Annotated in this window: 113 protein-coding genes and 2 pseudogenes (1 of these 115 only partly in view); 46 read left to right on the top strand and 69 right to left on the bottom strand. The window is 59.3% G+C overall.

Going from position 1 to position 113,904, the window contains the following annotated elements:
* On the top strand, positions 1–303 hold the 3' portion of the coding sequence (locus DNK50_RS10200) for a SufE family protein (RefSeq protein WP_112193851.1). 111 nt of this gene lie to the left of the window's left edge; the window shows 303 of its 414 coding nt (coding positions 112–414); its start codon lies off the left edge, out of view; the stop codon is at positions 301–303.
* A 55-nt stretch (positions 304–358) separates the two neighbouring features.
* On the opposite strand, the gene tcdA is transcribed toward DNK50_RS10200, so the two are convergent.
* A complete protein-coding gene (gene tcdA, locus DNK50_RS10195) occupies positions 359–1,174 on the bottom strand; it encodes a tRNA cyclic N6-threonylcarbamoyladenosine(37) synthase TcdA (RefSeq protein ID WP_099583368.1) in 816 nt (271 codons plus the stop codon).
* A 212-nt stretch (positions 1,175–1,386) separates the two neighbouring features.
* On the opposite strand from tcdA, the gene DNK50_RS10190 reads away from it, so the two are divergent.
* The 4 genes from DNK50_RS10190 to DNK50_RS10175 all read left to right on the top strand — a co-directional run bounded on the left by DNK50_RS10190 (position 1,387) and on the right by DNK50_RS10175 (position 6,593).
* Positions 1,387–3,978 carry a glycosyltransferase gene (locus DNK50_RS10190; RefSeq protein WP_112193849.1) on the top strand — a complete coding sequence of 864 codons (2,592 nt, stop codon included), beginning with the start codon at positions 1,387–1,389 and terminating at the stop codon, positions 3,976–3,978.
* A 222-nt stretch (positions 3,979–4,200) separates the two neighbouring features.
* Positions 4,201–5,352, top strand: a complete 1,152-nt coding sequence (gene dapE, locus DNK50_RS10185; RefSeq protein WP_049709680.1) for a succinyl-diaminopimelate desuccinylase — start codon at positions 4,201–4,203, stop codon at positions 5,350–5,352.
* Positions 5,352–6,161, top strand: coding sequence for a putative RNA methyltransferase (locus DNK50_RS10180; RefSeq protein WP_099583370.1), 810 nt, complete (start codon positions 5,352–5,354; stop codon positions 6,159–6,161). Before dapE ends, DNK50_RS10180 begins: the two co-directional genes overlap by 1 nt.
* Before the next feature lie 54 nt (positions 6,162–6,215).
* Positions 6,216–6,593, top strand: a complete 378-nt coding sequence (locus tag DNK50_RS10175; RefSeq protein ID WP_112193847.1) for a hypothetical protein — start codon at positions 6,216–6,218, stop codon at positions 6,591–6,593.
* A 71-nt stretch (positions 6,594–6,664) separates the two neighbouring features.
* On the opposite strand, the gene DNK50_RS10170 is transcribed toward DNK50_RS10175, so the two are convergent.
* Positions 6,665–6,874 carry a cold-shock protein gene (locus DNK50_RS10170; protein ID WP_032891681.1) on the bottom strand — a complete coding sequence of 70 codons (210 nt, stop codon included), beginning with the start codon at positions 6,872–6,874 and terminating at the stop codon, positions 6,665–6,667.
* A gap of 183 nt (positions 6,875–7,057) precedes the next feature.
* On the opposite strand from DNK50_RS10170, the gene plsB reads away from it, so the two are divergent.
* The 3 genes from plsB to DNK50_RS10155 are packed head-to-tail and all read left to right on the top strand — an operon-like array spanning position 7,058 to position 10,732.
* Complete coding sequence (plsB, locus tag DNK50_RS10165) at positions 7,058–9,562, top strand: glycerol-3-phosphate 1-O-acyltransferase PlsB (protein WP_099583372.1); 2,505 nt, start codon at positions 7,058–7,060, stop codon at positions 9,560–9,562.
* 51 nt (positions 9,563–9,613) lie between these two features.
* Positions 9,614–10,015, top strand: a complete 402-nt coding sequence (locus tag DNK50_RS10160; protein WP_112193845.1) for a YbaY family lipoprotein — start codon at positions 9,614–9,616, stop codon at positions 10,013–10,015.
* A 27-nt stretch (positions 10,016–10,042) separates the two neighbouring features.
* Positions 10,043–10,732: a DUF4197 domain-containing protein gene (locus DNK50_RS10155; protein ID WP_099583374.1), complete on the top strand. Its 690-nt coding sequence runs from the start codon at positions 10,043–10,045 to the stop codon at positions 10,730–10,732.
* 84 nt (positions 10,733–10,816) lie between these two features.
* On the opposite strand, the gene DNK50_RS29110 is transcribed toward DNK50_RS10155, so the two are convergent.
* The 4 genes from DNK50_RS29110 to DNK50_RS10135 form a co-directional block, all read right to left on the bottom strand.
* Complete coding sequence (locus tag DNK50_RS29110) at positions 10,817–10,945, bottom strand: hypothetical protein (RefSeq protein ID WP_256595584.1); 129 nt, start codon at positions 10,943–10,945, stop codon at positions 10,817–10,819.
* Between the two features lie 297 nt (positions 10,946–11,242).
* Entirely contained in the window at positions 11,243–11,836 is a 594-nt protein-coding gene (locus DNK50_RS10145; RefSeq protein WP_099583376.1) for a LysE family translocator, read from the bottom strand.
* A 2-nt stretch (positions 11,837–11,838) separates the two neighbouring features.
* Positions 11,839–14,904 carry an efflux RND transporter permease subunit gene (locus DNK50_RS10140; protein WP_112193843.1) on the bottom strand — a complete coding sequence of 1,022 codons (3,066 nt, stop codon included), beginning with the start codon at positions 14,902–14,904 and terminating at the stop codon, positions 11,839–11,841.
* A 6-nt stretch (positions 14,905–14,910) separates the two neighbouring features.
* The gene (locus DNK50_RS10135) at positions 14,911–16,011 is read right to left on the bottom strand and encodes an efflux RND transporter periplasmic adaptor subunit (protein WP_112193841.1); all 1,101 of its coding nucleotides are present in this window, start codon (positions 16,009–16,011) and stop codon (positions 14,911–14,913) included.
* A 93-nt stretch (positions 16,012–16,104) separates the two neighbouring features.
* On the opposite strand from DNK50_RS10135, the gene DNK50_RS10130 reads away from it, so the two are divergent.
* The gene (locus tag DNK50_RS10130; RefSeq protein ID WP_099583379.1) at positions 16,105–16,740 is read left to right on the top strand and encodes a TetR/AcrR family transcriptional regulator; all 636 of its coding nucleotides are present in this window, start codon (positions 16,105–16,107) and stop codon (positions 16,738–16,740) included.
* Between the two features lie 3 nt (positions 16,741–16,743).
* Here the strand turns inward: DNK50_RS10130 and DNK50_RS10125 are convergent, their stop codons facing one another.
* A complete protein-coding gene (locus DNK50_RS10125; RefSeq protein ID WP_112193839.1) occupies positions 16,744–17,526 on the bottom strand; it encodes a class I SAM-dependent methyltransferase in 783 nt (260 codons plus the stop codon).
* A gap of 96 nt (positions 17,527–17,622) precedes the next feature.
* Here DNK50_RS10125 and DNK50_RS10120 point away from each other — a divergent pair, with 96 nt between their 5' ends.
* The gene (locus DNK50_RS10120; protein WP_112193837.1) at positions 17,623–18,243 is read left to right on the top strand and encodes an energy transducer TonB; all 621 of its coding nucleotides are present in this window, start codon (positions 17,623–17,625) and stop codon (positions 18,241–18,243) included.
* A 3-nt stretch (positions 18,244–18,246) separates the two neighbouring features.
* Here the strand turns inward: DNK50_RS10120 and DNK50_RS10115 are convergent, their stop codons facing one another.
* The 7 genes from DNK50_RS10115 to ppc all read right to left on the bottom strand — a co-directional run bounded on the left by DNK50_RS10115 (position 18,247) and on the right by ppc (position 25,463).
* The gene (locus DNK50_RS10115) at positions 18,247–18,945 is read right to left on the bottom strand and encodes an extensin family protein (protein ID WP_099583382.1); all 699 of its coding nucleotides are present in this window, start codon (positions 18,943–18,945) and stop codon (positions 18,247–18,249) included.
* A 3-nt stretch (positions 18,946–18,948) separates the two neighbouring features.
* Positions 18,949–19,776: an oxaloacetate decarboxylase gene (locus DNK50_RS10110; RefSeq protein WP_112193835.1), complete on the bottom strand. Its 828-nt coding sequence runs from the start codon at positions 19,774–19,776 to the stop codon at positions 18,949–18,951.
* A gap of 27 nt (positions 19,777–19,803) precedes the next feature.
* Positions 19,804–20,664 carry a DUF72 domain-containing protein gene (locus tag DNK50_RS10105; RefSeq protein ID WP_112193834.1) on the bottom strand — a complete coding sequence of 287 codons (861 nt, stop codon included), beginning with the start codon at positions 20,662–20,664 and terminating at the stop codon, positions 19,804–19,806.
* A complete protein-coding gene (locus tag DNK50_RS10100) occupies positions 20,664–20,954 on the bottom strand; it encodes a hypothetical protein (RefSeq protein ID WP_099583385.1) in 291 nt (96 codons plus the stop codon). Before DNK50_RS10100 ends, DNK50_RS10105 begins: the two co-directional genes overlap by 1 nt.
* Positions 20,955–21,115: 161 nt before the next feature.
* On the bottom strand, positions 21,116–21,802 hold the full coding sequence (gene tsaB, locus DNK50_RS10095) for a tRNA (adenosine(37)-N6)-threonylcarbamoyltransferase complex dimerization subunit type 1 TsaB (protein ID WP_112193832.1): 687 nt from the start codon (positions 21,800–21,802) through the stop codon (positions 21,116–21,118).
* A gap of 90 nt (positions 21,803–21,892) precedes the next feature.
* A complete protein-coding gene (gene adk, locus DNK50_RS10090; protein WP_057021888.1) occupies positions 21,893–22,540 on the bottom strand; it encodes an adenylate kinase in 648 nt (215 codons plus the stop codon).
* 295 nt (positions 22,541–22,835) lie between these two features.
* Positions 22,836–25,463, bottom strand: a complete 2,628-nt coding sequence (ppc, locus tag DNK50_RS10085) for a phosphoenolpyruvate carboxylase (RefSeq protein ID WP_112193830.1) — start codon at positions 25,461–25,463, stop codon at positions 22,836–22,838.
* A 183-nt stretch (positions 25,464–25,646) separates the two neighbouring features.
* Between ppc and DNK50_RS10080 the strand changes: the two genes are divergently transcribed.
* From DNK50_RS10080 to DNK50_RS10070, 3 genes are all read left to right on the top strand, one after another.
* Positions 25,647–25,991, top strand: coding sequence for a pilin assembly protein (locus DNK50_RS10080; RefSeq protein ID WP_099583388.1), 345 nt, complete (start codon positions 25,647–25,649; stop codon positions 25,989–25,991).
* Between the two features lie 272 nt (positions 25,992–26,263).
* Positions 26,264–26,689 carry a DUF4398 domain-containing protein gene (locus tag DNK50_RS10075; protein ID WP_099583389.1) on the top strand — a complete coding sequence of 142 codons (426 nt, stop codon included), beginning with the start codon at positions 26,264–26,266 and terminating at the stop codon, positions 26,687–26,689.
* 55 nt (positions 26,690–26,744) lie between these two features.
* The gene (locus tag DNK50_RS10070; RefSeq protein WP_099583390.1) at positions 26,745–27,530 is read left to right on the top strand and encodes an OmpA family protein; all 786 of its coding nucleotides are present in this window, start codon (positions 26,745–26,747) and stop codon (positions 27,528–27,530) included.
* Positions 27,531–27,580: 50 nt separating this feature from the next.
* On the opposite strand, the gene DNK50_RS10065 is transcribed toward DNK50_RS10070, so the two are convergent.
* The 15 genes from DNK50_RS10065 to DNK50_RS09990 all read right to left on the bottom strand — a co-directional run bounded on the left by DNK50_RS10065 (position 27,581) and on the right by DNK50_RS09990 (position 43,788).
* Positions 27,581–27,883: a hypothetical protein gene (locus DNK50_RS10065; RefSeq protein ID WP_256592798.1), complete on the bottom strand. Its 303-nt coding sequence runs from the start codon at positions 27,881–27,883 to the stop codon at positions 27,581–27,583.
* A 118-nt stretch (positions 27,884–28,001) separates the two neighbouring features.
* Positions 28,002–28,328, bottom strand: a complete 327-nt coding sequence (locus tag DNK50_RS10060; RefSeq protein WP_112193828.1) for a hypothetical protein — start codon at positions 28,326–28,328, stop codon at positions 28,002–28,004.
* Positions 28,325–29,230 carry an alpha/beta hydrolase gene (locus tag DNK50_RS10055; RefSeq protein WP_112193827.1) on the bottom strand — a complete coding sequence of 302 codons (906 nt, stop codon included), beginning with the start codon at positions 29,228–29,230 and terminating at the stop codon, positions 28,325–28,327. The genes DNK50_RS10060 and DNK50_RS10055 overlap by 4 nt, the downstream gene beginning before the upstream one ends.
* A gap of 27 nt (positions 29,231–29,257) precedes the next feature.
* Positions 29,258–30,535, bottom strand: coding sequence for a flavohemoglobin expression-modulating QEGLA motif protein (locus tag DNK50_RS10050; RefSeq protein WP_099583392.1), 1,278 nt, complete (start codon positions 30,533–30,535; stop codon positions 29,258–29,260).
* 22 nt (positions 30,536–30,557) lie between these two features.
* The gene (locus DNK50_RS10045; protein WP_112193825.1) at positions 30,558–31,106 is read right to left on the bottom strand and encodes a hypothetical protein; all 549 of its coding nucleotides are present in this window, start codon (positions 31,104–31,106) and stop codon (positions 30,558–30,560) included.
* Positions 31,107–31,122: 16 nt separating this feature from the next.
* Positions 31,123–31,839, bottom strand: a complete 717-nt coding sequence (locus DNK50_RS10040; protein WP_099583394.1) for a TetR/AcrR family transcriptional regulator — start codon at positions 31,837–31,839, stop codon at positions 31,123–31,125.
* A 106-nt stretch (positions 31,840–31,945) separates the two neighbouring features.
* Positions 31,946–33,448, bottom strand: coding sequence for a lysine--tRNA ligase (gene lysS / locus DNK50_RS10035; RefSeq protein WP_099583395.1), 1,503 nt, complete (start codon positions 33,446–33,448; stop codon positions 31,946–31,948).
* An 80-nt stretch (positions 33,449–33,528) separates the two neighbouring features.
* Positions 33,529–34,624, bottom strand: a protein-coding gene (gene prfB, locus DNK50_RS10030; protein ID WP_095943132.1) for a peptide chain release factor 2 whose coding sequence is annotated in 2 segments (ribosomal slippage) — positions 33,529–34,551 and positions 34,553–34,624 — 1,095 coding nt in all. Because the reading frame shifts where the segments join, the coding sequence is not laid out codon by codon here.
* A gap of 751 nt (positions 34,625–35,375) precedes the next feature.
* Positions 35,376–36,377, bottom strand: a complete 1,002-nt coding sequence (locus tag DNK50_RS10020; RefSeq protein ID WP_099583396.1) for a diguanylate cyclase — start codon at positions 36,375–36,377, stop codon at positions 35,376–35,378.
* A gap of 51 nt (positions 36,378–36,428) precedes the next feature.
* Positions 36,429–37,439, bottom strand: a complete 1,011-nt coding sequence (locus DNK50_RS10015; protein ID WP_099583397.1) for a chemotaxis response regulator protein-glutamate methylesterase — start codon at positions 37,437–37,439, stop codon at positions 36,429–36,431.
* Entirely contained in the window at positions 37,436–39,706 is a 2,271-nt protein-coding gene (locus DNK50_RS10010) for a hybrid sensor histidine kinase/response regulator (RefSeq protein WP_112193823.1), read from the bottom strand. The genes DNK50_RS10015 and DNK50_RS10010 overlap by 4 nt, the downstream gene beginning before the upstream one ends.
* Positions 39,703–40,404 carry a chemotaxis protein CheW gene (locus DNK50_RS10005; protein ID WP_112193821.1) on the bottom strand — a complete coding sequence of 234 codons (702 nt, stop codon included), beginning with the start codon at positions 40,402–40,404 and terminating at the stop codon, positions 39,703–39,705. The genes DNK50_RS10010 and DNK50_RS10005 overlap by 4 nt, the downstream gene beginning before the upstream one ends.
* Positions 40,401–41,657 carry a protein-glutamate O-methyltransferase CheR gene (locus DNK50_RS10000; protein WP_112193819.1) on the bottom strand — a complete coding sequence of 419 codons (1,257 nt, stop codon included), beginning with the start codon at positions 41,655–41,657 and terminating at the stop codon, positions 40,401–40,403. Before DNK50_RS10000 ends, DNK50_RS10005 begins: the two co-directional genes overlap by 4 nt.
* A complete protein-coding gene (locus tag DNK50_RS09995; protein ID WP_099583401.1) occupies positions 41,654–42,166 on the bottom strand; it encodes a chemotaxis protein CheW in 513 nt (170 codons plus the stop codon). The genes DNK50_RS10000 and DNK50_RS09995 overlap by 4 nt, the downstream gene beginning before the upstream one ends.
* The gene (locus tag DNK50_RS09990; RefSeq protein ID WP_099583402.1) at positions 42,166–43,788 is read right to left on the bottom strand and encodes a methyl-accepting chemotaxis protein; all 1,623 of its coding nucleotides are present in this window, start codon (positions 43,786–43,788) and stop codon (positions 42,166–42,168) included. The genes DNK50_RS09995 and DNK50_RS09990 overlap by 1 nt, the downstream gene beginning before the upstream one ends.
* Before the next feature lie 215 nt (positions 43,789–44,003).
* Here DNK50_RS09990 and DNK50_RS09980 point away from each other — a divergent pair, with 215 nt between their 5' ends.
* Positions 44,004–45,452, top strand: coding sequence for a PAAR domain-containing protein (locus tag DNK50_RS09980; RefSeq protein ID WP_256595583.1), 1,449 nt, complete (start codon positions 44,004–44,006; stop codon positions 45,450–45,452).
* Positions 45,449–46,063, top strand: coding sequence for a hypothetical protein (locus DNK50_RS09975; RefSeq protein ID WP_112193817.1), 615 nt, complete (start codon positions 45,449–45,451; stop codon positions 46,061–46,063). Before DNK50_RS09980 ends, DNK50_RS09975 begins: the two co-directional genes overlap by 4 nt.
* Before the next feature lie 111 nt (positions 46,064–46,174).
* On the opposite strand, the gene DNK50_RS09970 is transcribed toward DNK50_RS09975, so the two are convergent.
* Entirely contained in the window at positions 46,175–46,882 is a 708-nt protein-coding gene (locus DNK50_RS09970; RefSeq protein WP_099583404.1) for a tellurite resistance TerB family protein, read from the bottom strand.
* Positions 46,883–47,050: 168 nt separating this feature from the next.
* Between DNK50_RS09970 and DNK50_RS09965 the strand changes: the two genes are divergently transcribed.
* From DNK50_RS09965 to DNK50_RS09925, 9 genes are all read left to right on the top strand, one after another.
* Positions 47,051–47,962, top strand: a complete 912-nt coding sequence (locus DNK50_RS09965) for a LysR family transcriptional regulator (RefSeq protein ID WP_099583405.1) — start codon at positions 47,051–47,053, stop codon at positions 47,960–47,962.
* A gap of 132 nt (positions 47,963–48,094) precedes the next feature.
* A complete protein-coding gene (locus DNK50_RS09960) occupies positions 48,095–49,552 on the top strand; it encodes a gamma-aminobutyraldehyde dehydrogenase (protein WP_177411512.1) in 1,458 nt (485 codons plus the stop codon).
* 73 nt (positions 49,553–49,625) lie between these two features.
* Entirely contained in the window at positions 49,626–50,777 is a 1,152-nt protein-coding gene (gene ydcS, locus DNK50_RS09955; RefSeq protein WP_112193815.1) for a putative ABC transporter substrate-binding protein YdcS, read from the top strand.
* 174 nt (positions 50,778–50,951) lie between these two features.
* Positions 50,952–51,986 carry an ABC transporter ATP-binding protein gene (locus tag DNK50_RS09950; RefSeq protein ID WP_112193813.1) on the top strand — a complete coding sequence of 345 codons (1,035 nt, stop codon included), beginning with the start codon at positions 50,952–50,954 and terminating at the stop codon, positions 51,984–51,986.
* Between the two features lies 1 nt (position 51,987).
* On the top strand, positions 51,988–52,917 hold the full coding sequence (locus tag DNK50_RS09945; RefSeq protein WP_112193811.1) for an ABC transporter permease: 930 nt from the start codon (positions 51,988–51,990) through the stop codon (positions 52,915–52,917).
* Entirely contained in the window at positions 52,907–53,731 is an 825-nt protein-coding gene (locus tag DNK50_RS09940; protein ID WP_099583409.1) for an ABC transporter permease, read from the top strand. Before DNK50_RS09945 ends, DNK50_RS09940 begins: the two co-directional genes overlap by 11 nt.
* A 108-nt stretch (positions 53,732–53,839) precedes the next feature.
* Positions 53,840–55,264: a gamma-aminobutyraldehyde dehydrogenase gene (locus DNK50_RS09935; protein WP_112193809.1), complete on the top strand. Its 1,425-nt coding sequence runs from the start codon at positions 53,840–53,842 to the stop codon at positions 55,262–55,264.
* A 66-nt stretch (positions 55,265–55,330) separates the two neighbouring features.
* Entirely contained in the window at positions 55,331–57,193 is a 1,863-nt protein-coding gene (locus DNK50_RS09930) for an FAD/NAD(P)-binding protein (protein ID WP_112193807.1), read from the top strand.
* 256 nt (positions 57,194–57,449) lie between these two features.
* Positions 57,450–59,075, top strand: coding sequence for a glucan biosynthesis protein D (locus tag DNK50_RS09925; protein WP_112193805.1), 1,626 nt, complete (start codon positions 57,450–57,452; stop codon positions 59,073–59,075).
* Between the two features lie 51 nt (positions 59,076–59,126).
* Here the strand turns inward: DNK50_RS09925 and DNK50_RS09920 are convergent, their stop codons facing one another.
* From DNK50_RS09920 to DNK50_RS09910, 3 genes are all read right to left on the bottom strand, one after another.
* A complete protein-coding gene (locus DNK50_RS09920) occupies positions 59,127–59,312 on the bottom strand; it encodes a hypothetical protein (RefSeq protein WP_099583412.1) in 186 nt (61 codons plus the stop codon).
* Positions 59,313–59,582: 270 nt separating this feature from the next.
* Positions 59,583–60,689 (bottom strand): NADH:flavin oxidoreductase/NADH oxidase, encoded by a 1,107-nt coding sequence (locus DNK50_RS09915; RefSeq protein ID WP_112193803.1) that lies wholly within the window; start codon positions 60,687–60,689, stop codon positions 59,583–59,585.
* Positions 60,690–60,814: 125 nt separating this feature from the next.
* Positions 60,815–62,716 carry a potassium transporter Kup gene (locus tag DNK50_RS09910; RefSeq protein WP_099583414.1) on the bottom strand — a complete coding sequence of 634 codons (1,902 nt, stop codon included), beginning with the start codon at positions 62,714–62,716 and terminating at the stop codon, positions 60,815–60,817.
* Positions 62,717–63,128: 412 nt separating this feature from the next.
* On the opposite strand from DNK50_RS09910, the gene DNK50_RS09905 reads away from it, so the two are divergent.
* From DNK50_RS09905 to tsaA, 7 genes are all read left to right on the top strand, one after another.
* Positions 63,129–63,452: a type II toxin-antitoxin system RelE/ParE family toxin gene (locus DNK50_RS09905; protein ID WP_099583415.1), complete on the top strand. Its 324-nt coding sequence runs from the start codon at positions 63,129–63,131 to the stop codon at positions 63,450–63,452.
* Entirely contained in the window at positions 63,449–63,766 is a 318-nt protein-coding gene (locus DNK50_RS09900) for an addiction module antidote protein (RefSeq protein WP_099583416.1), read from the top strand. Before DNK50_RS09905 ends, DNK50_RS09900 begins: the two co-directional genes overlap by 4 nt.
* 199 nt (positions 63,767–63,965) lie before the next feature.
* Positions 63,966–65,306 (top strand): 30S ribosomal protein S12 methylthiotransferase RimO, encoded by a 1,341-nt coding sequence (rimO, locus tag DNK50_RS09895; RefSeq protein ID WP_046384502.1) that lies wholly within the window; start codon positions 63,966–63,968, stop codon positions 65,304–65,306.
* A gap of 103 nt (positions 65,307–65,409) precedes the next feature.
* Positions 65,410–65,883: a GNAT family N-acetyltransferase gene (locus DNK50_RS09890; protein ID WP_112193801.1), complete on the top strand. Its 474-nt coding sequence runs from the start codon at positions 65,410–65,412 to the stop codon at positions 65,881–65,883.
* A 71-nt stretch (positions 65,884–65,954) separates the two neighbouring features.
* Positions 65,955–66,665: an rRNA pseudouridine synthase gene (locus DNK50_RS09885; RefSeq protein ID WP_099583452.1), complete on the top strand. Its 711-nt coding sequence runs from the start codon at positions 65,955–65,957 to the stop codon at positions 66,663–66,665.
* 67 nt (positions 66,666–66,732) lie between these two features.
* Positions 66,733–67,194 carry a DUF1456 family protein gene (locus DNK50_RS09880; protein WP_099583453.1) on the top strand — a complete coding sequence of 154 codons (462 nt, stop codon included), beginning with the start codon at positions 66,733–66,735 and terminating at the stop codon, positions 67,192–67,194.
* A 3-nt stretch (positions 67,195–67,197) separates the two neighbouring features.
* On the top strand, positions 67,198–67,893 hold the full coding sequence (tsaA, locus tag DNK50_RS09875; RefSeq protein ID WP_112193799.1) for a tRNA (N6-threonylcarbamoyladenosine(37)-N6)-methyltransferase TrmO: 696 nt from the start codon (positions 67,198–67,200) through the stop codon (positions 67,891–67,893).
* A 132-nt stretch (positions 67,894–68,025) separates the two neighbouring features.
* Here tsaA and fpr read toward each other — a convergent pair whose 3' ends face one another.
* Positions 68,026–68,805, bottom strand: a complete 780-nt coding sequence (gene fpr, locus DNK50_RS09870) for a ferredoxin-NADP reductase (protein WP_003231344.1) — start codon at positions 68,803–68,805, stop codon at positions 68,026–68,028.
* A gap of 124 nt (positions 68,806–68,929) precedes the next feature.
* On the opposite strand from fpr, the gene DNK50_RS09865 reads away from it, so the two are divergent.
* Complete coding sequence (locus tag DNK50_RS09865; protein WP_162633371.1) at positions 68,930–69,856, top strand: LysR family transcriptional regulator; 927 nt, start codon at positions 68,930–68,932, stop codon at positions 69,854–69,856.
* A gap of 3 nt (positions 69,857–69,859) precedes the next feature.
* Here DNK50_RS09865 and DNK50_RS09860 read toward each other — a convergent pair whose 3' ends face one another.
* From DNK50_RS09860 to DNK50_RS09850, 3 genes and pseudogenes are all read right to left on the bottom strand, one after another.
* Positions 69,860–70,222, bottom strand: coding sequence for a diacylglycerol kinase (locus tag DNK50_RS09860; protein WP_032891758.1), 363 nt, complete (start codon positions 70,220–70,222; stop codon positions 69,860–69,862).
* A gap of 75 nt (positions 70,223–70,297) precedes the next feature.
* Entirely contained in the window at positions 70,298–70,948 is a 651-nt protein-coding gene (gene erdR, locus DNK50_RS09855; RefSeq protein WP_112193797.1) for a response regulator transcription factor ErdR, read from the bottom strand.
* 252 nt (positions 70,949–71,200) lie between these two features.
* Positions 71,201–71,740, bottom strand: a pseudogene (locus tag DNK50_RS09850) (tRNA-uridine aminocarboxypropyltransferase); the annotation flags it as partial.
* 208 nt (positions 71,741–71,948) lie between these two features.
* Here DNK50_RS09850 and DNK50_RS28780 point away from each other — a divergent pair.
* Both DNK50_RS28780 and DNK50_RS09845 read left to right on the top strand, forming a co-directional pair.
* A complete protein-coding gene (locus DNK50_RS28780) occupies positions 71,949–72,740 on the top strand; it encodes a hypothetical protein (protein WP_162633370.1) in 792 nt (263 codons plus the stop codon).
* A 39-nt stretch (positions 72,741–72,779) separates the two neighbouring features.
* Positions 72,780–75,136, top strand: a pseudogene (locus DNK50_RS09845) (AAA family ATPase).
* Between the two features lie 39 nt (positions 75,137–75,175).
* Here DNK50_RS09845 and DNK50_RS09840 read toward each other — a convergent pair.
* Both DNK50_RS09840 and DNK50_RS09835 read right to left on the bottom strand, forming a co-directional pair.
* Positions 75,176–75,907, bottom strand: coding sequence for a tRNA-uridine aminocarboxypropyltransferase (locus DNK50_RS09840; protein WP_112193795.1), 732 nt, complete (start codon positions 75,905–75,907; stop codon positions 75,176–75,178).
* Between the two features lie 4 nt (positions 75,908–75,911).
* Positions 75,912–76,121 (bottom strand): hypothetical protein, encoded by a 210-nt coding sequence (locus DNK50_RS09835; protein ID WP_371929487.1) that lies wholly within the window; start codon positions 76,119–76,121, stop codon positions 75,912–75,914.
* A gap of 179 nt (positions 76,122–76,300) precedes the next feature.
* On the opposite strand from DNK50_RS09835, the gene DNK50_RS09830 reads away from it, so the two are divergent.
* Complete coding sequence (locus tag DNK50_RS09830) at positions 76,301–76,735, top strand: PA3611 family quorum-sensing-regulated virulence factor (protein ID WP_112193793.1); 435 nt, start codon at positions 76,301–76,303, stop codon at positions 76,733–76,735.
* 290 nt (positions 76,736–77,025) lie between these two features.
* Entirely contained in the window at positions 77,026–78,138 is a 1,113-nt protein-coding gene (locus tag DNK50_RS09825) for a TIGR00730 family Rossman fold protein (RefSeq protein WP_112193791.1), read from the top strand.
* A 61-nt stretch (positions 78,139–78,199) separates the two neighbouring features.
* Here DNK50_RS09825 and recX read toward each other — a convergent pair whose 3' ends face one another.
* The 23 genes from recX to DNK50_RS09710 form a co-directional block, all read right to left on the bottom strand.
* On the bottom strand, positions 78,200–78,667 hold the full coding sequence (recX, locus tag DNK50_RS09820; RefSeq protein ID WP_003189043.1) for a recombination regulator RecX: 468 nt from the start codon (positions 78,665–78,667) through the stop codon (positions 78,200–78,202).
* Positions 78,668–78,675: 8 nt separating this feature from the next.
* The gene (gene recA, locus DNK50_RS09815; RefSeq protein ID WP_032891767.1) at positions 78,676–79,734 is read right to left on the bottom strand and encodes a recombinase RecA; all 1,059 of its coding nucleotides are present in this window, start codon (positions 79,732–79,734) and stop codon (positions 78,676–78,678) included.
* An 84-nt stretch (positions 79,735–79,818) separates the two neighbouring features.
* Positions 79,819–80,319: a CinA family protein gene (locus DNK50_RS09810; protein WP_099583461.1), complete on the bottom strand. Its 501-nt coding sequence runs from the start codon at positions 80,317–80,319 to the stop codon at positions 79,819–79,821.
* Between the two features lie 81 nt (positions 80,320–80,400).
* Positions 80,401–80,895 (bottom strand): lysis system i-spanin subunit Rz, encoded by a 495-nt coding sequence (locus DNK50_RS09805; RefSeq protein WP_112193789.1) that lies wholly within the window; start codon positions 80,893–80,895, stop codon positions 80,401–80,403.
* On the bottom strand, positions 80,883–81,440 hold the full coding sequence (locus tag DNK50_RS09800; RefSeq protein ID WP_112193787.1) for a glycoside hydrolase family 19 protein: 558 nt from the start codon (positions 81,438–81,440) through the stop codon (positions 80,883–80,885). The genes DNK50_RS09805 and DNK50_RS09800 overlap by 13 nt, the downstream gene beginning before the upstream one ends.
* Positions 81,441–81,462: 22 nt before the next feature.
* Complete coding sequence (locus tag DNK50_RS09795; protein WP_112193785.1) at positions 81,463–82,464, bottom strand: contractile injection system protein, VgrG/Pvc8 family; 1,002 nt, start codon at positions 82,462–82,464, stop codon at positions 81,463–81,465.
* Positions 82,465–82,473: 9 nt separating this feature from the next.
* Entirely contained in the window at positions 82,474–82,686 is a 213-nt protein-coding gene (locus DNK50_RS09790) for a tail protein X (RefSeq protein ID WP_112193783.1), read from the bottom strand.
* Entirely contained in the window at positions 82,679–83,062 is a 384-nt protein-coding gene (locus DNK50_RS09785) for a phage tail protein (RefSeq protein ID WP_099583465.1), read from the bottom strand. The genes DNK50_RS09790 and DNK50_RS09785 overlap by 8 nt, the downstream gene beginning before the upstream one ends.
* Positions 83,062–85,284, bottom strand: coding sequence for a phage tail tape measure protein (locus DNK50_RS09780; protein ID WP_177411511.1), 2,223 nt, complete (start codon positions 85,282–85,284; stop codon positions 83,062–83,064). Before DNK50_RS09780 ends, DNK50_RS09785 begins: the two co-directional genes overlap by 1 nt.
* A gap of 128 nt (positions 85,285–85,412) precedes the next feature.
* Complete coding sequence (locus tag DNK50_RS09775; protein WP_099583544.1) at positions 85,413–85,994, bottom strand: phage tail assembly protein; 582 nt, start codon at positions 85,992–85,994, stop codon at positions 85,413–85,415.
* 180 nt (positions 85,995–86,174) lie between these two features.
* Positions 86,175–86,681, bottom strand: coding sequence for a phage major tail tube protein (locus tag DNK50_RS09765; RefSeq protein ID WP_112193779.1), 507 nt, complete (start codon positions 86,679–86,681; stop codon positions 86,175–86,177).
* Complete coding sequence (locus DNK50_RS09760; RefSeq protein WP_112193777.1) at positions 86,681–87,847, bottom strand: phage tail protein; 1,167 nt, start codon at positions 87,845–87,847, stop codon at positions 86,681–86,683. The genes DNK50_RS09765 and DNK50_RS09760 overlap by 1 nt, the downstream gene beginning before the upstream one ends.
* 2 nt (positions 87,848–87,849) lie before the next feature.
* Positions 87,850–88,023: a hypothetical protein gene (locus tag DNK50_RS28910; RefSeq protein ID WP_177411510.1), complete on the bottom strand. Its 174-nt coding sequence runs from the start codon at positions 88,021–88,023 to the stop codon at positions 87,850–87,852.
* An 88-nt stretch (positions 88,024–88,111) separates the two neighbouring features.
* The gene (locus DNK50_RS09755) at positions 88,112–88,369 is read right to left on the bottom strand and encodes a tail fiber assembly protein (RefSeq protein ID WP_244643647.1); all 258 of its coding nucleotides are present in this window, start codon (positions 88,367–88,369) and stop codon (positions 88,112–88,114) included.
* 10 nt (positions 88,370–88,379) lie between these two features.
* Positions 88,380–89,018 carry a hypothetical protein gene (locus DNK50_RS09750; RefSeq protein ID WP_099583469.1) on the bottom strand — a complete coding sequence of 213 codons (639 nt, stop codon included), beginning with the start codon at positions 89,016–89,018 and terminating at the stop codon, positions 88,380–88,382.
* Between the two features lie 27 nt (positions 89,019–89,045).
* Positions 89,046–89,579 carry a hypothetical protein gene (locus DNK50_RS09745; protein ID WP_112193775.1) on the bottom strand — a complete coding sequence of 178 codons (534 nt, stop codon included), beginning with the start codon at positions 89,577–89,579 and terminating at the stop codon, positions 89,046–89,048.
* Complete coding sequence (locus tag DNK50_RS09740; RefSeq protein WP_112193773.1) at positions 89,576–90,214, bottom strand: phage tail protein I; 639 nt, start codon at positions 90,212–90,214, stop codon at positions 89,576–89,578. The genes DNK50_RS09745 and DNK50_RS09740 overlap by 4 nt, the downstream gene beginning before the upstream one ends.
* Positions 90,211–91,206, bottom strand: a complete 996-nt coding sequence (locus DNK50_RS09735; RefSeq protein ID WP_112193771.1) for a baseplate J/gp47 family protein — start codon at positions 91,204–91,206, stop codon at positions 90,211–90,213. Before DNK50_RS09735 ends, DNK50_RS09740 begins: the two co-directional genes overlap by 4 nt.
* On the bottom strand, positions 91,203–91,535 hold the full coding sequence (locus DNK50_RS09730) for a phage baseplate protein (RefSeq protein WP_112193769.1): 333 nt from the start codon (positions 91,533–91,535) through the stop codon (positions 91,203–91,205). Before DNK50_RS09730 ends, DNK50_RS09735 begins: the two co-directional genes overlap by 4 nt.
* A gap of 9 nt (positions 91,536–91,544) precedes the next feature.
* Positions 91,545–92,156, bottom strand: coding sequence for a phage baseplate assembly protein V (locus tag DNK50_RS09725; protein ID WP_112193767.1), 612 nt, complete (start codon positions 92,154–92,156; stop codon positions 91,545–91,547).
* Positions 92,157–92,159: 3 nt separating this feature from the next.
* The gene (locus DNK50_RS09720) at positions 92,160–92,675 is read right to left on the bottom strand and encodes a hypothetical protein (RefSeq protein ID WP_112193765.1); all 516 of its coding nucleotides are present in this window, start codon (positions 92,673–92,675) and stop codon (positions 92,160–92,162) included.
* Between the two features lie 23 nt (positions 92,676–92,698).
* A complete protein-coding gene (locus DNK50_RS09715) occupies positions 92,699–93,037 on the bottom strand; it encodes a phage holin family protein (protein ID WP_112193763.1) in 339 nt (112 codons plus the stop codon).
* A 590-nt stretch (positions 93,038–93,627) separates the two neighbouring features.
* Complete coding sequence (locus DNK50_RS09710) at positions 93,628–94,362, bottom strand: XRE family transcriptional regulator (protein WP_112193761.1); 735 nt, start codon at positions 94,360–94,362, stop codon at positions 93,628–93,630.
* 541 nt (positions 94,363–94,903) lie between these two features.
* Here DNK50_RS09710 and mutS point away from each other — a divergent pair.
* Both mutS and fdxA read left to right on the top strand, forming a co-directional pair.
* Entirely contained in the window at positions 94,904–97,495 is a 2,592-nt protein-coding gene (mutS, locus tag DNK50_RS09700) for a DNA mismatch repair protein MutS (protein ID WP_112193758.1), read from the top strand.
* Between the two features lie 142 nt (positions 97,496–97,637).
* On the top strand, positions 97,638–97,961 hold the full coding sequence (fdxA, locus tag DNK50_RS09695; RefSeq protein ID WP_034111970.1) for a ferredoxin FdxA: 324 nt from the start codon (positions 97,638–97,640) through the stop codon (positions 97,959–97,961).
* Between the two features lie 499 nt (positions 97,962–98,460).
* On the opposite strand, the gene apbC is transcribed toward fdxA, so the two are convergent.
* Positions 98,461–99,555, bottom strand: a complete 1,095-nt coding sequence (apbC, locus tag DNK50_RS09690; RefSeq protein ID WP_112193756.1) for an iron-sulfur cluster carrier protein ApbC — start codon at positions 99,553–99,555, stop codon at positions 98,461–98,463.
* Between the two features lie 171 nt (positions 99,556–99,726).
* Here apbC and metG point away from each other — a divergent pair, with 171 nt between their 5' ends.
* The 4 genes from metG (at position 99,727) to DNK50_RS09670 (ending at position 103,927) form a co-directional block, all read left to right on the top strand.
* The gene (gene metG / locus DNK50_RS09685; protein ID WP_099583481.1) at positions 99,727–101,778 is read left to right on the top strand and encodes a methionine--tRNA ligase; all 2,052 of its coding nucleotides are present in this window, start codon (positions 99,727–99,729) and stop codon (positions 101,776–101,778) included.
* 113 nt (positions 101,779–101,891) lie between these two features.
* Positions 101,892–102,854 (top strand): electron transport complex subunit RsxB, encoded by a 963-nt coding sequence (rsxB, locus tag DNK50_RS09680; RefSeq protein WP_112193754.1) that lies wholly within the window; start codon positions 101,892–101,894, stop codon positions 102,852–102,854.
* A gap of 144 nt (positions 102,855–102,998) precedes the next feature.
* Positions 102,999–103,637 carry an endonuclease III gene (gene nth, locus DNK50_RS09675; RefSeq protein ID WP_099583483.1) on the top strand — a complete coding sequence of 213 codons (639 nt, stop codon included), beginning with the start codon at positions 102,999–103,001 and terminating at the stop codon, positions 103,635–103,637.
* 107 nt (positions 103,638–103,744) lie between these two features.
* Entirely contained in the window at positions 103,745–103,927 is a 183-nt protein-coding gene (locus DNK50_RS09670; RefSeq protein WP_099583484.1) for a PA3496 family putative envelope integrity protein, read from the top strand.
* A gap of 81 nt (positions 103,928–104,008) precedes the next feature.
* Here DNK50_RS09670 and DNK50_RS09665 read toward each other — a convergent pair whose 3' ends face one another.
* From DNK50_RS09665 to DNK50_RS09655, 3 genes are all read right to left on the bottom strand, one after another.
* A complete protein-coding gene (locus tag DNK50_RS09665) occupies positions 104,009–104,641 on the bottom strand; it encodes a response regulator transcription factor (RefSeq protein WP_099583485.1) in 633 nt (210 codons plus the stop codon).
* A 620-nt stretch (positions 104,642–105,261) separates the two neighbouring features.
* Entirely contained in the window at positions 105,262–106,479 is a 1,218-nt protein-coding gene (locus DNK50_RS09660; protein ID WP_049709749.1) for an argininosuccinate synthase, read from the bottom strand.
* A gap of 129 nt (positions 106,480–106,608) precedes the next feature.
* Positions 106,609–107,517: an OmpA family protein gene (locus tag DNK50_RS09655; protein ID WP_099583486.1), complete on the bottom strand. Its 909-nt coding sequence runs from the start codon at positions 107,515–107,517 to the stop codon at positions 106,609–106,611.
* A gap of 156 nt (positions 107,518–107,673) precedes the next feature.
* Between DNK50_RS09655 and pyrC the strand changes: the two genes are divergently transcribed.
* Together pyrC and rnt are read left to right on the top strand one after the other, a co-directional pair.
* Entirely contained in the window at positions 107,674–108,720 is a 1,047-nt protein-coding gene (gene pyrC, locus DNK50_RS09650; RefSeq protein ID WP_099583487.1) for a dihydroorotase, read from the top strand.
* Positions 108,717–109,388: a ribonuclease T gene (gene rnt, locus DNK50_RS09645; RefSeq protein ID WP_032891788.1), complete on the top strand. Its 672-nt coding sequence runs from the start codon at positions 108,717–108,719 to the stop codon at positions 109,386–109,388. The genes pyrC and rnt overlap by 4 nt, the downstream gene beginning before the upstream one ends.
* A 141-nt stretch (positions 109,389–109,529) precedes the next feature.
* Here rnt and DNK50_RS09640 read toward each other — a convergent pair whose 3' ends face one another.
* Complete coding sequence (locus DNK50_RS09640; RefSeq protein WP_003172097.1) at positions 109,530–110,132, bottom strand: peroxiredoxin; 603 nt, start codon at positions 110,130–110,132, stop codon at positions 109,530–109,532.
* Between the two features lie 244 nt (positions 110,133–110,376).
* On the opposite strand from DNK50_RS09640, the gene DNK50_RS09635 reads away from it, so the two are divergent.
* Both DNK50_RS09635 and bfr read left to right on the top strand, forming a co-directional pair.
* Positions 110,377–110,595, top strand: coding sequence for a bacterioferritin-associated ferredoxin (locus DNK50_RS09635; protein WP_010564137.1), 219 nt, complete (start codon positions 110,377–110,379; stop codon positions 110,593–110,595).
* A gap of 201 nt (positions 110,596–110,796) precedes the next feature.
* Positions 110,797–111,267: a bacterioferritin gene (bfr, locus tag DNK50_RS09630; protein ID WP_017526353.1), complete on the top strand. Its 471-nt coding sequence runs from the start codon at positions 110,797–110,799 to the stop codon at positions 111,265–111,267.
* Positions 111,268–111,334: 67 nt separating this feature from the next.
* On the opposite strand, the gene grxD is transcribed toward bfr, so the two are convergent.
* Positions 111,335–111,661: a Grx4 family monothiol glutaredoxin gene (gene grxD, locus DNK50_RS09625; protein ID WP_099583488.1), complete on the bottom strand. Its 327-nt coding sequence runs from the start codon at positions 111,659–111,661 to the stop codon at positions 111,335–111,337.
* A 77-nt stretch (positions 111,662–111,738) separates the two neighbouring features.
* Positions 111,739–113,847: a molybdopterin oxidoreductase family protein gene (locus DNK50_RS09620; RefSeq protein WP_112193752.1), complete on the bottom strand. Its 2,109-nt coding sequence runs from the start codon at positions 113,845–113,847 to the stop codon at positions 111,739–111,741.
* Positions 113,848–113,904 lie beyond the last annotated feature (57 nt).

The following is a 113,904-nucleotide window of genomic DNA, read 5'->3' as shown; positions in this document are numbered from 1 at the left end:
GCCGATGAAGAGAAGGTCGACGCCAATCTTGTGCACGGATGCGAAAGCCAGGTGTGGTTGGTGGGGCGCTTGCACGACGGCCATTGGCAGTTTTCCGCCAGCAGTGATGCGCGAATGATCCGGGGGCTGGTGGCGTTGCTGCTGGCGCGGGTCAATGGGTTGTCGGCTGCTGAGTTGCAGGCCGTTGATCTGCCGGAGTGGTTCAATCAACTTGGGCTTTCGCGCCAACTCTCCCCGTCACGCAGCAACGGTTTGAATGCAGTTCTGCAGCGGATGCGCGAACTCAGCCGAACACAAAGCTGAATGTGGGAGGGGGCAAGCACCCTCCCACATTTTGAACTGTGTAAAGTCCTGAGATTCAGGCGGGCTTGACCCGCTCCGAAGGCCGACGCACCCCAGCCACAATCTTGTCCACCGCCTTGGTCGCCGCCACCATACCGAACGTGGCCGTGACCATCATCACCGCGCCAAACCCACCGGCGCAGTCCAGCTTCACACCATCACCCACAAAACTTTTCTGCAAACAGATGCTGCCGTCCGGCTTGGGATAGCGCAGCTGCTCGGAAGAAAACACGCACGGCACGCTGTAATGGCGGGTCACGGTGCGGGAAAAATTGTAGTCACGACGCAGGGTGGAGCGCACTTTCGACGCCAATGGATCATTGAAGGTGCGGTTCAGGTCGCACACCTGGATCAGCGTCGGGTCAATCTGCCCACCAGCGCCACCGGTGGTGATGATCTGGATCTTGCGACGCTTGCACCAGGCAATCAGCGCGGCCTTGGCGTTGACGGCGTCGATGCAGTCGATCACGCAATCAATATTCGGCGTGATGTATTCGGCCATGGTGTCGCGGGTCACGAAATCCGCCACCGCGTGCACGGTGCAGTCCGGGTTGATGCCGCGCAGGCGCTCGGCCATTACCTCGACCTTGGGCTTGCCCACGGTGCTGTCCAGGGCGTGCAACTGGCGGTTGCTGTTGCTGACGCAGACATCGTCCAGGTCAAACAGCGAAATCTCGCCTACCCCACAACGGGCCATGGCTTCCGCCGCCCAGGAGCCCACGCCGCCGACGCCGACGATCGCCACATGGGCCGCTTTCAAGCGTTCCAGGCCTTCAATGCCATACAAGCGGGCGACGCCTGCAAACCGCGGATCTTCTGTACTCATGACCATTACCCCAAAAACCGGCGCGCATTATAGGGCTACGCAGCGACAAGTTCGAAGCTTCAAGCTACAAGTAAAGAACTTAGATGGCCTTTTGCTGACTAACGTCCGGCTTTTCTCTGTCTGCTGTACGCTCGGGGAAAGGCCGGTGTAGGATGCGCGCCGTTCGGTGCAGGCCGACACCTCTTTTCGTTCCACACCCTTTGGAACCCGACATAACCATGGCATCGCGTAAATTTGGACTCAACCTGGTGATCGTGCTGGCAATTGCCGCGCTGTTCACCGGCTTCTGGGCGCTGGTCAACCGCCCGGTCACTGCTCCCAACTGGCCTGAGCAAATCTCCGGTTTTTCCTACTCGCCGTTCCAGCAAGGCCAGTTCCCGCAAAAAGACCAGTACCCCACGGACGAGCAGATGCGTCGTGACCTGGAGATCATGAGCAAGCTGACGGACAACATCCGTACCTACTCGGTCGACGGCACCTTGGGGGATATCCCCAAGCTGGCGGAAGAGTTCGGCTTGCGCGTCACCCTGGGAATCTGGATCAGCCCGGACCTGGAGCGTAACGAGCGCGAAATCCAGCGTGCCATCGAGATCGCCAACAGCTCGCGCAGTGTCGTGCGCGTGGTGGTCGGCAACGAGGCGCTGTTCCGCGAAGAAATCACCCCTGAAGCGCTGATCGTGCTGCTCGACCGGGTGCGCGCTGCGGTGAAAGTACCGGTGACCACCTCCGAGCAGTGGCACATCTGGGAAAAGAACCCGAAACTGGCCAAGCACGTCGATCTGATCGCCGCGCACATCCTGCCGTTCTGGGAATACATCCCCATGGACAAGGCTGGCCAGTACGTACTGGACCGGGCCAAAGACCTGAAAAAACTCTTCCCGAAAAAGCCGCTGCTACTGTCGGAAATTGGCTGGCCGAGCAACGGACGTATGCGCGGGGGTAACGAAACATCCCCGGCAGACCAGGCGATTTACCTGCGCACGCTGGTGAACAAGCTCAATCGCCAGGGCTACAACTACTTTGTGATCGAAGCGTTCGACCAGCCGTGGAAAGTCAGCGACGAAGGCTCTGCCGGCGCCTATTGGGGCGTGTTCAACGCCGCACGCCAGCAGAAATTCAACTTTGAAGGGCCTGTCGTCGCGATCCCGCAATGGCGCGTGCTGGCCATCGGTTCGGTGGTGCTGGCACTGCTGTCCCTGACCCTGCTGATGATCGACGGCTCGGCCTTGCGCCAGCGCGGCCGGACCTTCCTGACCTTTATCGCGTTCCTGTGCGGCTCGGTACTGGTGTGGATCGGCTACGACTACAGCCAGCAATACAGCACCTGGTTCAGTGTCACTGTGGGCATCCTCCTGGCGCTCGGCGCCCTCGGCGTGTTTATCGTGTTGCTGACCGAAGCCCATGAACTGGCCGAAGCCGTCTGGACCCACAAGCGTCGTCGTGAATTCCTGCCGGTCGAGGGGGAGTCGGACTACCGCCCGAAAGTCTCGATCCATGTGCCGTGCTACAACGAGCCGCCGGAGATGGTCAAACAGACCCTCGACGCCCTGGCCGCCCTCGATTACCCGGACTACGAAGTCCTGATCATCGACAACAACACCAAGGACCCGGCGGTTTGGGAACCGGTGCGCGACTACTGCGAAACCCTCGGCCCGCGCTTCAAGTTTTTCCACGTCGCGCCCCTGGCCGGCTTCAAGGGCGGCGCGCTGAACTACCTGATCCCGCGCACCGCCAAGGATGCCGAAGTGATCGCGGTGATCGACTCGGATTACTGCGTGTCGCCGAACTGGCTCAAGCACATGGTGCCGCACTTCGCCGACCCGAAAATCGCCGTGGTGCAGTCGCCCCAGGATTACCGCGACCAGAACGAAAGCACCTTCAAGAAGCTCTGCTACGCGGAATACAAAGGCTTCTTCCATATCGGCATGGTCACCCGTAACGACCGCGATGCGATCATCCAGCACGGCACCATGACCATGACCCGTCGCTCGGTGCTCGAAGAACTCGGCTGGGCCGACTGGTGCATCTGCGAAGACGCCGAACTGGGCCTGCGGGTGTTCGAGAAAGGCTTGTCGGCGGCGTATTACCACGACAGCTACGGCAAGGGCCTGATGCCCGATACCTTTATCGACTTCAAGAAACAGCGTTTCCGCTGGGCCTACGGTGCGATCCAGATCATCAAGCGTCACACCGCCAGCCTGCTGCGCGGCAAGGACACCGAGCTGACCCGTGGCCAGCGCTACCACTTCCTCGCGGGCTGGTTGCCGTGGGTGGCGGACGGCATGAACATCTTCTTCACCGTCGGCGCGCTATTGTGGTCGGCGGCGATGATCATCGTGCCAACGCGGGTCGATCCGCCGCTGCTGATTTTCGCGATCCCGCCGTTGGCGTTGTTCGTGTTCAAGGTGGGCAAGATCATCTTCCTGTACCGCCGTGCGGTGGGCGTGAACCTCAAGGACGCATTCTGCGCGGCCCTGGCAGGCCTGGCGTTGTCCCACACCATCGCCAAAGCGGTGCTGTATGGCTTCTTCACCACCAGTATTCCGTTCTTTCGTACACCGAAAAACGCGGATAACCACGGCTTCTGGGTGGCGATTTCCGAAGCCCGCGAAGAAATGTTCATCATGCTGCTGTTGTGGGGCGCGGCGCTGGGGATCTACCTGGTGCAGGGCCTGCCAAGCAACGACATGCGCTTCTGGGTGGTGATGCTGCTGGTGCAGTCGCTGCCGTATGTGGCCGCGTTGATCATGGCGTTTCTGTCGTCGCTGCCCAAACCGGTAGCGGCGCCTGAGCCAGCGCCTGCGGCGTAAAAACTTGCGCAATGCACTAAACGGCGGCCTCTGGTCGCCGTTTTGCTATAAGATAACGGCCGTTTTGTTGGATCAGGCAAGCACCGATTGCCTTATGTGGGAGGGGGCTTGCCCCCGATAGCAGCGTGTCAATCAGCTAAATTTGTTGCTGATACACCGCCATCGGGGGCAAGCCCCCTCCCACATTGAATCTGCGCCCATACACGCTTCCGGAGTTTTCCCATGACGGCCCATGCCGACCTTTCGCCGACCCTTCAACTTGCCATCGACCTGATCCGTCGCCCCTCGGTCACGCCGATCGACGCCGATTGCCAGAAGCTGATGATGCAGCGTCTGGGCGACGCCGGTTTTGCGCTGGAGCCGATGCGCATTGAAGACGTGGACAACTTCTGGGCCACCCACGGCAAGCACGATGGCCCGGTGCTGTGCTTCGCCGGTCACACTGATGTGGTGCCGACCGGCCCGGTGCAAGCCTGGCAGAACGATCCGTTCGACGCGCTGATCGACGAAAACGGCATGCTCTGCGGGCGTGGCGCGGCGGACATGAAAGGCAGCCTGGCCGCAATGCTGGTGGCAGCGGAGCGTTTCGTCACCGATTACCCGGACCACAAGGGCTCGGTGGCCTTCCTGATCACCAGCGACGAAGAAGGCCCGGCGCACCACGGCACCAAGGCCGTGATCGAGCGCCTGGCCGCGCGCAAAGAGCGCCTGGACTGGTGCATCGTCGGCGAACCGTCGAGCACGACGCTGGTCGGTGATGTGGTCAAGAACGGCCGTCGCGGTTCCCTCGGCGCGACCCTGACCGTGCGCGGCGTGCAAGGTCATGTGGCCTACCCGCACCTGGCGAAGAACCCGATCCACCTCGCCGCACCGGCCCTGGCGGAATTGGCCGCCGAGCATTGGGACGACGGCAACACGTTCTTCCCGCCGACCAGCTTCCAGATTTCCAACCTCAATTCCGGCACCGGCGCCACCAACGTGATTCCTGGTGACCTGACGGCGGTGTTCAACTTCCGTTTCTCCACCGAATCCACCGTCGAAGGCCTGCAGCAGCGCGTGGCGGCGATCCTCGACAAACATGGCCTGGACTGGCATGTGGAGTGGGCACTGTCGGGCCTGCCGTTCCTCACCGAACCGGGCGCCTTGCTCGATGCGGTGTCCGCCAGCATCAAGGCGATTACCGGTCGCGAGACAAAGGCGTCCACCAGCGGCGGGACGTCGGATGGCCGTTTCATTGCCACCCTCGGTACTCAAGTGGTCGAGCTGGGCCCGGTCAACGCGACAATCCATCAGGTCAACGAGCGCATCCTCGCCAGCGACCTCGATGTACTGACCGAAATCTACTACCAGACCCTGATCAAGTTGCTCGCCTGATGCTTGCCTGCCCCATTTGCAGCGCCCCGCTCAACGCGGTAGACAACGGCGTGGCGTGCCCGGCCGGGCACCGTTTCGACCGGGCTCGCCAGGGTTACCTGAACCTGTTGCCGGTGCAGCACAAGAACAGCCGCGATCCGGGCGATAACCTGGCGATGGTCGAAGCGCGCCGCGACTTCCTCAACGCCGGGCACTACGCGCCGGTGGCCAGGCGCCTGGCCGAGCTGGCCGCTGAACGCGCGCCGCAGCGCTGGGTCGACATCGGCTGTGGCGAGGGTTACTACACCGCGCAGATTGCCGACGCCCTGCCCCACGCCGACGGTTATGCGCTGGATATTTCCAGGGAAGCGGTCAAGCGTGCGTGCAAGCGCAACCCGGCGCTGACCTGGTTGATCGCCAGCATGGCCCGCGTTCCATTGGCGTCAGGCAGTTGCCAGTTTCTCGCCAGTGTTTTCAGTCCATTGGATTGGCAAGAAGCCAAGCGCCTGCTCAGCCCCGGCGGCGGTTTGATGAAGGTCGGTCCTACACGTGGCCACCTGATGGAACTGCGCGAGCGCCTGTATGACGAAGTGCGTGAATACACCGACGACAAACATCTGGCCCTGGTGCCGGACGGCATGAGCCTTGCCCACAGCGAGACGCTGGAGTTCACCTTGAGTCTGGCCGAGCCCCAGGACCGCGCCAACCTGCTGGCCATGACACCCCACGGCTGGCGCGCCAGCGCCGAGCGCCGTGCCGAGGTGATCGAAGCCGCTGAGCCGCTGCTGGTCACCGTGTCGATGCGCTACGACTATTTCGTGCTTCAATAACCGATTTTTAAGCATCCGCGAATGGATTTTCGAATCCCGCAACGAGGAATATCCATGCGCCAACCTGATATCGAGATTTACCTGAAGGACGCCGACGTCGACTACAAGGCCATCGCCGCGTGGCTGGGCACCGCGTTGGGCCCGTGCACCGACTGGGTCCAGCGCGGCCAGACCTACAAGTGCAAGGCCGGCGATGTGCCGGTCACCTGGTTGCCCAAAGCGGTAGGCAAATGGAACAGCCTCTACTTGGAAAGCGACCAGACGCCGTGGGACGACGACATCGCCTGCGCCCGTGCGGCATTTGCTGCACTGAACGTCGAGGTGCGCTGCGCGCCGGGGACGTGGGTCGAGGAAGAAGGTGAGGAAAGTGCCGACACCTGGATTCGCATCAGCGCAGACGGTGAAGAACAGATCACTTGGAAAACTGCATAACCTGAAGTGCAAATGCCGTCAAAAATGTGGGAGGGGGGCTTGCCCCCTCCCACATTTGATCTGCGATGGGCCTACAGGCCAACCACATCCTCCGCCTGCAACCCCTTCTCGCCGGTCACCACGGCGTATTCCACCTGCTGGCCCTCGGCCAGGGAACGGTGGCCATCACCGCGAATAGCGCGGTAGTGCACAAACACATCCTTGCCATCTTCACGCTGAATGAAACCATAGCCCTTTGCATCGTTGAACCACTTCACATTGCCGGTTTCGCGCGTTGCCATCTGTATTACTCCCACGTACGTTTTTTATTGTTGAGTCGCTTGCGTTGAACTGCCGAGTATAAGACAGGCTCAAAAGCGATCAACTCAAGTTTACATCGCTGCTTTTTTGCCGATTTTCGGCGAATACGGCACACTACCCGCCCGAGCGCCTGCTCGGTTTTTTCCACTTCAAGCAGCTCGCCTATGACCCGCTCCCCGTTCCGCCGTCTGGTGTTTGGCACCTTGCGCCGACTGTTGTACCTCTGGGTTCGCTCGGAGACGATCAACCAGTCGTCCCTTACCCTCAACCTGGACCGCAGCCGGCCGGTGTTTTACGTCCTGCAATCGCCCTCTCTCACCGAATTGGCCGTGGTCGATGCCGAGTGCACCAAGGCCGGCCTGCCGCGCCCGGTGCTGCCAGTCTCCGTAGGCCCGTTGATGGAGCCGGCGGCGTTCTTCTACCTCACGCCGGAGCCGGACTGGCTCGGCCGCCAGGACAAGCGCGGCGCACCGCCGACCCTGACCCGCCTGGTCAACACCCTGAGCGAGCACGCCGAAGAGAATGCACAAATCATTCCGGTCAGCGTGTTCTGGGGGCAAACCCCGGCGAGCGAGTCGAGCCCTTGGAAACTGCTGTTTGCCGACAGCTGGGCCGTCACCGGCCGCCTGCGTCGGTTGTTGAGCATCCTGATCCTGGGTCGCAAGACCCGTGTGCAATTCTCCGCGCCCATCAACCTGCGTGAGTTGATCGAGCACAATAAAGGGCACGAACGCACCGTGCGCATGGCCCAGCGCATCCTGCGTGTGCACTTTCGTAACCTGAAGACCGCCGTGATCGGCCCCGACCTGTCGCACCGCCGCAACCTGGTCAAGGGCCTGGTGAATATGCCGTTGGTGCGCCAGGCCATTCTGGATGAAGCCGAACGGGAAAAAATCAGCCCGGAAAAAGCCAAGGCTCTGGCCCTGCGCTACGGCAACGAAATCGCATCGGATTACACCTACACCGCGATCCGCTTCCTGGAAGTGGTGCTGAGTTGGTTCTGGAACAAGATCTACGACGGCATCAAGGTCAATAACGTCGAAGGTGTGCAAAAGGTTGCCCAAGGCTACGAGGTGATTTACGTGCCTTGCCACCGCAGCCATATCGACTACCTGCTGCTGTCCTACCTGCTGTTCAAGAACGGCCTGACCCCGCCGCATATCGCCGCGGGCATCAACCTGAACATGCCGGTGATCGGCAGTCTGCTGCGCCGTGGCGGGGCGTTTTTCATGCGCCGCACCTTCAAGGGCAACCCGCTGTACACCTCGGTGTTCAACGAATACCTGCATACCCTGTTCACCAAGGGTTTCCCGGTGGAGTACTTCGTCGAAGGCGGACGCTCACGCACCGGGCGCATGTTGCAGCCAAAGACCGGGATGCTCGCGATTACCCTGCGCAGCTTCCTGCGTTCTTCGCGCATGCCGATCGTGTTTGTGCCGGTGTATATCGGCTATGAGCGTGTGCTCGAAGGCCGCACCTACCTGGGCGAACTGCGCGGCGCGAGCAAGAAGAAAGAGTCGATCTTCGATATTTTCAAAGTGGTCGGCGCGCTCAAGCAGCGGTTTGGCCAGGTCGCGGTCAACTTCGGCGAGCCGATCAAGCTGGCGGAATTTCTCGACGGCGAACAACCCGACTGGCGCACCCAGGAGCTGGGGCCGAACTACAAGCCGGCATGGCTCAACGAAACCACCAACCGCCTCGGCGAACGGGTGGCCCGCCACTTGAACGAAGCGGCGGCGGTGAACCCGGTGAACCTGGTGGCCCTGGCGCTGCTGTCCACCACACGCCTGGCCCTCGACGAACAGGCCATGGCCCGCCAGTTGGACCTGTACCTGGCGCTGCTGCGCCGCGTGCCTTACTCGCCCCACACCACCCTGCCCGAGGGTGATGGCCTGGCGCTGATCAAGCACGTCAAGGACATGGACCTGCTGTCGGAACAGAGTGACGCCCTCGGCAAGATTGTGTATCTGGACGAGCAGAACGCCGTCCTGATGACCTACTACCGCAACAACGTGCTGCACATCTTTGCCCTGCCGGCGCTGCTGGCGAGCTTCTTCCAAAGCAGCTCGCGGATGAGCCGCGAACAGATTTTGCGCTACACCCACGCGCTGTATCCGTACCTGCAATCGGAGCTGTTTATCCGCTGGTCGCTGGAAGAGTTGGACACGGTTGTCGACCAGTGGCTGGAAGCCTTTGTCGAACAAGGCCTGCTGCGCTTCGAAAACAACGTGTACCTGCGCCCGGCGCCAAGCTCGCGGCACTTTGTGCTGCTGACGCTGCTGTCCAAGAGCATCGCCCAGACGCTGCAACGCTTCTACATGGCGATCTCGCTGCTGCTCAACAGCGGCCAGAACAGCATCAGCGCCGAAGAACTGGAAGACCTGTGCACGATCATGGCCCAGCGCCTGTCGATCCTGCATGGTCTCAATGCGCCGGAGTTCTTCGACAAGAGCCTTTTCCGACATTTTATTCAGACATTGCTGGAGCAAGATGTGCTGCGCCGCGACGAGGCCGGCAAATTGAGCTATCACGATCTGCTCGGTGAGCTGGCGGAAGGCGCGGCCAAACGTGTGTTGCCGGCCGAGATTCGCCTGTCGATCCGCCAGGTGGCCCTGCATCGTGTCGATGGCGCAGCCGAACAACCGGATGAGCCTGAAGAAACCCGCTAGATTGAATAAGGCGCCAGTGGGATGCTGGCGCCGCTGACAAGGAGCCGCACCATGAAAAAGATCATCCTCCTGGGCCTGACCGCCCTGCTCGGAGCCTGCCAATCCATGACCCCTGCTCCCAAGGCCAGCCTTGATGGCGAAGTGTTCTACCTGCAACGCATCGCCCTGCCGCCGACAGCAACCTTGAGCGTCAGCCTGCAGGACGTATCCCTGATGGACGCCCCGGCCGTGATCCTTGCCGAACAGAAAGGTCCGATCAAAGGCCAGGTGCCGCTGCCGTTTCACTTGAATTACGACCCGACCCAGGTCAAGCCGGGCCACAGTTATGCGGTGAGTGCTCGCATCGAACAGGATGGCAAGCTACTGTTTATCACCACTGAACGGCACGCTGTGCAGCTCAACGGCCAGGATCCACAGCCGCTGCGCCTGCGAGTTGATGCGGTCGCACACTGATATTCTCCAGATCATAAGGAAGCGCCCATGCTCCGTAATTCCCTTCGCCTCACTGCCCTGTGCGCCGGCCTGCTGTTCGGCGCCAATGCCATGGCCCTGGACCTGAGTAGCCTGTCCCAGGGCGATGCCAGCGGCGGTCTCAAGGACGCCCTGACCCAGGGCGCGCAGATCGCGGTGAAACAACTGGGTGTGCCCGGTGGTTTCAGCAACAACCCCGAAGTAAAAATCGGCCTGCCAGGCAAGCTCGGCAAAGTCGCCGACAAGCTGAAAATGTTCGGCATGGGCGACCAGGTCACGCAACTGGAAGACAGCATGAACAAAGCGGCCGAAACCGCCGTGACCCAGGCCCAGCCGATCCTGGTCAACGCCGTGAAGAACATGAGCGTGACCGACGCCAAGGGCATCCTCAGTGGCGGCCAGGACTCGGCAACCCAATACCTGAACAAGAGCAGTCGCGAACAGATCCGCGCCAAGTTCCTGCCAATCGTCAAGGCTGCCACCGATAAGGTCGGCGTGGCCCAGCAGTACAACGCGCTGGCCGGCAAGGCGGCAGCCTTCGGTGCCGTGGATGCCAAGAGCGCCAACGTTGAAAACTACGTGACCGAGCAGGCGCTGGATGGTTTGTTCAAGATGATTGCGCAGCAGGAAGAGACGATTCGCAAGAACCCGGCGGCAGCAGCGACCAGCTTGGCGAAGAAAGTCTTTGGGGCGCTATAAAAGCTGATTAAAAAAACGCCCTGACTTTGTCCGGGCGTTTTTTGTTGCATGTACTTTTTAACACCCCTTGCTCTAATGCACAGCCTAGAAACGGTAGTGCGGCAATGGCCGGGATGAGCCATACGAAACACTGGTATTGCCGTTCGAGCTGGACGAGTTCGAATTGACGTTGTTGTTCTCGTTGTTGTTCTCGTTATTGATGTTGATATTCACGGGTTGCTGCTGGCTCTTTCCACAACACCGACCAAGGCCCATCATCGCCCCCATCATTTGTAGCGGTAACGTCAGTATTGGCAGAATCATCTACATTCCTTCCTAATTAAATTCACACAATAGTCCAGACCGCTGCACTCCAAACGCCAGTACTTTTCGGCCAGGTAATTCTGTGTGGTGCGTTAGTTGAAATAGTTCCTGCCTATGCGTTGGAACGAGCCGCTACCCAGTCAGCGCGTCCATCGCCTGGGGCCTGAGCGGAATGCGCAAGCCTGACGCCCCTTCGGATTGATAGCGTCAGTGGAGGATCGAATCAGCCACGCGGCCGAGCAGGACAGTAGCGAAACAACCAATGGCGATTGCAGTGACGCGATTGATCGTAAGTGAACTCAACCAGCGAGAGTGGCGCCCGACTACCCCGGCACCGAAGCCTATCCATGCCATTCCAATCGGCACTACCACCAGGGCCAGGAGGGTCATAAACGCCATATAGTCAGTCCAGTTGCTGAACGTATTGGCGGGGGCGATCAAAGATGCGATCAACAACCCTTTGGGGTTCATTACCGTCAACGAAAAAAAATAGATGCCTGAAAACCGATCCCCGACAGCCTCATCCGGAGCCTGTTTGCGGCGCCACAACTGATAGGACGCCAGAAGCAAGTAACAACCGGCGGCCAACTGAGTCAGTTTAAGCGCCCACGGCGAATACACCGCGATGTAGAGCAAGGCCGCGCCCCACAGAGTTACCTGTAGCAAGTAGGCCAGACACTCGATGAAGGCCAACTTCCACGAAGCCCGAAACCCGAACAACACCCCTGCGCGCAATAGCAGGGTGTTGGTCGGACCAGGGGCAAGCAACAACAACATCAGGGCAGAAACAGTGGCCAACATGATTACGCGACGTCCTTCCTCACTCGGAACCACGCAGCATACAGGGCCGGCAAGAACAATAGGGTCAACGCCGTCGCCACAATCAACCCACCCATGATCGCCACCGCCATCGGCCCGAAGAACACACTGCGCGACAGCGGGATCATCGCCAGTACAGCGGCGAGTGCCGTCAGCACAATCGGGCGGAAGCGTCGGACGGTGGCTTCGATAATCGCCTGCCACGGCGCCAGGCCGGCCTTGATGTCTTGTTCGATCTGGTCCACCAGAATCACCGAGTTGCGCATGATCATGCCCGACAAGGCAATGGTCCCCAGCATGGCCACGAAACCGAAGGGCTGGCGGAACGCCAGCAGGAACAGCGTGACGCCGATCAAGCCCAGCGGCGCCGTGAGAAACACCATTGCCGTGCGTGAGAAGCTGCGTAGTTGCAGCATCAGCAGGGTCAGCACCACCACAATAAACAGCGGTACACCGGCCTTCACCGAGTTCTGCCCGCGCGCAGAGTCTTCGACGGTGCCGCCTACCTCCAGCAGGTACCCGTCCGGCAACTCGGCGCGTATGTCCGCGAGGGTCGGCAGAATTTGTTGAACCAGGGTCGCCGGTTGGTCCTTGCCGTAGATGTCGGCGCGCACGGTGACTGTCGGGAGGCGGTTACGGTGCCAGATGATGCCTTCCTCGAATCCGTATTCGAGGGTGGCGATCTGGGACAGGGCCACGCTTTTACCGTTGTCGGTCGGCACCGCCAGGCTAGGCAGCAGCGACAGTTCGGTGCGCTCGTGAACGGTGCCGCGCAGGAGGATCTCGATCAATTCGTTGTCCTCCCGGTATTGGCTGACGCTGGAGCCGGTGAGTGAACTCTGCAGGAATTTCGACAGGTTGGCAGTGCTCACGCCAAGGGCGCGTGCGCGATCCTGGTCGATATTGAGGTAGACGATTTTGCTCGGCTCTTCCCAGTCCAGGTGCACGTTGACCACATGGGTGTTTTCGCGAACCTTGGCCGCGACTTTACGTGCAAGGGCGCGGACTTCTTCGATGTGCTCGCCGGTCACGCGAAACTGCACCGGGTAGCCCACGGGCGGTCCGTTTTCCAGGCGTGTGACGCGCGAACGCAGGTCGGGGAATTGTTCGTTGAGGGTTTCGATCAGCCAGGTGCGCAGGCTTTCACGCTCCTCGATGGTGTTGGCCAGTACCACAAATTGCGCGAAGCTGGCGGCTGGCAGTTGCTGGTCCAGCGGCAGGTAGAAACGCGGCGAACCGGTGCCGACGTAGGCCACGTAGTTCTCGACGCCGGCATGGTCTTTGAGCATGGCTTCCAGGCGTTTGACCTGATCGGCGGTGTTGCTCAGGGAGGCGCCTTCGGCCAGTTTCAGGTCGACCATCAGTTCCAGACGGCCAGAAGCCGGGAAGAACTGCTGCGGCACAAAGCGGAACAACGCCACCGAGCCGATAAACAGCAGCAGTGTCAGCACAATCACCGTTTTGCGTCGACTGACGCACCACTCCACCAAACGTCTTACACGCTGGTAAAACGGCGTTCCGTAGGGATCCGGGCCATCAGCGCCGTGTTTGGCCGCATGAATCTTCGCCAAGTCCGGCAGGAGTTTTTCCCCCAGGTAGGGCACGAACACCACGGCGGCGACCCAGGAGGCCAGCAACGCGATGGTGACCACTTGGAAGATCGAACGGGTGTATTCGCCGGTGCTCGACTGCGCAGTCGCAATCGGCAGGAAGCCAGCCGCCGTGATCAGCGTGCCGGTGAGCATCGGGAAAGCGGTGCTGGTCCAGGCGAAACTTGCGGCCTTGAGCCGGTCGTAGCCCTGCTCCATTTTGATTGCCATCATTTCCACGGCAATGATCGCGTCATCCACCAGCAAACCGAGCGCCAGTACCAGTGCGCCAAGGGAAATCTTGTGCAGACCAATGCCGAGGTAATACATGGTGGCGAAGGTCATCGCCAATACCAACGGAATCGCAAGGGCCACCACCATGCCGGTGCGTACGCCGAGGGAAAAGAAGCTCACCAGCAATACGATCGCCAGCGCCTCGGCCAACACCTGGACGAATTCTCCGACACTGGTTTTCACCGCTGCCGGTTGGTCCGACACCTTGCGCAGCTCCATGCCAGCCGGAAGGTTCTTCTGCAAACGTGCGAATTCGCCTTCGAGCGCCTTGCCCAGTACCAGGATATCGCCGCCGTCGCGCATCGCCACGGCCAGGCCGATTGCATCAGCGCCCATGTAACGCATACGCGGTGCCGGTGGATCGTTGAAGCCACGGTGGATGTCGGCTACGTCGCCGATCCGAAAGGTCCGGTCGGCGACTCGAATGGGAAAGTCGCGGATCTGCTCCACCGTCTTGAAGTTGCCCGACACGCGCAGTTGCACGCGCTCGCTCGGGGTTTCAAAGAAGCCGGCGGTGGACACCGCGTTCTGCTCCTGCAACGCCTGCTGCACAGCGGCCAGGGGCAATCCCAGGGTGGCGAGTTTGAGATTGGACAGCTCGATCCAGATCTTCTCGTCCTGCAGGCCGAGCAACTCGACCTTGCCCACATCCGCCACCCGTTGCAGCTGAATCTGGATGCGGTCCGCGTAATCCTTGAGTACGGCATAGTCGAAACCGTCGCCGGTCAGGGCGTAGATATTGCCGAAGGTGGTGCCAAATTCATCATTGAAAAACGGGCCCTGGATATCTGGCGGCAAGGTCTGGCGGATGTCGCTGATCTTCTTGCGCACCTGGTACCACAGCTCGGGAATCTGCGCCGAGTGCATGGAGTCGCGGGCGATGAAGGTCACCGTGGACTCACCAGGGCGCGAGAACGAGACAATGCGCTCGTACTCGCCGGTTTCCATCAGCTTCTTTTCGATGCGCTCGGTGACCTGGCGCGAGACTTCCTGGGCGGTAGCGCCCGGCCAGTTGGTCTTGACCACCATGGCTTTGAAAGTGAACGGCGGATCTTCACTTTGTCCCAGCTTGGTGTAGGACAACGTGCCGACAACGGCCAGCAGGATCATCAGGAACAGTACGATCTGGCGATTACGCAACGCCCATTCGGAAAGATTGAAACCCATCGGGGACTACTCCTTGGCCGCCAGATTCACGACACGGTTGGAGCGATCCACAGGTCGCACTTGCTGGCCCTCGTGGAGCACATGCACGCCCGCGGCGATCACCCAATCGGTGGGCGTCAAGCCTTCCAGCACCGGTACGGTTTTTTCGCCGAAGGCACCGATGCGCACCGGCGTGCGCTTGAGGGTATTGTCCGGCTCCACACGCCAGACGTAGGACGCCCCATTCTCCGCACTAAGGGCAGACAGCGGCACCGACAGCGCAACAACGCCATCGGCCTGAATGAATACGCGGGCACTCTGGCCAAGTTCCGCCGGGACTTTGCCTGCGGTAAACGCCACGCGGGCGGCAAAAGTGCGTGATTTTGGATCGGCCGCCGGGGACAGTTCACGAATGCGTCCGGTAAAACGCTGGTCGGGCTGGCTCCACAACTCCACAGCTACCGGCTGGCCGACCTTGAAGCGACCAAAGCCCTGTTCAGGCAGGCTGATGAGCACTTCACGCTCGCCATCGGTGGCCAGTGTGAACACGGTTTGGCCAGCCGACACCACTTGGCCGACTTCCACCGCACGCTTGGCAACGACCCCGTCCTGGGGGGCACGGAGCACGGCGTAACCGGCCTGGTTGCTGGCCACATCGAATTCGGCCTTGATCTGCTTAAGGCGCGCTTCGCCGGATCGGTAGAGGTTTTCGGAATTATCGTACTGGGAACGACTGACCATCTGACGGTCCATCAGGGTCTTGTAGCGGTCGCGCTCAGCACGGACCAGGCTCAGATTGGCCTCGGCGGCGGCGACCTGGGCGCGGGTGGCCTCCAATTGCAGGCGTACATCCTGAGGGTCGAGTTCCGCCAACGGTTGGTTGGCTTTGACCCGCTCCCCCTCTTCCACCAGGCGTTTAATGACTTTGCCACCGATGCGAAAGGCCAGGTCCGGCTCGTAGCGAGCCCTTACTTCGCCGGGGTAGCTGTCCATCGACTGGGCCGACGGTTGCGGTTGCACCACCATCGCTGGACGGACGATGATCTGGGCCGGTTCTTCATGGCCGCAGGCGGCCAACAGGAAGACCAGACTGACAGGCAACGCAAAGGGCAGGAAAGTGCTGCGCATGCTGAAGGACCTTTCGCAAATGAAGCTAGGAATAATTATACTGGCCAGTATGTTATTAATACCAAACTCACCAGTCCAGTATTAAAGGTGAAAATGTCCGACAATCGCGTTAACACCAATAGCCCCGGGCGTCCCAAGGACATGGCAAAACGCCAGGCAATTCTCCAGGCAGCGAAAACCCTGTTTTTGGGGAATGGTTATGCCAGTACCAGCATGGATGCCGTGGCCCTTGAGGCGGGCGTGTCTAAACTGACCGTCTACAGCCACTTCACCGACAAAGAGACCTTGTTCACCGCCGCCGTGGTGGCGACGTGCGAGGAGCAGTTGCCAGTGATGTACTTCGAGCTGCCTGAGGGCATGCCGGTCGAGACTGTGTTGCTGAATATCGCGCGGGGGTTCCATCGGCTGATCAACAGCGAGGAGTCGGTAAACCTGCACCGCCTGATGATGACCACCGGCAATCAGGACGTGAAACTCTCCCGGATTTTCTTCGACGCCGGACCGATGCGCATGCTCCAGGGCATGGAACGCTTGCTCAGCAAAATCGACCAGAGTGGCGCCCTGAGCATCGATAAACCGTTTACCGCAGCCGAGCACTTCTTCTGCCTGCTCAAGGGCACCGCAAATTTTTGCCTGCTGTATGGCTGCGGCGGGCAACTGAGTGAAACCGCCGCCGAAGCCCATGTGCAGGAGGTGGTGGGGTTGTTTATGCGGGCTTACAGGCCTTGAACATCAGGGCTTGAGCGCTTTCTTGGGATAGATGTCATACCGGCTGGACTTGCCATCCAGCGCATGGCTCGGCTTTGGCCCTTCGATGCACGGCGCCTTGCGCGGGCGCTTGACCACTACACGGTGGCTGGCCAGGGCCAGGGCGGCGGCCAACAAGGCCGGTGCGTCCGGGTCATCGCCTACCAGCGGGCGGAACAGGCGCATTTCCTTCTTCACCAAGGCGGTTTTCTCACGGTGAGGAAACATCGGGTCGAGGTAGATCACCTGCGGCGGCTCGCCTTCCCAGTTGAGCATCACGTCGATGGAGTTGCCCTTGAGCAGCTTCATGCGCGCCACGATCGGCGCCACCTCAAAATCCTCTGCACCGCGCGCCAGGCCATCTTCGAGCAAGGCACCGATCAACGGTTGGCGCTCGATCAGGCTCATCTGGCAACCCAGGCTGGCCAGCACAAACGCGTCCTTGCCCAAACCGGCCGTGGCGTCCAGCACCCGTGGGCGCACGCCTTGGGCAACGCCTACGGCTTTGGCAATCATCTGCCCGCTGCCGCCACCGTAGAGCCGACGATGGGCCGCACCGCCTTCAACAAAGTCCACCCGCACCGGCCCTGGCGCGTCAGGCCCGAGCTGTTGCAGCTGTAGGCCCTGCTCGCCAACTTGCAGGGAAAAGTCCGCGTCCGCGAGCTGTAAAGGCAAGCCAAGCAGCGCTGCCCATTGCTCGGCGCGGGCCTTGAAACCTTCGCCCAAGGCCTCGACCTGAATGCGGCTGGCCGCTGGTTGTTCGCTCATCAATCACTACGCTCAAAAATATTAAGGATCGGCAAACAACGGCCGATAAAAATAACAGTCAGGTATTTTGCCAGAGCTGAGCGTCGACCGAGAAAAATGTCAGACATTCTCCCCCTAACCATCGGTGTACTGCCGACCCACAACCACTACGGCCTGCGCAATACTCAAGCGCTGGCCGGGGTGAGTCATGTGTGGCAGGATTTCTTCGCCCGCGCGCTGGCCGAGCAGCTTGGCGATACGCCGGGCGCGCTCGCCGTGCAGGCGCCAGCACCGGTGGACCCAGCGGTAGAACCTCACGAAGGCGCCGACCTGCTGTCGCAGATCCTCACGCAGCGTGAGTGCGACGTGAAAGACACCGAAATCGCTCCGCCTGAGCCACTGTTCCTGCCGATCGCCGAATTCGAAACCGAGTTGCTGCCACCGGCTGCGACGCCGTTCCCGGACGACGAAATCGTCGCCCAACAACGCCAGCAGAACTTCGAAAGCGGCTGGGTACGCCCCATCGTGCTCACCGCAGGCCAACCACTGCCCGAGCCAAGCCCGGCGCCGCAACCTCGCCCACTGCATTTGCCGATTGCCGAGTTCGAACTGGACCTGCTGCCGCCGCCCGCCACGCCGTACCCGACTGAAGAGCTGGTGGCCCAGCAAAAGGCCCTGGACTTCGACTACTACTGGGCACGCCCATTGATCGCCAACAACCTGCGCCTGGCCGCCTGAGCCTCAGCGACAGACCCACCAGCGCCCCATGTCCAGATGGAAGTGGTTGCGGTGCGCGGCATTGTAGTCCGGGCTCAACACCACGTTGAAATCATCACAGGCGCTATCGCGCACCTGACGCAAAAACCGTGCGCTGTCGCCCTCCCCCGGCCAATCCTTGAGCACGCTGATACTGCGCCCATCCGCCAGCCGAAACCCGGCGATATCCAAAGCATTGGCAGACGCATGCTGACTGAGGCGCCCCTCGGCACGACCATAGATATTGCGACAGGCGAAGCTGCCCAGATGATCGACCCGCGTGACCGCCTGGCCGAACACCGCCTGCGCCGCCGGTTGCAGGCTGTGACGCTCAAACAGCGCGAACGCCACCGCCAACGGGCAACTGGCGAGAAAGCTGCTGCTCAAGGCCACGTCGGCGCCCTGCACGCGCAAGGTATTGCGCAAAGGGCAAGCGGCGTCGGCGGGCGTGTCGGCCTGATGGCTGACGCGCAGGCCGGAGGTTTTCAGCACCTGGTCGCACAACGCCGGATCCTCCTGCAAACGCCCCAGCTTGTAGCGGGTCAACAGGTTAGGGCTGGCGCGCACATCCAGCGGCGCCCAGGGGTTCCATTCAGCGGGCAGCGGTACCCAGCCTCGCCATACGCCCACGCCAATCGCGCCGCCGAGCAGCAGTAACACGGCCAGTACTTTGAAAAAACGCACCGCTTAGTCCTTGAAGAACTGATTGGCTTGGCTGAAGGGCATCGAGCGTTCGGTGAAGGTAAAGGTGCCGAGTTCATAGACTTCCTGGGCCGCCCGGTAGAACTGACCATAGGCCGCCAGCGCCATGGCCGATCCCACACTGATGCGCTTGACCCCCATCGCGCTCAGTTGCGCCACGCTGAGTTTCAGCCCACCGGACATCAACACATTCACCGGTTTTGGCGCCACGGCCTTGACCACCGCCAACACCTCCTCGGCGCTGCGCAGGGCCGGCGCATACAGCACGTCGGCACCTGCTTCGGCGTAGGCTTGCAGGCGGCGAATGGTGTCAGGTAAATCCAGACGACCATGCAGGAGGTTTTCCGCACGGGCCGTCAGAGTGAAAGGGAATGGCAGACTGCGCGCGGCGGCGACGGCGGCTCGCACACGTTCGACGGAGAGGTCGAAGGCATAGATCGGGTCAGCCGCGATGCCCGTGGCATCTTCGATGGAGCCGCCGACGATGCCGCTCTCAGCCGCGCGCAGAATGGTCTGGGCACAGCCTTCGGGGGTGTCGCTGAAGCCGTTTTCCAGGTCGGCCGCCACCGGCAGTGCGGTGGCCTTGGCGATCATGGCGGCATTGAGCAAGGTGTCTTCCAGGGACAGCGCGCCTTCCGCATCCGGGCGCCCCAGGCTGAACGCATAACCCGCACTGGTGGTGGCGAGGGCTTCAAAGCCGAGGCTGGCGAGCATCACGGCGGAGCCCGCGTCCCAAGGGTTGGGCATCACGAAGGCGCGGTCACGCTCGTGCAAGGCCTTGAAGGTTTCGGCGCGTCGGGTTTGGGCATCCATGACTGACTCCTGGCGGGAAAAGGAGCCCTAGAGTAACCCCAGTTGTTCGGCTTCGGGTTGCCGATCCAGCGTTGGCAGCGCAGGCAGACCGGGCAGGCGTGCCATCAACTGGTCGTGGAAGCGCAGGGCCAGTTGTGCGGCGAGGCGGTTGTCCGAGGTGTGCAGAAACACATAGGGCGTGCGGCCCTCTTCGATCCAGCCGGCAATTTTTTCCACCCACGGGCCCAGGAACGGGTCGTTGGCCTCAAGCTCCGGATGGCCGATAAAGCGCACCTGGGGAAACTGGGTCAGCGCTGCAGGGCGCGGTGGTACCTTGGGCTTTTTGGATTGGGCATGCAGCACCGCTGCCGAGGTGGACGTGCAACTGAACAACGCACGCGGATCGAGGCAGATACGTTCGACGCCCCGATCACGCAACAGGCGGTTGAGCATGCGCTCGGCATCGCCCTTGGCGAAGAACTCCGGATGACGCACTTCAACGGCCAACGGGCGCGCCAGGCCATCAATAAAACCGGCCAGTTCCGCCAGGCGTTGTGGCGAGAAACTCGCCGACAGTTGCAGCCACAACGGCGAAACCCGCTCACCGAGCGGGCTCATCAAACTGACAAAACTTTCGGCCGCAGGCAATTGCTCACGCAAGTCGCCGCCATGGCTGATATCACCGGGGAATTTGGCGGTGAAGCGAAAATCGTCAGGCATGATTTCAGCCCAGCGCTGCACGGTAGCGACGGAAGGTCGGGCATAAAAAGTAGTGTTGCCTTCAACGGCGTTGAAGACTTGGGAATAGAGGGCCAGATAGTCGCTGGAACGCGCATCGGCGGGATACAGGTACTCGCGCCAGGCGTTTTCACTCCAGGACGGGCAACCGAGGTAGTAAGGCAGGCGCATCAGATGTGGATGTCGAGGCCCAGCACTTCCATATCCCATTCGACAAAGCCGGCGGTGGTCAGGTAGCTGGCCAGGGCGGTGGCAACGCTTTTGCTCATGGAGCGCGGGAAGACCATATCTTGTTGGCGGGCCGGAAGGCCGCTGATGCGTGCCTGGGAGTTGGGCTGTGCATCGGGCTGGACTTCGATGAAGTCCGGTGAGTCTTCGACGGACTCGTCTACCGTGACGTTTGCCTTACGCGGCTTGCGCTTGATTGGGTAGGACTGTGAGGAAAAGCCGTCTATACGCATCGATGCGAACTCGGTATCGGTGATGGCATTTTAGTGGCGCAATCCGTAGCGCGCAAATGCTCTGGTGATAACTAGAACACATAATTTGAAAAAGGTTTAAAAGCAGGGGCAAATTCTGACGATTGGCGCCGGATCACATCAAATTGCCACCACTTTTGATGTCACGCGATCCCGCGTTCTGCTTTGGTTTGTGCCACTTTATCGCGCAGATAAACCGGTGCAGCCAGATCAGCAGCAATTGCCTCACCGCGCTCGAAAGCAAAACGCGCAAGGCTCAACAAGTCTTCGGCGTGAGGCAACATGGCGGCGTCCTGGCCAACCAACCGAACGCCGATACGCTCGCCATAACCCCAGCCAGTGCCGGCACCGAACCAATCGCCGCTGGCATCGTCCGGCAATACCGACGACTCCGGTGGCTGCACAGCCTCAACACCCACCAGGCGCATTTCGCCAGCCGTTTCGCGGTAGCAGCCCCAGTACACCTCATCCATCCGCGCATCAATGGCCGCTGCCACCTGCGAAGCACCGTGCTCACGCCATGCGCGCTGAGCCAGGACGGCAAGGTTGGACACCGGCAGGACCGGGCGATCCAGCGCAAATGCCAGGCCTTGCACAACGCCAATGGCGATCCGCACACCAGTAAATGCACCCGGACCGCGGCCAAAGGCGATGGCATCGACGGCGGCCAGGGTGGTGCCCGCTTCGTCCAGCAGTTGCTTGATCATCGGCAACAGCTTCTGCGCGTGCAGGCGCGGGATCACCTCGTAGTGGCTCGTAACGGTGCCATTGTGCAGCAAGGCAACGGAGCAAGCTTCAGTCGCGGTGTCCAGGGCCAGCAGGGTGCTCATCGGTGTGGGTGTCCAAGTCGAAAAAAAGTGCGCCAGTATAAACAACAACGGCCCGCAAGCGGGCCGTTGTGTCGCAAGCCGATCGAAGGATCAGCTCAGTGCTTGCAGCACCTTGGCAGTGATGGCTTCTACCGAGCCAACGCCAGGGATGTGGCTGTACTTCGGCTTGCCCTGGGCAGCGGACAGCTTCTGGTAGAAGTCCACCAGCGGCTTGGTCTGCGAGTGGTAGACCGACAGGCGATGACGCACGGTTTCTTCAGTGTCGTCTTTACGCTGCACCAGGTCTTCACCGGTGACATCGTCCTTGCCTTCAACCTTCGGCGGGTTGTAGACGACGTGGTACACGCGGCCCGAGCCTTCGTGAACGCGACGACCGGCGATACGCTGGACGATTTCTTCGTCTTCAACGGCGATTTCGACCACTGCGTCCAGCTCAACGCCGGCCTTCACCAGGGCTTCAGCCTGGGGAATGGTGCGTGGGAAGCCGTCGAACAGAAAACCGTTCTTGCAGTCGTCCTGGCTGATGCGTTCCTTCACCAGGTTGATGATCAGGTCATCGGAAACCAGGCCGCCGCTGTCCATCACGCTCTTGGCGATCAGGCCCAGCTCGGTGCCGGCCTTGACGGCCGCACGCAGCATGTCGCCGGTGGAGATTTGTGGAATGCCGAATTTTTCAGTGATGAACTTTGCCTGAGTACCTTTACCGGCCCCGGGAGCTCCCAGCAGAATGACGCGCATTGATGTGCTCCTCAATTTTTATATAGAGATGACGCTCGGATTCACCGCGTTGGGGCAAATCTCGTAGAAGTGTGGCTCGTAGCAATAGGATTCGGGCCGCCCAAACGGCCAAAGGCTGATCAAGATACACAGCAGGCCTTAACCACACAAGCCGCCAAAAGTCGCAGGAACCGCGCCCGGCATGCGTCATAGGTAGGGTGTGCCTGAGTGCAACCCGGCCCTGTAAACGCCGACCGCCCTGTTCCGGGCGGTCGTTGTGGTTTATCTGCAAGCCGTTGAGAACACGCAAAAAACCTCAGCCGGTATTACGTAAACCGGCGGCAATACCGGCCACGGACACCAGCAGCGCTTGTTCCAGAGGGCTGTCCTGCGCCGCTTCCTGCTGGCGCGAGCGTGCCAGCAACTCAGCCTGCAACAGGTGCAAGGGGTCGAGGTAGGTGTTGCGCAGGCGGATGAACTCCAGGGTGTCAGGGCTATGGGCCAGCAGTTGCGACTGGCCAGTCAGGCCAAGCACCACGCCACAGGCCTGCGACAATAGGTCGCGCAAGTGCACACCCAATGGCAACAGATCCGGCTGGACCAGGCGCTCGTCATACAGGCGCGCGATATCGGCATCTGCCTTGGCCAGCACCATTTCCAGCATATCAATGCGGGTACGGAAGAACGGCCATTGCTCACGCATCTGTCCCAGCAGTTCGCCCTCGCCGCGTTCCAGGGCCTTGCTCAACGCGGCTTCCCAGCCCAACCACGCCGGCAGCATCAGGCGGGTCTGGGTCCAGCCGAAGATCCAGGGGATGGCGCGCAGGCTTTCTATACCACCGGCGCGGCGCTTGGCCGGACGACTGCCCAGCGGTAAACGGCCAAGCTCCTGCTCGGGGGTGGATTGGCGAAAATACTCGACGAATTGCGGATTTTCCCGCACCACGGCACGGTAAGCACTGACACCATCGGCGGCCAATTCGTCCATCAAGTGGCGCCAGGCCGGCTCGGGTGGAGGCGGTGGCAGCAGCGTCGCTTCCAACACGGCGGCCAGGTACAGGTTGAGGTTCTGCTCGGCAATGTCCGGCAGGCCGAACTTGAAGCGGATCATCTCGCCCTGTTCAGTGGTACGGAAACGCCCCGCCACCGAACCCGGCGGCTGCGACAGGATCGCCGCGTGGGCCGGGCCGCCGCCACGGCCGACGGTGCCACCGCGACCATGGAACAACAGCAATTCCACCTGCTGCTCACGGCAGATATCGACCAACCGTTCCTGGGCGCGGTATTGCGCCCAGGCGGCTGCGGTGGTGCCGGCGTCCTTGGCCGAGTCGGAGTAGCCGATCATCACTTCCTGCGGGCCCTGCAAGCGCGCACGGTAGCCCGGCAGCAGCAACAGTTGCTCGATCACCGGGCCGGCGTTGTCCAGGTCGGCCAGGGTTTCGAACAGCGGCACCACGCGCATCGGCCGCTGAACGCCCGACTCTTTAAGCAACAATTGCACGGCAAGCACGTCCGACGCAGCCCCGGCCATGGAGATGACATACGAGCCCAGCGATGCAGCGGGCGCGGCGGCCACTTCCTTACAGGTGTTGAGCACTTCGGCCGTGTCCGCCGATGGTTTGAAATAGCTCGGCAGCAGCGGTCGACGGTTGGCCAGTTCCTTCATCAGAAAGCTGATGCGTGCGTCTTCGTCCCACTCTTCGTAACGGCCCAGGCCCAGGTAATCGGTGATTTCGGTCATGGCCGCCGAATGGCGACTGGAGTCCTGGCGCACATCCAGCCGCACCAGGAACAGGCCAAAGGTGACGGCCCGGCGCAGGCAATCGAGCAGCGGGCCGTCGGCGATCACGCCCATGCCGCACTCATGCAGCGACTGGTAGCACAGTTCCAGCGGCTCCAGCAGATCGCGGTTGTTCTGCAACACCTCGGCCGGTGCCGGTGTGTTGCTGCTCAACGCGGTGTGCGCCCACTGGCGTGTGGCGCGCAGGCGTTCGCGCAGCTGCTTGAGCACGGCGCGGTAGGGTTCGACACTGTCGCCCACTTTGGCCTGCAATGCCGGGCTGGCGCGTTGCATCGACAGCTCGGAGGCCAAATGATCGATATCGCGCAAATACAGATCGGCGGCCATCCAGCGCGCGAGCAATAGCACTTCGCGGGTGACCGGCGCAGTGACGTTCGGGTTGCCGTCGCGGTCGCCGCCCATCCAGGAGGCAAACCGAATCGGCGCGGCTTCCAGCGGCAGGCGCAGGCCCGTGGCAGCGTGCAAGGCCTGATCAGCCTTGCGCAAGTAATTGGGGATGGCGTGCCACAGCGAATGCTCAATCACCGCAAAGCCCCACTTGGCCTCATCCACCGGCGTGGGTCGGGTGCGGCGGATTTCTTCGGTGTGCCAGGCTTCGGCAATCAACCGTTGCAAGCGTTGGCGGATCTGCTCGCGCTCGGCGGTAGTGAGGTCGCGGTGATCCTGCAGCGCCAGTTGCGCGGCGATGGCATCGTATTTCTGGATCAGGGTGCGGCGCGCCACTTCGGTGGGGTGGGCCGTGAGGACCAGGTCAATCTCCAGGCGCCCCAGTTGGCGGGCCAGGGATTCGTTGCTGTGACCTTCGCTTTGCAGGCGGGCCAGCAACTCCGGGAGTACGCGCGATTCGAAAGGCGCCGGCTGCGACTCATCGCGCCGGTGAATCAATTGGTACTGCTCGGCGATATTGGCCAGGTTGAGGAACTGGTTGAAGGCCCGGGCTACGGGCAGCAGTTCGTCTTCCTGCAATTGGTTGAGGCTGGTACTCAGCTCATCGCCAGCGCCGCGACGATCGGCCTTGGCGCCTTTGCGGATCTGCTCGATCTTGTCGAGGAAATCATCGCCGTACTGCTCTCGAATCGTGTTGCCCAGCAGTTCACCCAGCAGGTGAACATCCTCACGCAAGCGTGCATCGATATCACTCATCAGCCAATCTCCAGCCAGAAATCCGGGACGCGCAGGCCTGCCAGAGTGCCGTCAGCATCGTTTTATGACAAGACTTTAAACCTTGCCGCTTGCAGCTAGTCTCAACTGTGAGCCGCCGCGTTATCCATGCGCGCGACTGGTCACTCATCACCGCCTGCCATCCCAGGCTTTATTGAGGTTGCCATGAAAATTCGAGAACTGGCCCAGCATTGGGAAGAGAACGCCAAGGGTCGCTTGACCAAGACCGAGTACGCCATCCATCTGGATGTCGAGGCCGCCGCTCGGTTGGCGGCCATCGCCGAGATGTACCCCAAGCGCAATACCGAAGAACTGCTCGGCGAGCTGATCGGCGCCGCCCTTGAGGAGCTGGAAGCCAGCTTTCCCTACATCAAGGGGCAGCACGTCATCGCCACTGATGAAGAAGGCGACCCGCTGTATGAAGACGTCGGCCCGACGCCACGTTTTCTCACGCTGTCTCGGCGCCATCTGCATGACTTGTCGGCCAGTGCCGACGAACCCAAGCACTGACAACCCCTGACTAACCCTTGTACACCGGGCCTCCCAAAGGCCCGATGTACTTCTGCGCGCAGCAAAAGTTCCAATTTTTTACGCTGACCATTCAGTCAGTTATTTTTTTAGGCAAATCGCCATCTTCTCTGAACTATTCAAAAAAGCCTCCGGTCACAGCCAGTAAGCCATCACTTGGAACAGCCGTTTGAATCGGTGCCCCGCGCTTAACCGCAGAGCCCGCCACAGCTGACCACCTACGATGGATGTTGAAGTTTTTCAGGAGTTATCCAATGGAGTTGAAGACGATGAAGACCAGCACTGCCAAATCCTCGTTTAACCACCTGCGCGGGCTTAAATTGGCCGCGCTGGCAATCGGCACCAGCTTCGTTCTGGCTGGCTGCGCCGGCAACCCTCCGACCGAACAGTACGCCGTTACACAATCTGCGGTGAACAGCGCTGTCAGCGCCGGCGGCACCGAGTACGCGGCCGTAGAAATGAAGTCGGCCCAGGACAAGCTCAAGCAAGCCGAAATCGCGATGCACGACAAAAACTACGACGAAGCCCGTCGCCTGTCTGAACAAGCTGAATGGGACGCTCGCGTTGCAGAGCGTAAAGCTCAGGCCGCCAAGGCTGACCAGGCTGTGAAGGATTCTCAGAAGGCTGTTGACGAGCTGCGTAAGGAAGGCATGCGCCCGGCTGCTATCCAGCAGAAATAAGCCGCCGCCCCTGACTGCATCGCACCTGATATCGAATTGAAAGGACGACACGACTATGCGTAAACAATTGATGATCCCTGCCCTGCTGGCGATGAGCGTTGCCCTGGCAGCTTGCTCCACCCCGCCGAACGCGAACCTGGAAAACGCTCGGACCAATTTCTCGGCCCTGCAGGCCAACCCTAACGCCACCAAAGTAGCGGCCCTGGAAACCAAGGACGCGCAAGATTGGCTGGACAAGGCTGACAAGGCCTACCGTGACAAGGAAGACGAGAAGAAGGTCGACCAGTTGGCTTACCTGACCAACCAGCGCGTCGAGGTGGCCAAAGACACCATCGTGCTGCGCGAATCCGAAGCCAAGCTGAAAAATGCCGGCGACGAACGTGCCCGCGCCCTGCTGGACGCCCGTGATGCACAGATCAAGCAACTGCAAGACAGCCTGAACGCCAAGCAGACTGATCGCGGCACCTTGGTGACCTTCGGTGATGTGCTGTTTGCGACCAACAAGGCCGACCTGAAATCCAGCGGTCTGGTCAACATCAACAAGCTGGCGCAGTTCCTCCAGGAAAACCCGGATCGCCAGGTGATCGTCGAGGGTTACACCGACAGCACCGGCGCCGATGCCTACAACCAGAGCCTGTCGGAGCGTCGTGCTGCTTCGGTACAGGTTGCACTGATCAAGATGGGTGTTGATCCACGCCGCATCGTGACCACCGGTTACGGCAAGGAATACCCGGTTGCCGATAACGGCAGCGTGTCGGGCCGTGCCATGAACCGCCGCGTTGAAGTGACCATCTCCAACGACAACCAGCCGGTCAAACCACGTTCGTCGATGGCGAACTGATTAACCGATGCTGAAAAAAAACCCACCTGACGGTGGGTTTTTTGTGCGTGTCAGACCTGGACCTGACGACCGTTATCACTGTCCGGCATCATCGCCTCCATCCCTTGGCGCCCACTCATCATCTTCCTGATCTGATCAGGGTCAGGCTGACCACCCGAACCACCAGATGAACCTGATCCGCCACCGCCCTGAGCGCCACCGGCGCCGCCGGAGAGCATTTCGAGCAGCTTCTTGAGCAGCTCCGGGTCTACTTTATCGTTTTGATGACCAGCGCCTTCAGCACCATCTCGCCCAAGGCTTTCCTGGCCCCTTGCCATTCCCAACATCTTGCCTATAGCACTAATGCCACTCACGTTTACACTCCAGAGTCCATATTCATAAGTTATTTGCCAGTCGTACTGACAGGCTAGTCAGTGGCACCTTACGAAAAACGGTTCCAGATATGTCCGGCTATTTGGAATGACGAACCTGCTACTGCTGCAGTTGCGGCGTTTCCTGCCCCAAGCAGCGCACGGCCTGTTTCTTGTTATTCACCAGCACGCCGCTCAAGCCTTTTTGCTCGGTATCGAACATCACCAGCACGCCATCGACGCACTGCGCCACCTGGGCCGCGGGGGTCAGCGAGATTTTGTAGTCCTCGCCGGGTACGGTCTTGAGCATGGTGAAGTCACTGAGCAGTAACGCATCTTCCGGTTTGGCGAAGTGCAGGTAGCCGTAGTACCACAGGCAGCCGATGGTGCCGATGATGGTGCCGATACCGGTGAGAATCAGCGGGATCATGTTGCGTTCTTCGCTCATTGCGGGCTCTCTGATGAATCAACTTTAGGAATGGGGTAGTTCGCAATTTCGCCCAGGCGGCGCAGGCCGTTGAAGTGCTGCGGGTCGTCCAGGTAGCGCAGCATCACGGTTTGCCAGGTCTTGTCGGCAAAGGTCTGCACATGGCCGCCCCGGGTCAACTGCAACACCCTCGGCGCTGGCGCGGCCTGGTACAGGCGGATGCCATTGGACAGCGGCACGATCGGGTCATCCAGGCTGTGGAACAGTAGTTTGGGTACGCCGGTCAGTTGCGGCATGGCGTTGATTGCGCTGTCGGCGTCGGGCACCAGCCAGGACAAAGGCACCTGGAACGGCCATGTTAGCCAAGAGGTGCTGAGGGCGAATTGTCCTACGTCACGATAACTGGCGGGCACGCCATCCAGTACCAGCGCTTTGAGCCTGGCCTGACGCTCAGGATGCGCCGCCAGATAGTGCACCGCCAGCGCACCGCCCAGGCTCTGACCGAGGACAATCAGCGGCTGGCCTTGGGTTTCCGGGGCCGTGTCGATCCAGCGGAACGCCGCATCCACATCCTCATAGATCGCCGGCAACGACGGTTTGCCTTCGGACAAACCATATCCGCGATAGTCCACCAGCAGCACTTGATAGCCCTGCTCCGGCAACCACCAACTGCCGCCGAGGTGCCAGGCCAGATTGCCGCCATTGCCGTGCAGGTGCAGCACCGTGCCTTTGACAGGCACGCCAACCTTGGCCGGCAGCCACCACGCGTGCAGCTTCACGCCATCAGCGGTGGTGAGGGTAACGTCGCGGTACGCCAGACGGGCCTTTTCCGGGGTAAAGGGCAGGCCGGGCTCGGGGTAGAACAGCAGCGAGCTGCAGCCGTTCAAGGTGAGTAGCAGGCACAGAATGCCGAGGATTCTCATCCGATGAAGCCTCGTGAATAAACGTGTTTAAAGGATATTGGAGTAATCCGCTTCGATCCGATCCAGGCTCAGGTGGTTGAGGAAGTTGGAGAAGCACATCCACGCGGCCAGCGCGTTCATGTCGCGGAACTGCTCCGGCAGGTACTTGGGTGGCACCACCAGTCCTTCATCCACCAGTTGGCGCAGGGTCCGCATGTCTTCCAGGGTGGTCTTGCCGCAGAACAGCAGCGGCACTTGCTCCAGCTTGCCTTTGCGCACGGCCAGTTGGATGTAGTTGTAGACCATGATAAAGCCCTTGAGGTAGGACAAATCCTTGGTAAACGGCAGGCCATTGGGCACCGAGCCACGGAATACACGGCTGGCGTTGCCATAGCTTTCGGCCATTTCAAAGCCTTGCTCGCGGAAGAACTCGAACACCTGCAGGAAGTCGGCGCCCTCTTCCACCATGTGGATGGCGCGGGTGCGGTTGGTCAGTTTGCGCAGGCGACTGGGGTATGAGGCAAACGTGATGATCTCCATCAGAATGGCCAGGCCTTCCTGGGTCACAGTGGACGACGGCGGGCCCTTGGACAGAAAGGTGCAGATCGGCTGGTTCTGGCCGTTGAGGGTGGTGCCGACGTGTACCAAGCCTTCATGCACTTCCAGGGCGCGTACGTCGCGATTGTTGAACATTGCATCGGCGCGGATCTTGATGTAGTCGGCCCCCGCCGCCGCGTCGGCGACGATGCCGTCGGACTCGAACACGCGGATAGTCTCTTCCGCCTCGCCGAACACCTTGTTCAAGCGGGTTTGCAGCAGGGCGACGGCGTCCTTGGCGGTGAGGGTCTTGGCTTCGTCCTTGAGGTCGCCACGGCCATCGATATTGTTCAGGTAGTCAGAGAGCATCAGCCCCAGGTCGGCCAGGGTCGGGTCGCCAGCATGAAACGCATCGGAGGCAGCGCCGTACAATTCCTGGGAAATCAGGCCGAAGTCCTCGGTGCCGCGTGCTTCGAGCATACGCACCACCATGCGGTATTCACGGCACATGCGACGCATGATCTGCCCCACCGGGCTGAACTGGCCGAGCCGCCGGGTGATATCACGCTCAATGTTCTGGAATTCCAGCTTCACTGCGCTGGAATCGAACGACAGCGGTCGGTTCAGGTAATAGTCGCGGTCCACGGCAGGCATTGCCTTGCCCTTGGCCTTGAGGAATCCCTGGCGAATGTTGTCGTCCCACTTCACGGCGTCGAGGACGCGAATCGGTGTTTGCGCCAGCACAATGCGATCGGACAAGGTGCGTATCGTCTGCTGGTAATCGTCCACCGGGTGCTTCCTTCTTTAAACGTTATTTGCCCGCACGCCGGTAGCGCACGGCTTCAACGAACACATCGGCATTGGCCGGGTTGTCCAGGTAGGCAAACACCTGGTCCATGGGGCTATCCACCAACACGCCGTCGCCTTCGACGGTTTCTACCGTATGACCACGCAACGCCTGTTGGCCGATGGCCTGGTGGATCTGGTCCAGATCCAGGTTGTAGACCACCAATTCGTGCTTTTCGTCGAATTCGAAGCCGGCCAGGATAAAATTCCCACCGAGCTCTGTAGGCAACGGCGCCGACAGGTACCAGCGGTTGCCATGGCGCGACACGCTGAACAGGTACTCGTCGCGCTGCTCCGGCGTGGCCTTAGGGTAGCTCACGGCTTTGTAACGGTGCTCACCGGCCCGCGTGATGTGCAGGTTGAGCGGCTCGCCCCAGGCATTTTTGCTGGACCATTGGCCCAGCAACTCATCCGGCGCCGCTTCACGGGTTGCCAGCGGCTCCTTGAAGGTCACCAGGCAACCACTGAGCAGCAGGAACGACAAGGCGATTACTGCGCTGCGCCAGGTTTTCATCAGACACCCTCCGGTGTCAGACCGAGGCCAACACCAAATGCATGTAACGCTTGAGAATCTCAAGCATCTCTTCACCGGTCAGAGGCTCTGCGCCGCCCAACAGGCCCTGATATTCCATCCGACTGATAATCGCCGTCAACACCTTGGCGTCCTGCTGCGGTTCGCGGGAGCCCAGAACCTGGAAAAACTGCCCGGTGCCCTGCAACAAAATCTGCTGGTGGGAGCGCACCAGTTCGGCCAGGCGCGGGTTCAGCAGCGCCTCCTGGCGGAACGCCTGTTCCGCCATCAGGTATTCGCGGCGGTTGATCAGTTGGCGCTGCACATAATCGGCGGTCAGGCGCGCGATGTCATCGGCCAGCTGTGAGCGCGACTCCGGGCTGCCATCGCCGTAGGCGACCATCTCGCGCAACAGGCCTTCATTACGCACCCACAGCTTGCCCATGAAGGCGGCGCTGCGTTCGACGTACTGGGCGAAGGTATCGGTGAGCAGGTCATCGATGTCTTTGAAATAGTAGGTGGTGGCCGACAGCGGCACACCCGCCTCCGCCGCCACCGCCCGATGGCGCACGGCACGCACGCCTTCGCGCACCACGATGCGCATGGCCGCATCGAGAATGTCTTGCCTGCGTTGCTCGCTGCCCCGACGACTGGCCTTACGGCCCTGGTACTGGACGCTTTCAGCCACGGCAGCAGCAATGCCGGCGGCGCCTTCTTGTGCGATTACGCGGTTCACGACTCACATCCTTGAATAGATCAAACCCTGGCGCTGTTTGCTTGACGCTTAAAAACGCCACATAAAAAAGCCGCCTTATAAAAGGCGGCTTCGGATTTCGTTACGTTTACACTTCTGGCCGCATATGCGGGAACAGGATCACGTCGCGGATCGACGGCGAGTTGGTCAACAACATCACCAGACGGTCGATGCCGATGCCTTCGCCGGCGGTTGGCGGCATGCCGTATTCCAGGGCGCGCACGAAGTCGGCGTCGTAGTGCATGGCTTCGTCGTCGCCAGCGTCCTTGTCGGCCACCTGGGCCATGAAGCGCTCGGCCTGGTCTTGCGCGTCGTTAAGCTCGGAGTAGGCGTTGGCGATTTCGCGGCCGCCGATGAACAGCTCGAAACGGTCGGTGACGTTCGGGTTGTCGTCGTTGCGACGGGCCAGCGGCGACACTTCGAACGGGTATTGGGTAATGAAGTGTGGCTGTTCCAGCTTGTGCTCGACCAGTTCCTCGAAAATCATCACCTGCAATTTGCCCAGGCCTTCAAAACCCAGCACCTTGGCGCCGGCTTTCTTGGCAATGGCACGGGCCTTGTCGATGTCGTTGAGGTCGTCGGCGGTCAGCTCAGGGTTGTACTTGAGGATCGAGTCGAACACCGACAGGCGCACAAACGGCTCGCCGAAGTGGAAGACCTTGTCGCCGTACGGCACGTCGGTGCTGCCCAGGACCAACTGTGCCAGTTCGCGGAACAGTTCTTCGGTCAGGTCCATGTTGTCTTCGTAGTCGGCGTAAGCCTGGTAGAACTCCAACATGGTGAATTCTGGGTTGTGACGGGTCGAGACGCCTTCGTTACGGAAGTTGCGGTTGATCTCGAACACCTTTTCAAAACCGCCGACAACCAGCCGCTTGAGGTACAGCTCAGGCGCAATGCGCAGGAACATTTCCAGGTCCAGCGCGTTGTGGTGGGTTTCGAACGGCTTGGCTGCGGCACCACCGGGGATGGTCTGCAGCATCGGCGTTTCCACTTCCAGGAAGTCGCGCTGCATCAGGAAGCTGCGGATGTGCGCGATGACTTGGGAACGTACACGGAAGGTCTGGCGCACCTCTTCGTTGACGATCAGGTCAACGTAGCGCTGGCGGTAGCGCTGCTCGGTGTCGGTCAGGCCGTGGTGCTTGTCCGGCAGTGGGCGCAGGGACTTGGTCAGCAGGCGCACGCTGGTCATCTCGACGTACAGGTCGCCCTTGCCGGAACGGGCCAGGGTGCCTTCGGCGGCGATGATGTCGCCCATGTCCCAGGTTTTCACCGAGGCCAGGGTTTCTTCAGGCAGCGTCTTGCGGTTGACGTAGACCTGGATGCGCCCGGTCATGTCTTGGATCACCATGAACGAGCCACGGTTGAGCATGATGCGACCTGCCACCTTGACCGGGATCGCAGCCTCTGCCAGCTCTTCCTTGGTCTTGTCCGCGTACTGTTTCTGCAAGGCATCGCAGTAATTGTCGCGGCGGAAGTCGTTGGGGAAGGCATTGCCCTTGGCGCGCTCGGCAGCAAGCTTTTCCTTGCGCAGGGCGATCAGGGAGTTTTCTTCCTGTAGCAGGGCTTGCGGGTCGAGTTGTTGGTCGCTCATGTCTTTTGAAATTCCATCACAGGTTCGTTGCCCTCAGCCTACGGCTGAGGATCGCGGGCAAGCCCGCTCCTACAGGTTCTTTAGAGGCCGGACTTCAGGCTGGCTTCCAGGTATTCGTCGATATCGCCGTCGAGCACCTTGTCGCAGTCGCTGCGTTCGATGTTGGTGCGCAGATCCTTGATCCGCGACGCATCGAGCACGTACGAACGGATCTGGTGACCCCAGCCGATATCCGACTTGGTGTCTTCCAGCGCCTGGGAAGCGGCGTTGCGCTTCTGCATTTCCTGCTCGTACAACTTGGCCCGCAGCATTTTCATGGCGGTGTCCTTGTTCGCGTGCTGGGAACGTTCGTTCTGGCAGCTGACCACGGTGTTGGTCGGTACGTGGGTAATACGTACGGCCGAGTCGGTGGTGTTTACGTGCTGGCCACCGGCACCGGATGAACGGTAGGTGTCGATGCGCAGGTCGGCCGGGTTGATCTCGATTTCCACTTTGTCGTCGATCTCTGGCGAGACGAACACCGCCGAGAACGAGGTGTGGCGACGGTTGCCGGAGTCGAACGGGCTCTTGCGCACCAGGCGGTGCACGCCGATTTCGGTACGCAACCAGCCAAAGGCGTATTCACCCTTGATGTGCACGGTCGCGCCCTTGATACCCGCCACTTCACCGGCCGACAGTTCCATGATGGTCGCGTCGAAACCGCGCTTGTCGGCCCAGCGCAGGTACATGCGCAGCAGAATGTTGGCCCAGTCCTGGGCTTCGGTGCCGCCGGAACCGGCCTGGATGTCCAGGTAAGCGTTGTTCGGGTCCATTTCATGGCTGAACATGCGGCGGAATTCGAGTTTGGCGAGGTTTTCCTCTAGACGGGCCAGTTCGGCGACGACATCGCCCACTGCGCCTTCGTCGTTTTCTTCGACGGCCATGTCCAGCAGGTCACGGCAATCGGCCAGACCGGTGTTCAGTTCGTCGAGGGTGTCGACGATCTGCGCCAGCGCGGCGCGCTCGCGGCCCAGTTCCTGGGCGTATTCGGGTTTGTTCCAGACAGCCGGATCTTCAAGCTCGCGATTGACTTCGGTCAGACGCTCATGCTTTTGATCGTAGTCAAAGATACCCCCGAATAGTTTCGGAGCGCTCGGACAGGTCCTTGATGGTGTTCAGGATCGGGTTGATTTCCATGGCGGGCAGCACTCGTTGGCGAACTTTTGAAAGCCGGCGAGTATAACGGCAAACGGGGGGGAGCGGCAGCCCGCTGGGCGAAAAGGGGGGTTGGATTATGTTGGGGGCATATCCGTTGCTGCGGTAACGGCTGCCTATGGTTCCGCCCTTACGGCGGGTCACTTTTGGAAAGGCACAAAAGTAACCAAAAAGCCACGCCCAGTATGACTCACCCACATGGGTTAAAAATGTGGGAGAGGGCTTGCCCTCGATAGCTGTGGATCAGTCACAGCTGCATCAGCTGACACTCCCTCATCGGGGGCAAGCCCCCTCCCACATTTTATCTCCATATATCAGATAGATCTCAGCCTGCTTTGAATCTGCTTTGGACCTGCTTTGGATCTGCTTTTGCTCTGGCCCTTACATCCTTTTCGCTGACGAAGTCAGCGCTCTTTTGATCTGCGCTTTTGATCTTAGGCGCCCCGTTAAACACGCTGGCCGAACGCAGGCTTGAATCCGTGGGTAACCCGGCAGGACGCCGGGTTAGCCGCGCTGGGCCAAGGATGGCCCATCGCGGCGGCCCACGGATTCAAGCCTTCGTTCGGGCACACCGAGCCTAAGCGAGGTGCCGAGTGTTGGGGCAAGAGCCCTTTGGTTACTTTGGGGCTTTTCCAAAGTGACCCGCCGTAAGGGCGGAACCATACGCAGCCGTTACCGCAGCAACGGATATGTACTCAGCCCCCTCCCACATAGCATTAGCAAAGGCCTGAGCCTACTCAATCCCCACCTGGTTACGCCCATTATGCTTGGCCGTATACAAACCCTTGTCCGCCGCCATGATCAACTGGCGGCAATCCGTACCCTGCACCGGCGTCATGGTCGACAGGCCAATGCTGACGGTCAGGCTGGAGCCTTCAGTCGGCGCAATGTGCGGGATTTTCAGCGCCGCCACGGCCATGCGCAGCTTCTCGGCGACCATGCGAGCACCGCCCGGTGACGTATTGGGCAGCACCAGGGAAAATTCTTCGCCGCCGTAGCGTGCCGGCAGGTCCGAAGGGCGGCTGCTGGCGTCGCGGATGGTAGCGGCGACTTTGCGCAAGGCTTCATCCCCTTCAACGTGGCCGAAGCTGTCGTTGTAGGTCTTGAAGAAATCCACATCGATCATCAGCAACGACAACTGCGTCTGATCACGCATGGCCCGCCGCCATTCCAGTTCCAGGTATTCGTCGAAGTGGCGACGATTGGACAACCCGGTCAACCCATCGGAGTTCATCAACCGCTGCAACACAAGATTAGTGTCCAGCAGTTGTTGCTGGCTGACCCGCAACGCGCGGTAGGCCGCGTCCCGCTGCAACAGCGTCATGTAAGACCGCGAGTGATAGCGGATACGCGCTACCAACTCGATATTGTCCGGCAGCTTGACCAGGTAATCATTGGCCCCCGCCGAAAACGCCGCGCTCTTGATCAGCGGGTCTTCCTTGGTCGAAAGCACAATGATCGGGATATTCGCCGTGGCCGGGTGATTGCGGTACTCGCGCACCAGGGTCAGGCCATCGAGGCCGGGCATCACCAGATCCTGCAGGATCACCGTCGGTTTGATACGGATCGCCTGGGCAATCGCCTGGTGCGGATCGGCGCAGAAGTGGAAGTCGATGTTTTCTTCATGGGCCAGGCCGCGCCGCACCGCTTCGCCGATCATGGCCTGGTCGTCGACCAGCAATACCATGGCGGCATTTTCGTCGGTCTTGACGTCGTCGATCTGTAAATCATTCATCTGCAGTCACCTGAATTACCACCTGCAAGCCAACATCACGCGAGGTCATGTTCATTGTGCAAAGACCTCCAGCAATCGGGGCGCAATTCTGTCCAGTGGGCGAATTTCAACAGCAGCATCAATTGCCGCCGCCGCTTTGGGCATGCCATACACCGCCGAGCTCTGCTGATCCTGGGCGATGGTCAAATAACCTTCTTCACGCAATAACTTGAGGCCCTGGGCCCCGTCGCGCCCCATGCCGGTCAGCAGTACGCCAACGGCATCGCCATTCCAGTGGCTGGCCACGCTTTCAAAGAACACGTCGATCGAAGGCCGGTAAATCTCGTTCACCGGCTCTGCGGTATAGGCTAGCGTGCCATTCTTCAATAGACGAATGTGATGATTGGTACCGGCGAGCAACACCACGCCGCTTTGTGGCGGTTCCCCTTCGCGGGCCAGGCGCACCGGCAATCCCGAGGCACTGCTGAGCCACTCGGCCATGCCGGCGGCGAACACCTGGTCCACATGCTGCACCAGCACAATGGCGGCGGGAAAGTCCCGGGGCAAACCCTTGAGCAGGATTTCCAGGGCAGCCGGGCCACCCGCCGACGAGCCGATAGCCACCAGGCTCTGGCGTTTGCCGGTGGTGCGCGCTGATGGGGTTTCGGTGCGCACGCGGCTGCCACGCTGGCCGATCAGCCAGCCGATGTTGAGGATTTTGCGCAACAGCGGCGCCGCCGCATCCTTGGGGTTGCCCACGCCGAGGGCCGGCGTGTCCACCACATCCAGGGCGCCGTGCCCCATGGCTTCGAACACCCGGCTCATGTTGGCCTGGCGGTCGACAGTCACCAGCAGGATCGCGCACGGCGTCTCGGCCATGATCTGCCGCGTGGCCTCCACGCCGTCCATCACCGGCATGATCAGGTCCATCAGGATCAGGTCAGGGGTCAATTCGGTACAGCGCTGCACCGCTTCCAGGCCATTGCCGGCCACCCACACCACCTCGTGCGCGGGCTCGAAGCTCAAGGCGCGGCGCAAGGCCTCTACCGCCAGGGGCATGTCATTGACGATCGCAATCCTCATGCCCGCGCGCCTCCAATCAGCTCCACCACGGCGTCCAACAACGCGTCGTCGTGGAAGCTGGCTTTGGCCAGGTAGTAATCGGCACCGGCGTCCAGCCCACGGCGACGGTCCTCTTCACGGTCTTTGTACGACACCACCATCACCGGCAACGATTGCAGGCGAGTATCCCGGCGCAAGAGTGTGACCAATTCAATACCGTCCATGCGAGGCATATCAATGTCAGTGATCAGCAGGTCGAAGTCTTCGGAGCGCAAGGCGTTCCAGCCGTCCATGCCATCGACTGCAACGGCCACTTCGTACCCGCGATTAAGCAGCAATTTACGTTGCAACTCACGCACGGTGAGCGAGTCATCCACCACCAACACGCGCTTGCGCGGCGCCTCGGTGACCTGCTGGCTGCGCCGGGCGATGCGTTCGAGGCGTCCGGTGTTAAGCAGCTTGTCCACCGAACGCAGCATGTCTTCCACATCGACAATCAACACCACCGAGCCATCATCGAGCAAGGCACCGGCGGAAATGTCCTGGACCTTGCCCAGGCGGTCATCCAGCGGCAATACCACCAGGGTCCGCTCGCCGATGAAGCGTTCCACGGCGATACCGTACACCGCATCGCGCTCGCGGATCACCACGACTTTCAGGGTCTCGTCGTTATTCTGCCCCGGCGGGCGCTGCAACAACTGGCTGGCGGCGACCAGGCCGACATGCCGGCCCTCGTGCCAGAAATGCTGGCGGCCTTCCAGTTGCACGATCTCGTCGGGGGCCAGGTCGCACATGCGTTCGATATGCGCCAGGGGGAATGCGTAGGCTTCTTCGCCGACTTCCACCACCAGGCTGCGCACCACCGACAAGGTCAGCGGCACTTCAAGATGGAAACGGCTGCCCTGCCCCGCCGTCTGCTCCAGCACCACCGCGCCGCGCAGTTGGCGGACCATATGCTGCACCGCATCCAGCCCGACCCCGCGCCCGGACACTTCGGTGACCTTGTCACGCAGGCTGAACCCCGGCAGGAACAGAAACGTGAGCAACTCCTCTTCACTGAGGGTCAGCACCGTTTCCAGAGTAGACAGATGCCGGTCGACGATGGTGCCGCGCAGGCGCTCCAGGTCGACGCCGTTGCCGTCGTCGCTCAGTTCCAGCACCAGTAAACCGGCCTGATGAGAAGCACGCAGGCGGATCAAGCCTTCGGCGGGTTTACCGGCGAGCAGGCGCTGGTCAGGCATTTCGATGCCGTGATCGACGGCATTGCGCAATAAATGGGTGAGTGGCGCTTCAAGTTTTTCCAATACGTCGCGGTCGACCTGGGTCTTTTCGCCCTCGATCTCCAGGCGCACTTGCTTGCCCAGGCTGCGGCCGAGGTCACGCACCATGCGCACCTGCCCGGCCAGCACATCGGCAAACGGACGCATGCGACAGGCCAGCGCGGTGTCGTAGAGCACCTGGGCGCGCTGCCCGGCCTGCCAGCCGAACTCATCCAGCTCGGCGGTTTTTTCCGCCAGCAGCGCCTGGGCTTCGCTCAGCAGGCGGCGGGTATCGGCCAGGGCTTCCTGGGCTTCGAGGTTCAGATCCAGGGTCTTGAGCTGGCCGTCCAGGGCATCCAGGGCGCGCACGCTCTGGCTTTGAATGCGTTTGAGGCGCTGCATGCTCGCCAGGTACGGCTTGAGACGCTGGGTTTCCACCAGGGACTTGCTCGACAGGTCCAGCAGGCTGTTAAGCCGCTCGGCGGTCACGCGCAGTACACGCTCGCCGCCTTCGGTCATGCGTTTGCCCTGGCGCGGCGGATCGCTGGCCACTGGCGGCGCGGGTTCGGGTTCCGGCGGGAGCTCTTCAACCACCGGCGCCGGCACAACGGGTGGCGGCGCGACCTTGGCGGTCGGCTGGGACGGGTCCAGCAGACGCTCCATCAACGCCACATAAGCTTCGATGTCCGCTGGCCCCACGGTGTTGCCCGGGGTGGCGATGCGCATCAGCAGGTCGGTGCCTTGCAGCAAGGCGTCGATATGTTCAGGTTGCAGGTACAGACGACTTTCCTGGGCGCTGACCAGGCAGTCCTCCATGACATGGGACACGCTGACCCCGGCGTCCACCCCCACGATGCGCGCCGCGCCCTTGAGCGAGTGGGCCGCGCGCATGCAGGCTTCCAGTTGGTCGGCCTGGGTCGGGTTGCGCTCCAGGGCCAGCAGGCCCGCGCTCAGCACCTGGGTCTGCGCATCGGCTTCCAAGCTGAACAGTTCCAGCAGCGAGGCATCGCGCATCTGGTCGGGGGTCATGTGAGGCTCCGGGTCACGGCGGACAACAATTGCGCCTCGTCCAGCCAACGCAGGCTGCGGCCCTTCCACTGCAACACACCCTGGGTGAACCGTGCGCTGGCCTGGGTGCCGGACGCCGATGCAGCCTGCAAGGTGCGTTCGTCGATAGCATGGATGCCGTCCACTTCGTCCACCGGCACCACCACCGGGCCATCCTGCGCGGCGATGATCAACATGCGCGGCATGATCCGCCCACCGCTGGCGCCGTTGCCGGTGTTGTCCAGGCCGAGCAGTTCCACCAATGACAGGCACGCCACCAGCGCCCCCCGCACATTGGCCACGCCGAGCAAGGCGCGGGACCGCTGGTGCGGCAGCGAGTGAATCGGTTGCAACGGCGCCACTTCCACCAGGCAACGGGTAGCGATGCCCAACCATTCTTCGCCGAGACGGAACATCAGCAACGAGCGGGTGACGATCTCTTCGTCGACTTCAGCCGCAGCGGCCGGACGACGGTCGTCCTGCTGCAAGGCGTAGCGATCCAGCAGGCGCGTGGCGGCCGCCGAATACACGGCGCAGTTGCGGCAATGAATATGATCCACCAGCAGCGGGCAGGACTTGTCGCCGTGGATACCGATGCGGTTCCAGCAGTCGTCGATGGCCTGGGTGTCGGCCAGGGTCAGGTCCAGGCCGGCGGTGTCGAGCGCGTCGGGGCTACTCATCGTTTGGACTCACTGTCTGCTCGCTCGCTACGGGCGGCCCGCGCCTGTAAACGGCGCGCCCCCGCACTGTCGCCCTGGGATTCGAGCAACGCGGCCAGGTGCATCAAGGCCTGCGGATGCTGGGGTTCCAGGTATAAGGCTTTTCGATAAAAACCCTGGGCTTCCAGAGCGCTGCCGGCCACATCGCTGAGCAGCCCGAGCCAGTAAAACACCTGGGCGGCTGGCGGGTGGCTGTTCAAATACTGCTCGCAGGCGGCACGGGCCTCGGCACTCTTGCCTTCGTTGGCCAGGGTGGCGATACGACTGAGCAAGGTGCTTGCGTCGAAAGGCGGCGGGGCCTTGATAGGCACCACCTGGGCGCTGACTGTGCTGAACGGTCGCGGCTTGACGGGGATCGGTGCCGCGCTGCGCTGAGGCGCCGGCATGGGCACGAACACCGGTTCAGGCTGGATCGGCTCGGCGTGCCGGCTGAAGGCAAAGGACTGCGGCACCCCAATCGAACGCATGCCGTGGCGCCCCAACAGGCTGCCCTCGGCCGGGCCGATAAACAGGACGCCCTCCACGTGGGTCAGGCCCTTGAGCACATCGAACACTTGTTTTTGGGTGGGCTGGTCGAAATAGATCAAAAGGTTGCGGCAAAACACGAAGTCATAGCTCGCCTCGTTCGCCAGCAGCGTCGGGTCGAGCAGGTTGCCGACTTGCAGACGCACCTGCTCGCGCACGCGGTCGGCGATGTGGAACCCGTCGTCGTGTTCAATGAAGTGGCGGTCTCGATAGGCGATATCGCTGCCGCGAAACGAGTTCTTGCCATACACGCCGCGCCGCGCACGCTCCACCGACAGCGGGCTGACGTCCAGGCCCAGCACCTTGAACTGGTGCGGCGCCAGGCCAGCATCAAGCAGGGCCATGGCGATCGAATAGGGCTCTTCGCCAGTGGAGCACGGCAGGCTGAGGATACGCAGTGCACGCATCTGCTTGATCTCGGCCAGACGGGCAATCGCCAATCGGGCCAAGGTCGCAAAGGATTCGGGGTAACGGAAAAACCAGGTCTCGGGGACGATCACCGCTTCGATCAGCGCTTGCTGCTCGTCGTGGGAGCTTTGCAGGTGCTGCCAGTATTCACCTGGCGTTCGCGCCTGCACGGCCTGGCTGCGCTGGCGCACCGCACGTTCGATGATGGCCTCGCCGACCGACGCAACGTCCAGGCCGATACGTTCCTTGAGGAAGGCAAAGAAGCGCGGGTCGTTGCTCATACGCTCAGCTCGGCAGAAAACAACAGGGCGCGCACGTCGTCGGTGAGCACGTCATTCACGCCAATCCATTGCATCAAGCCCAAGGCATCCTCCCGCACAGGCCCCAGGTAGCGCGCCTGGTGGTTATCCAGGCCATAGGGCTGGAATTCGGCGGGGTCGCAACGCAGGGTATCGGTGGCCTGTTCGAGGATCAGCCCCAGCCGGCGGGATTCGACCCAAGGTTGCGGCTGGTAATTGACCAGCACCAACCGCGTGCTGGTGCGAGCCTGCGCCGGCGTACCGAAGGTCAGCGCGCTCAGGTCGATCACCGGCACCAACGCCCCACGGTGGGCAAAGATGCCAGCCACCCAGGAAGGCGCATGGGCGATGGGCTTGAGCGGCAGGCGCGGCAGCACCTCGGCCACTTCGGTGGCCTTGAGGACATAACGTTCGCTACCGATGTGAAACACCAGGAACAACGCCTTTTTCGCTGCCGGGACGGCGCCGCGTTTAGCCGCGAGGTCGCTCATCAGACTTTGAAACGCGACACGCCGCTGCGCAGACCCACCGCAACCTGGCTCAGTTCATCAATCGCAAAACTGGCCTGGCGCAGGGATTCCACGGTCTGGCTGCTGGCATCCCCCAGTTGCACCAGCGCGTGGTTGATCTGCTCGGCGCCGGTGGCCTGGGCCTGCATGCCTTCGTTGACCATCAACACCCGCGGCGCCAGGGCCTGTACCTGATGGATGATCTGCGAGAGTTGCTCGCCCACTTGCTGCACTTCGAACATGCCGCGGCGCACTTCTTCGGAGAACTTGTCCATGCCCATCACGCCCGCGGACACCGCCGACTGAATCTCGCGCACCATCTGCTCGATGTCGTAGGTGGCCACGGCGGTCTGGTCGGCCAGGCGACGCACCTCGGTTGCGACCACGGCAAACCCGCGCCCGTATTCACCGGCCTTTTCAGCTTCGATGGCGGCGTTCAGGGACAGCAGGTTGGTCTGGTCGGCGACCTTGACGATGGTCACCACCACTTGGTTGATGTTGCCGGCCTTCTCATTGAGGATCGCCAGCTTGGCGTTCACGAGGTCGGCAGCGCCCATCACCGAGTGCATGGTCTCTTCCATGCGCGCCAGGCCTTGCTGGCCGGAACCGGCGGCCACCGAAGCCTGGTCGGCAGCAGTGGAGACTTCGGTCATGGTGCGCACCAGATCCTTGGACGTGGCGGCGATTTCCCGCGATGTGGCGCCGATCTCGGTGGTCGTTGCCGCTGTTTCAGTGGCGGTGGCCTGTTGCTGCTTGGAGGTGGCGGCAATCTCGGTCACCGAGGTGGTGACCTGTACCGAAGAGCGTTGCGCCTGGGAAACCAGGGCAGTGAGTTCGGTCATCATGTCGTTGAAGCCGGTTTCCACCGCACCGAATTCGTCCTTGCGCTCAAGGTTCAGGCGTTTGCTCAGATCGCCCGTGCGCATGGTGTCGAGGATTTCGACGATACGCTGCATCGGCGCCATGATTGCGCGCATCAGCAGCAGGCCACACAGGCCGGCGGCCAGGATGGCGATGATCAGCGACACGCCCATGCTGATCTTGGCCGACAGCACGGCGTCGTCAATGGCCGCGGTGGCACGGTCAGCGACGTTTTTGTTCTCGGTAATAATGTCATTGAGCTTCATGCGACCTTCGGTCCAGATCGGCGTCAGTTGCTCTTCAAGCATTTCACGCGCAGCGGGCAGGTCATTGTTCTGGACGCGGTCCAGCACTCGCTCAAGGACCTTGTTGTAATTGATGTGTGCGGCCTTGAAGTTGTCGAACTCCATGCGGTCAGCCTGGCTGTGCACGGTTTTTTCGTAGCTGGCCATCTGCTGCTCGATGCGCGCTTCGAAGGCCTTGTAGTCGTTCTTGTCGGTATTGGTGAAGGTTTTATCCTCGCGCAGACCAATGATATCGATGGTCTGCAGATAACTGTCGACCCACGCACTGCGGATCATGGAACTGAGGTAAACCCCTGGCACCGCATCGTCTCGGACAGCTTCCTGGCTGACTTCAATCTTCAGCAACCGTGAATAGGAGACCACGACCATTAACAGCATGATGGCGATAATGACCGCAAAACTTGCCAGGATGCGTTGGCGCAAGGTCCAGTTCTTCACAGTATTTCCTCGAAGGGCCATTCAAATGGAGGGGAGTATAGCTGAGCAGAAGGCCTCATTAATCAACGGGTTTTGATGTAGCGCTCACAGAATGCAAAAACACCCTGATGGTGATTACAGAACCCGCCTACGCCAAGCCAAGAATCGTCCGACTACCAAGCTTTTTTTTCCTCACCTAGCGTGCCTGTCCCAGCTAACAAAAGGACATATCTGGCATGCGACGCTACTTTATTACCCGAGGGGCCAGAACGACTGCAGGCGGTACCGTCGTCGGTGGTTTGATTGGCTTCGCCATCAAGCAAGTCGACATTGCCCTTGAAGGCCACGAAGTGCGTTGCCCTGTGTGTAAAACCACGGGCACCATTGTCTGCGTGGGGCCACGCCGGGAGCAGTGGGCACGGGGACAAAGAGTGGCGCTATCGGACGATATATGTCAGTGCAAATGCGATCCGCCCCCTCGTCTGATTGCCGACCAGTTAGAGCGTTATCAGACGCTTAGCGGCGAAGAAACCTCCGTACAAAACAGTGCCGCTCCTACATCGCCCCCAGCGTCAATACCTCGCACGACGCCTGCCTCAGCGTCAAAGCCAGCGCCTGCGATATTCAGCGAGGTGCTCGACTCTTCTTGCGAACGCAGTTGGCGCACCTACCAGAAGCAGGCAGAAGAAATTGTGGCGCCGGGCGGCACGCTGATCGCTGATCCCAGATTGCGCAACCAGATCATCAACGCCGCTTACGCCCAGCTCTGGCGGCTCGATAATCGCTTTCAGTGGGCGGGCCTTGCGGCGTTTGCATCCAAGCAGGTGGGGTGCGGCTTACTGCATGCGGCTGACTCCATCGAAAAGATTCAAGCGGAGTACGTAGCGGCGCAGCAATTGAAAAGGAGTGCCCGCAAAGGAGTTTGGGGGCTGTTCAGTGCCGACGAGCGTGAGCGGCGGGTAAAACTGAGGGAGTACGAGAAGCGACAGCGTGAATATGAACTGGCCGCCCGCAATAACCCAATGCCTGATGTTGATTGGCGACGCGAGGGCGAGCCGTTATCGAGCGTGCAGCAGCTTTATCAACATGTGTACGAGATGATGGCAATAGGGAACACCACGTTGTTTCTGGACGTGTTTCCGCTGCACGCGTTTTATAGGGATCGGGGGTTGGGGTTGCTGGAGAAGTGTCTACGGTCTCGTAAAAACATCTTTGAAAATGGTCGGCCGCCTGTGCTGTGGCCTATCGGGCAAGAGGTATTAGAGTTCGGGACGGGCCAAAGAGAGATCCTGCTAGCTTTTGAGGCGATTGAGAAAGGCAATATTGCCATGAGCGTTGAGTATCTAGCTGACCATGAACAACGAAACATCCTTCAGCCAACCCTATATACCGACCAGAAACTGGTAGCCCTGCTGCTCGGCAACCATCTTTCCTACGTCACCGGTATACCCTCAGGCACCGCGCAGGCCATTGAGCTGACGCTGGCAAGCCAATGCGTCCCTGTTGATGACGGGCGCACCATTACGTTCAGCAACAATCCCGTCGCTAGCCTGGCCGATATCGATCAGCGAATGGCCTTCGTAATAAGGGCCGCGGCTCAGTTCAACAAGCTTTTACATAGCGATGATCGGTATCTGATCGAGCAAGCACTTGAAGATATCGCCGAAGGTCGTGGCGTCCAATGAGGTGGATCGCGCAGATGAATTGGCGACGTGTCGGCCTCTGGTCGGCCGCCGTAGTCCTTTTCGTATGGCTCGCGATATTCTTCGGTGCCGATGATCCGGAAATCGCGCTGACGCCCGGCGAGCCCTGGGAAGACATGCGACAACGTTCCAGCGCAAAGATCGGCCCCTCCATTACCGGGCATCATTGGTTCAGGACTCCCAGGTCAAATGCCCGATTGCGACTCGTAGACGCTGAATATGGATTCGTGACACCTCTCGCTCGCTTTCTCACGGTAGGCTTCGGTAACGGACGGGTCGAAGGCATTCGCATGTCCCCTCAAATCGAACCGCTGTTGCTAGACGACACCCTGCAGGTCGTACTGGACCTACAGGAACAATGGCGCAAAGGCGGCTGGATCCCCATTCACGTAAAAGACGACCCTCCCTTTGCCGACACACCTCAATGGCGTGCGCGACTACGCAACGTAAACAAAGGGGGTACGTCTATATGGCAGGCCGCAGACAAATATCAGGTAATGCTGGTGGTTAATCGCTTCAAGGATGTTCGAAATCCCACTCAAGAACGCTATCTGATCAAACTACAGCTGGCCGCACCCTGGATACCGCAATGATCCAATACCTGCTTGGACGACACAGGAGAGCGGGAATGGAATAGCGCTCGCAAAGCAAATGTGGGAGGTGACTTGCTCACCTCCCACATTTGGATTTGTGTGCATGCGTGCTTATTGGTTGAGCCGCACCTGCTTTTCCAGCTCCAGCTTCAACCCAGGCTCCAGTTTCAGTTGGCGGGCCAGTTCGTCCAGATACGCTTTTTCCATGAAGTTTTCTTCGTCTACCAGCATCACGCTGGCGATGTACATTTCGGCAGCCATTTCCGGGGTGCTGGCGGCACGGGCGACATCGGCGGGGTCCAGGGGTTTGTTCAGCTCGGCGTGCAGCCAGTTGTGCAGTTCGCGGTCGTTGTCCAGCTTGGTGAACTCGCCTTCGATCAGTTCGCGCTCGCGTTCGTCCACATGACCGTCCGCCTTGGCCGCTGCGACCAGCGCCTTGAGAATGCCCTGGCTGTGTTGCTCGACCTGGGCCGGTGGCAGGCGGTCGATGGTCTGCGGTTCGCCCTTGGGCGCATTGGCTTGGTTGGCCTGCCAGTTGCCGTAGGCCTTGTAGGCAATCACACCCAATGCGGCCAGCCCGCCATAGGTCAGGGCTTTGCCGCCGAATTTGCGCGCCTTTTTATTGCCCAGCAACAGGCCCATGGCCCCCGCCGCCAGGGCGCCACCACCGGCACCGCCGAGCAGGCTGCCCAACCCAGCGCCGCCCAGCAGACCGCCCAAAGCACCTTTATCGTCTTGCTTGCGTTGGCCACCAGCCTTGTTTTGCAACATGTCCTGGCCGGACTTGAGCAACTGATCGAGCAATCCACGGGTATTCATTCGTAGCCTCCAGACACTTGGGTTCATTGGACCAATAGGCCACCAGCGTAAAACTAAGTGCCAAAAAGCCCCGATCTAGAGTGCTTCCAGATGTAACGCCGCTGCCGTTCGCTAAAACCGATATACACTCGGACAAATCTATAAAAACACCCCACTGGTAATTCCAGCATGATGACCTTGCGTCAAATCCGGCACTTTATCGCCGTGGCCGAGACCGGCTCAATCTCGGCCGCCGCGCAGACCGCGTTTATTTCCCAGTCGACGCTGACCCTGGCGATCCAGCAATTGGAGCAGGAAATCGGCGTCAACCTGTTCAACCGCCACGCCAAGGGCATGACCCTGACCCACCAGGGCCACCAGTTCCTGCGCCAGGCGCACTTGATCCTCGCCACCGTGGACAACGCCAAACGCAGCCTGCAACAAAGCACCGACCAGGTCGCCGGCCAATTGATCATCGGCGTGACCAGCCTGGTGGCCGGCTACTACCTCGCCGACCTGCTCACCCGTTTCCAGCGCGCCTACCCCAATGTGGAGATCCGTGTGATGGAGGACGAGCGCCCGTATATCGAACACTTACTCGTCAGCGGCGAGATCGATGTCGGCGTGCTGATCCTTTCCAACCTGGAAGACCGCCACGCCCTGCAGACCGAAGTGCTTACTCACTCGCCCCACCGCCTGTGGCTGCCAGCGCAGCATCCGCTGCTGGAACACGACAGCATCAACCTTGCCGATGTCACGCGCGAGCCGCTGATTCAGCTGAATGTCGATGAAATGGGCCACAACGCCCAGCGCATGTGGGCCAGCGCCGGACTACAACCGCGCGTCACGTTACGCACCGCATCGACGGAAGCCGTCCGAAGCCTGGTGGCGGCAGGACTGGGCCTATCGATCCAGCCGGACATGACCTACCGCCCATGGTCCCTGGAGGGCGACATTATTGAGGCGCGACCGATTGCGGATCTCAGCCAGACCCTCGACGTAGGCCTGGCGTGGCGCCGTGGCACGGCGCGACCGGCACTGGTGGACCCGTTCCTCACCGTCGCCCGGGAACAGCCCCATCCACGCAAGCCATCTATTTAATCGAATGCTGCATTCAGTATTTAGTATTTGTTGACCTCGCGCCTGACCTCTAGTCTCTGTGCATCCATAAGAGAAAGGTCAGGCCCTCGTAAGAGAACGCCCATGGCCACACAAGAAAAGAGATCGCGAAAAATGTCCGGCGCGTCTACCCCGCTGCTTACTGCGTTGCTGATTGACGGCGAACTGGTCCACGGCCAGGGTTTTGCCGAGCCGATCCTCAACCCGGCCACCGGCGAAGTGCTCACCCAGATCGCCGAAGCCAGCACCGAGCAGGTGGAATCGGCCATCCTCGCCGCCCACCGTGCATTTGCCGGCTGGTCGCGGACCACGCCGCAGCAACGTTCGAACATTTTGCTGGGCATCGCCGATGCCATCGAAAAACAAGCCGACTACCTGGCCCGCCTGGAATCCCTGAACTGCGGCAAGCCACTGCACCTGGCGCGTCAGGATGACTTGAGCGCCACCGTCGACGTGTTCCGCTTCTTCGCCGGGGCCGTGCGCTGCCAGACCGGGCAACTGAGCGGCGAATACCTGCCGGGCTACACCAGCATGGTGCGGCGCGACCCGATTGGCGTCGTCGCCTCCATTGCGCCGTGGAACTACCCATTGATGATGGCCGCGTGGAAGATCGCGCCCGCCCTGGCTGCCGGAAATACCCTGGTATTCAAGCCGTCGGAACACACACCGCTGTCGATCCTCGCCTTGGCCCCCGTGCTGAAGGACTTGTTACCACGCGGTGTCATCAACATCCTGTGTGGCGGCGGCGAAAGCGTGGGCAGCCATCTGGTCAGCCACCCGAAAGTGCGCATGGTGTCCCTGACCGGCGATATCGTCACTGGGCAAAAAATCCTGCAGGCCGCGTCGAAAACCCTGAAACGCACGCACCTGGAACTGGGCGGCAAGGCGCCGGTGATCGTGTGCAACGACGCCGACCTGCAAGCCGTGGTCGAAGGCGTGCGCGCCTACGGTTATTACAACGCCGGCCAGGACTGCACCGCCGCCTGCCGCATCTACGCCCAGGCGGGGATTCACGACAAGCTGGTCGCCGACCTCGGTGCGGCGGTCAGCAGCCTGCGCTTTGCCGGCAAGCGCGATGCCGACAACGAATTGGGCCCGCTGATCAGCACACGCCAGCGCGACCGCGTGGCCAGCTTTGTCGAGCGCGCCCTCGGCCAGCCCCATATCGAACGGGTCACCGGCGCCGCGGTGCATTCCGGCGCGGGCTTCTATTACCAGCCAACGTTGCTCGCCGGTTGTAAACAGAATGATGAGATCGTGCAGCGCGAAGTGTTTGGTCCGGTGGTCACGGTGACCCGCTTCGACGAGCTGGAACAGGCGGTGGACTGGGCCAACGACTCCGAGTACGGCCTGGCCTCCTCCGTATGGACCCAAAACCTGGACAAAGCCATGCAGGTGGCAGCGCGCCTGCAATATGGCTGCACCTGGATCAACAGCCATTTCATGCTGGTCAGCGAAATGCCCCACGGCGGCTTGAAGCGCTCGGGGTATGGGAAAGATCTGTCCAGCGATTCGCTACAGGACTACAGCGTGGTGCGCCACATCATGGCCCGCCACGGCCAACATCTTTAAAACAACAACTAAGCTTCTGCGTCACCGGTTGCACACAACTGCCCCGACCATAATTAAAGAAGAGGGAACCCCCATGTCCGCGCACAAGACCGCACTGCTCAGTGCCTTGACCACCGCGCTGCTGGCCAGCGTCAGCATTCAGGCCGCCGAACCGCTCAAGGCGGTAGGCGCCGGTGAAGGCCAGCTGGATATCGTCGCCTGGCCTGGCTATATCGAACGTGGCGAAAGCGACAAGGCCTACGACTGGGTCACTGGTTTTGAGAAGGAAACCGGCTGCAAGGTCAATGTGAAAACTGCCGCCACTTCTGACGAAATGGTCAGCCTGATGGCCAAGGGCGGGTATGACCTGGTCACTGCGTCGGGCGATGCGTCGCTGCGGCTGATCGTCGGCAAGCGTGTGCAGCCGATCAACACCGCGCTGATCCCCAACTGGAAGAACATCGACCCACGCCTCAAGGATGCGCCGTGGTACGTGGTCGGCCAGCAGACCTACGGCACCCCGTACCAGTGGGGCCCGAACGTGCTGATGTACAACACCAACGTGTTCAAGACCGCGCCCACCAGTTGGAATGTGCTGTTCAACGCCCAGAACCTGCCGGACGGCAAGCCGAACAAAGGCCGCGTGCAGGCGTATGACGGCCCGATCTACATTGCCGATGCGGCGCTGTACCTCAAATCTACCCAGCCGGAACTGGGCATCCAGAGCCCGTATGAGCTGACCGAAACCCAGTACAAAGCCGTGCTCGACCTGTTGCGCGCCCAGCAACCGTTGATCCACCGCTACTGGCACGACACCACCGTGCAAATGAGTGACTTCAAGAACGAAGGCGTGGTGGCCTCCAGCGCCTGGCCGTATCAGGTCAACGGGTTGGTCAACGAGAAACAGCCGATTGCCTCGACTATCCCCAAGGAAGGCGCCACCGGCTGGGCCGACACCACCATGTTGCACAGCGAAGCCAAGCACCCGAACTGCGCTTACAAGTGGATGGACTGGTCGCTGCAGCCGAAGGTCCAGGGCGATGTCGCGGCGTGGTTCGGCTCGCTGCCGGCGGTGCCTGCGGCCTGTAAGGAAAGCGAACTGCTGGGTGCCGAAGGGTGCAAGACCAACGGGTTCGACCAGTTCGACAAGATCGCCTTCTGGAAAACCCCGCAGGCAGAAGGCGGCAAGTTCGTGCCCTACAGCCGCTGGACCCAGGATTACATCGCGATCATGGGCGGCCGCTAAAGGTCCCTGCAGAGACTGCTTCTTGTGGTGAGCAGGCTTGCCCTGCGCGGGGCAAGCCCGCTCACCACAAAAGCCCGATTTTCACCGTTCAGCGCAGCACACATGCATCCTCGTTTTTTCAGAAGCCCAGACCGGGCCGCTGCGACGGCCCATGCTTTTTTGGAGCACCGCACCATGACGCTTGCAGTCCAATTCACCCACGTTTCCCGTCAGTTCGGCGAAGTGAAGGCCGTTGACCGGGTTTCCATCGATATCCAGGACGGCGAGTTCTTTTCCATGCTCGGCCCTTCCGGCTCGGGCAAGACCACCTGCCTGCGCCTGATCGCCGGGTTCGAGCAGCCGAGCGCCGGCTCGATCCGGATTCATGGCGAGGAGGCCGCCGGCCTGCCGCCGTATCAACGCGATGTAAACACCGTATTCCAGGATTACGCGCTGTTCCCCCATATGAACGTGCGCGACAACGTGGCCTACGGCCTCAAGGTCAAAGGCGTGGGCAAGACCGAGCGACTGAACCGCGCCGAAGAAGCCTTGGGCATGGTCGCCCTCGGCGGTTATGGCGAGCGCAAGCCGGTGCAACTTTCGGGCGGTCAACGCCAGCGTGTGGCCCTGGCCCGCGCCCTGGTCAATCGCCCCCGCGTGTTGCTGCTCGACGAACCGCTGGGCGCCCTCGACCTCAAGCTGCGCGAGCAGATGCAGAGCGAGTTGAAAAAGCTGCAACGCCAGCTGGGCATCACCTTCATCTTCGTCACCCATGACCAAACCGAAGCCTTGTCGATGTCTGACCGTGTGGCGGTCTTCAATAAAGGCCGCATCGAACAAGTCGACACCCCACGCAACCTGTATATGAAACCGGCCACCGCATTCGTCGCCGAATTCGTCGGCACCTCCAACGTGATTCGCGGCGAACTGGCCCAGCGCCTGAGCGGCAGCGCGCAGCCGTTTTCGATCCGCCCGGAGCATGTGCGGTTTGCCGAAGGCCCGCTGGGTTCCGGCGAAGTTGAAGTCAGCGGCCTGCTGCATGATATCCAGTACCAGGGCAGCGCCACCCGCTATGAGCTGAAACTGGAGAACGGCCAGGCGTTGAACATCAGCCAGGCCAACAACCAGTGGCTGGACATCAGCAGCGGCCATCAGGTCGGCCAGCCGATCACCGCGCGCTGGGCGCGGGAAGCCATGACGCCGCTGACCGACACTGCAGGCGAGGTGTGACATGAGCCTGGCCCTTTCCCAACCGCCGATGCGCAGGTTCTCCAACCTGCTGTACCGCAAGCCCAACCTGTACCTGGCCATGCTGCTGATACCGCCGCTGATCTGGTTCGGCGCGATCTACCTCGGCTCGTTGCTGACCCTGCTGTGGCAAGGCTTCTACACCTTCGACGACTTCACCATGACGGTCACGCCGGACCTGACCCTGGCCAACTTCGCCGCGCTGTTCCAGCCGTCGAACTTCGACATCATCCTGCGCACCCTGAGCATGGCGATTGTGGTGTCGATCGCCAGCGCCATCGTGGCCTTCCCCATTGCCTACTACATGGCCCGCTACACCACGGGCAAGACCAAGGCGTTCTTCTACATCGCGGTGATGATGCCGATGTGGGCCAGCTATATCGTCAAGGCCTACGCCTGGACCTTGCTGCTGGCCAAGGGCGGCGTGGCGCAGTGGTTTGTGCAGCACCTGGGGCTGGAGCCGGTGTTGCAGTTCGTGCTGGGCATTCCCGGCGTGGGCGGCAGCACCTTGAGCACCTCGCATTTGGGGCGGTTCATGGTGTTCGTCTATATCTGGCTGCCGTTCATGATTTTGCCGATCCAGGCATCCCTGGAGCGTTTGCCGCCGTCGTTGCTGCAAGCCTCGGCGGATCTGGGCGCCAAGCCGCGCCAGACCTTTATGCAGGTGATTCTGCCGCTGTCGATTCCGGGGATTGCGGCCGGGTCGATCTTCACGTTTTCGCTGACCCTGGGCGATTTCATCGTGCCGCAACTGGTGGGCCCGCCGGGTTACTTCGTCGGTGGCATGGTGTATGCCCAGCAAGGTGCCATCGGCAATATGCCCATGGCCGCGGCGTTCACCCTGGTGCCCATCGTGCTGATTGCGGTGTACCTGTCCATCGTCAAACGCCTGGGGGCCTTCGATGCACTCTGACTCTTCACCTCAAATGCAGTCATCAATAGGCTTGAAGATCGCGGCCTGGGGCGGGTTAGTGTTTCTGCACTTCCCGATCCTGATCATCTTCCTCTATGCCTTCAACACCGAAGAAGCCGCGTTCAGCTTTCCACCCCAGGGCTTCACGTTGAAGTGGTTCAGCGTGGCGTTTGCCCGGCCGGACGTGCTGGAGTCGATCAAACTGTCGCTGCAGATCGCCGCCATCGCCACCCTGATCGCCATGGTGCTCGGCACCCTCGCGTCGGCGGCGCTGTATCGCCGCGAGTTCTTCGGCAAGCAAGGTGTGTCGCTGATGCTGATCCTGCCGATTGCGCTGCCGGGCATCATCACCGGTATCGCGCTGCTGGCGACCTTCAAGACACTGGGCATTGAGCCTGGGATGTTCACCATCATCGTCGGCCACGCGACATTCTGCGTAGTGATCGTCTACAACAACGTCATCGCCCGCTTGCGCCGCACCTCCCATAGCCTGATCGAGGCCTCGATGGACCTGGGCGCCGACGGTTGGCAGACCTTCCGCTACATCATCATGCCCAACCTGGGCTCGGCGCTGCTGGCCGGCGGCATGCTCGCGTTTGCGCTGTCGTTCGACGAAATCATCGTCACCACCTTCACCGCTGGCCACGAGCGCACCTTGCCGCTGTGGTTGCTCAACCAGCTCAGTCGCCCTAGGGATGTGCCGGTGACCAACGTGGTGGCGATGCTGGTGATGCTGGTCACGATGTTCCCGATTCTCGGTGCCTATTACCTGACACGCGGCGGTGAAAGCGTGGCGGGAAGTGGCGGTAAATAACTCTGTGACTGGAGGAACGCGGCTCTAAATGTGGGAAGGGGCAAGCCCCTCCCACATTTAGAACCGGTTTCTTCAGGGAAATAACATTAGTTTGAGGAGAGCTGAACCATGCAAACCAAACTGCTGATCAACGGCCATCTGGTCGAAGGCGAAGGCCCGGCCCAGGCGATTTTCAACCCGGCGTTGGGCCGGGTGCTGGTGGAAATCAACGAAGCCAGCGAAGCCCAGGTCGACGCGGCCGTGCGTGCTGCCGACGCGGCTTTTGAAAACTGGGCGCAAACCGCGCCGAAGGACCGCTCCCTGCTGCTGCTGAAACTGGCCGACGCAATCGAAGCCCACGGCGAAGAGCTGGCCAAGCTGGAGTCGGACAACTGCGGCAAGCCCTACAGCGCGGCGCTGAACGACGAGATCCCGGCGATTGCCGATGTATTCCGCTTCTTCGCCGGCGCCAGCCGTTGCATGAGCGGTTCGGCCGGCGGCGAATACCTGCCGGGCCACACGTCGATGATCCGCCGCGACCCGGTGGGCGTGATCGCCTCTATCGCACCGTGGAACTACCCACTGATGATGGTCGCCTGGAAAATCGCCCCAGCCCTCGCCGCCGGTAATACCGTGGTGCTCAAGCCGTCGGAGCAAACCCCGCTGACGGCGCTGCGCATGGTTGAACTGGCGTCGCAGATCTTCCCGGCCGGTGTACTCAACCTGGTGTTCGGTCGTGGGCCAACCGTAGGCAGCCCGCTGGTGAACCACCCGAAGGTGCGCATGGTGTCGCTGACCGGCTCCATCGCCACCGGCGCGAATATCATTTCCAGCACGGCCGACAGCGTGAAGCGCATGCACATGGAGCTGGGCGGCAAGGCGCCGGTGATCATCTTCAACGACGCGGACATCGAGGCCGCCGTGGAAGGTATCCGCACCTTCGGCTTCTATAACGCTGGCCAGGACTGCACGGCCGCGTGCCGCATTTACGCCCAGGCGGATATCTACGACGCATTTGTCGAGAAGCTCGGTGCGGCCGTCGCCACTATCAAATATGGCTTGCAGGATGACCCGGCCACCGAACTGGGCCCGTTGATCACCGCACAGCATCGCGACCGTGTCGCCGGGTTTGTCGAGCGTGCCGTGGCGCAGCCGCATATCCGCCTGGTGACGGGTGGCAAGGCGGTGGAAGGCAACGGGTTCTTCTTTGAACCGACGGTACTGGCCGACGCGCAACAGGACGATGAAATCGTGCGCCGCGAGGTGTTCGGACCGGTGGTGTCGGTGACCAGGTTCACCGACGAAGCGCAGGTATTGGGCTGGGCCAATGATTCGGACTACGGCCTGGCGTCCTCCGTATGGACCGCCGATGTAGGCCGCGCCCATCGTTTGGCTGCGCGCTTGCAGTACGGCTGCACGTGGGTGAATACCCACTTCATGCTGGTCAGCGAAATGCCCCATGGCGGTCAGAAACTGTCGGGTTACGGCAAGGACATGTCCATGTACGGGCTGGAGGACTACACCACGGTTCGCCACGTGATGTTCAAGCACTGATCGAGCGCCTCCCGGCACCTGCCTTGGGTGCCGGTCCTACAACAATAAAATCTCAGGTTGCCCCCCATGGACATCACCCGCCGCGACTTCCTCAACGGCGTCGCCATTACTGTTGCCGCAGGCATGACCCCGCTGCAACTGCTCCAGGCTGCACCCGATGGCCGCTACTACCCCCCTGCCCTCACCGGCCTGCGCGGCAGCCATGTCGGCTCGTTCGAAGTGGCGCACCAGATGGGCTGGGAAAAGAAGGTGTTCGACACCGAAAAACTGCCGATCACCGAGGATTACGACCTGGTGGTGGTCGGCGGAGGCTTGAGTGGTTTGTCGGCGGCGTGGTTCTACCGGGAGACACACCCGAAGGCGAAGATCCTGATCCTGGAAAACCACGACGACTTCGGCGGCCACGCCAAGCGCAATGAATTCCAGGCCGGTGGCCGCATGATCATCGGTTACGGCGGCAGCGAGGCGTTGCAATCGCCGAACCATTTGTACAGCAAGGAAGTGAACGGGCTGCTGAAGAAGCTCGGCGTCACTATCAAGCGCTTCGAAACCGCCTTCGACCGCCAGTTCTACCCCAACCTGGGGCTGTCGCGCGGGGTGTTTTTCGACAAGGAAAACTTCGGCGAAGACAAACTGGTGACCGGTGACCCGACGCCCATGGTGGCTGATGACATTGCGCCAGACCAACTGCATGCGCGGTCCATCCACGAGTTCATCAATGACTTTCCTCTGCCGGCAGCAGACCGCCAGGCGTTGATCGACCTGCACACGGCGCCCAAGGATTACCTGCCGGGTAAAACAGCCGAAGAAAAGGCCGACTACCTGGCGGCCACCAGCTACCGCAATTTCCTGCTCAAGGACGTAGGGTTATCGGAAGGCGCGGTGAAGTACTTCCAGAGCCGAACCAATGATTTCATGGCACTGAGCATTGATGCCGTGGCAGCGGCCGATGCCTATAGCGTGGGTTTCCCAGGCTTTGCGGGGATGAACCTGGCGCCAATCAGCGAAGAAGCCGCAGCGGAAATGGAAGAGCCCTACATCTACCACTTCCCGGATGGCAATGCCTCGGTGGCGCGGTTGCTGGTGCGCAGCCTGATACCCGGCGTGGCGCCGGGGCACACCATGGACGATATCGTGCTGGCCACCTTTGATTACGCCAGGCTCGACCAGCCCAAGGCGGCGGTACGGCTGCGCTTGAACAGCACGGCCGTCAGCGTGCGCAACGTCGACGGTGGCGTGCATATCGGCTACAGCCGCGGCGGCCAGCTCGCCCAGGTGCGCGGCAAGCGCTGCATCCTGGCGTGCTACAACATGATGATTCCGTACCTGCTCAAAGACCTGCCGGCGCCTCAGGCCCGTGCGCTCAGCCAGAACGTGAAATACCCGCTGGTGTACACCAAGGTAGTGATCCGCAATTGGCAGTCGTTCCAGCAACTGGGGGTGCATGAGATCTACGCGGCGACCCAACCGTACAGCCGCATCAAACTGGACTACCCGGTGAGCATGGGCGGCTACGATCATCCACGCGACCCGACGCAGCCGATTGGGCTGCACCTGGTCTATGTGCCTACCAGCCCCGACAGCGGCATGAACGCCCGCGACCAAGCCCGCGCCGGACGGGGCAAGCTGTATGGGCAGACGTTCGAGCAGTTGGAGGCGCAATTGCGTGACCAGTTGCAACGCATGCTCGGGCCGGGTGGGTTCAAGCATGAGACGGATATTCTGGCGATCACGGTCAACCGTTGGTCACATGGTTATGCGAGCTTCTCCAACAGCTTGTTTGATGACGCCGATGAGAACGAAGCGTTGATGAATTTGGCGCGCAAGCCTGTAGGACATGTGAGCATCGCCAATTCGGATGCGGCGTGGAGCGCGTATGCCCATGCGGCGATCGATGAGGCTTACCGGGCAGTTGGTGAAGTCGCCTGAAAGACGCTCTGACAAGCACTGCAATAGTCAATGTGGGAGGGGCTTGCCCCTCCCACATTAGGCGCGGAAATGTCTTGTCGCACTTGCAATGCCATCAACCCGCCATCAATCAATTTTCCTACGTCATCGAACCGCTTAAGCTATCCGGCGTCTGTTTAATGTCCGTTGCGTTTGGCCGAAGGCATGTCCGAACCGTAATTTCTGATCCGCTACGTGCCAGGAACGGCGCGGGATTTGCTCACGACAGGTTGTCTCTATGCACCGCAGGAATTTGCTCAAAGCGTCCATGGCCATTGCGGCTTACACCGGTTTGTCGGCCAGCGGCCTGCTGGCCGCGCAGGCCTGGGCCGGGAACCGTGCCGCCGACGGCAAGGCCGTGGCGTTCGACTTCGACGCACTCAAGGCCCAGGCCAAGCAACTCGCCGGGACCGCTTATAAAGACACCAAACAGGTGCTGCCGCCGACCCTGGCGACCATGACCCCGCAGAATTTCAACGCCATCGGCTACGACGGCAAGCATTCGCTGTGGAAAGAGTTGAACGGCCAGTTGGACGTGCAGTTTTTCCACGTCGGCATGGGTTTCAAGACGCCGGTGCGCATGCACAGCGTTGATCCGAAAACCCGTGAAGCCCGCGAGGTGCACTTTCGCCCATCGCTGTTCAACTATGAAAAAACCACCGTCGACACCAAACAGCTGACCGGCGACTTGGGCTTCTCCGGTTTCAAACTGTTCAAGGCCCCGGAACTGGATCGCCATGACGTGCTGTCGTTTCTCGGTGCCAGCTACTTCCGCGCCGTGGATTCCACCGGCCAATACGGCCTGTCTGCCCGTGGCCTGGCCATCGACACCTACGCGAAAAAACGCGAGGAATTCCCTGACTTCACGCAGTTCTGGTTCGAAACCCCGGACAAGGACGCCACGCGTTTTGTGGTCTACGCCCTGCTCGACTCGCCAAGTGCCACCGGCGCCTATCGCTTCGATATCGACTGCCAGGCCAACCAGGTGGTGATGGCGATCGACGCGCACATCAATGCGCGCACCGCCATTGAGCAACTGGGCATCGCACCGATGACCAGCATGTTCAGCTGCGGCACCCACGAACGCCGGATGTGCGACACCATCCACCCGCAAATCCACGACTCGGACCGCCTGGCGATGTGGCGCGGCAACGGCGAGTGGATCTGCCGCCCGCTGAACAACCCGGCCAAGCTGCAATTCAACGCATTCGCCGACAAAGACCCGAAAGGCTTTGGGCTGGTGCAGACCGACCATGAGTTCGCCAGCTATCAGGACACCGTGGACTGGTACAGCAAGCGCCCAAGCCTGTGGGTCGAGCCGACCACCGCCTGGGGCGAAGGCTCCATCGACCTGTTGGAGATCCCCACCACCGGCGAGACCCTGGACAACATCGTGGCCTTCTGGACTCCGAAAAAGCCCGTGGCTGCGGGTGAGTCGCTCAACTATGGCTACAAGCTGTACTGGAGCGCGTTGCCACCGGTGAGCACGCCGTTGGCCCAGGTCGACGCGACCCGTTCCGGCATGGGCGGCTTTACCGAAGGTTGGGCACCGGGCGAGCATTACCCGGACGTATGGGCGCGGCGTTTTGCCGTGGACTTCAAGGGCGGGGGCCTTGACCGTTTACCGCCCGGCACCGGGATCGAGCCCGTGCTGACGTGTTCCCATGGTGAGGTCAAGGACTTCAGCGTGCTGGTGCTCGACAACATCAAGGGCTACCGCATCCTGTTCGACTGGTACCCGACCAGCGACAGCGTGGAGCCGGTGGAACTGCGCCTGTTTATCCGCACCCAGGACCGCACGTTGAGTGAAACCTGGCTGTATCAGTACTTCCCGCCGGCACCGGACCAGCGCAAGTACACCTGATATCCAATGTGGGAGGGGCCTGCTCCCTCCCACGCGGTTCACCCGTGGGTTCTAAAACCGCGACACGCTCTTCATCGCTCCAATGAGATAACGCATCGCCACCTGATCGCTCTCGTTCAGGGCGCGATACTGCGCGAGCAACTCAACCTCATCACGACTTAAACGACGGCCACGCATGGACACCCTGCGGGTCAAAAAAGACGCCACCCAACCTGCTACGCTATCGGACTTGGCCATGGACTGCTTCTCCTGATATCAATCAAATACTCCGGTGCCCACCAACCGAATCCCGTGAGGCGCAACGCCTGCGTGGACAAACAGACTGACTCCCTGGGCCAGAAATCGGTCATATTCTAAGCGTAGAAACAATCTCGTTACGTGTGGGATTTTTTTAGAGTATTCACTTAAAAAAATACTTCGGTAACAAATACCTACACCCTGATCCCACAGCAACGGACAGAAAAAACCCACCGGCTCAGGGTGGGTTCAGATGGCGCCTGTGGCGGATCAATCCCTCAAGTCAGACTCATGAATCGGCTGGTCCCGGTGGGTCGCCCGTTGGTACTGCGCTGGCCAGATTGCCTTGCGCCCGCCCAAGTCATCGTCGGCATGCAATGGCCAGTACGGATCGCGCAGCAGTTCGCGGGCCAGGAAGATGATATCGGCCTGACACGTGCGCAGGATGTGCTCGGCCTGGGCCGGCTCGGTGATCATGCCAACGGTGCCGGTGGCGATGCCCGACTCCTTGCGCACACGCTCGGCAAAGCGCGTCTGGTAGCCCGGCCCGGTGGGGATCTCGGCATTGGCGGCGGTGCCGCCGGAGGACACGTCGATCAGGTCCACGCCCAGGTCTTTGAGGCGACGCGCCAGCTCGACGGTTTCATCGGGGTTCCAGCCGTCCTCCACCCAGTCGGTGGCCGACACCCGCACGAACAGCGGCAATTCCTGGGGCCAGACCTCGCGCACCGCCTGGGTCACTTGAAGCACCAGGCGGATACGGTTTTCAAAGGAGCCGCCGTATTGGTCCTGCCGTTGATTGCTGATCGGCGACAGGAACTGGTGCAACAGATAACCGTGGGCCGCGTGGATTTCCACCACCTCGAAACCGGCGGTGAGCGCACGCTTGGCGGCAGCAACGAAGTCGGCGATCACGTGCTGGATCTGCTCTTCGTCCAGTTGCCGGGGTTGAGTGTGTTGAGGGTCAAAGGCAATCGGCGATGGGCCTACCGGCACCCAACCACCGTCCTCGGGTTTGACGCTGCCGTGCTTGCCGATCCATGGCCGATGGGTGCTGGCCTTGCGCCCGGCGTGGGCCAACTGGATGCCGGCCACCGCGCCCTGGGCGGCAATAAAGCGGGTGATGCGCTGCAGCGGTTCAATCTGTTGGTCGTTCCACAGGCCCAGGTCCTGGGCCGTGATGCGCCCATCGGCCGTCACGGCAGTGGCTTCGGTGAAAATCAGCCCCGCGCCACCGACGGCACGGCTGCCGAGGTGGACCAGGTGCCAGTCATTGGCCAGGCCATCATCACTGGAGTATTGGCACATCGGCGAGACGGCAATGCGGTTCAGGAGGGTCAATTGGCGCAGGGTATAGGGTTCGAGCAGCTGACTCATGGCGCACCTCTTCTGGGTTCTATGGGCACTGTTCAACAGTGCTTAGAGCCTAGTCGACAACGATGGATTGCACAGGGTTCAGAAGCAAAGCGGGAGCCGATGGCCGGCTCCCGTGCAGCAGATACTTACATTTCGACCTGGGTGCCCAGCTCGATCACCCGGTTTACCGGGAGTTTGAAGAAGCGCAGGTTACCGTTGGCATTCTTCAACATGAACGCAAACAAGCCTTCGCGCCAGCGCGCCATGCCTTCGATCTTCGAGGCGATCACCGTCTCACGGCTGAGGAAATAGGTAGTGCGCATCGGGCTGAAATCCAGATCATCCAAGTGGCACAACTTCAGCGCTTCGGGCACATCCGGCTCGTCGGTGAAACCGAAGTGCAGGATCACACGGAAGAACCCTTCCCCGTAGGAATCCACCTCGAAACGCCGTGAAGCCGGGACGCGCGGGATGTCTTCGTACACCACCGTAAGCAGCACCACTTGCTCGTGCAACACCTGGTTATGCAGCAGGTTGTGCAACAGCGCGTGGGGCACGGCGTCGGGCCGCGCAGTCAGGAACACCGCCGTGCCTTGCACGCGATGGGGTGGCTGTACGCGGATGCTGCTGATAAAGATCGGCAGCGGCAGCCCGCCTTCGTCGAGGCGTTCCACCAGCAATTGCTTGCCGCGCTTCCAAGTGGTCATCAACACGAACAGCACGATGCCCGCGATCACCGGGAAGGCGCCACCCTGGATGATTTTCGGCACGTTGGCGGCGAAGTACAGGCCGTCCACCAACAGGCAGCAGAGCAGCACCGGCACGGCCAGCACGGGAGGCCATTTCCACAGCAGCAACATCACCGCCGAGACCAGAATGGTGGTCATCAGCATGGTGCCGGTCACCGCCACGCCGTAGGCCGAAGCCAGCGCGTTGGAAGACTCAAAGCCCACCACCAGCAGGATCACGCCTACCATCAGCGACCAGTTCACCGCGCCGATGTAGATCTGGCCCTGTTCGGCGCTGGAGGTATGTTGAATGTGCATGCGCGGGATGTAACCCAGCTGGATCGCCTGGCGGGTCAAGGAGAACGCACCGGAAATCACCGCCTGGGAGGCAATCACCGTGGCCAGGGTCGACAGCACCACCAGGGGGATCAGCGCCCAGCTCGGCGCCAGCAGGTAGAACGGGTTGCGCGCGGCTTCAGGATCGCCGAGCAGCATGGCGCCCTGGCCGAAATAGTTGAGCACCAGCGCCGGCAACACCAGGATAAACCAGGCGCGGGCGATGGGTTTGCGGCCGAAATGGCCCATGTCGGCGTAGAGCGCTTCGGCGCCGGTCAGGGCCAGCACCACGGCGCCCAGGATGGCCACGCCAATGCCTGGGTGAGCCTCGAAGAAACGCACGGCCCACATCGGGTTCAGTGCCTTGAGCACTTCGGGGTGCTGGCTGATGCCATAGATGCCCAGCCCGCCCAGCACCAGGAACCAGGTCACCATTACCGGCCCGAACAACTTGCCGATGCGGTCGGTGCCGTGTTTCTGGATCAGAAACAGCGCCACCAGCACGACCAGTGCAATCGGCACGACCCATTTCTCCAGGCCGTCGAACGCCAGCTCCAGGCCTTCAACCGCCGACAACACGGAAATCGCCGGGGTGATCATGCTGTCACCATAGAACAGCGCCGCGCCGCACAGGCCGCAGACCACCAGGAAACTGCGCAATTTCTTGCGCTCTCCCGCTGCCCGGCGTGCCAATGCGGTCAAAGCCATGATGCCGCCTTCGCCCTGGTTGTCGGCGCGCAGCACAAACAGCATGTATTTGATCGATACGACCCAGATCAGCGACCAGAAGATCAGCGCCAGGATCCCCAATACACCGTCATGGTTGACCTGCACCCCATAACCACCGTTGAACACCTCTTTGAGGGTGTAGAGCGGGCTGGTGCCGATATCGCCGTAAACCACCCCGACCGCTGCCACCAGCATGCCGATCGGCTTGGTGTTTGAATGCTCGGCACCTGCCGCCTGACTACTCGCCTGACCCATCAACCACTCCTGCCCTTTGACCTGAGGTCTCTTATAAACAACGCGCCTAAGCTGACCCTAGCATGCGCTGTTTTACTTCTCGTAACAGACGTTTTATTGACCCAGGGGTTTTACCCGTGTGCAACGGCGCGAAGCATAGCGCAGCGCTCGTCGCATTTCCCTGCTCACGTGATGTGGGCGTCGTTTTAGGTCGTGAGCCATAGATGACGGGGCATTTTGGAGCCTTTATGCCTCCATTGATCGCATTACGGCCGACCGTATATTTTTCGCCCGGCGCATAGGGGCTGCCTTCGCTGTGTATACAGGAATTCCTTGGCCGGCTTACCTGATCAATTAATCGCGGGCCTGCCTGGGGCGCGCAGTCGATATAAAAACTCAATTATCGATCTGTCTCTTTTAAGGTACATTTCTTATGTACGAAGTGAAACACGTACTGTCAGCCAATGGCGTAGATATCTATCAAGCTTGGCTGGATACCGTTCAAGATAAACGTTCAAAGGCAAGGATCACCACCAGAGTGGACCGAGCGTCCCTCGGCCACTTCGGCACTACCGAGCCGGTGGGTGACGGGGTCTTTGAGATGAAACTCGACTTCGGTCCTGGGTTTCGCGTGTATTACGCAATTGAGGACCGACGAATTGTTTTCCTGTTGGGCGGTGGCTCAAAGGCAAGGCAGCAGAACGACATCAATCAGGCCAAAGTTCTCTGGAAATCTTACAAGGTGCAGCAAAAATGACCATTCGTACTCGCTCTCATGAAGACAGCGTGCTTGAAATGCTTCGAGACGACGAAGCGTTCGCCCTCGAATATCTATCTGTGGCGCTTGAGGAAATAGATGTGGCGGGAGGCGAGGACGCTTTTCTTGTCGCTATCCGTCGAGTGGCGGAAGCCCGTGGAGGAATGCTCAGCTTGTCGCAGAACACGGGCCTCAATAGAGCTAATCTCTACAGGTCCATCGCTGTCGGCGGCGACCCAAAGCTGTCCACCCTCCTGAAAGTGCTGCAGGCATTAGGCGTAGGCATGTCTAAAGTTGTATCGCACCGCACATAACAAGACGCATGGCCTCAAGCGCGCGTTAAGCGCCGGGCGAATTACCCAATACAGCACTCGTCGCATTTCCCTGCATAAAGCTGGTCAAGTGGATTGCCCGCCGCTAGAATTGCGCACTTTTTGATCAGAGGCGCACCAAGCGCCCATCCGTTGTCTTGTCGTGCACGACCGGCAGCGTCATTCAATACCGAGGTTAGACATGTCCACCACCATCGCAAAAGCCAACCCCAAGGTTGGCTTTGTTTCCCTGGGTTGCCCAAAGGCTCTGGTCGACTCCGAGCGCATCCTCACGCAACTGCGTATGGAAGGCTATGACGTTGTGTCCACGTACCAGGACGCCGACGTGGTGGTGGTCAACACCTGTGGCTTTATCGACTCGGCCAAGGCGGAGTCCCTGGAAGTGATCGGCGAAGCCATCAAGGAAAACGGCAAGGTCATCGTGACCGGTTGCATGGGCGTGGAAGAAGGCAATATCCGCAACGTGCACCCAAGCGTGCTGGCCGTGACCGGTCCGCAGCAGTACGAGCAGGTGGTCAATGCCGTGCACCAAGTGGTGCCGCCGCGTCAGGATCACAACCCGCTGATCGACCTGGTGCCGCCGCAAGGCATCAAGCTGACCCCGCGCCACTATGCGTACCTGAAGATTTCCGAAGGCTGCAACCACAGCTGCAGCTTCTGCATCATCCCGTCGATGCGCGGCAAGTTGGTCAGCCGCCCGGTCGGTGACGTGCTCGACGAAGCCCAGCGCCTGGTCAAATCCGGCGTGAAAGAGCTGTTGGTGATCTCCCAGGACACCAGCGCCTATGGCGTCGACGTGAAATACCGCACCGGTTTCTGGAACGGCGCGCCGGTGAAAACCCGCATGACCGAACTCTGCGAAGCCTTGAGCAGCCTCGGCGTGTGGGTGCGCCTGCACTACGTTTATCCGTACCCGCACGTGGACGAGCTGATCCCGCTGATGGCCGCCGGCAAGATCCTGCCGTACCTGGACATCCCGTTCCAGCACGCCAGCCCGAAAGTGCTCAAGGCGATGAAACGCCCGGCTTTCGAAGACAAGACCCTGGCGCGCATCAAGAACTGGCGCGAGATCTGCCCGGAGCTGATCATCCGTTCGACCTTCATCGTCGGCTTCCCTGGCGAAACCGAAGAAGACTTCCAGTACCTGCTGGACTGGCTGACCGAAGCCCAACTGGACCGTGTCGGCTGCTTCCAGTACTCGCCGGTGGAAGGTGCTCCGGCCAACCTGCTGGACCTGGCCGTGGTGCCGGACGACGTCAAGCAAGACCGCTGGGAGCGTTTCATGGCGCACCAGCAGGCGATCAGCTCGGCGCGCCTGCAACTGCGCATCGGCAAGGAAATCGAAGTGCTGATCGACGAAGTCGACGAGCAAGGCGCGGTAGGCCGCTGCTTCTTCGACGCGCCGGAAATCGACGGTAACGTTTTTATCGACGATGCCAGCGGTTTGAAGCCGGGCGACAAGGTCTGGTGCACCGTGACCGACGCCGACGAGTACGACCTGTGGGCCGAAAAGCGCGACTGATGGCGTAAAAACATGAAAAAGCCCTGCCTCTGGACAAGATGCGGGGCTTTTTTACGTCTATCGTTTTGCCCATCGGCACGGATCTCAGCAAGGGGCAGCGGGCATGCGTCAGCATTCGGTTATCCATACACCCAACACCAGCGACTACGCGCAGTTGGCGCAGATCTGGGAAGCCTCTGTGCGGGCCACCCATGACTTTTTACCCGACAGTTACATCGTGCTGCTCAAAAACCTGGTGCTGACCCGCTACCTGGACTCAGTGATGCTGATCTGCACCAAGGACTCGCGCCAGCGCATCACCGGGTTTGCCGGGGTCGCGGCGGGCAAGGTGGAGATGCTGTTTATCGACCCGCACCACCGGGGCCAGGGCCTTGGCCGACAACTGCTGTGGTACGCGATCGAGCACCTGAATGCCGAAGCGCTGGATGTCAACGAACAGAATCCCCAGGCATTAGGGTTTTATTTGAAGCTCGGGTTCGAGGTGATCGGACGCACGGAGCATGATGGCCTGGGCCAGCCTTATCCGTTGCTGCATATGCGTCTGCGCCAGGCGCATCAGCAGGAGCGCCAAGGCTAAATGAAATGGGGCCGGGATTAACCGCGCCCGCACAGGTACAATACCCGCCCCCTTTTGTTACGGCCCTTGTCATGACTGACCCCATACGCCTCTCCAAACGCCTTATCGAACTGGTCGGTTGCTCCCGTCGGGAGGCTGAGCTGTTTATCGAAGGCGGCTGGGTCTCGGTGGACGGTGAAGTGATCGACGAGCCGCAGTTCAAGGTCACGACGCAGAAAGTCGAACTTGACCCCGACGCCAAGGCGACGGTGCCGGAACCGGTGACCATCCTGCTGCACGCTCCCGCCGGCGTGGATGCCGAGACCGCCATGGCCTCGATCAGCGCCGAAACCCTGTCTGAAGAACACCGCTTCAGCAAGCGCCCGCTCAAAGGTCACTTCCTGCGCCTGACCGCCAGCGCCGACCTGCAAGCCAAGGCCAGCGGCCTGTTGGTGTTTACCCAGGATTGGAAGATTCTGCGCAAGTTGACCGCCGATGCCGCCAAGATCGAGCAGGAGTACGTGGTGGAAGTCGAGGGCGACATGGTTGCCCACGGCCTCAACCGCCTGAACCACGGCCTGACCTACAAGGGCAAGGAGCTGCCGGCGGTCAAAGCCAGCTGGCAGAACGAAAACCGCCTGCGTTTCGCGATGAAAAACCCGCAGCCAGGCGTGATCGCGCTGTTCTGCGAAGCCGTTGGCCTGAAAGTCGTGGCGATCCGTCGCATCCGTATCGGCGGTGTATCGATCGGCAAGGTGCCGGTCGGTCAATGGCGTTACCTGTCCGGCAAAGAGAAGTTCTAAGCCGCTCCCCTTTTCTCGACACCGCCTGATGGGCGGTGTCCTCAGTTGAATACCAGGATTGCCCACCATGATTCACAACGACGTACTGCGCAGCGTGCGCTACATGCTCGACATCAGCGACAACAAGATGGTCGAGATCATCAAGCTCGGCGGCATGGACGTCACCAAGGACGACCTGCTGACCTACCTCAAGAAAGATGAGGAAGAAGGCTTCGTCTTCTGCCCGGACGAGGTCATGGCCTACTTCCTCGACGGCCTGGTGATCTTCAAGCGCGGCAAGGACGAAAGCCGTCCGCCGCAGCCGATCGAAACCCCGGTGACCAACAACATCATCCTCAAAAAGCTGCGCGTGGCCTTCGAGCTGAAAGAAGACGACATGCACGCCATCCTCAAGGCTGCCGAGTTCCCGGTCTCCAAGCCGGAGCTGAGCGCGCTGTTCCGCAAGTTCGGCCACACCAACTACCGCACCTGTGGCGACCAGTTGCTGCGCAACTTCCTCAAGGGTCTGACCCTGCGGGTTCGTGCATAAGCCATGAGTTACCAGGTCTCGCCCGTCGGCTTCGTCCGCTCCTGCTTCAAGGAGAAGTTCGCCATCCCTCGCCAACCGCAACTGGCGCCCGCCGCCCGGGGCGTGTTGGAGTTGGTGTCGCCGTTCGACCAGGGTGAGGCGGTGCAGGGTTTGGAACAGGTCAGCCATGTGTGGCTGTTATTCCTGTTCCACCAGGCCCTGGAAGACAAGCCGCGCCTGAAAGTGCGGCCGCCGCGTCTGGGGGGCAATACGTCCATGGGCGTATTTGCGACCCGCGCGACTCATCGACCTAATGGCATCGGCCAGTCGGTAGTGAAGCTGGACAAGGTGGAGCCGGGGCGGCTGTGGATTTCCGGGATCGATTTGCTCGATGGCACGCCGGTGTTGGATATCAAGCCGTATGTGCCGTATGCCGATAGCGTTGGTGCGGCCACCAACCACATCGCCAGCGATGCGCCCGAACTGATCGGCGTGCAATGGCTCAAGGCTGCACTGCAACAGGCGCAAGGCCATGCCCAGCGCCTTGGTGAACCGTTGGTAGAGTTGATTGATCAGTGCCTGGCGCAAGATCCGCGACCGGCCTACCAAACGCCCGGCCCTGAGCGTGAATACGGTGTGCGGTTCTGGGATGTAGATGTGCGCTGGCACTACCCGGAGCCGGGGATGATCTGTGTGCTGGAAGTGGTTCCGGCTAAATAGGACGAAAACCAAATGTGGGAGCTGGCTTGCCTGCGATAGCATCACCTCGGTTCAACTGAACCACTGAGGTGTCTGCATCGCAGGCAAGCCAGCTCCCACATTTTTTGGATCGCTGGTGTTACTGACTCTGTATTACTTTTCGACGAACGCACGTTCGATCAGGTAGTCACCCGGCTCACGCATCCGTGGCGAAACCTTCAAGCCGAAGCTGTTCAACACTTCGCTGGTTTCATCCAACATGCTTGGGCTGCCACACAGCATGGCGCGGTCGTCCTCGGGGTTGATCGGTGGCAGGCCGATGTCCGTGAACAGCTTGCCGCTGCGCATCAGATCGGTCAGGCGACCTTCGTTTTCGAACGGCTCGCGGGTCACGGTCGGGTAGTAGATCAACTTGTCACGCAGGGCCTCGCCGAAGAATTCGTTCTGCGGCAGGTGCTCGGTGATGAACTCGCGGTAGGCGACTTCGTTGACGTAACGCACGCCGTGGCACAGGATCACTTTTTCGAAACGCTCGTAGGTTTCCGGGTCCTGGATCACGCTCATGAACGGAGCAAGGCCAGTACCGGTGCTGAGCAGGTACAGGTGTTTGCCCGGTTTCAAATCGTCAAGCACCAGGGTGCCTGTCGGTTTTTTGCTGATGATGATCTCGTCGCCTTCCTTCAAGTGCTGCAATTGGGAAGTCAGCGGACCATCCGGCACCTTGATGCTGAAGAACTCCAGATGCTCTTCCCAGTTTGGGCTGGCGATGGAGTAAGCGCGCATGAGCGGGCGGCCGTTGGGCTGTTGCAGGCCGATCATCACGAACTGACCGTTCTCGAAGCGCAGGCCCGGGTCGCGGGTGCACTTGAAGCTGAACAGAGTGTCGTTCCAGTGATGAACACTGAGGACACGCTCGTGGTTCATGTTGCTCATGTACGGGGGACTCCTGGAAATGGGTCTGCGCCAAAGATGAAGTGCGCAATTGCACAGCATTCTAATGGCGGCGACAATATCTGTTAACTGGATTATTAAGATAAGGGTTATCGGTTATATCGATATGCGATTTACTCTCCGTCAACTGCAAGTCTTCGTCGCCGTCGCCCAGCAGGAAAGCGTCTCGCGCGCTGCTGGCCTTCTGGCCTTATCTCAATCCGCTGCCAGCACTTCGATCACCGAGCTGGAGCGTCAATCCAGCTGCCAATTATTCGACCGCGCCGGTAAACGCCTGAGCCTGAACGCCCTCGGCCATCAGCTGCTGCCTCAGGCGGTAGCGTTGCTGGACCAGGCCAAGGAGATCGAGGACCTGCTCAACGGCAAGTCGGGCTTCGGCTCCCTGGCCGTCGGCGCTACCCTGACCATCGGCAATTACCTGGCCACCCTGCTGATCGGCAGCTTCATGCAGCAGCATCCCGAGAGCCAGGTAAAACTGCATGTGCAGAACACTGCCAATATCGTGCACCAGGTTGCGCACTACGAAATTGACCTGGGTCTAATCGAAGGCGACTGCAGCCACCCCGATATCGAGGTGCAAACCTGGGTCGAGGATGAGCTGGTGGTGTTCTGCGCGCCTCAGCATCACCTGGCCAAGCGCGGCGTGGCCACCATGGAAGAGCTGACCCATGAGGCGTGGATCCTGCGCGAGCAAGGCTCAGGCACGCGCCTGACCTTCGACCAGGCCATGCGTCACCACCGCAGCACGCTGAATATCCGCCTGGAGCTTGAGCATACCGAGGCAATCAAGCGCGCCGTGGAATCGGGATTGGGGATTGGCTGCATCTCGCGCCTGGCGCTGCGCGACGCGTTCCGCCGAGGCAGCCTGGTGCCGGTGGAAACCCCGGACCTGGACCTGGCGCGTCAGTTTTACTTCATCTGGCATAAACAGAAGTACCAGACCTCGGCGATGCGCGAGTTTCTGGAGCTGTGCCGCGCCTTCACCGCAGGGGTTCAGCGCAGCGACGAGATCGTGCTGCCGAACATCGCCTGATCGTCAGATCAGGATCACGGCCCACACCAGGGTAATCATGGTCAGTGCCACGAATTGCGCGGCGCTGCCCATGTCCTTGGCATTTTTCGACAGGGGGTGACGGTCCAGGGAAATGCGGTCAATGGCCGCTTCCACGGCCGAATTGAGCAATTCGACGATCAAGGCCAGCAGGCACACTGCAATCAGTAACGCCCGTTCGACCCGGCTGACGTTCAGGAAAAAGCTCAGCGGGACCAGGATGACGTTGAGCAACACCAACTGACGGAAAGCAGCCTCGCCGGTGAACGCCGCACGCAGGCCATCCAGGGAATAACCCCCAGCATTGAAGATACGTTTGATACCGGTTTGACCCTTGAAAGGCGACATAGACGTAGGCAACTGAACCAAAGAAGTGGGAAAACTAGATCACGCAAAGTCAAAAAAGCGTGAATCGGCAACAGCTTAATGCTGCGAAATTGACTCAAGTTGTTGCAAGAGCAGCGCCGCCTGGGTCCGCGTACGCACGCCCAGCTTACGGAAAATCGCCGTAACGTGGGCCTTGATGGTCGCTTCGGACACGTTCAGCTCATAGGCGATCTGCTTGTTCAGCAGGCCTTCACAGACCATGGTCAGCACCCGGAACTGCTGCGGCGTCAGACTGGCCAAGCCATCGCGGGCGGCCTTGGCTTCGTCGGAGACGTTGATTTCTTCAAACGCTTGCGGCGGCCATGAGACATCACCGTCCAGCACCTTGCGTACGGCGTTCTGGATGTCTTCCATGGCGCTGGACTTGGGGATGAAACCGCTGGCACCAAACTCCTTGGAGCGCACCACCACATCGGCTTCTTCCTGCGCCGACACCATCACCACCGGTATTTGCGGGTATTGCCCACGCAGCAGCACCAACCCCGAGAAACCGTAAGCGCCAGGCATGTTCAGGTCGAGCAGCACCAGGTCCCAGTCGGATTTTTCGGTGAGGCGGGTTTCCAGCTCGGCAATGCTGGCCACTTCAACCAGACGCACATCCGGGCCGAGGCCCAGCGTTACAGCCTGGTGCAGCGCACTGCGAAACAACGGGTGGTCATCGGCTATCAGGATTTCGTATGTGGCCATTGATTAAATGATCCTGTTTTTTATGGCAGCCTTGATGGGTTCAAGGTTCGCCAGTACACACGGCAATGGCCAGGCAGCCATCGCCATAGGGCACATTCAACGTCAAATGCACGTGAAACGACGTCGAAAACTCACGGTTGCGCCCCAATCGGCGCCCAGCATGCCCAGCGTAGCCTGGGGGGTCAAGCACTACGCCCGTGGGCATTTTAGCGGGTTGCGGGTTTACAGTGCCATCATGCAAACGTCGTCTGGCTATACCGCCGGTATATAGGGCGCAAGTCGCGTATGGACGACATCGCAGGCGTCCAAAGGCATCTGGAACTTGGCGGCCAGATAATGGGTGCTGAACACATCGAGGTAGGCGTCCAGCATTTCGCTGGCAACTTCATCCCCGGCCAACTCCAGGCACAGCGCCGCGACTTCGGCGGTGCAGAAATGATCATCACGCTTGGAGCGGCGCAGTTTGTAGCGCGAGAGTTGCTCAGGTGCCAGGCTCAGGACTGGCAAGTGCTCCAGATACGGGCTTTTGCGGAACATCTTGCGCGCTTCACTCCAGGTGCCGTCGAGCAGGATGAATAACGGGCGCTTGCCCTCCGTCACGATGACTTCGCTGACCACCCGTTCAGGCGCCACGAATTCGCCAGGGAATACGATATAAGGCTGCCATTGCGGGTCTGCGAGCAAGGTGAGCAAATCCGGCTCGACTTCGGTGCGCGCCCAGGGGAACGCGGTGGTATCGGCGATGACGTCGGCGATCAGCCAGCCGGTGTTGCTGGGTTTCATCGGGCTGAAACCCGGCATAAAAAAACAGCAAAAAAATCATAACCTACTGTATCTAAAAGGTTAAACACGTTGACTTAACACCATTAATTTTTCTAGCAAAAACTTGCCTACCTATAGAGGGCGGCGGACCGAGGAAATAATTAGACTAAAGTCCTACTACACAGCTTGAACATATTGCTACTCTAGGAAAACCATGGACGGCCTCTCGGAGTAAAAAGTGAACCGAGTTAATAAATTACTAAACGTTGACTATCAAGACAGAACTACAAAAAATTTGATGTACGCATTCTGCTTCTGTTTATCACCTCAAGAAGCATGTGAGCTTTTCAAGGCAGTCCCTAGGGAAAACAAAATACTCCTTGAAAAAACCTTAAGAAAGATATGCTCTGACATTGAATCAAATTTCCTACCGTGCCATGGAGAACTAATTCTGTCGCTTGAAAAAGAACTTGCCTCCGTCAAGTCCACACACAGACAAAGCATTGGCTATTACTTAACTAGTCTCTCAGACCCAGCGCCTTCAGAAGTAAGAAAAAAGACTCAAGAAATCTTCCTAACTTCAAAATATATAGGAGTTCGTAAAAGAGGCTACAAAAGCATAATTAAAAATCAGGACACAGATCACGAAGCGCTACTTAAATGTTGGAAAACATACAACGATACTGAATGTGCGTGGACAATAACCAATACATTTCCCGCTGAGCTAATAATCCCAATCAGAAAAGACCTTATACTTACATTTTCTGAAGGGTGGCAGTACTCAAGAATTTACAAAAAAATCGGCGTAGTACGACCAGAACTAATCAACGAACTAAAAACAATTGATGAAATATCATTTTGCTATGTACTTGCAAAACTCGATAAAAAACTCACATCAAAAGATGCAAAACAAATAATAGACAACAACATAGATGACGAACGTCTAGGCTTACTTATATGGGCCTTAGGACAGTTAGGGTTATGGGACTCATTACTTCGCATTGAATCCAAACTCTTTAAAACCAATTAAAGCCACAACAATTCCTGACTTTCAATAGGAAGTACTCTAATGCTGACAAAAATTAAAAAAATAAAAAACTTCGCAATATACGAAAACTTTGATTGGGATGTTTCCACAAGAGATCACGGAAACAACATTGCGAAATTCAAAAAACTGAATATCTTATATGGCAGAAACTACTCTGGAAAAACAAGTCTATCTAGGATATTCAGAACATTAGAAACCAAGCTTCCTCACGATAAGTATGGACTATCAACCTATGAGTTCACCCACAGCGGAAATCAAAAACTTGACAACACCAATCTAGCCAACTGCCCATATCACGTCCGCGTTTACAACAAAGACTTCGTCGAGGAAAATCTAAAATGGCTTTCTGATTCTGACGGAACAATAAAACCTTTCGCAGTATTGGGAGAACCAAACATAGCTTTGGAAAAAGAGATTGAGGGAAAGGAAAAAACCCTTGGTTCAGAACTCGATAAAGCAGGTTTAAAGCACGATCTGAAACTCAAAACAGAAGAAATCGCAAAAAATTCAAACTTACTCGCCAAAACCTCAAATTCACTAGACGAAAAGCTAAAGACAAAAGCCAATACAAGTATAAAAACAAACTCTATTTACAAAGAAATAACGTACAACATTCAAAAAATAAAGATTGACATAATTGCGGTACAGTTACTATCCCCACTCACACTCAGCCCAGAAGAAAAAATAAGGCTAAGCAAGCTTCTCACGGAGAGCAATAAAGAGAGGATTAGTTTCAAGGCCGAATTCAAAGATGAGAAAAATACTCTTTGCAATGAAACTTATGGACTTTTAGAAGCAGAGATAAAGCCAACAGAGACCATTCAAAAACTACTCAACGATGCAATTTTGCAAGAGTGGGTACGCACAGGTGCTCGACTGCACAAAAAAGACGAGACACATTGTAATTTTTGCGGCAACCCTTTACCCAATGATCTTTGGAGAAAAATTGATGCTCACTTCAACAAAGAGTCGGAATTGCTAAGAGGCTCCATCTCAACTCAAACAAATAAAATTGATACAGCAATAAAAAACGCCGATTTTGTGCCCACCCTCAACCCAAATTTGTTATTCTCAGAGTTAGAAACTGACTTCTTGAGTCTTTGTAACAACCTTAACGCAGCTCAAACGGCTTACAAACAAGACCTGCTAAAATTAAAGGCATCATTACAAGCACGCGAAACAAATATCTTCAATACTCAATCTAGGCCAACCATTTCAAATACTCCGAATGAGATCAACAACATCTTTAAGGAAATTGAGGATCTGATCGAAAAACACAACATAAAAACAGGAACAATAGAAAAAGATCAAAAAGCAGCCCAAACTACTTTAAAATACGACGAAATAGCAAACTTTATAAAAGACATAGACTACAACACCACGATCTCCAATATCGAAGCACTTACACGCACACAGAACACCTTAGCGAATCAGAAGGAAAAACTTTCAGAGGAAATAGCTGCCACAGAAAAAGATATCGGAAAGCTTAAGAACCAACTTAAAGATGAACGAAAGGGCGCTGAAAAAGTCAATCATTATCTACAACATCACTTTGGGCACTCTGGATTACAGCTTTCTGCTATAGACGAAGACGCAACACTGGGTGTTCACTTTAGAATTAATCGATCAAATGAAATAGCTCACAATCTTAGTGAAGGAGAATGTAGTCTCGTAGCGTTCTGTTATTTCATGGCAAAACTTGAAGATATAGAAGCACAAAATAAAGACCTCATAATCTGGATTGACGATCCAATTTCCAGCCTTGATAGTAATCATATATTTTTTGTGTATAGCCTGATAGAGGCTGTTTTAGCTAAACCGATAAAAATCGCCAACAAGCCTAATACCTTTAGATATAATCAATTATTTATATCAACGCACAGCCTAGACTTCTTAAAATACTTAAAAGAATTTCAAAACCAAAAGATGACTGCGAGTACTTTATAATAGAGCGCACGGAAACAAATTCGACAATAAAACTAATGCCAAAATACTTAAAAAATTACATAACAGAATTCAACTACCTCTTCAATCAAATTCATAAATGCACACAGCCTATAGCTGGTGATAACAACCATGAAGCTTTTTATAACTTCGGGAATAATTTAAGAAAATTTCTTGAAGCTTATTTATTTTATAAGTACCCTTCACACTCAAGCACGGAAGATAAACTCTTGAGATTTTTCGGAAATGACCAATTAGCTACAGATCTCTCAAACCGACTGTACAACGAACAGTCACATTTGGAGGAGATTTTTGATAGAAGTATTAAACCTTCTGAAATACCAGAAATACCAAAGCTCGCCAGCTACGTGCTAAACACAATAAAGGAAAAGGACCCAGACCAGTACAACTCACTTATTGAAAGCATTGCATAAAATAAAGGGCGGTCTGCCGCCGCCCTACATTATATATTGCTATTCAATATACCCTTTCAACTCTTGATGAGCATCGCTAAACAAGTTAAGAGGTGATTGATTTTTTGCATCTAAATAATGCTGACTAAAAACATCAAAGTAGCAGCTCAACGCCAAGGATGCGTCAGTATCACCAGCTAAATCGAAGCACAGTGCGGCCACTTCAGCAGTACAGAGGTGCTCGCTGCGCGTGGATCTTCTTAATTTGTATCGTGAAAGCTTTTCTGGGATTAAGCTTAATATGGGGATGGAGTCAAAATAAGCGCTTTTCCGGAAAATCTTCCTCGCTTCAGTCCATGTAGCATCAATTAGCAAAAACAGCGGCTTTTTATCTTCATTAATCGTAACAGAATTAGTTACACGTTCAGCAGCTACATACTCTCCCGGAAAAACTAGATAAGGTTGCCATTGCGGATCAGTGAGCAATGCAATCAGCTTTTCATCAACCTCAGTACGCGACCATATGAATGCATAGTTATCCGGAATAACATCTGCAATAAGCCAACCAGTATTGCTAGGTTTGAATACCTCTTTTTTCGTCATTATGAGGCAAACCCCTGATCGAGCCTCGACCTTAGGACGCCATCTGCAAAGGCAATGACTTTCGATCACTCGACAGTAATGGCACCTTGGCGCGCGTGATCCGCGAGCTAGGTAAGGCTTTGTACTCTCTTCCTCCCGCTCATCTCTCAGACATGCGACAGAATTCTTCGGAAAAATAGTCTGGGTCATTTTTTTACTTCGTGTCGGGCTTCATCGGTTCAACATCATGCATCAGCAAGCACATCGCAGACCGGGCCTCGACCTTGGGTCGCCAGGCGCACAGGCAGTACTCTGGAATCACCCGGCAGCCGGGGCAGCGTTCGGCGCGGGAGCCGCGGTTGACGAAGGGCTTGATGGCACGCGCCAGGCGCTGGGTGCGCAGACGTGAAACGGCGTGACTCATCGGATGCACCGCTGGAACGGGTAAATCGACACGGATAGAACTCGTGAAAGGCTGAAGTGGGCGCAGTTTACCAGCGATACGCCTGGCTGTAGTGGCAAGGGCTCACCTATAATCGCGCGCCACTGAACGCACAGCGCAGTGGCTGGTCTATGCACCAGTAACCGAATCAGGAGAGTTTCATGCTGCGTTCCATGCTGCGCTTTGTCGCCCCATCCATCGCCCTTGCGCTGGTGTTGCCTGTGGGCGCACATGCGGCCTCGCTGCTGGAGGCCCAGATGAACAGGAAACTGCAAAGCGTCGCGGCTGAGAGCAACAAAGACCTGCCCCGGGAAATCGACGAAAAAACCCTGGAAGTGGCCTACACCGTTGAAGGCATGCAGTTGATCGATCACTTGAGTGTGATGTCCGACCGCGCCGAGCAAATGCGCGCCAACCCCAAGGCTGTGTATTTCCAACTGGGGCAAAGCGTTTGCCTGAACAAAGGCTACCGCGAGCTGATGGCCAAAGGCGCCGTGATGCGCTACGAAATCACCGAGAACAAGACTAACCGTCCTGTGGCATCGGTGAAGTTCGTGGAAGCGGATTGCCCGGCACCGCCAAAAAAGAAAAAGTGATTCTATCTGACGTTCGCGCGCTGCTCTCAGTGGCGCGCATCCCCCCGCTCCAACGCCCCTCAAACAGCTAGACTCCGTATTGAGCAACCAATAAGCGGTTGCCAGCCAACGGTTTTTCGGCTCATGATCAAGCCATCCCAACCGCTCACTCACAGCACTTTTCATGCTGTTCTGTAACATTTTCAGGGCAAAAGAAGGTTGCCCCCTGCGGCAAGCAGCGACACATGTAGTGTCGTAGCCTCCGGCGAACTTCTCGTCGGCTACCCGGCCCTGCAAGAAGGAGAAGTTGAATGCCTTACGCACCGAATGACAGCCTGCTCCAGCATTTTGAAAAAAACGGGGCCGACCTCACGCAGCAGGTCGAAGCCCAACTCCAACTGATCGCCCCCGACAGCCCGAATATCCCTCTGTACCGCGACATGATCCTCACCGTGCTGCGCATGGCACAGGACGACCGCAACCGCTGGAATGCCAAGATCACCCTGCAAGCCATCCATGAACTGGACAACGCCTTCCGTGTGCTCGAACAGTTCAAGGACCGGCGCAAAGTCACCGTATTCGGCTCGGCCCGCACGCCGGTGGAAAGCCCGCTGTACGCGCTGGCCCGAGAAGTGGGCGCAGCACTGGCGCGCTCGGACCTGATGGTGATTACCGGTGGTGGTGGCGGCATCATGGCCGCGGCGCACGAAGGCGCAGGCCTGGAGCACAGCCTGGGGTTTAATATCACCCTGCCATTTGAACAGCATGCCAACCCGACGATTGATGGCACCGACAACCTGCTGTCCTTTCACTTCTTCTTTACCCGCAAGCTGTTCTTCGTCAAGGAAGCCAATGGACTGGTGTTATGCCCTGGCGGGTTCGGCACGCTGGATGAAGCGCTGGAAGTGCTGACGCTGATCCAGACCGGCAAGAGCCCGCTGGTACCGGTGGTGTTACTGGATGCGCCGGGTGGCGGGTTCTGGCAAGGCGCGCTGGACTTTATCCGCAGCCAGCTGGAAGCCAATCGCTATATCTTGCCAACTGACCTCAAGCTGGTGCGACTGGTGTATAGCGCTGAAGAGGCCGTGGAAGAAATCAATCAGTTTTATGCAAACTTCCACTCCACTCGCTGGTTGAAGCGTGAGTTTGTGGTGCGCATGAATCATCCGCTCAGCGATCGGGCGCTGGCCCATTTGCAGAGCGAGTTCGCCAGCCTGCGGTTGAGCGGTGAGTTTCGGCAACTCGCTTATACCGGTGAGGAGCATGATGAGGCACGGTTCAGCCATCTGACGCGGCTGGTGTTTAACTTTAATGGTCGCGACCAGGGGCGCTTGCGGGAATTGGTGGATTACATCAATTTGCCGGAGAACTGGGTGCAAGCTCAGGGCAAGGCGCAGCAACGGATGACGCCAGAGACAGCGTGACTTTTTACAGCCGAAAAAAAAGGCCCACTATTTTCATAGTGGGCCTTTTGTTTTTTGGCGTTCAGTCGTCCATATCCCGACCACTTAACAAGCGGCTGATCATGTCCATCGAAAACCCGCGATAACTCAAGAAGCGACCTTGCTTCGCACGTTCCCTGGCATCAATCGGAAGGTGGCCCGCAAACTTGCGACGCCAGGTTTCCTCCAACTGCGACTGCCAACTGATACCGCACTCACGTAGCGCGAGGTCAATATCGGCACGTTGCAGTCCACGCTGGCTCAACTCTTCGCGAATCCGCGCAGGGCCATAACCGGAACGTGCGCGGTAGGACACAAAACTTTCAAGGTAACGGGCTTCCGACAACAGCCCTTCTTCCGTCAACCGGTCGAGGGCTGTTTCGATCATCTCAGGCTCTGCACCACGCTGACGCAACTTACGTGTCAGCTCGACTCGCCCATGCTCGCGGCGAGCGAGCAGGTCCATCGCAGTGCGCCGAACGGCGACGAGTGTATCCAGTACAACAGTCATCTTTTGCTTCAGACGTCAGTATCGGCTTCTTCCACTTCTGCAACCGGCTCGCGGTTGGCAGCAGCTTTCACGTCAGGGGCTGCGGTCAGCAGCTTGTCGCGGATCTGCTTCTCAAGCGTGGCGGCGATATCCGGGTTGTCTGCCAGGAACTTGGCCGAGTTGGCCTTGCCCTGACCGATCTTGCTGCCGTTGTAGGCATACCAGGCACCGGACTTCTCGACGAAACCGTGCAGCACGCCCAGGTCGATCATCTCGCCGTTCAGGTAAATACCTTTACCGTAGAGAATCTGGAACTCAGCCTGACGGAATGGCGGCGCCACTTTGTTCTTCACAACCTTGACGCGGGTTTCGCTACCAACAACCTCGTCACCTTCCTTCACCGCGCCAGTACGGCGGATATCCAGACGGACCGAAGCGTAGAACTTCAGCGCGTTACCACCGGTGGTGGTTTCCGGGCTACCGAACATCACGCCGATCTTCATACGGATCTGGTTGATGAAGATCACCAGGCAGTTGGCGTTCTTGATGTTACCGGTGATTTTACGCAGTGCCTGAGACATCAGACGGGCTTGCAGACCCACGTGCATGTCACCCATTTCGCCTTCGATTTCAGCCTTGGGTACCAGGGCTGCCACGGAGTCGACCACGATCACGTCGATGGCGTTGGAGCGCACCAGCATGTCGGTGATTTCCAGGGCTTGCTCACCGGTGTCCGGCTGGGAAACCAGCAGGTCGTCAACGTTGACGCCCAGCTTGCCGGCGTATTCAGGGTCCAGGGCGTGCTCGGCATCGACGAACGCGCAAGTGGCGCCCATTTTTTGCGCCTGGGCAATCACCGACAGCGTCAGAGTGGTTTTACCGGAAGATTCAGGACCATAGATTTCAACGATACGGCCTTTTGGCAGGCCGCCAATGCCGAGTGCGATGTCCAGACCCAGAGAGCCAGTGGAAATAGCCGGGATCGCCTGACGGTCGTGATCGCCCATACGCATTACGGCACCCTTGCCGAATTGACGTTCGATCTGACCCAGGGCCGCAGCCAAGGCTTTCTTCTTGTTGTCGTCCATTAAAGTCCTCACGTAATCAATAAGGCCGGGGCGGCCAACACCTGTATAAGTAGACAGTATTGTTCCACAAAGATCGTAGATCGCCTACCCCTGATTTTCTATTTCTGCTGCAGCTCGTCGCAACAAGCCCTCTAGCGCAGCCTTTACCGTTTGTCGGCGGACCTCATCGCGGTTGCCGGGGAAGTGCTCAAGCTCGGCCGTGACCTCGTCGCCCACGCCGAAGGCCAACCACACTGTACCCACCGGTTTATCTGGCGAACCGCCGTCGGGCCCGGCCACGCCGCTGACTGCCACGGCGAATCGGGCCAGGCTTTTTTCCTGGGCGCCGCGGGCCATCGCTTCCACCACTTCCTGGCTGACGGCCCCGACTTTGGCGAAGAGTTTTTCCGGCACATTCAGTTGCCGGGTCTTCTGCCGGTTGGAATAGGTGACATAACCCGCCTCGAACCAGGCCGAACTGCCCGGAATCCTCGTGATGGCTTCGGCAATACCGCCGCCGGTACAGGACTCGGCAGTGGTGACGTGGGCACTGAGCACCTGCAAGCGGCGCCCCAGTTCGGCAGCCAGTTGAGTGATTTCCTTCACGGTCGTCTCCAGGAATGGGCGGGGGTTTGCCTACCCTACAGGAGCCCGTCGACCATGCAAGACACAGAGTGCATCAAGAGACTAATGCGCGACGGCCTGCACGTAGGCCTGGCAAGCACGCAAGGCGATCAGGGCGTTATCGCCGTCGTCGGTGATGCGGATAATTCGCTGAGCATGCGCCGGGTCAAGTCGGGCTCGCGAGGTTGCATGAACCACGCCGCTGGCGGTGGGGGCGGCAGGCACTGTGCAGCCACTGGCGACGGTGTCGAGAAGGACTGACAGCCGCACATCAGCAGTGGCCAGGCGGTCGCGCAGAGCAGCTTGGTTGCGTTGGGCATCGTTCAATTCCTGGGTGTGGTGCTGGTCGCCGGTGTTGAGCTGTTGTTCAAGAACCAGGCGTTTGGCCTGTTCGGCCTGTTGTTGCTGAAGAATTGCCTGGCTTTGCTGGCTGAGCGCCTGTGCATGGACCACCGATTGCAGCTCCAACTGCGCCCCGTATCGCCACGCTTGCACCTGCCACACAAGCGCCATGAGCAGGCACACACCGACCAAGCGAAACACACCTAGGAAACGCATAGCACCGCCTTCGCCCGCGCCCACAACTGCAAACGGTCGTCCAGGCCGTTGAGGCCGCCGTTGATGCGCCGGGTGATGGTGGTGAACTGGCCTTTGTCGGCGAGCTCGTTGAGGCCGCTGCTTTGCCAGAACCAGGCGGCGGATTCGCAGGCCCATTGAGGCTGCTCCAGCAATTTCGGTTGTCGCAGCAGACGATCGTCACCAAACAGAGCTTGGCTGCACGCCAGGTAATTACGGCGCCCGGTGATCTGGATCAGCCCCCTGCCCCGATACATTTGCCCATCACCGTCCGCCTCAGGGGTGTTGCCCAGCCGCGCGGCCAAGCTGCCGGTGTCGTACTTGCTCAGGTATTGATCGCTACCCAATTCGCGCACGTACTGTAACTGGGCAGACTCGTGACCGATTTGGGCGAGGAAGGCGGCGACGCGACGGGCCGTATTGATCTGGTGCCCCGCAAAGGCCGCATTTAGAAAGGTTAAAAAAATGCCCGCGCGAAGGCGGGCTCCAGGCATTACACCCAGAAGCTGAGCATGTGTGATTACCATGGGTTTTACTCTAAGAAAGGATCTACACCGACAAACCGCTGGCCTGGACCGTACTCCGATAGCCACCTTTTCGCTCGCCCCTGGATTTCACCGTTTTAATCGACCAGCGCCCTTGCATGAACCCCGGCCACGACTCATCCAACAGCAACAGGCCTTCAGCAGCCAACGAAGGATTACCAGGGCAGACCACATCGATTTGCAACCCTTCGCGCCCCACCCGCCGCATCTCTCCCTGCGCCGCCGAGCGCGCTTCGTCCTCGCTCTGGTATCGCTGTGTCACCACTTTGAAGGGTGCGATGCCCACATTGACGACACGCTGTTTTCCGGCTGCCGCGTCCCACCATGACGTTTGCGCGCCGTTGTATTTGGCACGGCTGGTGTCGGTGAAACTGGCGCTGATGAACGCGCGCTCGCCTGGACGATTGTCATGGGTAATCGACAACCGTACATCCGGCAATGCCTTGCCCGACAGCGTCTTGATCTGGCCTTTACGCCCCAGTACATACAGCTCATCGACAGGTTTGGCCACCGCATCGAAGCGCTTTGCCAGGCGCGTCAGAAAAGCCATGTCGCTTTCATTGGTCTGATCGATGTGCGCGATCGGCTCACCGTCGAGTTCAGGCGCCACACGCGGTGAAAAACCGTATCGGGTGGTCAGTTGGCGAAACAGCGCACCCAGGGTTATCGGCCCATGGCTGGCGGTGCGGCGCTGTTTGAATTCGTGCTCGTCGAACGGTGCCGCCGTGGCCACCAGCACCAGTCTCAATGGGAACATCGAGGGCGTGCGCTGGGTAATCTTGAACACCCCCTTATCCACCAGGCCCGATTCCAGGTAGCCGATACGCAGGCCGATTTTGCCGCCCAGATCGGGCAGCCCTTCAAGACCCTCGATATCAAGGGTCAGCTTCAGTTGATCAGACACAAACCCCGCTGCGTCGGTGTGTTCCCACTCCAATAGCCGCTCGTTAAATAGCGCGGCATTAGTTCCGTAAAGCTCCACTACAGGTGTAAATCCGAGTGCCATAATGGCTCCTTAATCCCAGGCGGAAACCGGTCGACTTGCGACCGGTTGCGCATCCAATTCGGGCACCAGCACACTGACGCCCGCAGGCAGTACTGCGCCCTGTTCGGCCAACTTCGGATTCAAGCGCCACAACGCCTCTTCTGCGGCATCATCACTGCGCCCCAGTTGGCGGTAGAGCAACAGGTTCACCGAGTCGCCGGCAATACTTCGAACCCTACGCATTGACGAACTCCTCCAGTACCAACGACCAATTGATCACCATGGCCGTACCGTCGTCGATCACGCTGGCTTGTTTTTCACTGATCGACTTGATGGTCCATAACCCCCAGTTACGCCCTAATCCGTCCACCAACGGCAACGGCGTCCGCAGGGCCTGCAGGGCGCGCAACTCATCCAGGCGCGCCATGCCCTTGGCGCGCGCAGCCTTGCCGCCGAATGCCAGCGTTTCGAGCCCCTGGCCGACCTGGCTGGATTTAGGTTTGCCGGCAATGATGTCGAGACTGACCCAGCCCCCGCTGCTCCCACGATCAAGCGTGTCGTAGGCGAACCCACGGGACAGCCCGAAAATAAAAGTACCCAAGACCATCTGTTGTCGCATCACACAGCTCCATCGGTGAGTGCTGCGCCGCGTCGGGTCGCCAGCAGGTTGTCCATCGACAGCGGGGTAAATTGCGCTTCGATCTGTTGCACCACGAGCGCCGCCAGTTGTTGATGGCTGGCTTGCTCAGGCGCGGTGATGGTGATTTGCGGGGCGAAGTTGATTTGGCGGTTGTCGGCTTGAGGGGCGTTGAGGTTTTTGCTGACCTCTGTGGGCGATGGCAGGCGATCGCCTGTCCCCATCACTTTTTCAGCGAGCCACGCACCGACGTCACTGCCCACGAAAGTGCCCACGGCACCACCGACCACCTTACCGATTGCGCCCCCGGCGACGCCGCCCATCACACCGCCCAAAACTGTGCCGGCACCCGGAACGACCGAACCGATAACAGCTCCCGCCAGCGTGCCGACCGCTCGGCCAATCGCCATCCCGGCCACATCACCGACGACACCGCCGGCAACACCGCCGCCGATCGAGCCCACGCTAGTGCCAACCGCTTGACCCAGGTTTCCGGTCATCGCGCCTTGCGTCATCTCGACACCGGCCTGGGCCACCACCAAACCCAGGGGGACCCCTTTGGCCAGCTTGCTCACCTTCGCCGCTTTGCCAGAGATGCCAGGGCCGGAGGCCGACGGGCGATTAGCGTTGTGCCCGTCATTACTCGGGGCTTTGCGCTGGCTGTCCGGCGGCGTGGTTTTATTCCCTGCGGCCGGCCCCTCTCCGAGCACTTTCCCTGCGACCTTTTCGAAAATCTTGTCCTTCACGGCACCGAAAACACCGGAAACCACCGGGATCAGCACCGCCCCCGCCAGGGTGACGGCAGCGGCAGCCTTGGGCAGGCCTTCCGCGAGCCAAGCCACGCCACTGACCAGGCCGTTCATTGCGGTCAGCGAGGCATCCACAACGGGGGCCAGCGCTGCATCAGAGGCGGTGCTCAAGCGTGTGGTACTGGCCTCGTAGGCTTGCCGACGTGCGTAAGTTGAGTCCGCACGAACCGTGGCCGAGCGCAGGACCGATCCCTGATCGCCCAACGTGGAAGTAGCGTAGGTGGACTTCTCGGCCACCAGCGAAAAGGCCTGTTTCACGCTGTCGATCACCGGCACCAGGCTCAGAATGGTCTGGTTGCCGTCAAACAACTGCGTCGCCAGCATCGCCTGCCGTTCTGCAGGTTGCGATTTGAGGGCCTCCAGCACCGTAAGTACGGCCTGCGGGGCGTCCTGCTTCATGCCCGCCGCGAGTACTTTTGGATCAAGCTTGAGCTCTGCCCAGGCGCTGCGTTGCCCTGCAGAGGCGTTGTCGCCTTTAGCCAGGACCGCGCTGATTTTTTCCAGCCCGGCACCGGCAACAGCCTTGCTGTTACCTGCGCTCAACAACGCCGCCGAAAGCGCTGCAGCCTGTTCGGGGCTCATGCCCGCAGCCTTCGCGGCAGCGCCCTGGAGTTGCACAATAGCGCCGATATCCGCCGATTCGGCCTTGAGCGAAACCTGGGTGCCCAGCACGTTTGTTGCGTCGGCAAGGTCCAAGGCTTGTGCGCGATCAAGGTGCATTGACTCGCGCCAGCCGCCCATGAGTTCGCCGGCATTTTTGACGTCGATCTTGAACGCCGTCGCCATGATCGCAGCGTCGCGAGCGAACTGCTGCAGGTCTGCCCGGCGCCCAACGGGGTCGATATTGCCCGAAGCGTCCTTACGATCACTGCCGATACCGGAACGGGCGGCGGCATACTCGACCTTCGCGAGGTCGACGGCACTGGCACCACTGGCAGCCACCACCGGCTCGGACGCCATGGCAAGGTTAGCTTCACGCAATGCCTTGCGCTCATGCCGGGCAAACATCAACAGTTGATCAATATCGGTCATCGCGGCGTCCAGCGCCTGCGAGGGTGTGCGCTTGTCTGTAGCCGCGACGGTCTTCGTACCCTCTGCGTTCCCGGCAGCTTCGGCTTGCCGGGCGTCCATCACCTTGAGCAACGAGACGTTGAACAGCTCCAACGTATCGACCAACCGTACCTGCCCGTCCGCCAGATGCTTGATCTGCAAGCTGGCATCGGCCAATGCCAGTGCCAAACTCGCCGCACTCCCCGGTGCCACCTCAAGTGGGCTCGGCAGCGCTTGGGTGATAGGTTTGAGACTGGCCTGCATTCCTGTCATCTGAAGTGCGCCCTGAGTCAACACGCCGTCCTTGGCAATGGCTGACCCTGCTCCATGATTACTATCTGCCATTGCGCTCTACTCCTGTTTAACACCAAGACGACTGATTGCGATGTCGTAGCGGCGCATTGCTTTTCCGGCTTCCCAGTCGAGGATTTCCGCTTCGCTTACTGAGTAAACCAGCGGCACTACATCGAGGATCACTTCGATGTCGCGTTCCGAAAGAAGTCCGCCGGTTTGTTTAAAAAATCGTCAATGCGCTCCTGCAGCTCGGTCCAGTCGGGGACGGTCAGGCCGGCAAGATCGGGAATCATCAGGCCGGTGCAGTGAGCGGTGATGAACTCGGCCCGGTCTTTGTTAGTGGCCAGTTTTTTCATCACCTTGGTAGCGCGCAAGGCGGGCATTTCCAGGGTGACGCTGGTGAGAGTGCGACCGCTCGCGTCCAGCGGCAGCAGCAGGGCAACCTGTTCGCACGTCAACGACTCGCGCGGGCTATCGGTTTGCGCGAGAAAAAACGATGCAGGCCGGGTCGACATTTCGTGTACGTACTGCGCAATGCTCACGTAGTCCGGGCGCTTGAGTTGGTCGAGCTCTTTTTCCGACAGGCCGGTGGCGAGTTTCGCCAGTTCGAAGAACTGGTCGTCCTCGTCATCACCGGCCCGGGCCAGCGCGTCTTTCTGCGCGGCGTAGAACAACGGCTTGAGTTGAACTTGCTCGATCATTGCACCGGTGTCGGCGGTGATCGGGGACAGCAGGATGTGCAACGGTGGCATCCAGGCCATGGGGAATTCCTTGTTGAGCGGTGTTGAAAAGTGTGAAAAATCTAAACCTGAGCACGGCCCCTGTGGGAGCTGGCTTGCCTGCGATGGCATCCACTCGATGCTCCAGGGATACCGAGTCGCCTGCATCGCAGGCAAGCCAGCTCCCACCTTGCCCGTGCTCGCTTCAGATTGCGCCGGCCCTTAAGGCATCAGCACCGCGCGGCGGGCATCGCCAAGAATGTCGACGCCGTTGAGCACGAACTTCTGGGTACGCACGTCGATGTCGATCACTGGAATGCCATTTTCCAGACGGTTGTAGGTACGGCAGGACAATTCCAGAGTGGTGACCGGCTTGGCGTTCATGGTCAGCGCCGTCTCGGCCAGGGACTTCAGCTTGCCGCCCACGGTGTGGTAGGTGAAATAGGTCTTGCCGTCCTGATCCTGACCGGCTTCACGCACGTTCAACAGGATGTCGTCACCCTGGGTGACGCCAAGCGCCAGCAGGACTTGGGCGCCAACACCTTGCAGTACCAAGGTTGCATTCAGCACTTTGGCGCTTTTGGAGACCTCCTCGGCGATGAAGCGCCCACCGGTCATCGGGTCCATCTCGAACTCGATCTTCGGCGGCGTAAAGGAATCAACGGTTGCCGACAACGGCAGGCCTTGAAGGGTGGCCGCAATGGCCTGTCTGACTCGGTTGGTAAACATTAGAGAACGTCCTCCAGGAACTGCTCGATGATTTCATCGCGGGCGTTGAGTTGATAAACCATGTGTTCATTCGGCGCGTAGCGGCCGTAGTCGATGACGATGAACCAGGTGCCGTTCTTGTACTTCTCGACGCTGTTCAGTTCCGGGTGCAGGTACACGCTGCCGCCGGGAATGGTTTCGTCGGCCACCAGGGTTTGCAGCCAGTCGTTGATGCGCTTGACCTCCTGGTCCATGAAGGACTTGGTGAGGTTCTTGGCCATGGCTTTCTGGCCGGCCTTGACCAGCTTGCGGCTGATGGCATCTTCCAGGCCGACGTAGCTGATGAACTTGCCGGTGATGGAGCGGTTACCCAGCAGCGAGAAACCGCCGAGGATGGTGCGCGCGTAGTAGCTCACGCCATAGCGGTTGAGCAGATCGCCTTCGGTGGAGGTGTCGAGGATGTTGTACTCGACGACGCGGGAAACATCCTCGGCGAACGTCACCTGATTGCCCGGGCTTTCCCACTGTTTGACCTTGGCCAATGCGGCGATGGCCAGGGACGACGGCGACAGGAACACGTTTTTCTTGGCCGCCTTGGAGTACACCGACGGCATGTTGTGCACCAGCAGGCATCGGTCGAAACCGAGGTCGGCACCGCCCAGCTCGCCGCTGTAGGTCACTTGGTCAGCGACGGACGCGTCCTTGCCATCCAGCACCACACGCGCCTTGATGCGCTTGCCGAAGGAGGCGAACTCACCCGCCACAGCCTTGGTGGCGGTAAAGCCCGGTGCGCCAATGATGGTCAAGTCTTCAGGAACACTGCTCAAGGCCGCCAGGCCCAGCTTGCGGCCGGTGACGGGGTCGTTGCCGCCGATCACGTTATTGATGGTGTCGGCCGGGGTCGCGCCTTCTTCGACGATCACCACGTAGACCGGCACCTTCACCACTTTAAGAATCTGGTACACCGCCTGGAACAAAGTACCCGACTCCGTGCCGGTAGGGTCCAGCAGCGCCTGGGTGGTAAAGCTGTTGATCCGGAACGGTGCGTTTTTCGGGATCGACGCATGGGCCTTCGGCGCGGTGCCGACCAGACCGATCACGTTATCGCCCAGGCCACCCATGGCCTCGGGGGATTCGGTGGCATTGACGGTGATGCCGTTGTGCTCGAAGTTCAAAACCTCAGCCATGATTAGTCAGCCTTCTTGGGGGTGGAATTAAGGACGCTGGTCAGTTCCAGGCGGCCAGCGGTGCGCAGGGCGGTTGCTTCGACGTCCAGTAGTTCAAGCTCATCGCCGACGGTGGACCAGTGGCCGTTGCCGGTGGGGAATGGGATGAGGACGGTGTAGGTTTGGCGGTTGGCCATGGGTGGAATTCTCCGAGTGGAAAATGCCAAAGCCCCTGCGGGGAGGGGCTTTGGGGAGGCGAAAAAAAACCGCTTTCGCGGTGGGGGGTTACTTCAGGAAGGTTGGCAGCTCGGGCCACACCAGCTTCGAAGGTTCGCTTGCCTGCTCAGGGATATCGCGCAATGCCTTGCGATACGCAGCTACCTCAGCACGTTGTGCGTCGGTGGCTGGGTGGTCCGGCAACTGGGTGAAATCAGTAGCACGTAGAAATTGATCACGACGGGCGCGAATAGCTGCCCACTCCACTTCCGGCATTGGATACGCAAGCGGCGAAGTTTGAAGCGTTTCAACAGATGTATCAGACATATCAATCACCTCAGTTAAATACCACGTTCTCAGCGCGCGACAACCTCGATTTCAGTTCACCCACATTGAAGAGGCGACCATTACCCACTCGCATCGTGTCGATACGCACAGTTGTATAGTAGATATTTGGCACCAGAATACGCATCACGACGTTTCCGTTGGTATCTGCATAAACGGCAGGCGTCATATTACCAAACGTCGAAATATTCATAAGAGCCCTGTTAGGCTTATAGCAATAACCCACCACCGTCTCATCAATAATCTTGGCGGTTCCGTAGCTATAACCCTGAATATTGAACCAGAACATTTCCGCGCTGACGTTAATATTCAATGGCAACTTGAAATGTATGTATACCTTTTCAAGGCCTCCCAGATCGGTTGAATCGAAATCGCCTACAGACAAGACACTGATAGGAGTCCCCTGCCCGTCGATACCTCCGGTAGTGTAAACATGACCTTGGAAAATATTCCGTCGAACGGAGCCAATTGCGTTGGCACTCCCCTCGACATCCTTGAGATTTCGCCACTCATTGAACTGCGCCAACGCCCCGGCCATGGTCGTATTGATACTGCCAATCTTTCCATTGACCGCAGTGGTCAAGTTATTTGCCGCTGTCACCAGCGACGTAATAGTCGTTTCTAGACTCACGTTTAAAACTCCTTAAATGTTAATGCCTTAACGGCTCGCTTCCAGCGACATCAAACGAAACAACAATTCGGTGTGACGAGCCATATTGTCGATATTAGCTGTTGCGAGTACCGCAATATCCTCCCCCAACAATATATTGAGGTTGTCACTCCCCACCACAATCGTCACGCTATCCGCCGGCAACGGCGAAATATCCAGCGTGAACTTTTGCAGCACTCGCGCCGCCGCCGCTTTATACGTCAGCAACTTCCCCGCCACGGAATACACCGCCAACAGGGTGCCGCTGGCGAGGTAAAACCCGAACTCGCCAATCTCATACTCGCCGTCGCCATCAAACAGCGCGGCCATCCTGAGTTGGCGCTCGCCCAGGTCTTCGTAATCGACGATAGCCACCCGTTGGCGCTCGTCACGCAAGGCCACTTCCGTGCCGTTGGGGTTGTAGCGGCCGGTGCCGGCGCCGATGTGGGTGATTTCGCCTTTGAGGCCCTGGTTCTTTGCCTGCAGCACTTCATCCAAACCTTTGGAGGTGAAGCGCACCAGGCGCGTGATTTCATATGTCATGGCTGCGCCCTGAGGTCGTAATCGTTAATGGTGTAGTGCTGGGCAACCCCGGCGCTGTTTAGGCGAGCCACCAGCGCCAATTCCGGCAACGCGCCGTTCAGGTAGAACTCGCCGTCGCTTAAAGGCGCGTCGAGCACTTGCGTGAGTGCGAGCTGGCCTTCGGTCTCATGCACGATGGTGATCGTCGCCTGATCGCGCTCACTTTTGGCTGCGTTGATACGCCGGATCAGCCGGTTGTGGTCGCCACTGGACCAACTGCGCCCGATGATCGCCTGCACGTCGAAGGTGTAAGGCACGCCCAGCGGGCGTTGCTGGTACCAGGCGCTGATATTGGGCGTGAAGCCCAATGATTCCACCGCGTGGCTCAGCGCCTTGGGCGTACCTGCCTGGCGCTGGATCTGCCAGGACAAAGCCAAGGTCAGGCGTTTTTCCGCTTCGCTGGCCTCGGCATCCCATTCGCTGACGCCACGATCGGCGGCCAGGTAAGGTAGGAACTCACTAGGGGTATACAGCGGGTTCATCAGCGCCGGAAACGGCGGGGTGACGCGCTCGAGCAATCTGCCGAAGCCCAGGTCCAGGGCCTTTTCCAGCGGTGAGCTGTTGGCCGGTAGCAAACTTGCGTTGGGTTCACTCATAGCGTGCGCACCTCCACCTCGACACCCGTGCAATACGGAGCCTGGAACGCGGTGCTGACAATCGGCGCCAGCGGTTCGAGGATGTGCAGTTGCGCAGCGCCGGCACTGTGGATGGCGTAGTCGATCCAGCTGGGGTCCACCCGCCCTTCCAGGCGGTGGCAGGACTCTGCGTAGTCTTGCAGCAGTTTCTGCGCCGCCACTTGGGTCAGCCCCGAGTCCGGGCCGGCGTTGATCTTGGCCACCACGCGAATTTTATAGGGTTGAATCTGCGCGCCTTGGACGCTGACCAGATCGGTTTCGGGCCTTACATCCGGCCGTACGAAATGTCGACGCACACCGTCAAGCAAGTCGGCAGATGGCGTGCCGTCGCCCTCCCTCGAAAGCACAGTGACCATGACTTCACCCGGTGCGGTGCGGCGAGCGTTGCCGTCCTTGACCTGGGCCGCGTAACCGTCCGGGTCGAAGGTGTAGGTGACCGTGACCACACCGGGCGTCGCACTTTGCACTTTCACCGCCGGGCGCTCACCCAAAGTGAACACTTCACGGCGATACTGCATGCGCGAGCCCGCCGCCGGAGCGTGGGGCGCCAGGTAGTAACGCAGGCGGGCGTCGTCGTCGCTTTCCAAGGTGGGCGGCACCGGCGGGAATGCGGCCGGGTCGCCGGGGTCGAGTACTTGGCGTTCCAGGCCCATATCGGCCAGGCGTGCATCCAGGTTGCTGCCGGTGGCCCACCACGCCAGCATCTGCTTGATGCGGGCGTTATATTTGCGCTCATGGGTTTGCAGGCGCACGCAAAAAGCTTCCAGCGCCAGGGTCAGCAGTTCGCTTTCGTTGTCGAGGCTGACCTGGAGTTTGGCTGCGCTTTGCGGCGCGCGGGTGGCGACGTAGTCGATGACAAACGCTTTGAATTCGGCCAACAACGGTTCGAACTCATCGACCTTAATAATGGCCGGTTCCGCCAGTTGGTTCTGGCCGGGGATCAGCATGCTCATGTCACGACCTCGAAGGATTGTTGGCGGTTTTTCCAGATGCCGGCAAACCGCAACAGCAGGCCGGCGCCTTGGCGGGTGGCGACGATGACCTGAGGGTCGAAGTCGCCGATGCCGTTGTGGGTGTTGTAGAAGGCTTGCGCGGCGTGGCTCTGGGCGAGGATCAACAGGTCATCGCCGAGGTTCTGGCCGAGCAACTGCGGGATCAGCGAGCCGTACAACGGGCGTTTTTGCCGAGTGCCCACAGGGGTGGTCAGCGCTCGGGTGGCGCGCTGCACAAATTGCAGCCAGTCGTCGACGGCCGCCCCGGTGTTCCTATCGATTCCGAGCATGGGGTGTCCTTATCGGGGGCTGATGACGCGTCCTTGATGGTCCACCACCGGGCCGCTGAAGTGCGCGCCGCCGGCATCCAGCAACAGGCTGGTGCCACCGACTTGCAGGGTGATGCCCTGGGCGCTGAGGGTCAGGCTGGTGGCGCCGACTTTGACGTCAACCTGTTCGCGGGAACCGCTGAACGTGGTCGGGCCGTTGACCCAGTTGAAGGTGTGGCTGGCGTCGTCGTAGTCGCTTTGGGTGCCGTCTTGATGTCGGCGCCGGGTCAGCGTCGCCACGCTGGAGACCGGCGGGAAGCGATCACTGTTAAGGCCGAACAGAGCCACGGATTGCACACCGCCCTCCCCCCCGCCGTAGTTGAGCAGCAGGCATTGCTCACCCACCGTGGGGATGCGGGTTTCGGTTTGTGCACCGGCACTGGGGTTGAAAAAACGGATCGCCGGGGTGAGCAAGTCACCGTGGCTGACCTTGCAGGTGTTGCTGGCCGCATCGACCTGCTGGCAAACACCGATCCGGCAGAAGCTCTCGGCGCGGCGGTAGAGGTCTTCGAGCTGGGACTCCATCTCGGCCAGGCGTTCGACGATCGGTCCCAATTGCATGCGTAACAGCGCGTCGAACATGGGCTACTCCGCCAGTGGCTGGTATCGGGTTGGGTCGTCGATGTTGGAGACGTCCCAGGTGCAGGCAAATAGCGGTTGGCCTGTGGGATCGTCGAGTAACGCCGGCCCCAGATAGAGGGTTTGCGTGAAGGAAACCGTCCAGGTGTCGTAGTCCGTTTGCACGGAAGTGCGCACAGCGGGCGCAGCGACGATATTCGCCGGCAAATCGCACTGTGCCTGGGGCAGGTTCCAACTGTTATCCAGCACCAGATCCATCAGTTGGCTGGCCAGGTCGCAGGCGTCGAACGGCAATGCACCGGGTGCCACCATGGCCCTGAGCGAAATGGCCAAGACGTGGGCCTTGCGCCCTTCACGGGAGCGAATGCCCGGGCCATTGCCTTCGACCGTAACCATTACGCCGGTTTGTTCAGCATCGCCTTGAAAGTCTTGGTGACTGCCGACCTTGATGTCCGGGAAGGCCGCATGCAGCATCGAGCCGATGGCCTGGGGCAGTTGGGATGGCTTTTCGATAAACGTCATTTTAAGTCGCGTCCTTGCAACGGTTAGTGCGGGTCCTGGCCGGAGCCTTGGTTGATCCCGATGCGCTTGGCCGCCCATCGTTCATAAAGGCCGATGGCCACATCAGCACCGGCCATGGCGGTCAGGCAACCAATCGCGCCGGCGGTCCAGATCGACATGCCGGCGGCGTAGCACAGCATCAGGGCCGACACCCCGCAAACCATGCACGCTCCGGAACGCAGGGCCAATCGGCGGATCAGCGACCAGCCACGTGCGCCTTCTTTATCGGCGCGCCACATTTCACCTGAGACCCCGCCGATCAGCGCCAATATGATGACCAGCCAGATAGGCATTTCCGCTAACGCTTGCTGTTCATTTGTCATGTCACGCCTCCTGGCTGAGCAATAAATAGTCCGTATTTCATTTACAAATGCTTGGATAGGTAGGCATTCCAAAAAGCCCGGTCGCCCGGGCTTTTCAGTAATGATGTCCTCGGACTTTCGGCGCTACTGGCGCGGTACGGTCCTTCCCTCGATGTTTTTCCGACCACGATCCCTGTCTGCCGGATAACTGCTTCTGGTGCTTTACGCTGCACACCCGGGTCAGTTGCCAACCCTCTGAACCGTTAAGGCCGGTTCATCGCTGCCTGTTGTTGAAGCGTTGAAACTTAAGAGCGTCGGCATCCTTGCCGGTGTTGCCTGGCATCCCTGCCATCGCTTCGATGGCGTCCTTGCCGGTATTGCGTGCCTTCCTTGTCTTCCTTGGCAGCATCCTTGCCGCCTCCACCAGGCCTTGTTGGCTGGCTTGAGATGAAGAATATGCATGTATGCATATACAGTCAATGCATAAACGCATTTATTTTTGCCAAGGAAATGCATTGATGCATTGGAAGCCTTGCGGGCTTGGGCTTGGCCGGTTTTCCAGGGGCGAAAAAAAACCCGCACATGGGCGGGTTTCTTCTTACGCGTGGAGGTTAGCGGGCGTACATGCCCCACCAGAAAACATGACCGAGGATACTGATCTGCTCATCCTGGATCTCCTGGAAGCTGTAGTCCTCATCCGGATGTTCATCACGATTGAAGCTGCGCAGGCGAATGCCGGAAGGCAGGCGGTAGAGCTGTTTAACCCGCAACTGGCCGTTGTGATTGATGGCATACAGGTCGCCATCCACAATATCGCCAATGCCGCTCTTGCCGGCATTCACCCCCACCGTGGCGCCGTCGCGCAACACCGGCAACATACTGTTGCCGCGCACTGTCACGCACTTGGCCTGGTCGAACTGCACACCGTTATGCCGCAGGCTGCGTTTTCCAAAACGCAAGCTGGCCTTCTCGCTTTCCTCGATGACGAATCTTCCTGATCCAGCAGCCAATTCAACCTCGCGCAGAAAGGGGATCGACACCTCGTCATCATTAACGGGCGTGTCGTCGTCCCACAGGCTTATGTCCTTGAGTTCAGAATGCATAGGGTCGCGCTCGTCGTCCCGCGAAACGCCGACCGCTACGCGCCCGCGCAGTTGGTCGGTGCTGACGCGAAAGTACTCGGCGATGCGGGAAATATGCTTGTCCGACGGGTCGACGATCTTGCCGCTGAGAATCCGGGACAACGTGGATTGAGGCACGCCGGTACGCCGGTGAAGCTCCGTGGGGGAGATCCGGTCGCGATCCAGCAGTTCTCTTAAGACGATAGAAACGTTGCGTTTTTGCATGATGCGGATACTGACGGGAGATTGAAAGGTTAGCAAATGCTAAACGGCATACATTATGCACTTTTTTATGCATTGACGATGCCCTTAGCAGGTCTGCGAAGGGCAAGTGTTGAGTGATAACCTTATCGCCATCGCAAAACCGACGGGAGACGAGCAAGGATGACTCAATGGAGAACTTACAATTTCTGGACCAAGGCATGGATACTGAGCCTGATGGCACTGATTACCCTCGTTTCCGACGATGCAGATCCAGGCTCATGGGGCGATGGCTCGTCTAATCGCAAACGCGTCTTCAGCCCCGGCTTCATTGTGCTCTGCACTTTGGTGGCGGCGTGCGAACTGATACTCCTGAACCATTTCTACGGTAAGTGAACTGATTTGAAACGCTGTAATTGAGTCATACCCCTTTTGCGTTTTACCTATCAGCTTGCGACCTGCGAAGCCCCGACCTCGCGTGTTAACCTTGCCGCCATCGCAAAATCAGCAGGGCCAGGTGCCCCATCTTTGCCCCACTCCTTTTAACGAATTTGCTAACTATCTGATGAGTAAGAACACTTCCGATCTGTCCTCCCATACCCCAATGATGCAGCAGTACTGGCGCCTGAAAAACCAGCACCCTGATCAGTTGATGTTCTATCGCATGGGCGACTTCTACGAGATCTTCTACGAGGACGCGAAGAAGGCCGCCAAGCTGCTGGACATTACCCTGACCGCGCGTGGGCAATCGGCAGGGCAGTCGATTCCGATGTGTGGGATTCCGTACCATTCGTTGGAAGGTTACCTGGTCAAGCTGGTGAAACTGGGTGAGTCGGTGGTGATCTGTGAACAGATCGGCGACCCGGCCACCAGCAAAGGGCCGGTGGAACGTCAGGTGGTGCGCATTATCACGCCGGGGACGGTGAGTGATGAAGCGTTGCTGGATGAGCGTCGCGATAACCTGATCGCCGCGGTGCTGGGCGATGAGCGTTTGTTCGGCCTTTCGGTGCTGGACATCACCAGCGGCAATTTCAGCGTGCTGGAGATCAAGGGCTGGGAGAACTTGCTGGCGGAGTTGGAGCGCATCAATCCGGTGGAGTTGCTGATCCCGGATGATTGGCCGAAAGACTTGCCAGCCGAGAAACGCCGTGGGACCAAGCGCCGCGCGCCGTGGGATTTTGAGCGGGACTCCGCGTTGAAAAGTCTGTGCCAGCAGTTCTCGGTGCAAGACCTCAAGGGCTTCGGTTGCGAGACGTTGACCCTGGCCATCGGCGCCGCCGGTTGCCTGCTCAGCTACGCCAAGGAAACCCAGCGCACTGCCCTGCCGCATTTGCGCAGCCTGCGCCATGAGCGCCTGGACGACACGGTGGTGCTCGATGGCGCCAGCCGCCGAAATCTGGAACTGGACACCAACCTGTCAGGCGGGCGTGACAACACCCTGCAATCGGTGGTCGACCGTTGCCAGACCGCCATGGGCAGCCGCCTGCTGACGCGCTGGTTGAACCGTCCGTTGCGGGATCTGGCGGTGCTGCAAGCGCGTCAGACCTCTATTACCTGCCTGCTGGATGGCTACCGCTTCGAAAAGCTGCAACCGCAGCTCAAGGAAATCGGCGATATCGAGCGGATTCTGGCGCGGATCGGCCTGCGCAATGCGCGCCCTCGTGACCTTGCACGCCTGCGTGATGCCCTCAGCGCCCTGCCGCAGTTGCAAGTGGCAATGACCGAACTGGACACGCCGCACCTGCAGCAATTGGCCGAAACCGCAGGTACCTATCCGGAACTGGCAGCCCTGCTGGAAAAGGCCATCATCGACAACCCGCCGGCGATTATTCGTGACGGTGGTGTATTGAAGACGGGTTACGACAGTGAGCTGGATGAACTGCAAGCCCTGAGCGAAAACGCCGGGCAGTTCCTGATCGACCTGGAAGCCCGCGAAAAGGCCCGCACAGGCCTGGCCAACCTCAAGGTCGGTTACAACCGCGTGCACGGCTACTTTATTGAACTGCCAAGCAAGCAGGCCGAGTCGGCACCTATCGACTATCAACGCCGCCAGACCCTCAAAGGCGCCGAGCGTTTTATCACGCCGGAGCTCAAAGAGTTCGAAGACAAGGCGCTGTCGGCCAAGAGCCGCGCCCTGGCTCGGGAAAAGATGCTCTATGAAGCCTTGCTCGAAGACCTGATCAGCCAACTGGCGCCGCTGCAAGACACTGCCGCCGCCCTGGCGGAACTGGATGTATTGAGCAACCTTGCCGAACGTGCGCTGAACCTTGACCTGAACTGCCCGCGTTTTGTCAGCGAGCCGTGCATGCGCATCGTGCAGGGGCGCCACCCGGTGGTCGAACAGGTGTTGACCACGCCGTTTGTCGCCAACGACCTGTCGCTCGACGACGATACCCGCATGTTGGTCATCACCGGTCCGAACATGGGCGGTAAATCCACCTACATGCGCCAGACCGCGTTAATCGTATTGTTGGCGCATATCGGCAGCTTTGTACCCGCGGCCAGTTGCGAGCTGTCCCTGGTCGACCGCATTTTCACCCGAATCGGCTCCAGCGACGACTTGGCCGGTGGCCGTTCCACCTTTATGGTGGAAATGAGCGAAACCGCCAATATTCTGCACAATGCCACCGAACGCAGCCTGGTGTTGATGGACGAAGTGGGGCGTGGCACCAGCACCTTCGATGGCCTGTCCCTGGCATGGGCGGCAGCCGAGCGGTTGGCGCATCTGCGGGCTTACACGCTGTTTGCCACCCACTACTTCGAGCTGACGGTACTGCCGGAAAGCGAGCCGCTGGTGGCCAACGTGCATCTCAATGCCACCGAGCACAATGAGCGCATTGTGTTCCTGCACCATGTGCTGCCAGGGCCGGCGAGCCAAAGCTACGGCTTGGCGGTGGCGCAGTTGGCCGGTGTGCCGAACGACGTGATCCTGCGTGCCCGCGAGCACCTCAGCCGGCTGGAGACCACGGCCTTGCCCCACGAAACGGTGGTCGCCAGCCCGGTCAAAGCCAACAGCAAACCCGCCGCGCCGCACCAGAGCGATATGTTCGCCAGCCTGCCCCACCCAGTGCTGGATGAGCTCGCAAAGCTCGACCTGGACGGCTTGACGCCACGTAAAGCGCTCGAAATGTTATATGCACTGCAGGTTCGGATATAACGCAGACGCTTGCAAGCTGGTAGACTCTCGCGCGGTTTGGGATGCTGCAGGCTTTTAGCCTGGCCTGCAGACTATCGCTCCCGAACCTCGCGAGCCCTGCCGTAAAGGGTTTCGCCGCCGCCGCCTGAGGAGAAAATTAGAAATGACCTTCGTCGTTACCGACAACTGCATCAAGTGCAAGTACACCGACTGCGTCGAAGTGTGTCCGGTGGACTGCTTCTACGAAGGCCCGAACTTCCTGGTTATTCACCCGGATGAGTGCATTGACTGCGCCCTGTGTGAACCAGAATGCCCGGCCAACGCTATTTTCTCTGAAGATGAAGTGCCCGCAGGCATGGAAAATTTCATCGCGTTGAACGCTGAGCTGGCTGACATCTGGCCTAATATCACTGAAAAGAAAGACGCGCTGCCTGACGCTGAAGAGTGGGATGGCAAAACGGGTAAGATCGCCGACCTCGAACGCTGAAAGCTTCACTGATCGTCCAAAAGGCCCCTTGCGGGCCTTTTTGCGTTTCTGGATGAAGGGTTTCACTTTTCTACAGGCAAAAAAAAGGGGCGGTATGACCCGCCCACATTTTTTCCCTAGTCCCTGTGTTCCTTTTCATCATCCTGATGAATCGCATCCTGCGACGTTCCTTCAAACCATCGTTCCTTGATGGCTGTGCCAATCCGTGGACACAGGGCTGATGTTAGAGGGTTCCCTGGGAAGTTCAACGGGGCACAACTCACCCCGCCATACAGTCACACCCGCAACACGCTATAAAATACTTCTTATATATCAATAGCATAGAGATATCTTTCGATATTTAGAGCCATAAGTATCTGATAGAAAAACCGAACACTTACGCAAAAGTAAGTTAATGCTTACACGCACGACTGAGTAAATGCGCACCCGATACCGCCTGCGCCTTGCGTAGACAAGAAAAAGCCCCGACAACGCGAGGCTCTTTTGCCCTTCAACCCTCTCAGTCGTCGGTGACGGTAATGGTCGGCATGGCCGGTGCCGCCGCTTCCTGCAATACAATCCGCGCGCCCACGTGACGGGCCAGTTCCTGATAAACCATCGCAAGCTGACCGTCCGGCTCGGCCGCTACGGTAGGTTTACCGCCGTCGGCCTGTTCACGAATGGCCATCGACAACGGCAACGACGCCAGTAATTCAACCCCGTACTGGGTCGCCAGCTTCTCGCCGCCGCCTTCACCAAACAGGTGTTCGGCGTGACCGCAGTTGGAGCAGATGTGCACGGCCATGTTTTCCACGACGCCCAGCACCGGGATGTTGACCTTGCGAAACATCTCCACGCCTTTTTTCGCGTCGAGCAGCGCCAGATCCTGGGGTGTGGTCACGATTACCGAGCCAGCCACCGGGACTTTCTGCGCCAGGGTCAGTTGGATATCGCCAGTGCCTGGCGGCATGTCGATGACCAGATAATCCAAGTTGCCCCAAGCGGTCTGCGTAACCAATTGCAGCAAGGCGCCGGAAACCATCGGCCCACGCCACACCATCGGCGTGTTTTCATCGGTCAGGAACGCCATGGACATGACTTCCACGCCCAGGGATTCGATGGGCACGAACCACTTCTGATCCTTGACCTTCGGCCGCGTACCTTCGGCAATCCCAAACATCACGCCTTGGCTTGGGCCATAGATGTCGGCGTCAAGAATGCCTACGCGGGCGCCTTCACGGGCCAGGGCCAGCGCCAGGTTGGCCGCCGTGGTGGATTTACCCACACCACCCTTGCCGGAGGCCACGGCCACCACGTTCTTGACGTTAGCCAGGCCCGGAATCTGTGCCTGGGCCTTGTGCGGCGCGATCACGCACTGGATGTCGACCTTGGCTGAACGAACACCGTCGAGACCTTCGATAGCCATTTGCAACATCTGCGCCCAGCCACTTTTGAACAGCCCGGCGGCATAACCCAGCTCCAGCTGCACCGACACCTGATCCCCCTGGACCTCAATGGCGCGCACACAGCCGGCACTGACCGGGTCCAGATTCAAATAGGGGTCGGTGTACTGGCGAAGAACGGCTTCCACCGCTGCGCGATTCACGGCGCTCATGGGCTACTCCCGAAAAAGACTGACTGAAACAGGCGGCTATCCTAACCGTTCCGGCCGCTGAACGGCACGCTTTCGAAGGCGCGGAAAATTCTGAAACAGCACCACGGGGTGAAATAAATTTCCCGGCGCTTTATAGTGGCCGACCTCCGTTTCATCAAGTAGCCGAGCCCCATGTCCGAGCCACGCAAGATCCTCGTCACCAGCGCCCTGCCCTATGCCAATGGTTCTATCCACCTTGGCCATATGCTTGAGTACATCCAGACCGATATGTGGGTGCGCTTCCAGAAGCACCGCGGCAACCAATGCATCTATGTCTGCGCGGACGACGCCCACGGTTCGGCCATCATGCTGCGCGCCGAAAAGGAAGGCATCACCCCGGAACAACTGATCGCCAATGTGCAGGCTGAACACAGCGCCGACTTTGCCGAGTTCCTGGTGGACTTCGACAACTTCCACTCCACTCACGCCGAAGAAAACCGTGAGCTGTCGAGCCAGATCTACCTCAAGTTGCGTGATGCCGGGCACATTGCCCAGCGTTCGATCACCCAGTATTTCGACCCGGAAAAGAAAATGTTCCTGGCCGATCGCTTCATCAAGGGCACCTGCCCGAAATGCGGCACTGAAGACCAGTACGGCGACAACTGTGAAAAATGCGGTGCCACTTATGCACCGACTGACCTGAAAGATCCGAAGTCGGCAATCTCCGGCGCCACGCCGGTACTCAAGGATTCCCAGCACTTCTTCTTCAAACTCCCGGATTTCCAGCAGATGCTGCAAACCTGGACCCGCAGCGGCACCCTGCAGGATGCCGTGGCGAACAAGATCGCCGAATGGCTGGATGCCGGCCTGCAACAGTGGGATATCTCCCGCGATGCACCGTACTTCGGCTTCGAGATCCCGGATGAGCCGGGCAAGTATTTCTATGTGTGGCTGGACGCGCCGATCGGCTACATGGCCAGCTTCAAGAACCTCTGCGACCGCACGCCGGAGTTGGACTTCGACGCGTTCTGGGGCAAGGACTCCACCGCCGAGTTGTACCACTTCATCGGCAAGGACATCGTCAACTTCCACGCCCTGTTCTGGCCGGCGATGCTCGAAGGTTCGGGCTACCGCAAGCCGACCGGTATCAACGTGCACGGCTACCTGACGGTCAACGGCCAGAAGATGTCCAAGTCCCGTGGCACCTTTATCAAGGCGCGCACCTACCTGGACCACCTGTCGCCGGAATACCTGCGCTACTACTACGCGTCCAAGCTGGGCCGTGGCGTCGACGACCTGGACCTGAACCTGGAAGACTTCGTACAGAAGGTCAACTCGGACCTTGTCGGCAAAGTCGTCAACATCGCCAGCCGTTGCGCCGGTTTCATCCACAAGGGTAATGCCGGGTTACTGGTTGCAGAAAATGCCGCACCGGAACTGACCGACGCGTTCCTGGCCGCCGCGCCAAGCATCGCCGACGCCTATGAAGCCCGCGACTTTGCCCGCGCCATGCGCGAGATCATGGGCCTGGCCGACCGCGCCAACGCCTGGATCGCCGACAAGGCCCCGTGGTCGCTGAACAAGCAGGAAGGCAAGCAGGCAGAAGTCCAGGCGATCTGCGCCACCGGCGTCAACCTGTTCCGCCAGTTGGTGATCTTCCTCAAACCGGTGCTGCCATTGCTGGCGGCCGACGCCGAGGCATTCCTCAACGTCGCCCCGTTGACCTGGAACGACCACACCACCTTGCTCAGCAACCACCAGTTGAACGAGTTCAAGCCGCTGATGACCCGTATCGACCCGGTAAAAGTCCAGGCCATGACCGACGCTTCGAAAGAAGACCTGGCCGCCAGCCAGACCGACACCGGCTCGGCTGCACCAGCGGGCAACGGTGAGTTGGCCAAGGACCCGCTTTCTCCGGAAATCGAGTTTGACGCCTTTGCCGCCGTTGACCTGCGTGTTGCGCTGATCATCAAGGCCGAAGCCGTGGAAGGCGCCGACAAACTGCTGCGCCTGACCCTGGACATCGGTGACGAGCAGCGCAATGTGTTCTCCGGGATCAAGAGCGCGTATCCGGACCCCTCCAAGCTCGATGGTCGCCTGACCATGATGATCGCCAACCTCAAGCCACGCAAAATGAAGTTCGGTATCTCCGAAGGCATGGTGATGGCGGCTGGCCCTGGTGGTGAAGAGATCTACCTGCTCAGCCCCGATAGCGGCGCCAAGCCGGGTCAGCGCATCAAGTAACCCTGCAAATCAGCCCTGCCGTCTTGGCGACAGGGCTGTTGAGCTAGTGCCCCTTTCTCGCTTGCCGGATAATCAGGCCCTGTTTGTTTAACCGGCTTGCCAATGATCACCCCATGAATCTGATTCAACGTATCGACGCGCTGCTGCCGCAGACCCAATGCGGAAAGTGCGGGCACCCGGGTTGCAAGCCTTACGCCGAGGGCATCGCGCAGGGCGAGGCCATCAATAAGTGCCCGCCCGGTGGGCAGGAAACCATTGCAGGCCTTGCGCTGCTGCTGCGCGTACCGGTGCTGGACCTCGACACCAGCCGTGGCGAGGCGCCAGCGCAGGTTGCGTACATCCGCGAGGCTGAGTGCATCGGGTGCACCAAGTGCATCCAGGCTTGCCCGGTAGATGCCATCGTTGGCGCCGCCAAGTTTATGCACACGGTGATTATCGATGAGTGCACGGGCTGCGACCTGTGCGTCGCACCGTGTCCGGTGGACTGCATCGAGATGCGCCCGCCGATCACCGTGCTGCCTATCGTAGGTGGCCTGGCGGCCAACGACGAAGAACGTCATGACCGTGAAATCAAGCGCAACCGCGCACGGCGGCGCTTCGAGCAACGTAACGCGCGCTTGCAACGAGAAGAAGAGCACAAGCTCGCCGAACGCCTGGCCCGAGCCAGACACGTGGTACCGGAGCCTCCCACACAGCTGGATACTCACGAGGCCGCGAGGGATGCGTCGATCAAGAAAGCCAAGATCAACGTTGCAATGAGCCGCGCCCAATTACACAAATCGCTGAAGGCATTTGGGCATCCGCCAACATTTGAGCAGCAATCACAGTTGATCGTTCTGCAACAGCAGTTCGAAGCAGCAGAACAGGCACTGGCCGCCTTGGACCAGAACAACGCGCTCGCGACGCCGCTCCCCAGCAACAACAACGCCGCCCTCAAACGCGCCAAGATCCAGTTGGCGATGCGCCGCGCAGAGCTGAAGAAAGCCCAGGACCAACAGGGTGATGCAAAACAATTGGCCGACGCAAGAAGCAAGGTCGATGAGGCCCAACGCCAGCTGGATGCCCATGGTGACTGACGCGCCCTGGGGTGGTTGATCGCCATTGCCGCCCCCCGTTGATACCTGTCGGGTTTATGCTCCTCGGGTCGTTGCTCGCAGGGTTCCAGGCCTGGACCCACTATTCGAAACTACGCTGATCGCCTGCAAGGAATCCTAAGCCCGATGAACGCCGCAAAACGCCTGGAAATTTTCCGCAGGTTTCACGAAGACAATCCGGAACCCAAGACCGAACTGGCCTACTCCTCGCCGTTCGAGTTGCTGATTGCGGTGATACTGTCGGCCCAGTCTACGGACGTTGGCGTCAACAAGGCCACGGCCAAGCTGTATCCCGTGGCAAACACACCAGAGGCAATCTATGCCCTGGGTGTGGACGGGTTGTCGGAGTACATCAAGACCATAGGCCTGTACAACAGCAAGGCCAAGAATGTCATCGAGACCTGCCGCCTATTGGTGGAACTGCATGGCAGCGAAGTGCCACGAACCCGCGAAGCCTTGGAAGCCCTGCCGGGCGTGGGACGCAAAACCGCGAACGTGGTGCTCAATACCGCATTCCGACAACTGACAATGGCCGTGGACACCCACATTTTCCGGGTCAGCAATCGAACCGGCATTGCGCGCGGCAAGAACGTGGTTGAGGTGGAAAAGCAGTTGATGAAATTTGTGCCCAAGCCTTACCTGCTCGACTCCCACCACTGGCTGATCCTGCACGGGCGTTACGTTTGCCAGGCACGCAAGCCACGCTGCGGCAGCTGCCGCATCGAAGACCTGTGCGAATACAAGGAAAAGACATCGGACGATTGAGAGCTCATTGGTTTTCTCGATCAATCGATTGAAAAAATCTTTTTTACCCGTCCCTGGATTATCGTTATAAGGAGCGCCAACGGCAGTCTTACTCCGGAGTTAACGTTATGAGCACTGACAAAGAACAGTTGGATGTGGAAGACGACCTCGTTGAGTCGGATGACGATGACGCGCAAGCCCCTGTGGCCGAGGTGGCCAAGACCAATCTGAGCAAACGCCGTACTATCGACAATCTTCTGGAAGAACGACGCTTGCAAAAACAACTGTCCGACTACGACTTCGATCTCTGAGGAGCGCTAGACGGCCGGAAGCCTCCCTGACGGAGGCTTTTTTATGCCGACGGTCCCGGACTATGTGCAGGCTGCCCCCCTCTATACCAAGCCATTACGCTGGGCGAGCTCGATCAGGTCCACGAGGGAACGAGCATTGAGCTTGAGCAGCAGGCGAGTCTTATAGGTGCTGACCGTCTTGTTGCTGAGGAACATTCCGTCGGCGATCTCCTTGTTGGTTCTACCCCGGGCCAATTGCTGCAACACCATCATTTCGCGACCCGACAAACGCTCGACCATATCGGCCTCGCTGGCATTGCCCATGGTAGAGCGTACCGAGTTGAGTGCCTGGTTCGGAAAGTAGCTGTAGCCCGACAACACTGCCTTGATCGCACTCAGCAGCTCGGTCAGGTCCTGTTGCTTGCACACATAGCCGGCAGCACCGGCCTGCATGCAACGCATGGAAAAATGACCAGGGGCCTGCGAGGTGAGCACCAGCACCTTGAACGGTATTGCTTGCTTGGTAGATGACAGCCGGCAAATAACTTCCAGGCCATCGAGTTTGGGAATCCCAATATCCAGTATGACAATGTCCGGCATATGCTCCCGTGCAAGTTGCAACGCATCGACACCGTTATCGGTCTCGGCAACGACCTCATAACCATGGCGTTCCATTAGCATACGCACAGCAAGACGAATGACGGGATGATCATCCACGATCAGCACTTTATTCATGAGAAAGTCCAATTTCGCTGTTCGAATTATTTAGAGCAAGCACAATAGCCTAGTCGTTTGCTAGTTGGCATAGCGCTCCCCCCCAGGCAAGAGCAAGCAGAGACCCACCCCACAGCGATAAAGGAAATGCCCTACAAAAAAACGCAGACTTGGATGTTTCCAGTTTTATAGAGCCTTTCAGACCTTTCCGGCATTTTTCATATTTTGAGTGAAATCTCCCTAGGAACCCCGACACCAAGTAACCATGCTGCACACCGCTATCAGGAAATGCCTCTTGCACATCGACTGCAGAGGCGCGGGCAGGGGTAAAAAAATCAACATTTTCAGCTCCATTTAACATATTTATTTACATCCTTATTTCCTACAGACCCATGTGCCTTTTACATACTCCCGTAACTACATGAGTGAATTATCTGTAAGACTGGTTCCTACACATATGTAAAAAATTCATTCCTCCCTACAAAAAACGCAGATAACGCACGACAATCAAGAGTCGAGTTTCCGAAAAGTTTGAACACTGGGTTTAAACAACCTTGAACAACACCGACTTATTTAAAATCCTGGGCAAAAAAAATGGCCCCTTGAAAACAAGGGGCCACTCTTCACAACCGGCGAAACCCTCAGAACAACGAGCGGCCTTTGTTGGCAGCGATGCGCATGCGCAATGCGTTCAACTTGATAAAGCCTGCTGCATCCGCCTGGTTATAGGCGCCGCCATCTTCTTCGAAGGTGGCGATGTTGGCGTCGAACAGCGAGTCATCGGACTTGCGACCGGTAACGATCACATTGCCCTTGTACAGCTTCAGGCGCACAACGCCATTCACGTGGGCCTGGGAGGCGTCGATCATCTGTTGCAGCATCAGACGCTCTGGGCTCCACCAGTAGCCGGTGTAGATCAGGCTGGCGTACTTGGGCATCAACTCGTCTTTGAGGTGAGCCACTTCGCGGTCCAGGGTGATGGACTCGATGGCGCGGTGAGCGCGCAGCATGATGGTGCCACCTGGAGTCTCGTAGCAGCCACGGGACTTCATGCCCACGTAGCGGTTCTCGACGATGTCGAGACGGCCAATACCGTGTTCGCCACCGATACGGTTCAGGGTCGCCAGCACGGTGGCCGGAGTCATTTCGACGCCGTCCAGTGCGACGATGTCGCCGTTGCGGTAGGTCAGTTCCAGGTATTGCGCCTTGTCTGGAGCGTTCTCCGGGGAGACGGTCCACTTCCACATGTCTTCTTCGTGCTCGGTCCAGGTGTCTTCCAGCACGCCGCCTTCATAGGAGATGTGCAGCAGGTTGGCGTCCATCGAGTACGGGGATTTCTTCTTGCCATGACGCTCGATCGGGATTGCGTGCTTTTCAGCGTAATCCATCAGCTTTTCACGGGAGAGCAAATCCCATTCACGCCAAGGAGCAATCACTTTCACGCCAGGCTTGAGTGCGTAGGCACCCAGTTCGAAACGCACCTGGTCGTTGCCCTTGCCGGTGGCGCCATGGGAAATGGCGTCGGCGCCGGTTTCGTTGGCGATTTCGATCAGGCGCTTGGCGATCAGCGGGCGTGCGATGGAGGTACCCAGCAGGTACTCGCCTTCGTAGACGGTGTTGGCGCGAAACATCGGGAAGACGAAATCGCGGACGAATTCTTCGCGCAGGTCGTCAATGTAGATCTCTTTCACGCCCATGGCTTGCGCCTTGGCACGTGCAGGTTCGACCTCTTCGCCCTGACCCAGGTCAGCGGTGAAGGTCACCACTTCACAGTTATAAGTATCCTGCAGCCACTTGAGGATCACCGAAGTGTCCAGGCCGCCGGAATACGCGAGAACGACCTTGTTTACGTCGGCCATGCCATCACTCCACGGGGTTGTACGGAAAGGCGTCGATTCTACCGACCAAAACCGTGAATTTACAGGGGCGCGACAGCAAATGAAGATAAAGCGACAGATTATGTCGAGGGCGCGACCGACGGCCGCCCCTTAAGAAGTGTGCGCGGGGTTGCTCGGCCCAGCAGCCTGAGGCGCCGGTTTCTCGGGGGCAGCCACCCGCTCAAGCTGAATATTCACCCGGCGGTTGCGCGCCCGGTTGGCGGCATTTGTATTCGGTGCCAAAGGATAGCTCTCGCCATGGAAGCGCAGGGTGATCTGGGATTCCTGAATGCCATTGGCCTTGAAGTAGTCCATCACCGCCAGTGCACGACGCCGTGATACATCGCGATTGCTCAGGCGATTGCCGCTGTTGTCCGAGTGACCGTTCAATTCGATGTGGTTGACGGTAGGGTCCGCTTTCAGGAACTCGAGAATCACCGCCAGCTTCTGCTTGGCCGCCGCGTCCAGCTCGATACCACCGCCGGGAAAACCGACTTCGGTCTGCTTGACCTGATCGTAATTCATCGGCAGCAACTTGGCCGTGCACAGCTGATAGTCACTGTAGGCCTTGTTGAATTTCACCGGCAGCAGGCGAATCTCTGAATAGCCGCCCTCGCGCCCGTAGTGACGCACGGTGGGTGAACGGCCATCGAGCAAGCCATTGAACAGGCGCCCGGCCTGGGCCTGGGAGCTGTTGAACAGCACATCGCCACTGCCTGCGCGCACGGCGCCGAGATTGATATCGCCACGACCAGGCTGCCACGGCGCCGCAGCGGCCAACAAGGTGGCGGATCCTGAACCCAGCGAGCCGTTATAGGCTTTCAGGCGGAATGTCGCCTGCTCACCGGCCCGGCGCACGAACTCACCCGAACCGAAATCGGTGATCGGTTGGGTCAGGCGGCACTCGAACTTGTCACCCTCCACCTTCCACTCAATATTCTCCAGACGTGTCTGGAACGTGAGGGCCATTGCAGGCAGGCTGGCGAACACACTGAGCAGGGCTAGATAATGCTGGCGCACGGGAGGCTCCACTGGTTTCTACAACACTTCAAAGCGTCATACATCGATAAGGCATACGAAAGGCTATCGGATGCATCCTGCAAAACTTGATAGCGAGTGCCTGCAAGAGTCTTTTCCGGTAGCATTCCCACCAGATTGACCCGCCTGGAATCCCCAATGTCCGACCGCCTGACCCTGCTGCGTCCCGACGACTGGCATATTCATCTTCGCGATGGTGCTGCGTTGCCCCAAACCGTGGCCGATGTAGCGCGCACGTTTGGCCGCGCCATCATCATGCCTAACCTGGTACCACCGGTGCGTAACGCCGCTGAAGCCGATGCCTATCGCCAGCGGATCCTCGCTGCACGACCGGCCGGCAGCCGCTTCGAACCATTGATGGTGCTCTACCTCACCGACCGCACCCAGCCCGAAGAAATTCGCGAGGCCAAGGCCAGCGGTTATGTACACGCCGCCAAGCTTTACCCGGCTGGCGCGACCACCAACTCCGATTCCGGCGTGACCAGCATCGACAAGATCCTGCCCGCCATCGAAGCCATGGCCGAAGTCGGCATGCCGCTGCTGATCCACGGTGAAGTCACCCGTGGCGACGTGGACGTGTTCGATCGCGAGAAGGTCTTCATCGACGAGCACATGCGCCGCGTGGTCGAGTTGTTCCCGACCCTCAAGGTGGTGTTCGAGCACATCACCACGGCCGATGCCGTGCAGTTCGTCACCGAGGCCTCGGCCAACGTCGGCGCAACCATCACCGCGCATCACCTGCTCTATAACCGCAACCATATGCTGGTGGGCGGGATTCGGCCGCACTTCTATTGCCTGCCGATCCTCAAGCGCAATACCCACCAGGTGGCGCTGCTGGATGCCGCGACCAGCGGGAACCCGAAGTTCTTCCTCGGCACTGACTCGGCGCCCCACGCCCAGCACGCCAAGGAAGCCGCGTGTGGCTGTGCCGGTTGCTACACCGCCTATGCCGCCATCGAGCTGTACGCCGAAGCGTTCGAACAACGCAATGCTCTGGATAAACTCGAAGGTTTCGCCAGCCTCAACGGCCCACGTTTCTATGGCCTGCCGGCGAATACCGACCGCATCACCCTGGTCCGGGAAGACTGGACCGCCCCTGCCAGCCTGCCATTTGGCGAGCTGACCGTTATCCCGCTGCGCGCCGGTGAAACACTGCGCTGGCGCCTGCTGGAGGAAAGCAAGTGAGTGAAGACCATTACGATGACGACCAGGAACACGGTGGCGGTGGTTCACGCCACCCGATGGCCGAACGTTTCCGCGGCTACCTGCCTGTCGTTATCGACGTAGAAACCGGCGGCTTCAATTGCGCCACCGATGCGCTGCTGGAAATTGCCGCGACGACCATCGGCATGGATGAACAGGGCTTCGTTTATCCAGAACACACCCATTTCTTCCGCGTCGAGCCGTTTGAAGGTGCCAACATCGAAGCGGCAGCCCTGGAGTTCACCGGGATCAAGCTGGATCACCCCTTGCGCATGGCCGTCAGCGAAGAAGCGGCACTGACCGACATTTTCCGTGGCGTTCGCAAGGCGTTGAAGGCCAATGGCTGCAAGCGTGCGATCCTGGTGGGGCATAACAGCAGCTTCGACCTGGGCTTCCTGAATGCTGCCGTGGCCCGCCTGGACATGAAGCGCAACCCGTTTCATCCGTTCTCCAGCTTCGACACCGCCACCCTGGCTGGCCTGGCTTATGGCCAGACCGTACTGGCCAAGGCGTGCCAGGCCGCCGGTATCGACTTCGACGGTCGCGAAGCCCACTCGGCGCGCTACGACACCGAGAAGACCGCTGATCTGTTCTGCGGCATCGTCAACCGCTGGAAACAAATGGGCGGTTGGGAAGACTTCGGCGACTGAGGCTGACTCGAACGGGCTTTCATGGCTAGGCGGGCTTGTCGTGGTGAGCGAGCTTGCTCGCTCACCACAACTAAAGGTCAAAACCCGCACATAAAAAAAACCGGCCCTCACAGGCCGGTTTTTTTTCGCCGCGAATCTGGCTTACAGCTTGCCAGCGTTCTCGGTCAGGTAAGCCGCAACGCCTTCTGGCGAAGCGTTCATGCCTTTGTCGCCTTTCTTCCAGTTGGCAGGGCAAACTTCGCCGTGCTCTTCGTGGAATTGCAGCGCGTCAACCAGGCGGATCAGCTCTTCCATGTTACGGCCCAGCGGCAGGTCGTTGATGATCTGCGAGCGAACAACGCCCTTGTCGTCGATCAGGAACGCGCCACGGAAGGCAACGCCGCCTTCAGACTCAACGTCGTAGGCCTTGGCGATGTCGTGCTTCATGTCAGCAGCCATAGTGTATTTGACTTTGCCGATGCCGCCATCGTTGATTGCGGTGTTGCGCCAGGCGTTGTGGGTGAAATGGGAGTCGATGGAAACAGCAACCACTTCAACGTTACGCGCCTTGAAATCGTCCATGCGGTGGTCCAGAGCGATCAGCTCCGAAGGGCAGACGAAGGTGAAGTCCAACGGGTAGAAGAACACCAGGCCGTATTTGCCTTTGATGGCTTCAGACAGCTTGAAGCTGTCTACGATTTCGCCATTGCCGAGGACGGCTGGTACGTCGAAATCCGGGGCTTGTTTGCCGACGAGTACGCTCATTGGGTATCTCCTGATGGGGGTGACTTGAAGTAAAAGGATCCCTTCCAGTGTGTCGTGGGTAAACGACAACGCTGTGACGGGATCACGCTTCGTGAAGACCGACCATCATACACGGCTCGGGAAAAAACCGTTCGTCAGCGGGTAATCATTCTGACCAGAGAAAGACAGAATCTACTTTGACAATCATTCTCGTTAACATTAAGATCCATCGCACTTAAGCCTTAACCCGCGACGGTTCTCCCTTATGTATGTGTGCCTGTGTACTGGCGTCACCGACGGACAAATCCGCGAAGCAATCTATGAAGGTTGCTGCAGCTACAAGGAAGTGCGCGAAACCACCGGCGTTGCCAGCCAATGTGGCAAATGTGCTTGCCTCGCCAAGCAAGTGGTTCGGGAAACCCTGACGCAGCTGCAGACAGCCCAGGCCGCGCTCCCGTACTCAGCAGAATTTACACACGCTTAAAACAGCGTGTTTTAAAGAACCGGACTTAGTGTCCGGTTTTTTTATGCCTGTAATTCAATTAGTTAGCGTCAAGACGCGGAACACAAACATTCTTATTCCGATTAATTTTCATTTATTATTCAATAACTTAGGTTTGACACTAGGGTTTTCGCCGCTCAAACTCCGCCCTATATACAGCTATTACAGGGCAGGACCCCAGTCATGAAAGGCGACATCTCAGTCATCCAGCAACTCAACAAAATCCTTGCCAATGAACTGGTCGCGATCAATCAGTACTTCCTGCATGCGCGCATGTATGACGACTGGGGCCTGGAAAAGCTCGGCAAGCGCGAATACAAAGAATCCATCAAGGCGATGAAGGACGCAGACGCGCTGATCAAGCGCATCCTGTTCCTCGAAGGCCTGCCGAACGTGCAGGACCTGGGTAAGCTGAACATCGGCGAGCACACCCAGGAAATGATCGGCAGCGACCTTGGTTTTGAACGCAAGAGCCACAGCGACCTCAAGGCCGCCATCGCTCACTGCGAAGCTCAGGGCGACTTCGGCAGCCGCGAGCTGCTGGAAGATATCCTGGAAGACCAGGAAGAACACATCGACTGGCTGGAAACCCAACTGGGCCTGATCGACAAGGTCACCCTGGAAAATTACCTGCAATCGCAGATGGGTGAATAACCCTCTCTCGCAGGCGTAAAAAAGCCCCGCTCTCTCACAAGAAGCGGGGCTTTTTATTGCAGGCGAATCAGGCGTCGGTCTTTGCCGCTGCGTCTTTGATCAGCGCCTGCAACGAACCATCAGCTGCCATTTCAGTGATGATATCGCTACCGCCAACCAGCTCACCGGCTACCCACAGTTGCGGGAAGGTCGGCCAGTTGGCGTACTTTGGCAGGTTGGCGCGGATTTCAGGGTTTTGCAGGATATCCACATAAGCGAACTTCTCGCCGCACGCCATCACAGCCTGGGACGCCTTCGCGGAGAAACCGCACTGAGGAGCGTTCGGAGCGCCCTTCATGTAAAGCAGAATGGTGTTGTTGGCAATCTGCTCTTTGATCGTTTCGATGATATCCATGGAACACCTCGGCTGGAACTTTGCGACTCACAGGTCGGCACGGTGGCGCATTGTAACGCAAAATTCCAGCCGGGTGCTCAGGCGGCTGCTACCTGGACCGGAACCCCATTGAGCGCAGCGTTGCCCGATAACTCATCCAACTGCCGTTCGTCGGTCAAATCATTCGCACTCGCCCCCGGTTGCGCACTGGCAATGCTCATCTGCACGCCTGGTCGGCCATGGCCCCAGCCATGTGGCAGGCTGACGACACCGGGCATCATCTCCAGGCTGGCCAGCACTTGCACCTCGATCATGCCGATGCGCGAACTCACGCGCACCTGCTGACCGTCACTCAGTTGCCGGCTGGCCAGATCATCGGGATGCATCAACAATTGATGCCGGGGCTTGCCCTTCACCAAGCGATGATAGTTATGCATCCAGGAATTATTGCTGCGCACATGCCGACGGCCGATCAGCAGCAGTTCGCCAGTCACGGGCGGCGGTTGCGCCGAGAAACGCGCGAGGTCAGCAAGAATCACCGCAGGCGCGGCCTGCACCTTGCCGTCAGGCGTTTTCAAACGCGCAATAAGGTTGGGCTGCAAAGGCCCCAAATCTACACCATGGGGATGATCGGCCAGCATCGCCACCGACAGCTTACGACTGGACCCATCACCGTACGCCCCGGCACGTAGTCCAAAGTCGATCATCTTGGCCGGCGGCATCGTCGGTTTAAGCACCGCCCCCGTCTGCGCCGCAAAGGCCGTGGCCAGGCCGACGAAAATTTCCCAGTCATGCAACGCCCCAGCAGGCTTGGGCAGGATCGCGCGGTTGAAACGGGTGACGTTACGCACCGCAAACATGTTGAAGGTGGTGTCGTAGTGATCGTTTTCCAGCGCGGAGGTGGACGGCAGGATCAGATCGGCATAGCGCGTCGTTTCGTTGATGTAGAGGTCGACGCTGACCATGAACTCCAACCCGTCCAGCGCCTGCTCCAACTGGCGACCATTGGGCGTCGACAGCACCGGATTGCCCGCCACGGTGATGAGTGCGCGGATCTGTCCTTCGCCTTCGGTAAGCATTTCTTCAGCCAGGGCCGACACCGGCAACTCGCCACCGTACTCTGGACGCCCGGAAACCCGGCTCTGCCAGCGGTTGAAATGCCCGCCACCGGTCGACGCCACCAGGTCCACCGCAGGTGAGGTGCACAAAGCGCCGCCGACCCGGTCCAGATTGCCGGTGACCAGGTTGATCAATTGCACCAACCAATGGCACAGCGTGCCAAACGCCTGGGTCGACACGCCCACGCGTCCGTAACACACGGCCTTGTCCGCGGCGGCAAAGTCCCGCGCCAATTGGCGGATCTGCTCGGCCGGCACCGCACACTGGCGGCTCATGGCCTCGGCAGTAAACCCAGCGATCGCACGGCGTACGTCCTCAAGACCTTCCACCGGTAAATGGCTGGTGCGTGTCAGGCCCTCAGTAAACAAGGTGTTGAGCACGCCGAACAACAGCGCCGCATCGCCGCCCGGCCGTACGAACAGGTGCTGGTCAGCCATGGCCGCCGTCTCACTGCGCCGAGGGTCAACCACCACGACTTTGCCGCCCCGGGCCTGAATGGCCTTTAGACGCTTTTCCACATCCGGCACGGTCATGATGCTGCCGTTGGACGCCAGCGGGTTGCCGCCCAGGATCAACATAAAGTCGGTATGGTCGATGTCCGGGATCGGCAGCAGCAGGCCATGGCCGTACATCAGGTGGCTGGTGAGGTGATGGGGCAACTGATCCACCGAGGTCGCGGAAAACCGATTGCGCGTCTTGAGCAAGCCGAGGAAGTAGTTGCTGTGGGTCATCAGCCCATAGTTGTGCACGCTGGGGTTGCCCTGATACACCGCCACCGCATTCTGCCCGTGGCGGGCCTGGATGCCGGCCAGCCGCTCGGCTACAAGCGCAAAGGCCTCGTCCCACGGGATCGGCTGCCATTCGCTGCCCACCCGCAACATGGGCTGGTGGAGGCGATCCGGGTCATTCTGAATATCCTGCAACGCCACTGCCTTGGGGCAGATGTGACCCCGACTGAACGTGTCCAGCGCGTCGCCCTTGATCGAGGTGATCGCCAGGCTGCCGTCTTCGGCTTGGGTGGTTTCCAGGGTCAGGCCACAAATGGCTTCACACAGATGGCAAGCACGGTGGTGGAGAGTCTTGGTCATGGCCAGTCTCTTTATAGGGGCTTTGATCTGACTATGAGCCGCGACCATGACGGGCGC

The sequence above is a fragment of the Pseudomonas sp. LG1E9 genome, assembly GCF_003290225.1.
GTDB classification, from domain to species: Bacteria; Pseudomonadota; Gammaproteobacteria; order Pseudomonadales; family Pseudomonadaceae; genus Aquipseudomonas; species Aquipseudomonas cyclaminis.
This window is presented reverse-complemented; position numbering and strand designations above follow the sequence as displayed.

Coding starts and splice junctions, on each gene's coding strand:
- tcdA (WP_099583368.1), bottom strand. CDS start 1,174: ATGGTCATGAGTACAGAAGATCCGCGGTTTGCAGGCGTCGCCCGCTTG.
- DNK50_RS10190 (WP_112193849.1), top strand. CDS start 1,387: ATGGCATCGCGTAAATTTGGACTCAACCTGGTGATCGTGCTGGCAATT.
- dapE (WP_049709680.1), top strand. CDS start 4,201: ATGACGGCCCATGCCGACCTTTCGCCGACCCTTCAACTTGCCATCGAC.
- DNK50_RS10180 (WP_099583370.1), top strand. CDS start 5,352: ATGCTTGCCTGCCCCATTTGCAGCGCCCCGCTCAACGCGGTAGACAAC.
- DNK50_RS10175 (WP_112193847.1), top strand. CDS start 6,216: ATGCGCCAACCTGATATCGAGATTTACCTGAAGGACGCCGACGTCGAC.
- DNK50_RS10170 (WP_032891681.1), bottom strand. CDS start 6,874: ATGGCAACGCGCGAAACCGGCAATGTGAAGTGGTTCAACGATGCAAAG.
- plsB (WP_099583372.1), top strand. CDS start 7,058: ATGACCCGCTCCCCGTTCCGCCGTCTGGTGTTTGGCACCTTGCGCCGA.
- DNK50_RS10160 (WP_112193845.1), top strand. CDS start 9,614: ATGAAAAAGATCATCCTCCTGGGCCTGACCGCCCTGCTCGGAGCCTGC.
- DNK50_RS10155 (WP_099583374.1), top strand. CDS start 10,043: ATGCTCCGTAATTCCCTTCGCCTCACTGCCCTGTGCGCCGGCCTGCTG.
- DNK50_RS10145 (WP_099583376.1), bottom strand. CDS start 11,836: ATGTTGGCCACTGTTTCTGCCCTGATGTTGTTGTTGCTTGCCCCTGGT.
- DNK50_RS10140 (WP_112193843.1), bottom strand. CDS start 14,904: ATGGGTTTCAATCTTTCCGAATGGGCGTTGCGTAATCGCCAGATCGTA.
- DNK50_RS10135 (WP_112193841.1), bottom strand. CDS start 16,011: ATGCGCAGCACTTTCCTGCCCTTTGCGTTGCCTGTCAGTCTGGTCTTC.
- DNK50_RS10130 (WP_099583379.1), top strand. CDS start 16,105: ATGTCCGACAATCGCGTTAACACCAATAGCCCCGGGCGTCCCAAGGAC.
- DNK50_RS10125 (WP_112193839.1), bottom strand. CDS start 17,526: ATGAGCGAACAACCAGCGGCCAGCCGCATTCAGGTCGAGGCCTTGGGC.
- DNK50_RS10120 (WP_112193837.1), top strand. CDS start 17,623: ATGTCAGACATTCTCCCCCTAACCATCGGTGTACTGCCGACCCACAAC.
- DNK50_RS10110 (WP_112193835.1), bottom strand. CDS start 19,776: ATGGATGCCCAAACCCGACGCGCCGAAACCTTCAAGGCCTTGCACGAG.
- DNK50_RS10105 (WP_112193834.1), bottom strand. CDS start 20,664: ATGCGCCTGCCTTACTACCTCGGTTGCCCGTCCTGGAGTGAAAACGCC.
- DNK50_RS10100 (WP_099583385.1), bottom strand. CDS start 20,954: ATGCGTATAGACGGCTTTTCCTCACAGTCCTACCCAATCAAGCGCAAG.
- tsaB (WP_112193832.1), bottom strand. CDS start 21,802: ATGAGCACCCTGCTGGCCCTGGACACCGCGACTGAAGCTTGCTCCGTT.
- adk (WP_057021888.1), bottom strand. CDS start 22,540: ATGCGCGTCATTCTGCTGGGAGCTCCCGGGGCCGGTAAAGGTACTCAG.
- ppc (WP_112193830.1), bottom strand. CDS start 25,463: ATGAGTGATATCGATGCACGCTTGCGTGAGGATGTTCACCTGCTGGGT.
- DNK50_RS10080 (WP_099583388.1), top strand. CDS start 25,647: ATGAAAATTCGAGAACTGGCCCAGCATTGGGAAGAGAACGCCAAGGGT.
- DNK50_RS10075 (WP_099583389.1), top strand. CDS start 26,264: ATGGAGTTGAAGACGATGAAGACCAGCACTGCCAAATCCTCGTTTAAC.
- DNK50_RS10070 (WP_099583390.1), top strand. CDS start 26,745: ATGCGTAAACAATTGATGATCCCTGCCCTGCTGGCGATGAGCGTTGCC.
- DNK50_RS10060 (WP_112193828.1), bottom strand. CDS start 28,328: ATGAGCGAAGAACGCAACATGATCCCGCTGATTCTCACCGGTATCGGC.
- DNK50_RS10055 (WP_112193827.1), bottom strand. CDS start 29,230: ATGAGAATCCTCGGCATTCTGTGCCTGCTACTCACCTTGAACGGCTGC.
- DNK50_RS10045 (WP_112193825.1), bottom strand. CDS start 31,106: ATGAAAACCTGGCGCAGCGCAGTAATCGCCTTGTCGTTCCTGCTGCTC.
- lysS (WP_099583395.1), bottom strand. CDS start 33,448: ATGAGCGACCAACAACTCGACCCGCAAGCCCTGCTACAGGAAGAAAAC.
- DNK50_RS10020 (WP_099583396.1), bottom strand. CDS start 36,377: ATGAATGATTTACAGATCGACGACGTCAAGACCGACGAAAATGCCGCC.
- DNK50_RS10015 (WP_099583397.1), bottom strand. CDS start 37,439: ATGAGGATTGCGATCGTCAATGACATGCCCCTGGCGGTAGAGGCCTTG.
- DNK50_RS10010 (WP_112193823.1), bottom strand. CDS start 39,706: ATGACCCCCGACCAGATGCGCGATGCCTCGCTGCTGGAACTGTTCAGC.
- DNK50_RS10005 (WP_112193821.1), bottom strand. CDS start 40,404: ATGAGTAGCCCCGACGCGCTCGACACCGCCGGCCTGGACCTGACCCTG.
- DNK50_RS10000 (WP_112193819.1), bottom strand. CDS start 41,657: ATGAGCAACGACCCGCGCTTCTTTGCCTTCCTCAAGGAACGTATCGGC.
- DNK50_RS09995 (WP_099583401.1), bottom strand. CDS start 42,166: ATGAGCGACCTCGCGGCTAAACGCGGCGCCGTCCCGGCAGCGAAAAAG.
- DNK50_RS09980 (WP_256595583.1), top strand. CDS start 44,004: ATGCGACGCTACTTTATTACCCGAGGGGCCAGAACGACTGCAGGCGGT.
- DNK50_RS09975 (WP_112193817.1), top strand. CDS start 45,449: ATGAGGTGGATCGCGCAGATGAATTGGCGACGTGTCGGCCTCTGGTCG.
- DNK50_RS09970 (WP_099583404.1), bottom strand. CDS start 46,882: ATGAATACCCGTGGATTGCTCGATCAGTTGCTCAAGTCCGGCCAGGAC.
- DNK50_RS09965 (WP_099583405.1), top strand. CDS start 47,051: ATGATGACCTTGCGTCAAATCCGGCACTTTATCGCCGTGGCCGAGACC.
- DNK50_RS09960 (WP_177411512.1), top strand. CDS start 48,095: ATGTCCGGCGCGTCTACCCCGCTGCTTACTGCGTTGCTGATTGACGGC.
- ydcS (WP_112193815.1), top strand. CDS start 49,626: ATGTCCGCGCACAAGACCGCACTGCTCAGTGCCTTGACCACCGCGCTG.
- DNK50_RS09950 (WP_112193813.1), top strand. CDS start 50,952: ATGACGCTTGCAGTCCAATTCACCCACGTTTCCCGTCAGTTCGGCGAA.
- DNK50_RS09945 (WP_112193811.1), top strand. CDS start 51,988: ATGAGCCTGGCCCTTTCCCAACCGCCGATGCGCAGGTTCTCCAACCTG.
- DNK50_RS09940 (WP_099583409.1), top strand. CDS start 52,907: ATGCACTCTGACTCTTCACCTCAAATGCAGTCATCAATAGGCTTGAAG.
- DNK50_RS09935 (WP_112193809.1), top strand. CDS start 53,840: ATGCAAACCAAACTGCTGATCAACGGCCATCTGGTCGAAGGCGAAGGC.
- DNK50_RS09930 (WP_112193807.1), top strand. CDS start 55,331: ATGGACATCACCCGCCGCGACTTCCTCAACGGCGTCGCCATTACTGTT.
- DNK50_RS09925 (WP_112193805.1), top strand. CDS start 57,450: ATGCACCGCAGGAATTTGCTCAAAGCGTCCATGGCCATTGCGGCTTAC.
- DNK50_RS09920 (WP_099583412.1), bottom strand. CDS start 59,312: ATGGCCAAGTCCGATAGCGTAGCAGGTTGGGTGGCGTCTTTTTTGACC.
- DNK50_RS09915 (WP_112193803.1), bottom strand. CDS start 60,689: ATGAGTCAGCTGCTCGAACCCTATACCCTGCGCCAATTGACCCTCCTG.
- DNK50_RS09910 (WP_099583414.1), bottom strand. CDS start 62,716: ATGGGTCAGGCGAGTAGTCAGGCGGCAGGTGCCGAGCATTCAAACACC.
- DNK50_RS09905 (WP_099583415.1), top strand. CDS start 63,129: ATGTACGAAGTGAAACACGTACTGTCAGCCAATGGCGTAGATATCTAT.
- DNK50_RS09900 (WP_099583416.1), top strand. CDS start 63,449: ATGACCATTCGTACTCGCTCTCATGAAGACAGCGTGCTTGAAATGCTT.
- rimO (WP_046384502.1), top strand. CDS start 63,966: ATGTCCACCACCATCGCAAAAGCCAACCCCAAGGTTGGCTTTGTTTCC.
- DNK50_RS09890 (WP_112193801.1), top strand. CDS start 65,410: ATGCGTCAGCATTCGGTTATCCATACACCCAACACCAGCGACTACGCG.
- DNK50_RS09885 (WP_099583452.1), top strand. CDS start 65,955: ATGACTGACCCCATACGCCTCTCCAAACGCCTTATCGAACTGGTCGGT.
- DNK50_RS09880 (WP_099583453.1), top strand. CDS start 66,733: ATGATTCACAACGACGTACTGCGCAGCGTGCGCTACATGCTCGACATC.
- tsaA (WP_112193799.1), top strand. CDS start 67,198: ATGAGTTACCAGGTCTCGCCCGTCGGCTTCGTCCGCTCCTGCTTCAAG.
- fpr (WP_003231344.1), bottom strand. CDS start 68,805: ATGAGCAACATGAACCACGAGCGTGTCCTCAGTGTTCATCACTGGAAC.
- DNK50_RS09865 (WP_162633371.1), top strand. CDS start 68,930: ATGCGATTTACTCTCCGTCAACTGCAAGTCTTCGTCGCCGTCGCCCAG.
- DNK50_RS09860 (WP_032891758.1), bottom strand. CDS start 70,222: ATGTCGCCTTTCAAGGGTCAAACCGGTATCAAACGTATCTTCAATGCT.
- erdR (WP_112193797.1), bottom strand. CDS start 70,948: ATGGCCACATACGAAATCCTGATAGCCGATGACCACCCGTTGTTTCGC.
- DNK50_RS09840 (WP_112193795.1), bottom strand. CDS start 75,907: ATGACCCAGACTATTTTTCCGAAGAATTCTGTCGCATGTCTGAGAGAT.
- DNK50_RS09835 (WP_371929487.1), bottom strand. CDS start 76,121: ATGAGTCACGCCGTTTCACGTCTGCGCACCCAGCGCCTGGCGCGTGCC.
- DNK50_RS09830 (WP_112193793.1), top strand. CDS start 76,301: ATGCTGCGTTCCATGCTGCGCTTTGTCGCCCCATCCATCGCCCTTGCG.
- DNK50_RS09825 (WP_112193791.1), top strand. CDS start 77,026: ATGCCTTACGCACCGAATGACAGCCTGCTCCAGCATTTTGAAAAAAAC.
- recX (WP_003189043.1), bottom strand. CDS start 78,667: ATGACTGTTGTACTGGATACACTCGTCGCCGTTCGGCGCACTGCGATG.
- recA (WP_032891767.1), bottom strand. CDS start 79,734: ATGGACGACAACAAGAAGAAAGCCTTGGCTGCGGCCCTGGGTCAGATC.
- DNK50_RS09805 (WP_112193789.1), bottom strand. CDS start 80,895: ATGCGTTTCCTAGGTGTGTTTCGCTTGGTCGGTGTGTGCCTGCTCATG.
- DNK50_RS09800 (WP_112193787.1), bottom strand. CDS start 81,440: ATGGTAATCACACATGCTCAGCTTCTGGGTGTAATGCCTGGAGCCCGC.
- DNK50_RS09795 (WP_112193785.1), bottom strand. CDS start 82,464: ATGGCACTCGGATTTACACCTGTAGTGGAGCTTTACGGAACTAATGCC.
- DNK50_RS09790 (WP_112193783.1), bottom strand. CDS start 82,686: ATGCGTAGGGTTCGAAGTATTGCCGGCGACTCGGTGAACCTGTTGCTC.
- DNK50_RS09785 (WP_099583465.1), bottom strand. CDS start 83,062: ATGCGACAACAGATGGTCTTGGGTACTTTTATTTTCGGGCTGTCCCGT.
- DNK50_RS09780 (WP_177411511.1), bottom strand. CDS start 85,284: ATGGCAGATAGTAATCATGGAGCAGGGTCAGCCATTGCCAAGGACGGC.
- DNK50_RS09775 (WP_099583544.1), bottom strand. CDS start 85,994: ATGGCCTGGATGCCACCGTTGCACATCCTGCTGTCCCCGATCACCGCC.
- DNK50_RS09765 (WP_112193779.1), bottom strand. CDS start 86,681: ATGTTTACCAACCGAGTCAGACAGGCCATTGCGGCCACCCTTCAAGGC.
- DNK50_RS09760 (WP_112193777.1), bottom strand. CDS start 87,847: ATGGCTGAGGTTTTGAACTTCGAGCACAACGGCATCACCGTCAATGCC.
- DNK50_RS28910 (WP_177411510.1), bottom strand. CDS start 88,023: ATGGCCAACCGCCAAACCTACACCGTCCTCATCCCATTCCCCACCGGC.
- DNK50_RS09755 (WP_244643647.1), bottom strand. CDS start 88,369: ATGTCTGATACATCTGTTGAAACGCTTCAAACTTCGCCGCTTGCGTAT.
- DNK50_RS09745 (WP_112193775.1), bottom strand. CDS start 89,579: ATGACATATGAAATCACGCGCCTGGTGCGCTTCACCTCCAAAGGTTTG.
- DNK50_RS09740 (WP_112193773.1), bottom strand. CDS start 90,214: ATGAGTGAACCCAACGCAAGTTTGCTACCGGCCAACAGCTCACCGCTG.
- DNK50_RS09735 (WP_112193771.1), bottom strand. CDS start 91,206: ATGAGCATGCTGATCCCCGGCCAGAACCAACTGGCGGAACCGGCCATT.
- DNK50_RS09730 (WP_112193769.1), bottom strand. CDS start 91,535: ATGCTCGGAATCGATAGGAACACCGGGGCGGCCGTCGACGACTGGCTG.
- DNK50_RS09725 (WP_112193767.1), bottom strand. CDS start 92,156: ATGTTCGACGCGCTGTTACGCATGCAATTGGGACCGATCGTCGAACGC.
- DNK50_RS09720 (WP_112193765.1), bottom strand. CDS start 92,675: ATGACGTTTATCGAAAAGCCATCCCAACTGCCCCAGGCCATCGGCTCG.
- DNK50_RS09715 (WP_112193763.1), bottom strand. CDS start 93,037: ATGACAAATGAACAGCAAGCGTTAGCGGAAATGCCTATCTGGCTGGTC.
- DNK50_RS09710 (WP_112193761.1), bottom strand. CDS start 94,362: ATGCAAAAACGCAACGTTTCTATCGTCTTAAGAGAACTGCTGGATCGC.
- mutS (WP_112193758.1), top strand. CDS start 94,904: ATGAGTAAGAACACTTCCGATCTGTCCTCCCATACCCCAATGATGCAG.
- fdxA (WP_034111970.1), top strand. CDS start 97,638: ATGACCTTCGTCGTTACCGACAACTGCATCAAGTGCAAGTACACCGAC.
- apbC (WP_112193756.1), bottom strand. CDS start 99,555: ATGAGCGCCGTGAATCGCGCAGCGGTGGAAGCCGTTCTTCGCCAGTAC.
- metG (WP_099583481.1), top strand. CDS start 99,727: ATGTCCGAGCCACGCAAGATCCTCGTCACCAGCGCCCTGCCCTATGCC.
- rsxB (WP_112193754.1), top strand. CDS start 101,892: ATGAATCTGATTCAACGTATCGACGCGCTGCTGCCGCAGACCCAATGC.
- nth (WP_099583483.1), top strand. CDS start 102,999: ATGAACGCCGCAAAACGCCTGGAAATTTTCCGCAGGTTTCACGAAGAC.
- DNK50_RS09670 (WP_099583484.1), top strand. CDS start 103,745: ATGAGCACTGACAAAGAACAGTTGGATGTGGAAGACGACCTCGTTGAG.
- DNK50_RS09665 (WP_099583485.1), bottom strand. CDS start 104,641: ATGAATAAAGTGCTGATCGTGGATGATCATCCCGTCATTCGTCTTGCT.
- DNK50_RS09660 (WP_049709749.1), bottom strand. CDS start 106,479: ATGGCCGACGTAAACAAGGTCGTTCTCGCGTATTCCGGCGGCCTGGAC.
- pyrC (WP_099583487.1), top strand. CDS start 107,674: ATGTCCGACCGCCTGACCCTGCTGCGTCCCGACGACTGGCATATTCAT.
- DNK50_RS09640 (WP_003172097.1), bottom strand. CDS start 110,132: ATGAGCGTACTCGTCGGCAAACAAGCCCCGGATTTCGACGTACCAGCC.
- DNK50_RS09635 (WP_010564137.1), top strand. CDS start 110,377: ATGTATGTGTGCCTGTGTACTGGCGTCACCGACGGACAAATCCGCGAA.
- bfr (WP_017526353.1), top strand. CDS start 110,797: ATGAAAGGCGACATCTCAGTCATCCAGCAACTCAACAAAATCCTTGCC.
- grxD (WP_099583488.1), bottom strand. CDS start 111,661: ATGGATATCATCGAAACGATCAAAGAGCAGATTGCCAACAACACCATT.
- DNK50_RS09620 (WP_112193752.1), bottom strand. CDS start 113,847: ATGACCAAGACTCTCCACCACCGTGCTTGCCATCTGTGTGAAGCCATT.